Here is a 113,357-nt window from a genome sequence, read left to right on the forward strand (position 1 = left end):
TTCAGCAGGTCGATGCCGAGCGCGTCGCCGGCGGCCTTGTAGTTGAAGTTCCAGGAGAGCTGGATGGGGCCCCGCCCGTAGTAGGCGGCCTGGCCCGCGGGGCAGCCGTACGGCTGGCTCCAGTCGCAGTAGTGCGGGTAGTTGGCCGTGTTCTGCTCCACCACATAGACCAGACCGCCGGTCTCGTGGCTGACGTTGGCCAGGAACGCCGCGGCTTCCCGCTTCTTCGTGGCGTCGTCGCCGGTGTTCGCGAAGCCGGGGTAGGCGCTCAGGGCCGCGGTGAGCCCGCTGTAGGTGTAGAAACCGTTCCGGTTCGGGAACATCTGGTTGAACTGCGCCTCGGAGACGACGAAACGCGCGTTGGGGGTGTCCGACCCGCTGTCGCAGGCGTACGGCTCCCAGTACCAGGTGCTGATGACCGGGTCGTAACCCGGGTTGGCGTGTTCGGCGATGTAGGCCTTGCCGTCGGTGTAGCGGACGATGTCACCGGCGTTGTAGGACCTGCCGGCCACCCAGTCGGGATAGCTGGAACACGTCGCGGCAGCGGCGTTCGTCGCCGGGAGCAGCACCGGGGCGGCGGCGGCGAGGGCGAGGACGGCCAGAGCGGCGGAGACGGGGCGTCTCGACACGAAATCAACTCCTTTGCGGATCACGGCCGCTCTGCGGAGCAGGACACAGTGGGGCCCCGCTCCGTACGCATCGGTGGACCGGGCGCGAGGGGGGGCGGCCGTGGTGGGGGGCTGTGGAGGCACACTCAACCGTATTGGTCTGTACCAGTCAAGTGTCCGGCCATTCAGGCACAGACCGGTTGCGGAAGCGCATGTCCCGTGAAAAGAGGGCGAGTTGACGATGCGGCAGCGGCCGGGCATCGCGCCGATTCCGCGGGCTTCCGGGCCGACGCGACCGCCGCCCGCGAGTCCGCAGGCCATCACGAGACCGCGCGCGCCCTGCCGACCTGGCACGGCTGCCGGCGGCCGGCGCCACACCCCGGCACACCCCCGAGGGGGCTGGGAAACCGGGCGCAACGAGCTCCCCTGTCATGTCATGATCCTGACGGTGCGCCGGAGCTGCCGGCGCGTCAGTGCGTTCCCACACCCTGGGGGTAGCCATGTCACTGTTCTCCGCCGGACGCCTGGTACGTCTCAGATCCGGCGCCGCCGTCTCGGTGGCGGCCGGTCTGCTGACCGCCGGCCTCGCCGCGCCGGCGTTCGCCGACGACGATCCGCCGCAGACCGACCAGTTATGGATCAACGGGCCGTACAAGCAGTCGCTGCCGCTCGCCACCGGCGGCGGCCGGCCGCAGTCCCGCACCCTCGGCCTCGGCCTCTACCACGACAACCGGAACTTCACGGTGACCGACGGCAGACTCGCCGTCGACGTCTCCGGCCTCGCAGGGGTCGCCGAGGTGACCTGGCCGGACAACTGCACTCCGAGCGGCACGCACGCGGTCTGCGACATCCCCGTGGTGCCCGCGATCGGAAGCGACTACGCGGACCAGGTGTTCCTGACGGTGCGCGCGGCCGACGGCGCCCGCGCCGGCGCGCAGGGCAGGATCACCTACGAGGCGACGGCCACCGGCGGCCCCGACGGCACGCTCACCGCGCCGCACGAGAGTTTCGACACCACGCTCACCGTCGGCGCCGGGCCCGACCTCGTCATCGCCCCCATCGCCGACTTCGAGGACGGCCAGCCCGGCGACCAGCGGACGATCCCGTTCAAGGTCACCAACGAGGGCAACCAGAGCGCGAACGGGTTCACCGTCAAGCTGTACGCCTCGTACGGCCTGACGGATCTGACCCGGTACGACGCCTGCACCTACACCACGACGAACGGCGGCGACGACGCACCGTCGAACAAGGCGGTCTGCACCTTCGACCAGGTCCTGGCGCCGGGCGACTCCTTCGAGCTGCCCGAGCCGCTGACGGTGCGACTCGCCCCGCACGCGCTGAAGGAGCGGCTCGACATCGACGTCGAGCCGGGCGGCGGCGCCCAGGACCTCGACTCCGAGAACGACTACGCGGCCGTCCAGATCGGCGCGGACAACACAGCGGACTTCTCCGTGACCGGTGACGCGATCTCCGGCGCGGCCGGCGAGACGGCCACGGCCGAGCTCACGTTCGAGAACAACGGCCCGGGCTGGACCGGCAACCTCGGCTCCGGCGACCCGGTCGCCGAGGTCCGGCTGATCGTGCCCCGGGGCACCACCGTCACCGGAGTGCCGTCCGGCTGCTACCCGCGCACCCTCGACGGCGGCTACTACCCGAGGCAGAAGGGCGCCCCGCGCTACGACTGCGACATGCCGTACTGGGTCCTGGAGAACACCCGGCGCACCTTCGCCTTCTCCGTGCGCGTCGACACCGTCGTCGCCGGCGCGACCGGCGCCGTGAGCATCCACCCCCCGTACGGCGAGTTCGGCCAGTACCCCTTCGGCTTCGACCCCGACCTCACGAACAACACGGCGGTCCTGACCGTCAACTGACCCGCCTCCGGTGCGGAGCAGCCGTTCCAGCGGCTGCTCCGCACCGCGTGTCACAGGGCGAACGCCGCCGACCCGGCTCAGCCGGCCCGGACGGGGTGGGTCCGTAGGCGAGGCGCCGGGTCATGAGGCTGATGGCAGCCACATAGCCATCCCCCCAACTATGGTGCTCCACCACATGTGCCGCTGACCTGCACTCTTCCTACCGTGTGCCGACACGTACCCGTCCCCACCGCACACGAGGAAGTGGCGCACATGGCCTCCGGAACCACCGCTCCCCCACCCCCCGCCAGCCTCCCCAGAATCGTCGCCGCCAGCCTCATCGGCACCACCGTCGAGTGGTACGACTTCTTCCTCTACGGCTCCGCGGCCGCGCTGGTGTTCAACAAGCTGTTCTTCCCGGACTCGGATCCGCTCGTCGGGACGCTGCTGTCGTTCCTGACCTACGCCGTGGGGTTCGCGGCCCGCCCCCTGGGGGCGCTCGTGTTCGGGCACTACGGTGACCGGCTGGGGCGGAAGAGACTGCTGGTGCTGAGTCTCGTGCTGATGGGCGGGGCGACGTTCGCCATCGGGCTGCTGCCCACCCACGCGACCATCGGGTCCGCCGCGCCCGTGCTGCTCACCGCGCTGCGGCTGGTGCAGGGCTTCGCGCTCGGCGGTGAGTGGGGCGGTGCCGTGCTGCTGGTGTCGGAGCACGGTGACGCCGGCCGGCGCGGCTTCTGGGCGTCGTGGCCGCAGACCGGTGCGCCGGCCGGGCAGTTGCTGGCGACCGGTGTGCTGTCGCTGCTGACCGCCGTTCTGTCCGACGACGCCTTCGGCAGCTGGGGCTGGCGGATCCCGTTCCTGCTCTCCGGTCTGCTGGTGCTCGTCGGTCTGTGGATCCGGCTGTCCGTCGACGAGTCGCCCGTCTTCCAGGACGCGCTGCGGCGGGCCGAGGCCCGGCGGGAGGCCGGGAGGGAAGCCGGGAGGGAAGCCGGGAGGGAGAAGCTGCCGCTCGTCTCCGTGCTGCGGCACCACTGGCGGGACGTGCTCGTGGCGATGGGCGCCCGCATGGCGGAGAACATCAGCTACTACGTCATCACCGCGTTCATCCTCGTGTACGCCACCACCTCGGCCGGTGTCTCCCGGCAGAGCGCGCTCAACGCCGTGCTCATCGGCTCCGCCGTGCACTTCGCGGTCATCCCGGCCTGGGGCGCGCTGTCGGACCGGGTCGGACGCCGGCCCGTCTACCTGTTCGGCGCGGCCGGTGCGGGGCTGTGGATGTTCCCGTTCTTCACGCTCGTGGACACGGGGTCGTTCGGCTCCCTGGTCCTGGCCGTGACCGTGGGACTCGTGCTGCACGGCGCCATGTACGCGCCCCAGGCCGCGTTCTTCGCCGAGATGTTCGCCACCCGGATGCGGTACTCCGGCGCTTCCATCGGCGCCCAGTTCGCTTCGGTCGCGGCCGGTGCGCCCGCCCCGCTCATCGCCACGGCGCTGCTCTCGGACTACGGCAGCTCCACCCCGATCGCCCTGTACGTGATCGCCGCCGCCGTGCTCACCCTGGTCGCGGTGGGCCTCGCGCGGGAGACACGGCACCGGGATCTCGCCCGCGTCGAGGACGGCAACGGAGACGGGGGGCCGAGCGGGACGGCTGCGGCCGCGAAGGCGCGGACCGTCTGACCGGCGCCCAGCGCGCCGTCTGCGCCGACCGGTCCCTGTGGGGGGGGCCGGTCAGTGCCGTCCGGGCGCGGCCAGGCAGCGCAGCCGCAGCGCCAGTTGTATCTCCAGGGCGCGGGCGGGGGTCTGCCAGTCCGCGCCGAGCAGGCGGCCCACGCGCTCCAGGCGCTGCGCGACCGTGTTCACGTGGACGTGGAGCGCCTCCTTGGTGCGGGCCGGGCTCATCCCGCCGGCGAAGTACGCGTCCAGGGTCCGCAGCAGTTCCGTGCCGCGCCGCTCGTCGTAGGCCACGACCGGTCCGATGGTGCGCTCGACGAACCCGGTGATGTCCCGTTCTCCCGCGAGGAGCAGGCCGAGGAAGCCGAAGTCCTCGGCCGCCGCGCCGTCCCCGGCCCGGCCCAGCAGGTGCAGCGCGTCCAGGCAGCGGCGGCCCTCGGCGTAGGCGGCGGCCACGGTCTCGGGGCGCGCGGCGATGCCGGCGACGGGCGGGGAGGCGCCGACGGTGACGGGCTGGTGGACGGCGGTGCCCAGGTGACGGGCGGTGCGGCGGGCCAGGTCCGTGGCGGTGTCGCCGGCGTCGAGCGGCAGCAGCAGGACGGTGCCGCCGTCCCGGGCGGCGGCCAGGCCGTGCCGGGTGGCGGCGAGGTGGGACGCGGCGGACCTCAGCCGGCGGCGGGCCGCGGCCTCCTCGTCGGCGTCCGCGGCCGGGCCGCCGAGGCGGGCGGCGAGGACGACGTGGGTGGCGTCCAGGTCCGCGTCGAGGCGTCCGGCGCGCTCGCGCAGCAGACGCGGATCCCGGTCGCGCGCGTCGAGCAGGTCGTCCAGCAGTTCGCCGCGCACGCGTCGTTCGGCCTCGGCGGCGGAGCGGCGGGCCAGCAGGAGCAGGGAGGTGACCATGGCCGCGCGCTCCAGGGTGCGCTGGTCGACGGGGTCGAGGCGGGGGTGGCCGCGCAGGACCAGCGCGCCGAGGAGTTCGCCGCCCGTGGTCACGGCGGCGATCCAGTCGCCGTCGTGCCGCACGGCGTGGCCCGCCGCGCGTGACGCCTCCAGTGCCCCGGCCGGTGCCGCGGCGGCGTCGGTGAACCGGACATCGCCTTCGAGGACCTCGGAGACGGCCGCGGCCACGTCGTGGACCCCGCCGCCGCGCAGGACGAGTTCGGCGAGCCGGTCGTGCACGTCGGAGGCGCGCTCGATGACGGCGCTGCGGTCCCGGATGATCTCGTTGGCGCGCTCCAGCCCGGCCAGCGCCGAGCGGGTCTCGGTGAGCAGGTTGGCGGTGTCGATGGCGGCGGCCGCGAGCGCGGCGAAGGAGCCGAGCAGGGCGATCTGCGCCCGTTCGAAGACCCTCGCGCGCCGGTCCGCCGCGAAGAGGACGCCGATGACGTGCGGGCCGTGCATCAGGGGGACGCCGAGGATGGCGACCAGGCCCTCGTCGCGGACGGCGGCGTCGATGGAGAGGGTGTGCCGGAACCGGTCGTCCCGGAAGTAGTCGTCGGTGACGTAGGGCCGGGCGGTCTGGGCGACGAGTCCGCCGAGCCCCTCTCCCATGCCGAGCCGCAGCTGCTGGAAACGGGCGGAGACGGAGCCCTCCGTGACCCGCATGTAGGTGTCGCCGCGTGCCGGGTCGTTGAGGCTGAGGTAGGCGGCGTCCGTGCCGAGCAGGGAGCGGGCGCGCTGCACGATCGCCCTCAGGACGGCGTCCAGGTCGCGCAGTCCGGCGAGGTCGTGGGCGGTCTCGAAGAGCGCGGACAGCTCCGCCTCGCGCCGCCGGCGTCCCTCCAGTTCCGCCCGCACGCGCAGGGCGAGCAGCCTCGCCTCCTCCAGCGCGGCGATCCGCTCGGCCGGCCGGCCCTCGGCCCGGGCCAGCAGCACGGGCCGCTCGTAGGCCTCCGCGGAGGCGTCGCGGGCGAGCAGTTCGAGGTACGGGGCCTCGGCGCTGCCGAGGGGTGCCGGCTGCAGGTGATCACGGGACATGGTCACAGGGTGCCGTATCGGACGCCCGGCCCGGCAGCCCTGTGGACAACCGCCCGGGCCGGGGCCGCCGGACCGTTCAGTGGGCCGTCCATCCGCCGTCCAGGACGAGCGAGGCGCCGGTGACGAAGGATGCCTGCGGACTGCACAGATAGGCCACGGCCTCGGCGACCTCCTCCGGTTCGATGAGCCGCCGCAGGGCGCTGTCCTTGAGCAGGACCTCGGCCAGCACCCGCTCCTCGGGGATGCCGTGCGCCTGCGCCTGGTCGGCGATCTGCTTCTCGACCAGTGGCGTGCGCACATAGGCGGGGTTCACACAGTTGGAGGTCACGCCGTGGGCGGCGCCTTCCAGCGCGGCCGTCTTGGACAGCCCTTCGAGTCCGTGTTTGGCGGCCACATAGGCGGACTTGAAGGCCGAGGCGCGCAGGCCGTGGACGGAGGACACATTGACGATCCGGCCCCAGCCCTGCGCGTACATGTGCGGCAGGGCGCCCCGGATGAGGCGGAACGGCGCCTCCAGCATCACGGTCAGCACCGTGTGGAACACCTCGGGCGGGAACTCCTCGATGGGGCGCACGAGTTGCAGTCCGGCGTTGTTGACCAGCACATCGGTGCCCGCGGCGGCGCGTTCGGCGGCGTCCAGGTCGGTGAGGTCCACGACCCGCGGTACGACCGCTCCCGCGAGGCCGTCGGTGCGCTCCGCCTGCCGGACCAGCTCGGCCAGGCCGGCCGCGTCCCGGTCGACGGCGCGCACCTCGGCCCCGGCGGCGGCGAGCCGCAGGGCGCAGGCGCGGCCGATGCCGCCGGCGGCGCCGGTGACGAGGGCGGTGCGGCCGGCGAGGTCGAGGGTGGGGGGCTGGGACCGGGGGGCCGGTCCGGGCAGGGGGGTGGGCGAGGTCATACGCCGACCCTAGGCGGGACCCTACGGTCACCACATATGGCGACCGCCCATACTTCAGCCGACAGTCGTAGGCTCAAACCATGTGGGTGCCTCCGACATGGCCTGTTTGATGCGGAAGGTGGCGAACTCGTGCAGGTCGGGCAGCGCGTCCAGCGCGAACCAGCCGACCTCGAGCGACTCGTCGTCGTTGACCCGGGCCTCGCCGCCGACCGCCCGGCAGCGGAAGGTGATGTCCATGTACTGGCAGACGTCGCCGTTGTCGTAGGTGACCGGCTCCAGGGCCTGGACCAGGACGATCCGCTCGGCGACGCAGTGCACCGCCGTCTCCTCGAAGACCTCGCGCACGGCGCAGGCCGCGGGCTGCTCACCCGGATCGGGGATGCCGCCGATCACCGCCCATGTGCCCGTGTCGGACCGCCGGCCGAGCAGCACACGGCCCTCGTCGTCGAACACGATGGCGGTGACTCCGGGGAGCCAGAGCAGTTGCCGGCCGGCGGTGGCCCGGAGCGTGCGGATGAAGTCGGGAGTAGCCATGATCCGACCCTAGCGGGGCCGCTCCCTGGTCACCGGCCGCCGCAGGGGGCGTACGGCGGTTGCACGGCTACGCGTCACCGGCGCGCCGGGCGCGCAGCCCCGTCCCGGCCGCCCAGCCGATCCCGCCCGCGGCGACCAGCACCAGGGCGATCTCGGGGAGGACGCCCAGCTCGGTGGCGGGGGTGGTGGAGGTGCGCAGCGGCACCTTCTGGACGAGGTGGGCGGGGACGAACATGCCCGTCCTCCGGGTGATCCTCCCGTCCGGCATGATGATCGCGCTGACGCCGCTGGTCACCGGAACGGCCACGGTGCGGCTGTGCTCCACGGCGCGGATGCGGGACATGGCGAGCTGCTGGTAGGTCATCTCGCTGCGGTCGAAGGTGGCGTTGTTGCTGGGCACGGAGATCATCTCCGCGCCGTGCGTCACCGTGTCCCGCACGGCCCAGTCGAAGGCGGCCTCGTAACAGGTGGCGAGGCCCACCTTGGCGCCGTGGATGTCGAACACGCCCGGCTTGCCGCCGCGGCTGAAGTCCTGGCGGACCATGCTGGTCCAGTTCTCGTTGATCGCGCCGATCAGGGAGCGCAGCGGGAGGTACTCGCCGAAGGGCTGCACCTGCCGCTTGTCGTAGGTCTGCGTCGGCCCCTCGACCGGGTCCCAGAGGATCTGCTCGTTGAGCAGCCTGCCGTCCTTCTCGACCACCCCGCCGACGGAGACGGGCACGCCGACGGCCCGGGCCGCCTCCTCGATGACGGCGGCGGCGTCGGGGTACTCGAAGGGGTCGATGTCGGACGAGTTCTCCGGCCACAGGACGTAGTCGGGCCGGGGGACCCTGCCCGCCTCGACGTCGGCGGCGAGCTTGCGGGTCTCCCGCGCGTGGTAGTCGAGCACGGCCCGCCGCTGGGCGTTGAACTCAAGCCCGGACCGCGGCACGTTGCCCTGGACGACCGCCACGGTCGCGGTGCCGTCCTCGGCCGCGTCGCTCACCAGCGCGCGGGCGGCGAGCGCGCCGGCCACCGGGACGGCGACGCTCAGCAGCGCGGCGGTCGCGGCGGCGCGCCGCACGGACCGGGTCCGGCGCCGCTCGGCGATCAGCCGGCCCGCCTCGCACAGGCCGAATCCGCACAGGACGACCGCGAAGCCGAGCACCGGGGTGCCGCCCACCGCGGCGAGCGGCAGGAAGACGCCGTCCGCCTGGCCGAACGCGATCTTGCCCCAGGGGAAGCCCCGGAAAGGCACGCGCGCGCGTACCGCCTCTCCCGCGATCCAGACCGCGGCGGCCCACACCGGCCAGGCCGGCAGCCGGGAGACGGCGGCGACACCCGCGCCCACCAGGGCGATGAACACCGCCTCGATGACCACCAGGGCCAGCCAGGGCCCCGGACCGACCTCCACACCGGTCCACACCAGCAACGGGAGCAGGAAGCCCAGGCCGAAGAGGTAACCGAGGCCGAGGGCCGCCTTCGCGCTCCGGCCGCGCAGCACCCAGCCGAAGCCGGCGAACGCGGGCAGGGCCAGCCACCACAGCGTGCGCGGCGGGAAGCTGACGTAGAGCAGCAGTCCGCAGAACGCGGAGGCGGCGGCCGGGGCCAGGCGCAGCAGCCGTCCGGCGCGCCCGCCCGGGGCGGGATGCGGCTCGGCCCGGTCCGGCTGGCCCACGGAAGTTGCGGTGACGGTCACCCGGGTGAGTGTACGGCGGCCGGCGCGGCCGCCGACAGCGCGGCCCGGCGGCGGTGCGGGCGGTCGCCGCTGGTGGGCGCGGTCCTCGCGCGCCGACCGCGGTCACCGGCGGGCCCTCGGGATCCGTCAGCGGTCCTGCCCCGGTGTGCTCGTCCGGAGGCGGGCCCTGATGACCCGTACGGCCGACTCCGCGTTGTCCACGGTGATCGTGAAGGTGTGGCCGTCCCACAGGCGCAGCACGATGCCCTCGCCGCGGCGTACGACGACCGCGGTGCCCTTCTCGGGGCGCCAGCGGTACCCCCAGCCGCCCCAGTGCCGGGGGGTGACGTGGGCGGTGAAGTCGGCGTCGGCCACGTGGGAGAGGGGGATGCGGCGGCGGGGCAGGCCGATGTGGCCGCAGCGCACTTCGAGGGACTCCTTGTCGAGCGTGAGGTCGACGTGCACGAAGGCGAGCGTGCCGAAGAGGACCAGCAGGCCGGCCGCGATGCAGCCCACGACGGACATCACCAGCGGGGCGGTGCCGGAGGTCCAGGCGGCGGAGTCGACGGCCAGCTCGACGCCGAGGGCCGTGCAGGCGGCGCCGGCCAGCGCCGGCAGCCACTGCAGCCGGTTGGTGGCGCGTCCCGTCCAGACGTCGGGGTGCGGGCCGTCGCCGGCACGGGGGTCGGCGTGGGGGTGCTCCCTCATGTCTATGAGGTTACCCAGGTTTCGGTGCGCCGGTAGGGCGTAGCACAGGGTGACCGGCCCGGCCCGCTGCGGGCCGGGCGGGCCGGGCGCCGGTCAGCGCACGGGGCTGACGGCCCGCAGGAAGCGGCCTTCCGCGTAGGACAGCGCGGTGTCCGGGAGCGTCGACTCGCGGCCGCTCAGCAGCACCGTGAGGGTGGTGTCGGCGACCGCGTCGGGAGCCGGTTCGGCGCCGATCCGGCGCAGGGCCTGGGCGGCCACCGCGCCGGCGGAGCCGTGCAGCTCCAGGGGCGGGCGGCCGGGCTGCTGGACGGCCGCCCGGATGCGCTCGGCGACCAGCTCGTAGTTGGTGCAGCCCAGGACGAGCGTCGTCACGTCGTCCGGGGTGCGGGCGGCGGCGGAGGCGATCGCGGCGTCGACCGCCGCCTCGTCGGCGTGGTGCACCGCGTCCGCCAGGCCGGGGCAGGCCACCTCGGTGACGGTCGCTTTCGCCGCGAACCGCTCGATCAGCCCGCGCTGGTAGGCGCTTCCCGTGGTGGCCGGGGTCGCCCAGATCGCGACGTGCCCGCCGCCGGCGGCGGCCGGCTTGATCGCCGGGACGGTGCCGATGACCGGGATGCCGGGCTCGAGGCGGGCCCGCAGCGCCGGCAGGGAGTGCACCGACGCCGTGTTGCACGCGACGATCAGGACGTCGGGCCGGTGCGCGGCGGCGGCCTCGGCGACGTCGAGCGCCCGCTGCGTGATGTCCTCCGGGGTGCGCGGTCCCCACGGCATTCCGTCCGGGTCCCACGACAGCACGAGATCCGCGTCGGGCCGCAGTCGACGTACCGCGGCGGCGGCGGGGAGCAGGCCGATTCCGGAGTCCATGAGCGCGATCTTCACCCGGTCACGATAGACGATGGGCCTTCGGCAGCCGGTCCGGTGGGGCAGACTGCGGCCGTGAGCGCCTTCCTGTGGATCACCGTCGTCTCCCTGGCCGCGTGGTGCTGGCTGCTGCTGGGGCAGGGCTTCTTCTGGCGCACGGACGTCCGGCTGCCGCGGCGCCGGGAACCGGAGGTGTGGCCGTCGGTCTGTGTGGTCGTGCCCGCCCGGGACGAGGCCGCGGTGCTGCCCGACAGTCTGCCGTCGCTGCTGGCGCAGGAGTATCCGGGGCGGGCCGAGGTCTTCCTGGTGGACGACGGGAGCACGGACGGCACCGCGCGGACCGCCCGCGAGCTGTCCCAGCGGCACGGCGGGCTGCCGCTCACCGTGGGGTCGCCGGGCGAGCCGCCGGCGGGCTGGACGGGCAAGCTGTGGGCGGTGCGGTACGGCATCGGGCTGGCACGCGCGCGGGAACCGGAGTTCCTGCTGCTGACGGACGCGGACATCGCGCACGCGCCCGACAGTCTGCGCGAGCTGGTCGCGGCGGCCCTGAGCGGCGGGTTCGACGTGGTGTCGCAGATGGCGCGGCTGCGGGTGGAGAGCGTGTGGGAGCGGCTCGTGGTCCCGGCGTTCGTCTACTTCTTCGCGCAGCTGTACCCGTTCCGGTGGATCGGCCGGCGGGGCGGGCGCACGGCCGCGGCGGCGGGCGGCTGCGTGCTGCTGCGGGCCGACACGGCGGCCGAGGCGGGCATCCCGGACGCGATCCGGCACGCGGTCATCGACGACGTGGCGCTGGCGCGGGCCGTGAAGCGCGCCGGTGGCCGGGTGTGGCTGGGGCTGGCCGACCGGGTGGACAGCGTGCGCCCCTATCCGCGGCTGCCCGACCTGTGGCGGATGGTCTCGCGCAGCGCCTACGCCCAGCTGCGGCACAGCCCGCTGCTCCTGCTCGGTACGGTCGCCGGGCTCGTCCTGGTGTATCTGGTGCCGCCGGTCGCGGTGGCCGCGGGCGTGGTGGCCGGCGGTGCGGCGACGGCGGCGGCCGGTGCGCTCGCGTGGGCGGTGATGGCGGGGACGTACGTGCCGATGCTGCGGTACTACCGGCAGCCGCTGTGGCTGGCTCCGCTGCTGCCGTTCACCGCCCTCCTCTATCTGCTGATGACGGTCGACTCCGCCGTGCGGCACCACCGCGGGCGCGGGGCCGCCTGGAAGGGCCGTACCTACGCCCGCCCGGACGCCGTGCCCGACGAGGGCTGAGCCCGCTCACTTGCGGCCGGGGGTCCAGTCCATGCCCCAGCCGTAGGCGCGGTCCAGGGTCCGCTGCGGGCTGACGCCGCGGTCGGGGACCAGGTACCGCGCCTCACGCTGGACGAGGAGGTCCCCGCCGGTGCGGGTGATCAGCGCGAGCGCGCACACCGGGGACGGGACCGTGCACTCGTCCAGGAGGAACTCGACGGGTGCGCCGTGCTGCGGGTGGAGGGTGACGGTGGCGTTCAGGCCGGCGAAGGAACGGGCGCCTTCGTAGACGGTGACGAAGACGAGGATGCGCCGGAAGTCCTGCCGGTGGTCGAGGTTGACGGTGAGGTTCTCGCCGCTCGCCGTGGCTCCGGTGCGGTCGTCGCCGTCGAGGTGGATGTACGGCGGCCGGTGGAGCGAGCCGAAGGCGTTGCCGAGGGCCTGTACGACTCCCTTGCGGCCGTCGGTGAGTTCGTACAGGGCGCCGAGGTCGAGGTCGACGTTTGCGCCGCCGCCCCACCGGCGGCGGCCGGGGGACTGTCCGCGCATCTGCCAGTCGAGGTGCACGCGCAGCGCTCCGGACGTGCCGCCCTGCTTGGCCAGCGAGACGGAAGGGGCCGCCTTCGTGAGGGTGACCTTGGACAGGCGGACCGGCTGGGCGGCCGGTGCGGGAGGGGCCGCGGGCGGCGGCGCGGCCGCGGGTGCGGGGGCGGTCACGGGGGGCGCCGGCGCGGCCGGCGGGGTCGTCGCCGCGGGGGGTGCGGCGTGCTGCGGTTCGTCCACGGTGATGCCGAAGTCCGTCGCCAGGCCGTGGAGTCCGCTGCTGTAGCCCTGTCCGACGGCCCGGAACCGCCAGCCGCCCGCACGGCGGTAGAGCTCGCCGAGCACGAAGGCGGTCTCGACGGTGGCGCCGGGGCTGTCGAAGCGGGCCACCACCTGCCCGGAGGCGGCGTCGGTGACCTCGATGCAGAGGCCGGGGACCTGTCCGAACGCGCCTCCGTCGGCGGAGGCGGCGAGCACGATCCGCTCGACGGCGCCCTCGACGCGCGCGAGATCGACGCAAAGGGTGTCGGTGACGTGTCCGCCGGAGGTCCGCTTGCCCTCGTGGCGGACCGCGCCCGAGGGGTGGGCGGGCTGGTTGTAGAAGACGAAGTCCCCGTCGGACCGGACCTTTCCGGCGGCGAGCAGCAGCGCGGAGGCGTCGGCGTCCGGCACTCCGGGCGCGGTGCGCCAGCCCAGTGCGACGCGCAGGGCCGTGGTGGGCACCGGTGCGTTGGCGCCCTTCGGCATCGACATGTCCGCCCCCTCGTAGGTCGGCTTGCGGTGTCACCCGGCGGTCCCGGCCTTCCCTGCCCGCACCACCCCGTCACGGGCGGGACGAGTACCCATGAACGGCGCAGAAGGTCGCCGGCCGGCGGCCGGTAACCCAGGCGTATCTCCCGCCGTTACACGATTCAAACGTGGATTGGCGTCCCTTTTTGCCAAGTTCGCTCGTATTGGGGATCCCTGACCGCTGCCGACACGGAAAACAACCGTCTTATCGGTCTCCCCAACCAGCACATCGTGGGCTTAACTTATGTGCCATGACCTCCCCCCGCTCCACCTATGGCGGCGGCTACTACTCCGCCTCCTTCCCGGACACCCCGATCTACGACTCGCTCGTGGCCGAGCGGGGCACCCCGCAGATCGCCCCGATCCGGGTCCCCGCCGCCTACGACGCGGGCAGCAGCCTGCCCGCCCTGCCGTCGGCACTGCCCGCCCTCCCGGCGGCCCCGTCCCCCCAACAGCCGCCCGCCTACGGCTACCCGCAGGCGCAGCAGCCCGCACCGCTGCAGCAGACGCCCACGGCGTACATCCCGCAGCAGGCGAGCGCCCCGCGCGGCTACCCCGGCCCGCAGGCCCCGCAGGCCCCGCAGGCTCCGCAGCAGCAGCGGCCGACGGCGCCGGGCACCGGCTACGAGGCCATGCGCCCCGCCGCGTCGCGTCCCCAGCCGGCTCCCTACCAGGACCCGTACAACCAGCAGTACCGCGGCTACTGACCGGCGCGTCCCCGTTGTCGGTGTCACCTGGCACGATGGCGGCATGGGGAACGCCGAAGTGCAGTCGGTCCACGTCCATCCGGTCAAGGCGCTCCGGGGCGTGTCGCCCCGGGAAGCCGTCGTGGAGCCCTGGGGCCTGGCCGGAGACCGACGCTGGACGCTGATCGACCACGGGGGAAAGGTCGTCACACAGCGGGAGCAGCCGCGTCTCGCACTGGCCGCCGCCGAGCCTCTGGCCGGCGGCGGCGTCCGTCTGTCCGCTCCCGGCCGGTCGCCGCTGGCCGTCGAGGTGCCGCCGCCCGGCGCGACCGTGCCGGTGGACATCTTCGGCACGAAGGTCGAGGCGGTCCCGGCCGCACCGGCGGCCCACGCCTGGTGCAGCGCCTATCTGCGGGCGGAGGTGCGCCTGGTCCACCTCGACGATCCGGCCCGCCGGCGCCCCGTCGAGTCGGAGCACGGCCTGCCCGGTGAGACGGTGAGCTTCGCCGACGGCTACCCGCTGCTTGCCGCCACGGCGGCCTCGCTGGACGCGCTGAACTCCTGGATCGCGCAGGGCGCGTACGCCGGACAGGGCCCGCTCCCCATGAACCGGTTCCGGCCCAACGTCGTCGTCGCCGGCACCGAGCCCTGGGCCGAGGACCACTGGGCGCGGATCTCCCTGGGCGAGGTGGTGTTCCGGGTCGCCAAGGCGTGCGAGCGGTGCGTGGTGACCACCACCGACCAGGACACCGCCGTACGCGGCCGGGAGCCGCTGCACACCCTGGCACGCCACCGCAGGATCGGCGGGGGCCTGTTGTTCGGGGTGAACCTGGTGCCCGTCTCGACCGGCACGATCCGGGTCGGCGATCCGGTGCGGGTGCTGGAGCGGCGGCCAGGCCGCGCCGGCTGAGGGCCGGGCGTCCCGGGAACCCGCAGACGGGCCCCGGCCGTTGAGGGGATGTGAGAGATTCGTGAGAGGCCGTCGGGGCGGCCTGTCGCGGCCGGCGTGACGTCGTCTCCCCCACGGCCCGGACCGGGGATGGGGGCCGACGGCGGGCGCCGTGGCGGACCGGAAGGGGTGGGCGGCATGCGGGCGCTGAGCGGCCTGTGGCGCTGGCGGCGCAATCCGCTGCGCCGGACGACCGATCTGGCCGAGGCGTGGGTGGCCCTCGCGGCACTGCTGCTGATCGCCGTGGCCGCGCCCGTGACCGGCTGCCTGGTCGGCGTCCGCGCCCACGACTCGCTGCTGAGGTCCGTACGGCAGCAGCAGCACGCGCGCCACCTCGTCACCGCCACCGTGGTGCGGGAGCTGGGCGGGGCCCTGCCGGAGATTGATCCCGACTCCGCGACCGGGCGCGAGGCCCGCAGCCGCGTCCTCGCGCACTGGACCTCACCGGACGGGACCCGGCGGCGCGGCCCGGTCCTGTCGGACCTGAAGTCCCCGCGCGCCGGGGACCGTTTCCGGCTCTGGACCGACCCGCACGGCCGCATGACCACCCGGCCGCTGGACGCGGCCACGGCGACGGCGCACTCCGTCCTCGCCGGGATCGGCGCGGCCCTGCTGACCGCGGCCCTGGTGGAGGCCGGCCGGCGGCTGGCCGTCTGGCGCCTGGTCCGGCGGCGGTACGCGCGCTGGGAACAGGCGTGGGACCGGGCGGGCCCGGACTGGGGCAGGGCCGGCACCGGCAGTTGACGGCCTTGCGACTCCGGTCAACCCGGTCGGCACGCACACGCTACGGTGGACCGGCCGAAGCGTCTTCGGCGACAACCCGCGGGTGCGTGAACCCACGGGGCGCGCGGGTCTCCCGGGTGCGCGGACACGCTCACGCCCTCGGGCCGGGCACGGCCGCGGTCCCGGCGGCGGCCGCCCCGGCGGGCGGCGGGCCATCAGTACGACGAGGTGGGGGCACAGCAACGCCATGGCACAGGGCACGGTCCAGGTGACGCACACCGGTACGTCGCGGTGGCGGCGCCGCACGGGCGAGTACGCTTCGCTCGCCGCCGCCCTGGAGGCCGCCGCCGACGGCGACGTCCTCACCATCGCCCCCGGCACGTACCGGGAGAACCTCGTCGTGCAGCGCGCGGTGACGCTCCGCGGCCCCGAGGGCTCCCCCGGCTCGGTGCGGATCGCGCCGGCGGACGGGGTGCCGCTCACCGTGCGGGCCTCGGCGGTGGTGCAGGACCTGCACGTGGAGGGCCAGGACGCGGCGGCGCCCGCGCTGCTCGTCGAGGAGGGCACGCCCGAGCTGAAGGACGTGCGGATCGTCACCCGGTCCGCCACCGGCATCGAGGTGCGCGGCGGCGCCCGCCCGACCGTGCGCCGCTGCACCGTCGACAACCCGGCCGGCATCGGCATCGCCGTGCTCGACGGCGGCGGCGGGGTGTTCGAGGAGTGCGAGGTCGTCGCGGCCGGGCAGGCGGGCGTGGCGGTCCGCGGGGGCGCCCGTCCGCGCCTGGAGCGCTGCCGGGTGCACCACGCCTCCGGGACCGGGCTGACCGCGACCGGCGAGAACACCTCGCTGGAGGCGGTGGGTTGCGAGGTCTACGAGGTGCGCGGCTCCGGGGTGCAGGTCACCGAGCGGGCCACCGCGCACCTGACCGACTGCGAGGTGCACCGCACCACCGCCGACGGCATCACCCTCGACACGGACGCGGTGCTCACGCTCGGCGACTGCCACCTCCACGACATCCCGGAGAACGCGGTCGACCTGCGGTCCCGCTCGGTGCTCACGCTGACCCGGACGACGGTCCGCCGGTTCGGGCGCAACGGCCTGTCGGTGTGGGACCCGGGAACCCGGGTGGACGCCAACCAGTGCGAGATCTTCGACAGCACCGGCGACTATCCGGCGGTGTGGGTGAGCGACGGCGCCACCGCGGTCCTCGACTCCTGCCGGGTGCACGACGTGCCGGACGCGCTGTTCGTGCTGGACCGCGGTTCACGCGCGGACGTCGTGGACAGCGATCTGTCCCAGGTGCGCAACACGGCCGTCTCGGTGAGCGACGGGGCGACCGCGCAGCTGGACGACTGCCGGATCCGGGAGGCGGCCACCGGCGCCTGGTTCCGCGACCACGGCAGCGGCGGCACGCTCAGCAACTGCGCGCTGGACGGCACCCAGACCGGTGTGATCGTCACCAAGGGCGCCGACCCGACCATCGAGCGCTGCACGGTGGAGTCCCCCGCGGAGGCCGGGTTCTACGTCTCCGCGGGCGGCCGGGGCAGTTTCCTGAACTGCCGGGTCAGCGGCAGCGGCGGCTACGGCTTCCATGTGATCGACGGCTGCCGTACGACGCTGCGCAGGTGCCGCACGGAGCGGTGCGCGCGCGGCGGGTACGAGTTCGCGGACGGCGGTCCGGACGCGGGGTCCGGGGCGGGACCCGTCGTGGAGGACTGCACCAGTGACGAGAGCGGCGGCCTGCGGGCGCAGGCGGCCTCCGGGGCCGCGGTGCAGACGGTGACGCAGTCCGGCGGTCTGCTGGGCGCGATCCCCGGGCAGCAGGTGACGGAGCGCGAGCCGCTGGTCGTCCCGCCGGAGCCGGAGCCGCCGCAGCGCACGCCGAAGGACGTGCTCGGGGAGCTCGACGCGCTGGTGGGTCTGGAGAGCGTCAAGCGCGAGGTGCGGGCGCTGACCGACATGATCGAGGTGGGCCGGCGCCGGCAGCGGGCGGGGCTGAAGGCGGCCTCCGTCAAGCGGCATCTCGTGTTCACCGGCTCCCCCGGCACCGGCAAGACGACGGTCGCCCGGCTCTACGGCGAGATCCTCGCCGCGCTGGGCGTGCTGGAGAAGGGCCACCTGGTCGAGGTGTCCCGGGTGGACCTGGTCGGCGAGCACATCGGTTCCACGGCGATCCGCACCCAGGAGGCGTTCGAGCGGGCCCGCGGCGGTGTGCTGTTCATCGACGAGGCGTACGCGCTGTCGCCGGAGGACGCCGGGCGGGACTTCGGCAAGGAGGCCATCGACACCCTGGTGAAGCTGATGGAGGACCACCGGGACGCGGTGGTGGTGATCGTCGCCGGGTACACGGCGGAGATGGAGCGCTTCCTCTCCGTCAACCCGGGCGTGGCCTCCCGCTTCTCCCGCACCATCACCTTCGGCGACTACGGCCCCGAGGAACTGCTGCGGATCGTGGAGCAGCAGGCCGACGAGCACGAGTACCGGCTGGCGCCCGGTGCGCCGGAGGCGCTGCTGAAGTACTTCACGGCGCTCCCGAAGGGCCCGGCGTTCGGCAACGGCAGGACTGCCCGGCAGACGTTCGAGGCGATGGTGGAGCGGCACGCGAGCCGGGTCGCCCAGGTCGCCGACCCCACCACCGACGACCTGACCCTGCTGTACGCGGAGGACCTGCCGGACCTGCCCTGAGCAGTCCTCACCCCGCGGCGTCCGGATCGGGGCGCTGCCCGGGCAGGCCGGGGCACAGGCGGCTCAGCAGCAGGGCCCGTTCGCGGGTGAAGACGGGGTCCGCCTGGTAGTCGGAGTGGCCGAGGATCGGGGCCGGGAGCGGGTGCTCGGGGGTGCGGCCGTAGACGAGGGGGTCCCGCAGGGGCGGGTGGTCGACCTCCGGGCCGGTGTCGCCGCGGACCCGGACGGGGCCGCCGATGGGGTCGGTGGGGCGGTGGAGGTTGCGCCAGCAGGCGATGTCGTGGTGCAGGGCGGCGAGCGCCGGCGGACCGAAGTGGGCCGGGAACCAGCGGCCGTACAGGCGTTCCAGCGGGGAGCCGTAGGTGAGCAGGGCGACCCGCCCGCGCACGGACGGCGGCAGCTGCCAGGCCGCCGCGGCGGCGAGGACACTGCCCTGGGAGTGGCCGGAGAGGACCAGCCGGCCCTCGGTGCGCCGGGTCCAGGTGGCCATGCGCCAGGTGAGGTCCGGCACCGCGCGCTCGGCGTAGCAGGGCGGGGCGAAGGGGTGCGCCGCGCGCGGCCAGAACGTGCCGACGTCCCAGAGGATGCCGATGGTGCGGCGGGCCGACGCGTCCCGGTAGGCGCGTCTGCCCCAGGTCACGAACAGCAGGAAGCCCAGCCCCACCAGCCAGGAGCCCAGTGCCTGCGAGGTCCCGGCGACCGCCTGGACGAGGTGGTGGGTGTGGCCGGCCGCTCCGCCGGGCGTCGTCCTCGTGGCCAGCGCTCCGCTCAGTGCGCCGGCGCCCAGGAGCAGGGTGGTGGCGGTGAGGACGGCCAGGACGAGGGGCGCCCGGTCGGTGAGGGTCGCCACGGCCCGGGCGTGGGCGATGGCGCGGGTGCGGGACGGGTCCTCGGGTTCGCCGGGGTGCTCGCGGCGGACGCGGACGCGTTCGGCACGGGCCAGCCGGGCGGTGCTCAGGGCCAGCCGGGCGGCCAGCAGCACAAGGACGAGGAGGAGCGGGGGTATCGCGGACGCCTGCCAGGTGAGCAGGACGGGCGGCCCGGGCAGCAGGGCGCGGGTGCCGTCCAGCCAGTCGGCGACGCGCTGGGCCAGCCCGGCGGAGATCACTCCGCCCAGCGCGCAGGCGAGCAGGGCGACGGCGGGCCCGCCGAGCCCCCGCATACCGGCGCGCGGGTCGGGGCAGCGGCGGTGGAGGGCGCCGGCCACGGCGGCGAGGGCGATCACGAGCAGTCCCTGGGCGAGCATCAGCGCGCCGAAGGCCGGGTCGCCGGGCAGCCGGCCGGCGGACCGCCAGCCGGGGCGGGACCAGCCGGCGTACAGGAGGGCGAGCAGCAGCAGGGCGAGCGCGCCGAGGGGCAGGCGGCGGACGACGTGGCGGTCGATCCGCTGGTCGAGGCGGTTCTCGCTGCGGCCCCGGCGGCACACCACGGCCACCGCCGCCACCGCTGAGGCGAGCAGCGCCGCGGTCAGCAGCCGGCCCAGGGCGTCCAGCAGCGCGGGGCCGCCGGGCCGCAGGTCGAAGCGGACCGCCGGGGCGGCGACGGCGGCGGCCACCGTCAGCAGGCCCGCCGCGGTGTGGGCGCCGCGCAGCCGGGCCACCAGGCGGCGCCCGTACCAGAAGCCCGGCCGGGCCAGCGCGCTGGCGTCGGGGTCGGGCTCGCTGTCGGGGGACAGCGGCCGGTGGGACTCGTACGCGCTCCAGGTGCGGTGCGAGAGGTACCAGAGCAGGCCGGTCAGCGCGGTCGGCAGGGCCGCGGCGAGGGCGAGCCGGCGGCCGGGCTCGCTCCACCAGCCGCCGGATCCGGCCGGGCCGCCGGGGGCAGCGGGCGCCAGGAAGCGCAGCCAGGAGTGGCGGCGTACGCAGGCGGGTGCGCCGGCGCACTGCCAGGCGGCCAGGTCCAGGGCCACCTCGCAGGCGGCGGCCACCAGCAGCACGGTCAGGGTGAGGGCGGTCAGGCGCACCAGGAGGCCGTAGAAGCGCACGGTGCGCCGTCGGCCCGCGGCCGCGGGGCGCATCCAGTGCGCCAGGTTGACGATCATGAACGGGAGCAGCAGCAGCCACAGGGCGCGGCTGCCGTCGCCGGAGGTGAGGTTGCACCAGACGTACGCCTCCTGGACCGGCCCGCCCGGGGGCTCCCGCCCGGCCCCGGCGGTTGCGGTGTCCTCGGCGCGCCGGAAGACGGCGGCCGTGTCGTCGCCGGTGATCCGCACCGTGCGCGGGTCGCCCAGCATCTTCTCGGGCGTGGTGCCGCCGACCCCGTGCACCAGCAGTTCCAGGTCGGTCTCCGGCTCGGCGGGCCGGTCCGCGTGCCGCCCCGCGGGGCGTTCGTGCGCACGTTCCACTGTCCTGACCCTTCCCCCGTGACGGCCTGACGTCTGTGTCGCGCGGGCTTCAGGATCCCCGGTCCGGCCGCCGCGTACACCCTGTGTCACGGAATCTCCCCGATACGTGTCGGGGCGGGCGGCGCGGCGCGCGGCCCGGGAGGCCGGGGGCCGGCCGGGCAGGCAGTGGCGCGACCGGTGCCGACCCGTGAAAAGATGGGACGCCCGCGCACCGCCGGACGGACGGAAACAACCTGGTCGGAGCCGGTGCGCTGGGCGTTTCGGACGGTTGGGCGGCGAAAGGACCGGAGCGTACGTGAGCGAGAATCAGAACCTCCTCGCGGAGCAGCGCCGTGCCCTGATCGTGGACGAGGTCCGGCGCCGGGGTGGTGTGCGGGTCAACGAACTGACCCGCAAGCTCGGCGTGTCGGACATGACCGTGCGCCGGGACCTGGACGCGCTCGCCCGCCAGGGCGTCCTGGAGAAAGTCCACGGCGGTGCGGTGCCGGTGGTGGAGGCGAGCACCCATGAACCCGGCTTCGAGGCGAAGTCGGGGCTGGAGCTGACCGCCAAGGAGGACATCGCGCGCGCCGCGGCCCGGCTGGTCGGCCCGGGTGCGGCGGTCGCGCTGTCCGGCGGTACGACGACGTACGCGCTCGCCCAGCACCTGCTGGAGGTGCCCGACCTGACCGTGGTGACGAACTCGGTGCGCGTCGCGGACGTCTTCCACGCGGCGCAGCGCACCTCGGGGCAGCGGCAGGGGGCGGCCACGGTCGTGCTGACCGGCGGGGTGCGCACGCCGTCGGACTCGCTGGTGGGACCGGTGGCGGACCAGGCGATCGCCACGCTCCACTTCGATCTGCTCTTCCTCGGCGTGCACGGCATATCCGTGGAGGCCGGACTGTCCACGCCGAACCTCGCGGAGGCCGAGACCAACCGGCGGCTGGTGCACTCCGCGCGCCGGGTCGTGGTGGTCGCCGACCACACCAAGTGGGGCACGGTGGGCCTGAGTTCCTTCGCCACGCTGGAGCAGGTGGACACGTGGGTGACCGATGCGGGGCTGCCGCAGGAGGCACGCGCGGAGATCTCGGAGCACCTGCGTGTGGTGGTGGCGGGCGAGCCCGGGGATGACGACGGGTCCGACGCCTGAGGACCGCCCCCGGCCGCCTCCTCGGCGCCCCCGCCGGGTTCCGGCCTCCCGGGGTGCCGACGCACACGGCGCCGTGCCCGTTCGCCCTCCGGCCGGTCCGGCCGGGCGGGGGCCCGCCTCCCGCACCGCGATGCCCCCCGCTCGGCGTCCGGCGAGACGGAGACCCGCCACCCGACCAGGCTGCTCCCGGGACACGGCGCACCGACGCAGGTTTCGCCGGACCCCGCCGCACCCGCCGCCGCATACTCGGGACTGCCAGGACCGCCAGGAGCCGCACCCACGCGCCGACGCCGACCGCGCCCGCCCCGCCGCACCTGCCGCCGCCAAGCCGCATGTCCGGCCGCGCCACACCTGCCGCGGGCTCCGCCACCACACCCGCAGCACGACGGCGCCCCCTGCCGCCCGCACGCGCCGCGCCCCCCGCAGGCTGCTCCCGCGCGCCGTCGCACCGAGCTGCCACGCCGCACGACGACCGCGGCACACCCGCCGCGCAGCGCCCCGGCCAGGCCACGCCGCGATCGCCGCACGCCCCGCCGCGTCCCGCCTACCGCACGCCGGTCGCGGCACACCCGCCGCACAAGGCCCCCAGCCAGGCCACGCCGAGTCTGCCGCACTCGCCACCGCACCCGCCCGCACGACCACGCCACCCCGTCCGCACGCCGCACCCGGCCATGCCGCGTCCGACGCGGAACGTCCCCCTCCGTGTCCGGCGTGCGCCGGGCTGCCGCGTCGTCGGGGGCGGGACGGGCGCGGTGGTCAGCCGGTGGCGCGGGCGTGGTGCAGTTCGGCGACGACCGCGGCCATCAGCTCCGCGTCCAGCGCGGAGGCGTCGGCCAGGCGGGCGGACGCGGACAGCGCGTTGAGCAGGGTCTTGGTGACGCGCAGGGCCGCCTGCGGACGGCGGACGACGGGTCTGGCCCAGGCGGCGACGGCCGCGTCGAGCTCCTGGGCGGGGACGACCTTCTGCAGGATGGACAGGGACTGCGCCTCCGCCGCCGTGAAGGAGCGGCCGGTGAGGACGAGTTCACGGACGCGGGCGGCGCCGACCTCGCTGATGAGCCGGGGCAGCAGGCCGCCCCACGCGGTGGGCAGCCCGAGGGCGAGTTCGGGCAGCCGGAAGGTCGCGTCCTCGGATCCGACCCGCAGGTCGCAGGCGAGGGCCAGGGCGAGGCCCGCGCCGATGGCTTTGCCGTGGACGCGGGCGATGGTGACGGCCGGGTTCGCGGTCAGGGCGTCGCAGACGCGCCGTGCCTTGGTTCCCGACACGCGGATGCCGGCGCCCGTGGGGTCGTGGGCGAGGTGCCGGGCGAACTCGGTGCGGTCCCCGCCGAGGCAGAAGTCGTCACCGGCGCCGGTGAGCACGAGCACCCGGACCGCCGGATCCTGGTCCCCGAGGACCGTCAGGAGGTCGTCCAGCACGGCGTCGGTGACGGTGTTGCCCTGCTCGGGGGTGTTCAGTTCGACGGTGAGGACGGGGCCTTCCCGGTGGGTCCGAAGGGTCCGCAGTGCGGGGGCGGCGGGGAGCGTCGTCGGGGCTGGGGCGGTCATGTCGTCACTTTCAGCGAGGTGATGCGCCGGAAGACCATCCGGCCGGCGTAGGTCGGTGCTGCGGTCGGCCGCAGAGTGGGGAATCGTTCCAGCAGCTCGGTGAGCAGGAGGCGCGCCTCCATCCGGGCCAGGGCCGCGCCCAGGCAGTAGTGGGCGCCGCCGCCGAAGGTGAGGTGGCTGCCCTTGCGGCGGATGTCGAAGACGTGCGGGTTCTCGTTGCGGCGCGGGTCGTGGTTGGCGGCGCCGTACAGCACGTGGACGATGGCGTCCTTGGCGACGGGGACGCCGGCGAGGACGGTGTCGTCCGCGGCGTAGCGGGAGTTGAGGTGGATGGGCGGGTCGTAGCGCAGCACCTCCTCGATCGCGTCGTCGACGTGTTCGGGATGCCGGCGCAGCCAGTCCGCCCGGGCCGGGTCCTGGGTCAGCAGCCACACGGCGTTGGTCAGCAGGGTCGCCGTCGTCTCCAGGGAGGCGATGGTGATGAACATCGTCAGGTCGTACAGCATCTGGTCGGCCGCCGCGCGGTCGTGCGGGAACTGGGCGTCCCAGTGGCGGATCCAGCCGGTGAGGACGTCGTCGCCGGGGTGGGCGCGCCGGTGGGCGATCAGTCCGGTGAAGAAGGTCCGCATCTCGAGGGTGGCCCGGGCGGAGACGGCCAGTTCGCTCTTGGTGGGGAGCAGTTCCTGGGCGTGCACCTGGCGGTGGGTGAAGTCCAGGATGTGCGGGTAGTGCTCGGCCGGGATGGCGAGCCACCGGCCGACGGTGTGGATCGGCAGCCGGTCTCCGACGGTGCCGACGAAGTCGGCCTCGCCGTGGGTGCGCAGCTGGACGTCGAGGCGGTCCAGGAGGCGGGTGACGTGGCCGGCGATCTGCGGCCGCATGACCTCGAGGGTGCGGCGGTCGAAGAGGTTGCCCAGGGCGCGCCGCTGGACCGTGTGCTCGGGCGCGTTGAGACGGGAGAGCGTCCGTGTCATCTCCTGCGTGGCCGGCTCCCGCCAGCGCGCGGTGTCGGACTGGCGTGCCTGCCAGGCGAAGTCGGGCGCGAGCCAGTTCCTGCCGCGCAGAACCTGGCTGCACGCCTCGTATCCGGTCACGAAGTACCCGCCCCAGGGGGCGGGCACCACATCACCCAGTGCCCGTAGTTCCTCCCAGATCGGGAGCGGGTCCGCCTGGCCCTCGCCGGAACGCAGACGGCGCAGGAGGGGGACGACGGCTCGGCGGTCGGTGGTGGTACCACGTATGACGCCAACGGCGGTCACGCGAAGCTCCTTTGGTGGCTGGGCGCTACCGTTACCGCCAAGACCTACCCTTCGCCTCTCCTCCCTCATGCGCCTGAGAGTGTTGCTCCTGTCACATGCTGCACATCAGACCCGGAAGACATCCAGGAAGCTGCTCCAGAAGCCCTTCCTCCTGGCCGGTTCCTGGCGGGTCGCGGTGACCGGCGCCGTGGGCAGCGGCTGCTCCGCCGCGGGCGGGGCGGTCCGGTGCTGCCGGGCGGAGACCATGCGGGTCGCCGGTGTCGGGCTGAAGGCCACGGGCAGCGCGGCCAGTGCCCGGTGGAACGGCCCCGGCCGCCATTGCAGGTCCTTCTCCGGGACGGCCAGCGTCAGGTCGGGCAGGGCGTTGAGGATCTTCTCGATCGCCGTGACGGCGATGACCTGCGCCGGGTCCTTGGCCGGGCACGCGTGCGGACCGGCTCCCCAGGCCAGGTGCGCGCCCTTGCTGTGCGTCCGGCGGGCCTCGGCCAGCGCGGGGTCGCTGTTGGCCGCGGCGAAGCTGATCACGACCGGGGTGTCGGCCTCGGCCACCACGCCGCCGAGGTCCACGTCCTGGACGGGGTAGTGGGTGGCGTAGTTGGCGATCGGCGTCTGGTTCCACAGGACGTGGTCGATCGCCTCCTCGATCAGCATGCCGGAGTCGCGTCCGCTCGTGTCGGGCGACAGCAGCAGGAGCAGGGCGTTGCCGATCAGGTTGCGCTCGGGTTCCACACCGGCGCCCATGAGCATGACGAGCTGGTCCTTGAGTTCCTCGTCGGTCAGCCCGGCGGGGTGCTGGACCAGCCAGGAGGTGACGTCGTCGCCGGCCCGGCGGCGCTTGAGGGCGACCAGCTCCATGAGGCAGGCGTTGAGCTCCTCGTTGGCACGGCGGGCGTCGTTGCCGTCGAAGATCGCCGACATGGAGCTGGTGAGGGTGTCCCCGATGTCCGCCGGGCAGCCGAACAGCTTGTTGAACAGCAGCAGCGGCAGCAGCTTGGCGTAGTCGTTGAGGAGGTCGGCGCGGCCCCGCTCGCTGAACTGGTCGATGAGGTAGTCGGCGAGGGGTTCGACGTCGCGGCGGATGCGGGTCATGTTGAGCCGGGCCAGGCTGTCGGTGACGGCCTTGCGCAGCCTCAGGTGCACGGCACCGTCGGTGAACAGGCAGTTGGGCCGGTAGGCCATCATCGGCAGCGCCGGATGGTCCAGCGGGATGCGGCCTTCGCCCAGCGCCTTCCAGCGGCGGGCGTCACGGGCGAAGAGCGTGGAGTTCTGCAGCACGCGCAGGGCCATCTCGTGCCCGACGACCAGGGTGGCGTCGATGCCGGGCGCCAGTTCGACGGGTCCGGCCGGACCTCGGGCGCGCAAGCGGTCGTAGACGTGGTGGGGGTCGGCGGCGAACGCGGCGTCGTGCATGGGGCATCTGGCGCCTGCCGGGGCGGGGACTGACTGACGGTCCATGGAGTTCCTTTGCTGGCCCCTGGCCGGGGGGTCGGGGCGGTCGGGCGTGTCAGGCGGCTCGGGTGAGCAGGTGACGCACGAGCGCGATCAGCGCGCGGGCGGAGGACTGCCGGTCACGGGCGTCGCAGTAGACGACGGGGGTGTCCGGGAGCAGGTCGAGGGCTTCGCGCACCTCCGCCTCCTCGTACGCCGCACCCGGCTCGAAGCTGTTGACGGCGATGGCGTATTCGAGTCCGTACCTCTCGACGAGGTCGATGACCGGGAAGGTCTCCTCCAGCCGGGCCGGGTCGACCAGGAGCAGCGCCCCCAGCGCGCCACGGGCCATGTCCTCCCACAGCTGCATGAAACGCTGCTGTCCGGGGGTGCCGAACAGGTACAGCACGAGGTCGTCGCTGAGCGTCAGCCGCCCGAAGTCCAGGGCCACGGTGGTGGTGGTCTTGCCGGCCACGCCCCTGAGGTCGTCCACGTGGAGCGACGCCTGCGTCATCTTCTCCTCGGTGCGCAGCGGGGTGATCTCCGACAGCGAGCCGATGAAGGTCGTCTTGCCCACGGCGAAATGCCCGACGATCAGGATTTTGGCGGCGTTGGTCACCGCGCTGGAGACGTAGATGGATCCAGGGGCCGTCTCAGCCGATGAGGGATTGGAGTCCATTCAGAACCTTCTCGAGGGTCGCTCTGTCAACGTTCTGCGCCCGGGGCGGCTCGGCGCGGCGCAGGAGGTGTCCCTGCTCGAATAAGTCGGTCAGCAGCAGCCGGGCCACCCCCACCGGCAGGCCCAGGTGGCCGGCCACCTCCGCGACCGACAGATAGCCGCCCGCGCACAGGTTCCAGATCGCCATCACCTCGGGGCCGGCTCCCAGCGGAGGCGTGCGCTCGGGAGCCAGCGTGACGAGGGTGTGCAGCGACAGGTCGTCCGAGGCCGGCAGGGTCCGGCCGCCGGTGATGACGTAGGAGCGGACGAAGTCGCTGGTGACGGAGGCTTCCTCACCGGGGGTCGTCATGCGCCGACACCGTTGTCCGAGCGCGGCGCCACGCTCATCGCCTTGCTCAGGGCGGCCACGGTCTTCTGCATGCGGAAGGACATGGCCTCCATGTCCACGTCCGGCGCGGCCGAGACGGCGAGGTACGCCCCCTGGCCCGCGGCGATCAGGAAGATCCAGCCGCCGTCGTACTCGAGCAGCGTCTGCTTCCAGATCCCGTGTCCTGCTCCCACGAAGCCCGCGACGGCGCGGCTCAGCGACTGCATCGAGCTCATCGCGGCGGCGTTGGTCTCCGCGTCGTCCCGCCCGATGTCGTCGGAGCGCTGCAGCAGCAGGCCGTCGCCCGAGACGAGGACGGCGTGGCGGGCTCCGCGGACCTCGAGCACGTCGTTCAGCACCCAGGACAGGTCGGTCTTCACTGGTTGTCAGGTCCTTCCGTGGTGTTCGTGGTGCGTCCGAGGTGCGTCCCGCGCGCGAACGCCCCGAGACGCGACGCCGTCACCTCGCTGACCGCTTCGGCCGTCTCCTCCCGGTCGTCGCTGTCGAGGGCCGGGACCACCGTGACGGGTCCGGAGCGCCGACGGCGTTTGGGCAGACCGCCGGAGGTCTTCCCCACCACGTGCGAGGGGCCCACGACCGGGACCGGGGCCAGCCGCTGGGGCGCCTCTCCCGTGCCCGCGGTGTCATGGGCGTCGGCCGCCGGGGCGGGGGCGTCGGCCGCCAGGAGACTTTCGGGCACTCGAATCACTGCACGCACTCCGCCGTAGGGGGACACGGAGCCGACGGAGACGGCGAAGCCGTAGCGGGCGGCGAGCATGCCGCACACGGCGAAGCCGAACCGCGGCGGATCGCCGAGACCGGTGATGTCGACAGGACCGTCGACGGACAGCAGAGCCGCCGCCCGGTCCTTGGTCTCCTGGTCCATGCCGAGGCCGGCGTCGTCGACGATGAAGCACACACCGGTGGGCACGGCCTGGATGTTGACCTCGACCGGTGTTCCGGGAGCGCTGTACTTCGTCGCGTTGTCCAGCAGTTCGGCCAGGACGACGGCCACCGGTTCGACCGCCTTGCCGACGAGGGAGACGTTCACCTGCGAGTGGACGCTGACCCGGTCGAAGTCCTTGATCCGGCCCTGGGCGCTGCGGGCCACGTCGTAGACGGTGGCGGCGCCCTCACGACGGCCCAGCCATCCGCCGCACAGCACCGAGATGCCCTTGGCGCGGCGGCCGAACTGGCTTCCGGTGTGGTCGACCGTCATCAGGTCGGCCAGGACGTCGGTGGTGTCGCCGTACTTCTTGAGCAGGTTGTCCAGCAGGACCTGCTGCTCCTCGGCGAGCGACTGCAGCGTTCCCATCGCGGACTTCAGCACCGCCTTGGTCGACGCCTCGGCGTCGGCCCGTACGTCCGCGAGGTCGCGCTGGTGCTGGGCGGTCAGCGCGGCGATGTTCGCGTGGAGCTGGCCGAGGTCGGCACGGGCCTGGCCCAGTCCTGTCTCCAGGTCCTTCTTCGTTCTTCGGAGAGCCATGTTGGTTCTCCGGGCCCGCATCACCGCGCCGACCGCAGCGACGAGCACCACTAGCAAGACCCACAGCAGTGGATCTCGGGTCAATGACGTCATGAGACTCTCTTCAAGTCGCATCGCGCCGGGGCGTGAGCAGCGCGATGGTGCCTCTGAGACTGTCCCCCCGGACGCGTTCATGACACGCCGTCAGCCCATCGAAAAGTGGGATGATCTTATCAGTCCTGGACGCCCAACCCGCTTGTGCGGGGCCCCAATTGAGACGACACCGAATCCACACCGGACCGCCACCGGCCGGGCACCCGCCGCCCGGCCGGGGGCCGCCGCCCGCCCCCGGGACCCGGCTCAGTCCGGCCACACGCCCGTCGCCAGGAACGAGTCGATCGCCGCCGTGTACGGGGCGATGTCGAGACCCTGTTCCGCCAGCCAGCCGTCCGAGTAGTACTTGTCGAGATAGCGGTCCCCCGGATCGCACAGCAGCGTGACCACACTGCCCCGGCGGCCCTCCGCGACCATCTCGGCGACGATCTTCAGGGCGCTCCACAGCCCGGTGCCGGTCGAGCCCCCCGCCTTGCGGCCGATGACCCGCTCCAGGGCCCTGACGGCGGCGACGCTGGCCGCGTCCGGGACCTTCATCATCCGGTCGATGGCGCCGGGCACGAAGCTCGGCTCCATCCGCGGCCGGCCGATGCCCTCGATCCTGGAGCCGCAGTCGCAGGTGACCTCCGGGTCGCCGCTGGTCCAGCCCTCGAAGAAGCAGGAGTTGTCCGGGTCGGCGACGCAGATACGGGTGTCGTACTGCATGTAGTGGACGTAGCGCGCGAGCGTCGCGGAGGTGCCGCCGGTGCCCGCCGTGGCCACGATCCAGGCCGGCTCCGGGAACCGCTCCAGCCGCAGCTGACGGAAGATGGACTCGGCGATGTTGTTGTTCCCGCGCCAGTCCGTGGCCCGCTCGGCGTAGGTGAACTGGTCCATGTAGTGGCCGCCGGTCTCCACCGCCAGGCGGGCGGACTCCTCGTACATCCGGCGGGAGTCGTCGACGAAGTGGCACCGTCCGCCGTGGAACTCGATGAGGCGGATCTTCTCGGCGCTCGTCGTGCGCGGCATGACCGCGATGAAGGGCACCCCGATGAGTTTCGCGAAGTAGGCCTCGGAGACGGCCGTGGAGCCGCTGGACGCCTCGATCACCGGGCGGTCCGGACGGATCCAGCCATTGCAGAGGCCGTACAGGAACAGCGAGCGGGCGAGCCGGTGCTTCAGGCTGCCGGTCGGATGGGTCGACTCGTCCTTCAGGTAGAGGTCGATGCCCCACCGCTCGGGCAGCGGGAAGCGCAGCAGGTGCGTGTCCGCCGAACGGTTGGCGTCGGCCTGCACCTTGCGGACGGCTTCTTTCAGCCAGCCGCGGTAGGCGGCGTCACTGCGGTCGACGTCCAGGGTGGCGCCGGTCCTGGTCTGGGGGGTGGTGCTCACGGCGGGGCTCCTTACGCTGGTCGCCGGCGGCGTCCCGCGCGGCCTGCATGTCGAGCATAGGCACCTTTCACACCGCTTCCCACCTGCATAAACGCACCTTTGAGCCACCCAAAGGCCCCCTGGGGCCCGCACCCGCGGGGCAGGTGGGGGCGCACGGGCGGGCGTGCTCCGGGCGCCTGTCGCACACGCCCCGTGCGTACTGGTGCTCCACGCCGCGTCGGGGCAGACTGCACGCGACGGGACGACCGTCCCGAACGGGGGCGTGCACGGATTCGACGGGAACACCGCAAGGGGGCGGCGAGGAATGGCGGAGCCGGAGTTCACGGCCACGGGCGTGCGGATCGGCAAACGACTGCGTTCGCTCACCCGGGCCGGGCAGGTCCGGATCAGCGACGGCCGGCTGGAGTTGCTCACCAGCTACGGCAGCGAGATCGACAGCGCGCCGGTGCAGGCGGTGCGCGCGTCCAAACCGTGGTTCGTGCCGGACGACCGCGCGCTGGCCGACGTCAACGGCACGCGGTATCTGCTGACGCTGGGCGCGCACGACCCCGCGCCGGGCCGGCCGGGGCCGCCCGCGGCACGGCGGTTCGTCGAGGCGGTTCGCCGGGCGGCGGGGCGCGGCGGCTGAGCGGCGCACCGTCGCGGCGAGTTGCGGCGGCGCATCCGCTGCGTCACGCTGTTGACACGTCACTCTGGGTTTACCGGCGATAACGCTGCGAACCAGCCGCCGGCCAGGACAGCAGGCGGACGTTTGGACGCAAGCACCCTGCTGGATCCGTTGTTCTCCGTGTTCCTCCGGTTCCTCCGGACCTCACATCGGGGAGTCGCAGCCGTGATCAGTCATCCAAGCAGGCACTGCACGGTGGAGCTCCAAGCCCTGCCGTCGCGGATCGGCCAGGTCCGCAGAATCGTATCTGCGCAATTGCGCTACTGGCACATGGACCCCTTGATAGACCGGGCCGCGCTCGGTGTGACCGAGCTGCTGAGCAACGTCCACCGGCACGCCAGGCCCGACAAGTCGTGCACCGTCGAACTGGAGCTGCTCCCGGACCGGCTCACGGTCTCGGTCCGCGACCGCGACCCGCGTCTGCCGGTACCGGCCGACGCCACGGACGCGGCGGAGGCCACCGGGCTGGCCACCTGCGGGCGGGGCCTGGCGATGGTGGCCGCCGTGAGCGAGAGCTGGGGCGCGCGACCGGACGGCGAGAACGGCAAGGTCGTGTGGTTCACCCTGCGCGCCCCGGCGACGGCCCGCAGCCGTCCGGCGCGGCCGCCGCGAGCGACGGCGCGGCCGGCACCGGCTCCGGCACCGGCGGCCGTTCCGGCGGGCGGCGGGGCGCCGGTCCCGGCCGGTGCGGGGGCGCCGGTCACGGCGGGGGTGGCCGCCCCCGCGAGGACTCCGGTTCCGGCGGGGACCGGATCGCCGGTTCCGACCGGCGTTCAGCCCACTGCCCCCGCGGGGAGTCCCGTTCCGGTGGGAGCCGGGGCCCCGGTTCCGGACGGTGCCGGGACCCCGGTTCCGGCAGGCGCTTCGGCCGGAACCGCGACCCCCGGCGCCGCATCGGCCCCCGCCAGGGAAACGGCCCCCGCCGCGAGTCCGGCGCCTGCCGTCGGTACGGCTCCTGCGGCCGCCGCGCCCGCCGCGGGGCCCTCGACCCCGCCGCGCGGTACACCGGCTCCCGCCCGGACCGTCGTTCCCGGCTGACGGCCGGGCGGCGGGCCCCGCAGCAGACGGCCTGCGCCGGCCGCACGCCCGGCCACCGCCGGCACCGCCCGGCCGTCACCGGCACCGCAGACGGTCGCTCACCGAGCCCCGGCCGGGCACGCGGGGTGCCGGGTGCCGTTCGGTGAGGCGGCCGACCGGCGGCGCGCGGCCCTCCCACGACGGCCGCGACAGCCCGTGGCCGGCAGCAGCGCAACCGCCACCCGTCGCCGCCGCACGGCTATCAGCGCGTTCCCCGCGCGGGCTGCCGCCCGCACGGGACCCGGTCATGCCGCACCGTTCCCGCCGGTGCGGCCGACGCGCCCGGTCGTCGCTTCGCTCGAGCCGGAGGGGCGAAGGGACGTGGAGGCGCCGTCCGGGCCCGCACACCCGCCCGGCCGCCAAAAGTTGCGTGGTGCGAATATTTACGCGCCACGCACTTATTGCTACCGTGCAGGGCATGAGCGGTCTTCGGGAACGGAAGAAGGAAGCCACGCGCGCCGCGCTGAGCTGGGCCGCGGTCCGGCTCACCGTCGAGCGCGGCTGGAGTGCGGTCAGGGTCGAGGACATCGCCGCGGCGGCCGGCGTGTCTCCGCGCACCTACAACAACTACTTCTCCAGCAAGGCGGAAGCGATCGCGTTCCGCTACCTCGAGCGTTCCTTGCGGCTCGCGGCCGAGCTGCGCCAGGGACCGTCCGGCGAGCCCTTGTGGGAGGCGATCACCCGTGCGGCGCTCCGGCAGCTGGAGCCCGGTCCCGAGGTGGAGCACATGCCGCCGCGGTCCGATGAGTGGGCGGCCGGTGTGCGGGTGATGTTGGCCGAACCCGCGCTGCAGGCCGAGATGCTGCGGGCGAGCAGGATCGCGGAGAAGGAGCTTGCCGCAGCGATCGCCGACCGCACGGGCACGGATCCCGAGTCCGATCTCTACCCTCGCCTGGTGGCCGCGAGCGTGATGGCCGCCAACAACGTCGCCCTGGAACTGTTCGTGCAAGGCGGCACGGGCGAGCCGATGGAGGTTCTGCTGCCCCGGGCTCTGCGGATGGTGGCCACCGGACTTCCCACTCCGTAGGCCCCTCCTTTCCACCGTGGACAGGGGCTGCTGCTTGCGGCCGCTGCGCCTTCATGCCCTGAGAAGGGGAATCGTCATGCTTGAGGTAGTGATCGTCGGCGGCGGCCCGAACGGGTTGATGCTCGCCTGCGAGCTGGCACTGGCTGGGGTGCGTCCGGTCGTGCTGGAGCGTCTGACCGGCCCGAAGACCGAGCCCCGGGCGAACGGTCTGGTCGGTCAGGTGGTCCACATGCTCGACCGGCGCGGTCTTTACGCACGCATCAGCGGGTCCGGCGAACCGCCCCGCCCCGCGCCCCGCTACATGTTCGGCGCGTTCCCGCTGGACCTCACCGGTCTCGACGACAACCCCGTGAGCCTGCTCCCGGCGCCGCAGGAGCGGATCGAGAGGGTCCTCGCCGAACGCGCCGTGGAACTCGGCGCCGACCTCCGCAGGGGGCGGGAGGCGGTCGATCTGCACCAGGACGACGACTTCGTCCGGATCACCCTCGCCGACGGTGAGACTCTCAGCGCCCGTTACCTCGTAGGGGCCGACGGGGGTCACAGCATGGTGCGACGCCTGTCCGGCATCGGCTTCCCCGGCGTGACCACCGACGACTTCGTCACCCGCTCCGCGCACGTGTCCGTGGCGCCCGAACACCTGGGCCCGGACGGCAGCCTGCGCGTTCCCGGCTACGGGAGCCTGCCGCCCCTGCTGTACGTGCGCACGGAACGCGGCACGATCGCGTGGGGCCTGCTGCCCGGCCGCGTGCCTGTCCTCAACACCACCGAAACCGGCAGGCCCGACGAGCACACCACCCCGATGACCTTCGAAGAGATGATGGCGAGCGCCGGACGCGTGCTGGGCGTGCCCGTCCCCCTGGGCCCGCCGCAGGGCGAGGGACCGCATCTGCTCCGACGACTGGTCGGCGGGAACACCCGACTTGCGGAGCGCTACCGGAAGGGACGGGTACTGCTGCTGGGAGACGCGGCCCACGTGCACTCGGCCATCGGCGGCCCGGGGCTCAACCTCGGCCTGCAGGACGCGGTCGACCTCGGGTGGAAGCTGGCCGCCACGGTGCGGGGGTGGGCCCCCGCGGGTCTGCTCGACACCTACGACGAGGAACGCCGGCCTGTCGCGGAACGCGTCATGGCCTCGACCCTGTCCCAGTCGGCGCTGATGCGCCCCGGACCGGAGGTCAGCGCCCTGCGGACCGTCTTCGGCGAGCTGCTCGCCTCACCCGGCGGCACAGAACGGATCGCCCACCTGCTGGCCGGAACCACCGACGGCTTCGCGCCCGACCTCGTGGTCCACACCGGGGCGGGCACCCGCCGGCTGGCCGACCTGACGACGACCGCCCGGCCCCTGCTGCTGGACCTGTGCGGCGACTTCGCCGAGGCCGCGAAGCCCTGGCGCGACCGGGTAGATGTCATGAGCGGCACGGCTCAGGGCACGAGCGCGACCGGCCTGCTGCTGCGCCCCGACTGCCACCTGGCGTGGACGGGGTACGAGCCGGGTGACGTCAGCGGTCTGCGGGCTGCGCTGCACCAGTGGTTCGGCGCTCCGCTGGGCGACGCCCGTGAACCGGAGCAGGCGACCTGCCGTCCGAGGGCGGTCCTCCCCTGAGGAGTGTCGATGCCGGCGGGGGCCCCGGGGTGAGGTCGGCAAGGCCGGCCGAGCGACCGGGGCCCGCTCCGAGGGCCGGCGGGACCCGCCCGCCGGCTTGCGCGGCACGGGCCGGTACGGCGGCCAGATCCGCGCGGCACCGTGGTGGCCCCCGGCGGAGCTCTTCGCGGCCCGCCGGGATCAGGCGGCCAGGCCGGTCGCCACCGGAACGGGCAGGCGTGCCTGGCCGAGAGGCGCCTGCCGCAAGAACTGGGCAACACGAGCGACCGCACTGGCGGACTGTAACTACTAGTATGTACACTGCCCGCATGAGCACCTCCGAACGGCTGATCGAGTCCACCCGTGAGCTGCTGTGGGAGCGCGGGTACGTGGGCACCAGCCCCAAGGCGATCCTGGAGCGCGCGGGAGCCGGCCAGGGCAGCATGTACCACCACTTCAAGGGCAAGCCGGACCTCGCCCTGGCGGCGATCCGGCGCACCGCCGAGGAGATGCGGGCCACCGCCGAGGCCGTCCTCGGCGGGCCGGGCACCCCCTACGAGCGCATCGAGGCGTATCTGCTGCGCGAGCGTGACGTGCTGCGGGGCTGCCCGGTCGGCCGGCTGACCATGGACCCGGACGTGATCGCGAGCGAGGAGCTGCGCGCGCCGGTCGACGAGACCATCGCCGCCGTGCGCGAACGGATCGCGGAGATCGTCGAAGAGGGCAAGCGGCAGGGGCAGTTCGCGCCCGGGCTGGACGGGGCGGAGATCGGCGCGGCCGTCGTGGCGACCGTGCAGGGCGGCTACGTCCTGGCCCGCGCGTCCGGCTCCCCCGCCGCCTTCGACGCGGGCGTCCGCGGTCTGCTCTCCCTGCTGGCGCCCCGGACCCCCGGACAGGACGACTGAATTCTCGTGCACATCACCGGACGGCGTCCCGGCACCGGTCCTGCAGGGCGACAGGCGGGTACAGCGCAGGGTCGGCGAGGCCGGGGAGATCCGCACGACCACGCCGTGGGGCCCCCGTGTGCCCGCCGCCGAACGCCCCAGCCGATCACAGCCCCTCACATCAGAAGGACCGTCATATGCACCCCTTGCAATACGAGTTGACCCTGCCCGCCGACTACGACATGGGCGTGGTCCGCGCCCGGGTCGCCCGCGTCGCCCCCTTGCTGGAGGACTGGGACGGCCTCGGCCTGAAGGCGTACCTGATACGCGAACGCGGCGTGCACGGCTCGCCGGTGAACCAGTACGCGCCGTTCTACCTGTGGAACACGGTCGAGGGCATGAACCGTTTCCTGTGGGGCGGCCCCTTCCAGGGGCTCGTCGACGACTTCGGGCGGCCCGCGGTGCGGCAGTGGACCGGCCTCGCCCACGCCGAGGGCACCGGCGTGCGCGCCGCGTTCGCCGTACGCCGCAGCCGGCCGGTCCCCGAGGGCGTCGCGTTGACCGCCGTGATGGAGGAGGCGGTGGCCGAGACGGAGCGCCTGGCCGCCGAGGACGGCGCCGTGCTCGCCGCCGCGGCCGTCGACCCGCACCGCTGGGAGCTGGTGCACTTCTCCCTCTGGGAGCACCTGCGGGAGCACGAGGCGCCGAAGGCCGACGGCGACGTCTTCCAGGTGCTGCACCTGTCCGCGCCCGGCCGGGGCCGTCTCCCGCGCGGCCGCCAGTGGTGAGCCACGTCCGTACGGTGCTCGGCGACATCCGGCCCGAGGAGCTGGGCGCGTGCGACGCGCACGACCATCTCTTCCTGCGCAGCCCGCGGTTGCCGGGGCAGGAGCTGGACGACGTCCCCGCCGCGCGGGCCGAACTGGAGGCGTTCCGCGCGGCGGGCGGAGCGGCCGTCGTGCAGTGGACGCCGTACGGCATGGGACGGCGGGCCGCGGACCTGGCGCAGCTGTCCCGGGGGACCGGCATCCGCATCGTGTGCGCGACCGGGCTGCACCAGGCGGTGCACTACGAGCCGGAGCTGCTCGCCCGCCTGCGCGGCGGGAGCCTGGCCGAGCTGTTCGTCTCCGAACTCACCGAGGGCATCGGCGCCAGCGGGGTACGCGCCGGTCTGATCAAGGTGGCGGGTGGTTTCCACGCGCTCGACGCGCATGCCCGCTGGACGATGACGGCGGCCGCCGAGGCGCACCACGCCACCGGTGCGCCCATCGCGGTGCACCTGGAGATGGGCACCGGCGCGCTCGACGTGCTCGATCTGCTCTGCGGCGAGCTGGGCGTCCCCGGGGAGCGGGTGATCCTGGGCCACCTGAACCGCTTCCCCGACCCGGCGGTGCACCGGGCGGCGGCCGGCTCGGGCTGCTGGCTCGCCTTCGACGGGCCGTCCCGCGCCCACCACGCCACCGACTGGCGGATGCCGGAGGCGGTGGGGGCGCTGGCCGAGGCGGGGTTCGGGGACCGGGTGCTGCTCGGCGGGGACACGGTGACCGCCGGGGCGCGCTCGGTGGACGGCGGCCCCGGAATGCCCTATCTGCTGCGCCGGGTACGGCGGCTGCTGGCGGAGACGGTGGGCGCCGAGCTGGCGACCCGCATCCTCGTGGAGCACCCGGGACGGGCGTTCGCGGCCGACTGGCCGAGGGTGGCGGCGAGGAGGACCTGACGGGCGCGATCGACCCGCTGGTGCGCTGACGGACCGGCCGCCGCCGCTTCGGACACGCCGCCGGCGCGCCTCAGGCCAGGGCGGCCAGCGGGTCGTCCAGCACCGGCTGCCAGGCCAGTTCGGCGGCGCCCACCAGGCTGTTGTGGTCCAGGGTGCACGGCAGGATGGGGACGCCGCCGCTTCGGCCCCACAGGCTCCGGTCGGCGACGACCGCGCGGAGCCGGTCGGGGTCGGCCTCCAGGAGGGTGCGGTGGAGGCCGCCGAGGATGATGCGGTCGGGGTTGAGGATGTTGACCAGGCCGGCGAGGCCGAGGCCGAGGCGGTCGACAAGGGTCTCGGCGGCGGTGCGGACGGCAGGGTCGGCGTACTGGGTGCGCAGCAGTTCGTTGGCCTGCTGCAGCAGTGACATCTCGGGGCCGGGCTCCCGGCCCGCCTCCACGAGCAGCGCCAGCGGGTCGGCCTCGACGTCCAGGCAGCCGCGGCTGCCGCAGTGGCAGGGGCGGCCCTCCGGGTTGACCGTGAGGTGGCCGACCTCCAGGGCGAGGCCCGCACTGCCGGTGTGCAGGCGGCCGTCGAGGACGAGCGCGCCGCCGACGCCCCGGTGACCGGTGGCCACGCACAGCAGGTCCCGCGCCCCCCGTCCGGCGCCGTGCCGGTGTTCCGCGAGCGCGGCGAGGTTGACGTCGTTGGCCGCGAACGCGGGCCCGGTGATGCCGGCGTCGCGCACGCACTCGGCGAAGATCCGGGTGACGGGGGCGCCGGCGGGCCAGGCCACGTGCAGGGGGTTGAGGGCCAGGCCGTCGGGTTCGGCGACGGCGGACGGCACGGCGAGTCCGGCGCCGATGCAGCGGCGGCCGGTCGTGCGCAGCAGCTCCGCGCCCGCCTCGACGACCGAGCCGAGCACCTTGGCCGGGTCGGCGTCGACGGTCTCGCAGCCGGGTGCGGTCGCCACGATCCGCCCGCCGAGGCCGACCAGCGCGGCCCGGAAGCCGTCGGCGTGGATCTGCGCGGCGAGGGCGACGGGCCCGTCCTCGGCGACCTGCAGCCGGTGCGAGGGACGCCCCTGGGAGCCGGCCGCGGAGCCGGGCCGGGCGTCCACCCGGATCAGGCCCAGCGCCTCCAGCTCGGCAGCCACCGCGCCGGCCGTCGCCCGGGTGACGCCGAGTTCGGCGGTGAGCACGGACCGGGTCGGCGCCCGCCCGGTGTGCACCAGCCCCAGCGCGGGTCCGAGCGCGCCGCGCCCCCGGTCCAGCCGCGCTCTGGAGGTGGTCCTCTCCCCCGGGGTCCGGGGATCCGCCTTGCCGCTCATGAGGGTGAGTCTCCCATGATCCGCGCCGGGGGTGGCCGGCTCGCGGGCTACAGGCCGCTCACCCGCAAGGTGATGTTCAGCCGGCCGGTGAGGCCCAGCCAGGCGGGCGCCGTGCCCGGGTGGACGCGGGGCACGCCGTGATGGGCGAGCCGGGAGGGGCCGCCGAAGACGAACAGGTCGCCGCTGCGCAGCTCGACGTCGGTGTACGGTTTCGCGCGCGTCTCGGTGTTGCCGAAGCGGAAGACGCAGCTGTCGCCGAGGCTCAGCGAGACCACCGGCGCGTCCGCCTTCTCGTCGCTGTCCCGGTGCATGCCCATGCGGGCGTCGCCGTCGTAGAAGTTCACCAGCGCGATGTCGTACGGGTCGTCGGGGACGGCGTCCGGGCCGAGGGCGTCGGCCACCGCACGGCGGCCGAGCGCGCCGAGCCAGTCCGGGAACGGTTTCACGGGTGCGCCGTCCCCGTCGACGGCCGTGCTCGCGTAGGCGTACGGGTACCAGTGCCGGCCCAGGCACACCTGGCGCGCGCTCATCGTGCCGCCGCCCGGGGTGCGGACCGTGCGCAGCCCGGCGGGGGGCCTCGCCCACTCGCGGCAGGCGGAGAGCAGGGCGCGCTGCCGCGCCTCGTCCAGCCAGTCCGGGACGTGCACGGCGCCCGCCGCGACCTGCGCGCGGTGTCGGGGGAACAGCTCCGCGTCCATGCGTCCATGGTGCCGCAGACCCGCCCCACCATCCCTGAGCTGCGGCTCCGCTAGCCTGGACGCACGATGAGCGACCGTATGACGACACCGTGGGGCGAGGTCGAGCTGACCCGCTTCCCCGAGGATCCGCGCGACCGGCTGCGTGCCTGGGACGCCGCCGACGCGTACCTGCTGCGCCGGCTGGCGGAGGAGGAGGTGCCGCTGCAGGGCTCGGTCGTGGTGGTCGGGGACCGCTGGGGGGCGCTGGCCACGGCGCTGGCCGCGCACCGGCCGACGCAGATCACCGACTCCTGGCTGACCCAGGAGGCCACCCGGGCGAACCTGGCGCGGGCCGGTGTCGAGCCGGGCGCCGTCCGGCTGCTCACCACCCAGGACCCGCCGCCGGAGCGGGTGGACGTGCTGCTGGTGCGGGTGCCGAAGAGCCTGGCGCTGCTGGAGGACCAGTTGCTGCGGCTCGCGCCGGCCGTGCACGCGGGCACGGTCGTCGTCGGCGCCGGGATGGTGAAGGAGATCCACACCTCCACCCTGCGGCTGTTCGAGCGGATCCTCGGCCCGACCCGGACGTCGCTGGCGCAGCAGAAGGCCCGGCTCATCTTCTGCACCCCGGACCCCGCGCTGGAGCGGCCCGCCAACCCGTGGCCGTACAGCTACGTCCTCCCGGACGGCGTCGGCGCGGTGTCGGGGCGCACGGTCGTCAACCACGCGGGGGTCTTCTGCGCCGACCGGCTGGACATCGGCACCCGCTTCTTCCTGCAGCACCTGCCGGGCCCGGGTGCGGGACGCGTGGTGGACCTCGGCTGCGGCAACGGCGTCATCGGCACGGCGGTGGCGCTGGCCGATCCGTCGGCCGAGGTGCTGTTCGTGGACGAGTCGTTCCAGGCGGTGGCCTCGGCGGAGGCGACGTACAAGGCGAACGGGGTGCCGGGGCACGCCGAGTTCCGGGTCGGCGACGGGCTGGCCGGGGTGGCGCCCGGCAGTGTGGACCTGGTCCTGAACAACCCGCCGTTCCACTCCCACCAGGCGACGTCGGACGCGACGGCCCGGCGGATGTTCACCGGGGCGAGGCGCGCGCTGCGGCCGGGCGGCGAACTGTGGGTGATCGGCAACCGCCACCTGGGCTATCACGTGAAGCTGAAGCGGCTGTTCGGGAACTGCGAACTGGTCGCCAGCGATCCGAAGTTCGTGGTGCTGAAGGCCGTCAGGAAGCGCTGAACGCGCGGGGTCAGACGGGCGTGCGGGAGAGGACGCCGATGATGCGGGCGACCTCGCGGGTCATCGCCTCCCGGCCGGCGCGGAGGTAGGTGCGGGAGTCGACGGCGTCCGGGTGGGCGGTGAGGAACGCGCGGATCGCTCCGGTCATGGCGAGGTTGAGCGCGGTGCCGATGTTGATCTTCGCGATGCCGCCGCCGACCGCGGCGACCAGTCCGTCGTCCGGCACACCGGAGGAGCCGTGCAGGACGAGCGGCACGGTCAGTGCGGCCGAGAGCCGTTCGAGCAGGTCCTGGTCGAGGACCGCGGTGCGGGTGGTCATGGCGTGCGCGCTGCCGATGGCGACGGCCAGGGCGTCGATGCCGGTGCGGGCGACGAAGTCCCGGGCCCGGTCGGGGTCGGTGCGGGCGCCGGGCGCGTGGGCGTCCAGCGGCGGCCGGCCGTCCTTGCCGCCGATCTGCCCCAGTTCGCCCTCGATCCACAGTCCTCGGGAATGCGCCCAGTCGGCTGCCGCCCGGGTCGCGGCGAGGTTCTCGGCGTACGGCAGTCGGGCCGCGTCGTACATCACCGAGCTGAAACCGGCGCCGGCCGCCTGACGCAGCAGGTCGTCGCTCTGCACATGGTCCAGGTGCAACGCCACCGGGACCGCGGCGCGTTCGGCGGCGGCGACGGCGGCGCGGGCCAGTGGCAGCAGCCGGTTGTGGCGGAACCTGACGGCGTTCTCGCTGACCTGGAGGACGACCGGGGCGCCGGCCGTCTCCGCGCCGGCGACGACGGCCTCGACGTGTTCCAGGGTGATGATGTTGAACGCGGTGACGGCGGAGCGGGCCGCGGCGGCGCGGGTGACCAGCTCGCCCGTGGGTGCCAGGGGCACGTGAGGCGTCCTTCCGGGACAGGCGGGGGCAGGACCGGCGGGGGCGGGGCCGGCGGGGGCGGGGCCGGCGGGGACCCGCGCGGCGGGATTCAGGGGGCGAGGATCACCGAGCGGGTGAGGTGGCGCGGCCGGTCGGGGTCGAGGCCCCGGGCGGCGGCGACGGCGACGGCGAGCCGCTGCACGCGGACGAGTTCGGCGAGGGGGTCGAGCCGGCCCTCGATCCACCGGGCGCCGGTGCCGCGTACCTGTTCGGCGAGCCCGTCGGGCGCCGTGCCGAGCATCCAGGCGGCGGTGCCGGCGGTGCTGACGCTGATGGGGCCGTGCCGGTACTCCATGGCCGGGTAGGACTCCGCCCAGGCGAGGGACGCCTCACGCATCTTCAGCCCGGCCTCGTGGGCGAGTCCGACGGTCCAGCCGCGTCCGAGGAAGGTGAACTGCGCGCACTCCACGAGTCCTTCGGGCAGCGGAGCGGCGAGGGCGGTGCGCGCGTCGGCGACGACGGCGTCGGTGTGCAGGCCGAGACGGGCGCGCAGGAGGGTGAGCGCGGTGGTCGCGAACCGGGTCTGCACGACCGAGCGTTCGTCGGCGAAGTCCAGCACGATGAGGTCGTCGGCGGCCGACCCGACGGGGGCGTCCGGGTCGGCGGTGACGGCGGTGGTGCGGATGCGCCCCCTCACCTTCTCCAACAGATCCAGCACCTCGGTGGTGGTGCCGGAGCGGGTGAGGGCGACGACCCGGTCGTACGGCCGTCCGTGCGGGAACTCGGAGGCGGGGAACGCGTCGGTCTCCCCCTGACCGGCGCCCTCCCGCAGCGCGGCCACGGCCTGGGCCATGTGGTACGAGGTCCCGCAGCCGACGACGGCGGCCCGCTCCCCCGTCCCGGGCAGCGCCTCCCGGTGCTGCCCCGCCTGCTCGGCCGCCCGGGCCCAGCACTCCGGCTGGCTTCTCAGCTCGTTCTCGACATGGGTCACGCCCACACTCCCTCGCTGATCGTTTCTGCACGGTACAGCGGGCTTTCGAGCGCAATCAAGCATGCAGGCGTGGTGCGTTAGGGTCGCCGGGATGCCGGAGGGGGGCCGCGGAGCGGATCGCGGCCGGGAAGCGACCGGCGGGGTGAGCCGGGAACGGCCGCGGAGGAACGGAGGCTGCGGATGTCCCGCGACGCGCGCTGGAAGACACTGCTGGAACTGCTCGTCGAGCGCGGCCGGCTGGAGGTCGGGGAGGCGGCGGCCGAACTGGCGGTGTCGGCGGCCACGATCCGCCGGGACTTCGACCGGCTCGCCGAACAGCAGATGCTGGTGCGCACCCGGGGCGGAGCGGTGGTGCACGGGGTGTCGTACGAGCTGCCGCTGCGCTACAAGACGGCCCGCCGCGCGCCCGAGAAGCAGCGCATCGCCGAGGCGGTGGCCCGGCTCGTCGCACCGGGCGAGGCGGTGGGCCTGACCGGCGGCACGACCACCACGGAGGTGGCCCGCGCGCTGGCGGTGCGCGCCGACCTGGCGACCGGCTCCCCCGCGCTGACCGTCGTCACCAACGCCCTCAACATCGCCAACGAACTCGCCGTGCGGCCGCAGTTCAAGATCGTGGTGACGGGCGGGGTGGCGCGGGCGCAGTCGTACGAGCTGGTGGGTCCGCTGGCCGACGGGGTGCTGGGGCAGATCACCCTGGACGTGGCCGTGCTCGGTGTCGTCGGCTTCGACGTCGCGCACGGCACCGCGGCGCACGACGAGGCGGAGGCCGCGGTCGACCGGCTGCTGTGCGAGCGCGCCGAGCGGGTGGTGGTCGCCGCCGACTCCAGCAAACTGGGCCGCCGGGCCTTCGCCCGGATCTGCGGCACGGAGCTCGTGGACACGCTGGTGACGGACGCGGCGGCCGACCGGGAGACGGTACGGCGCTTCGAGGAGGCGGGCGTCCGGGTGCTGACGGTCTGACACCCGGCGGACTCCGGCCGCGCCTGAACCGATCGGCCTGCCGCCCGCCCGCGTCGCCCGTCACGCCCGTCACGCCCATCACGCCGAGCGGACGGCGGAACCGCTCCGACCCGCGCCCCGGCGTCTCAGATGCCGCCGAGGTCGGCCTTCACGAAGCCCGCGCCGCGTTGGTCGTTGCAGCCGGCCACCGTCCGGCCGACCGCGTCGGGGCATGCCTGCTGCGCCTGGAGGGCCGCGCTGACCAGCGTCAGCAGCAGGTCGACGTCGCTCGCGGCGTCGAGCCGCAGGGTCAGCCACTGGGACCCGGGCACGATCCTGATCGCACCCGAGCCCCTGAGGTCCTTGGCGAACCGCCGGATGGCCCGGTCGGTGAGCCGCAGGTCCACATCGCGCTCGGAGTGGAAGTGGGCGATCTCGCCCTGCGCCGAGCTCACGGCGCGTCCCAGGCCGCAGCTCGGCACGGCGTGTCTGAGGTCCGGCCAGGTCGCCAGTTGCGCGAACGCGCGGGAGGCCAACGTCATGGGCCCATCATGGCGCGCTCACCCCTCCGCAACCAGGGCGTGAGCACGCATTCACCGACCTGTACGCGCCACGCGTTCCCCTCCCGCACGGACCTCCGGATCACTCAACGGCCCTTCTCCCGGCCCCGATTGCTCGGGCGGGCGGAGGAGAAGCGCAGTTCAGGACGGGCCCCGGCGCCCCTCGCCCCGCCCCGCGCCCCCACCGCACCGCCCCGCGCCCCCGCCGCACCGCCCCGCGCCCCTGCCGCACCGCAGCGCCCCGACTCGCGCGACGACGCGCGCCACCGCTCACCCCGGGCCACGCCCGACGGAGCCCGCACCGGTCCGCGTCCCCTTGCCCGCCTCCCCGCCCGCCCCTACGCTCAATTTGTGCCGCTAATAAACAAAGCCCGTTCGCACAGCGTCGTGCCGGGCCCGGACCTCACCGCGCTGCGTGTGGCGATCACCACGTTCTTCGCGCTGGACGGCTTCCTCTTCGCGGGGTGGGTCGTCCGCATCCCCGACATCAAGCACCAGACGCACGCCTCCGCCGGCGCCCTCGGGCTCGCGCTGCTCGGGGTCTCGGCGGGGGCCGTGCTCACCATGACGCTGACCGGCCGGCTCTGCCGCCGCTACGGCAGCCATCCGGTGACCGTCGTCTGCATGGTGGTGCTCGCACTCAGCGTCGCGCTGCCCCCGCTCACCCGCTCGGCACCGGTGCTGGGCGCCGTGCTGCTGCTGTTCGGCGCGGCATACGGCGGCGTCAACGTGGCCTTCAACAGCGCCGCCGTCGACCTGGTCGCCGCCCTGCGCAGGCCCGTCATGCCCAGTTTCCACGCCGCCTTCAGCCTGGGCGGGATGGTCGGCGCGGGCCTCGGCGGGCTGGCCGCGGGCGTCCTCACGCCCACCCGCCACATGCTCGGTCTCACCGTGATCGGGCTGCTGGTCACGGCCGTCGCCGGACGCTCCCTGCTGCGGCACGAGCCGCCGGCGCCGCCCGAGCGGACGACGCCGTCCCCGGCGGAGACCGGCGGCGGTGCCGCGCGCGGGCCGGCCCGGCGCGGGCTGGTCGTCGTCTTCGGGCTGGTCGCGCTGTGCACGGCCTACGGCGAGGGAGCCATGGCCGACTGGGGCGCCCTCCACCTCCAGCAGGACCTCGCGGCCTCCGCCGGCACGGCGGCGGCCGGGTACGCGTGCTTCGCGCTCGCCATGACCGTCGGGCGGCTGACGGGGACGGCGTTGCTGGCCCGCCTCGGCCGGGCCCGTACCGTGATCGCCGGCGGCAGCGTCGCCGCGGCCGGCATGCTGCTCGGCGCGCTCGCGCCCTCCGTGTGGGCGGTGCTGGCCGGCTTCGCCGTCACCGGGCTGGGACTGGCGAACCTCTTCCCCGTCGCCGTCGAGCGGGCGGGCGCGCTGGCCGGCCCCTCCGGCGTCGCCGTCGCCTCCACCCTGGGCTACGGCGGCATGCTGCTCGGTCCCCCCGCGATCGGTTTCATGGCCGACTGGTTCTCCCTGCCCACCGCGCTCACCAGCGTCGCCGTACTGGCCGGCGTCGCCGCCGTCATCGGGGTGGCGACCCGGGACGTGCTGGGACGCTGAGCGGGTGCCGGTGGCTGGGCCGCACGGTGGCAGCCCGATCGCGCGCTGACGCCACGTCAGCCCCACGGCCGCCGCGTATCGCCTGACCGCGATCCGGCGCTGGGATCGGCCCGCGCCGCCGGGCGTCCGGGTCAGTCGGTCCCGGTCAGCATCCGGACCAGCACCGCGCGCTGCACCGGCCGCACCTCGCCGTGCAGCGCGCGCCCCTTCGCCGTGAGCGACACGCGCACCCCGCGCCGGTCGTCGAGGCACATGGCGCGCTCGACGAGTCCGTCCTTCTCCAGCCGGCCGATGAGCCGGGACAGGGCGCTCTGGCTGAGATGGACCCGGTCGGAGATCTCCTGTACGCGGTAGGCGCAGCCGCCGTCGGCCGCGGCGCCCTCGGCCAGCAGGTCGAGCACCTCGAAGTCACTGGCGCACAGGCCGTGCGCGTGCAGCGCCCGGTCCAGTTCGCACTGGGTGCGGGCGTGCAGGGACAGGATGTCGCGCCACTGCTCCACGAGCTCCTGTTCAGGCTTCTTCGCCGCCATGAGCGCACCGTAGCAGAGAACGCCGTTCATTGCACCGGCATTAAATGAGCTTGCATCTCATGCACATGCATGTACTCTCCTCGGCATGACTTCTCCGCTCACCGTCTCCGCCGCCCCGCCCGCGGCGGTCCGCTGGACCCCCCGCCTGTGGGGCACCCTGCTGGTGCTGTGCGCCGCGATGTTCCTCGACGCCCTGGACGTCTCGATGGTCGGCGTCGCCCTGCCGTCCATCGCCTCCGACCTGCATCTGTCGACGTCGACGCTGCAATGGGTGGTCAGCGGCTACATCCTCGGCTACGGCGGCCTGCTCCTCCTGGGCGGCCGGGCCGCCGACCTGCTCGGCCGGCGCCAGGTGTTCCTCGTGGCCCTCGGCGTCTTCGCGTTCGCCTCGCTGCTCGGCGGGATCGTGGACTCGGGCCCGCTGCTGATCGCCAGCCGCTTCGTCAAGGGCCTCAGCGCGGCCTTCACCGCACCGGCGGGCCTGTCGATCATCACCACGACGTTCCCCGAGGGCCCGCTGCGCAACCGGGCCCTGTCGATCTACACCACCTGCGGCGCCACCGGTTACTCCATGGGCCTCGTCTTCTCCGGCCTGCTCACCGAGGCCAGCTGGCGGTTCACCATGCTGCTGCCCGCGCCCGTCGCGCTGCTGGCCCTGCTCGTCGGCATGCGTCTGCTGCCCCGCACCGAGCGCGAGCGCGGCCGGGGCGGCTACGACGTGCCGGGCGCCGTCCTCGGCACCGCGTCGATGCTGCTGCTGGTCTTCACCGTCGTGCAGGCCCCCGAGGCGGGCTGGGCCTCGGCCCGCACGGTCCTCTCCTTCCTCGGCGCCGCCGCCCTGCTGGCGGTCTTCGTCGCCGTCGAGCGGCGCAGCGCCAGTCCGCTGGTCCGGCTCGGCGTACTGCGCTCCGGACCGCAGGTGCGGGCCCAGCTGGGGGCGTTGACGTTCATCGGCAGCTACATGGGCTTCCAGTTCCTGGTCACGCTGTACATGCAGCAGGTCCTGGGCTGGTCGGCGCTGCACACCGCGCTGGCGTTCCTGCCGGCCGGTGCGCTGGTGGCGCTGTCCGCGACCAAGGTCGGCGCCGTCATCGACCGGTTCGGCACGGCGCGCCTGATCGTGCTGGGCTTCGTCATGCTGGCCGCCGGCTACGTGCTGTTCCTGCGCATCGACCTCCACCCGGTCTACGCCGCCGTGATCCTGCCGACCATGCTGCTGGTCGGCGCCGGCTTCGCCCTGACCTTCCCGTCCCTCAACGTCCAGGCCACCAACGGCGTGGACGAGCACGAGCAGGGCATGGTCTCCGGACTGCTGAACACTTCGGTGCAGGTGGGCGGTGCCGTCTTCCTGGCGGTCGTGACGGCCGTCATCACCGCGCACGCTCCCGAGAAGGCCACCCCGCAGGCCGTTCTCGACAGCTACCGTCCCGGCCTGGTCGTGGTCGCCGTCATCGCCGTGGCCGGCCTGCTGCTGTCGCTGCCCGGACTGCGCCGGTCCCGCCCGGCACGGTCCGTGGTGGTCGCCCGGTCCGCCGTGAAGGAGGCGGCCGAGCCCGTGGCGCTCCGCGACTGACCGGGGGGACGCCTCCGCGGTGCGCCCGGCGCGAGTCGATTGCTCCGCCGGGCGCACGTCTGTGAGACTGGCGGGATGTACGCACACGGGGGGCGCCGTACCCAGGCGGAACGGGACGCGGCGACGGTGGAGATCGGATACGCGCTGGCCAGCGCCGCCTTCGCGGCGGCAGTGCTGTTCGGGGCCCTGGCCGGGCCCGCCCTGCTCTTCGACCTGCCGCGCCTGCCGGCCGCGGCGCTGCTGCGCCTGGGCCAGATCGCCGCCCCGGCGGTCTTCCTCGCCCGGGTGGTGACGGTGCTGACCCGCTTCCGCTCCCGGCCCGGCCGCCCGGGCCCGTACGAAGGGGCCTGACAGGGGCCCGGTCGGCGGACCGGGAGACCAGCGTCCTGAACCCCGGCCCCGCCCGGCAGGGGCGGGCGGCGCGGGACGCGCAGGCGTGCCGGCCGGGACCGCCTACGGCGTGATGCGGGCGCGGTGGGGAACGGGAGCGGGTGGCAGCGCCCTCCCTTGCCTGCCCCCCACCCCGGGCGTCACCGTCCACGACGTCACCCGGCAGGGCTGCGGTCCGGCGCCGAGCAGCCCCTACCGCTGCTTCGGCGGCCTCCATGAGGTGTCCCGGCGGTGCGAGCGGTGGCCGAGCGACCTGCGGCAGGCGGTCGACCGCGACGACCCGGACGTGGTGGTGCTCCTCTTCGGGCGCTGGGAGACCATGGACCGCTCGCACGGCGGGCGCTGGACGCACATCGGGGACAAGACGTTCGACGCGTACCTGCGGGCGCAGCTCGACCGGGCGATCGACACCGCGGCGGCCCGCGGTGCTCGCGTGCTGCTGGCCACGGTGCCCTACAACCGTCGAGGAGAACGGCCGGACGGCGGTGTATGGCCCGAAGACCGGCCCGAGCGCGTCGACCTCTGGAACCGGATGCTCCGTCAGGCCGCCGCGCACAAGGGCCGCAGCGCCGGGATCCTTGAGCTGGGCCGCCGCCTGTGCCCGGACGGTGCCTTCACGTGGGAGGTCGACGGTGTTCGCGTGCGCAGCGACGGGGTCCACCTCACGCCGGAGGGAGCGCGCTGGCTGCAGCCGTGGCTGACCTCGCAGGTGCGGAGCGCAGCCGGCCGGCGGCCGCGCTAGGCATCTCCGCCGGATCGCGTCGTCGCCGGATCCGTCGCCGGGGCGGGGCGGGGCGGCGGTCGCGAATCGCCGGGAAGCGACCGGAGCCGTGGCGTTCACCGGATCGCGCACCACGCCCTCGCTCAGCCCGGCCGTACCGGGCCGGACGCCGCAGCCCCTCGGGCGCTCACCGCAGGCCCACGCCGTGAGCCAGTCGCGTCACCGCGTGCCGGAAGAAGGCGTCCCGGTCCTCGACCACCTCTTTGAACTGGCCGAACAGCTCGAAGCTCACCAGGCCGAACAGCTGGGCCCAGGCCGCGACCAACGCCGCGGCGGTCTCGGGCGGCAGTTCGGGCGCGAGATCGGCGGCCATGCGCCGGGCCTCGGGGCGCAGTTCGGCGGGGAGGGGCGGGGCGGTGAGGCCGGGTCCCTGGTGCGCCTCCCGGAGGATGCCGATGAGGACGAAGCCCACGCGGCCCGCGGCCCGCACGGTGGTCGGGGGAGCGGCGTACCCGGGCACGGGCGAGCCGTAGATCAGCGCGTACTCGTGCGGGTGGGCGAGCGCCCAGGCGCGCACGGCCTCGCACACGGCCGTCCAGCGGGCGGGGTGCGGGGCGCCGGCCGCGGCGTCAGCGGCCTGTTCCGCCGCCGCGCCCAGGGAGTCGTAGGCGTCGATGATCAGGGCGGTCAGCAGGTCGTCCCGGCTGGGGAAATAGCGGTACAGCGCCGACGAGACCATGCCCAGCTCGCGGGCGACGGCGCGCAGCGAGAGCTTGGCGGCGCCCTCCGCCGCGAGCTGCCGGCGCGCCGCCTCCTTGATGGCGCCTGCGACTTCCTGCCTGGCCCGGGCGCGGGCGCCCTGTGCGGTGCTCATACCGGAAGTGTGCCACGGCGGAGAGCGGTGCACACAAAAGAGAGCAGTGCTCTTGCCCTGACGGTCGGCGCGCCCCACACTGGAGTCCGGCGAGAGCACCGCTCTCCGAAACCGTGAGGGGTCACTGTGTCGACATACGTCAAGAAGCCCGGCTGGTTCACCGTCAACGTGTTCAACCGGGCCGTCGCCTGGCTGACCCGGCACGGCATCAGCGTCCGGGGCTCGCGCGTCCTCGCGGTGCGCGGGCGCACCAGCGGACAGTGGCGCACCACCCCGGTGAACCCGCTGACGGTGGACGGGCAGCAGTACCTGGTCGCCCCGCGCGGGCACGTCCAGTGGACCCGGAACATGCGCGCGGCCGGCGGCGGCGAACTGCGGCTCGGCAAGAACGCCGACGCGTTCACCGCCACCGAGGTCGCCGACGACGACAAGGTGCCGCTGCTGCGGGCGTACCTCGAGCGCTGGAAGCTGGAGGCCGGGGCGTTCTTCGACGGAGTCGGCCCCGACTCCCCCGACGCGGACCTGCGCCGGATCGCCCCCGATCACCCGGTCTTCCGGATCACCGTCACGAACTGACGGAATCCTCCGCCGGTGCGGCCGCCCCCCGGTCCAGCGCGGTCAGGGCGCGCTGGGCGAGCGGATGGGAGCGGATGAGCTCGCCCAGCGAGGTGGAGCCCTGCGTGATGTCCTTGAACGCCCGCCAGGCCGGACGGAAGCCGGTGAGAGCCGCGTGGAAGAAGCCGGGGCGCTTCTCGAAGAGGGCCAGCATCCGCTTGCCCACGCTCATCTCGACGCCGAGCCCCGCCTTGACGGCGAACGCGTAGTTGAGGGCCTGGCGCCGGGTGTCGACGGCGTCGTGGGCCTCGGCGATCCGGACCGCCCACTCCCCCGCCAGCCGCCCCGAGCGCAGCGCGAACGAGATGCCCTCGCGGGTCCACGGCTCCAGCAGGCCCGCCGCGTCCCCGCAGACCAGGACCCGCCCGCGGGAGAGCGGCGAGTCCTCGGCGCGGCAGCGGGTCAGGTGCCCCGAGGAGAGGGCCGGCTCGAAGCCGGCCAGGCCGAGCCGGCCGATGAAGTCCTCCAGGTACCGCTTGGTGGCGGCGCCTTCGCCGCGCGCGGAGATGACACCGACCGTCAGCGTGTCGCCCTTGGGGAACACCCAGCCGTAACTGCCCGGCAGCGGGCCCCAGTCGATGAGGACCCGTCCCTTCCAGTCCTCGGCGACCGTCTCCGGCACCGGGATCTCCGCCTCCAGCCCGAGGTCCACCTGGTCCAGCTTCACACCGACATGGGCTCCTATCCGGCTGGCGCTGCCGTCGGCTCCGACGACCGCGCGGGCCAGCACCGTCTCGCCGCCCTGCAGGACGACGGCGACCGTGCGCCGGTCCGGCACCGCCGAGCCGTGCTGCTCCACCCGCTGGACCGTGACGCCCGTGCGCAGCTCGGCGCCCGCCTTCTGGGCGTGTTCGACGAGTTGCCGGTCGAACTCGGACCGGTCGACCAGGCCGAACAGCATCTGCCTGGAGCGGCGGGTGCGGGTGAAGCGGCCGTTGTTCGAGAAGGTCACCGCGTGCACCCGGTCCTTGAACGGCAGTTCGAAGCCGGGCGGCAGCGCGTCGCGCGACGGGCCGATGATGCCGCCGCCACAGGTCTTGTAGCGCGGCAGCTCGGCCTTCTCCAGCAGCAGCACGCGCCGTCCCGCGACCGCCGCCGCGTAGGCGGCCGAAGCCCCCGCGGGTCCTGCGCCCACCACGACGACGTCCCACACCCGCTGCACGTCGTCCGCCGAAGAGTTGTCGCCGCTCACGATGGTCTACCGCTCCGCTCAAGCCGCTGCCGAAGTGTCCCCCGCATCCTACGGCGGACGTCCGCGCGGACCGCTGTGGGAGGATCGCTGTACTCACCCCGTATCAACGTCGCACCCACGAGGAGCGTGCCCATGTCGTCGAATCCGGTCGCCGAGACCGTGGCCTCGCTGATGCCCCGGGCGAAGACGGAGCTCACCGAGCTGGTCGCCTTCCGGTCGGTGGCGGACTTCACGCAGTTCCCGAAGAGCGAGAGCGAGGCCGCCGCGCGCTGGATCGCCGACGCGCTGGAGGCCGAGGGCTTCGTCGACGTGGCCGTGCTGGACACCCCGGACGGCACGCAGTCGGTGTACGGCCGGCTCCCCGGCCCGGAGGGGGCGAAAACGGTTCTCCTGTACGCGCACTACGACGTCCAGCCGCCGCTGGACGAGGCCGGCTGGACCACCCCGCCGTTCGAGCTGACCGAGCGCGACGGCCGCTGGTACGGCCGCGGGACCGCCGACTGCAAGGGCGGCTTCCTCATGCACCTGCTCGCACTGCGCGCCCTGAAGGCGAACGGCGGCGTCCCCGTGAACGTCAAGGTGATCGTGGAAGGCTCGGAGGAGCAGGGCACCGGCGGTCTGGAGCGGTACGCCGAGGAGCACCCCGGACTGCTGGAGGCGGACGCGATCGTCATCGGTGACGCGGGCAACTTCCGCGTGGGCCTGCCGACGGTCACCACCACCCTGCGGGGCATGACCCTGCTCCGGGTGCAGATCGACACCCTGGCCGGCAACCTGCACTCGGGCCAGTTCGGCGGCGCCGCCCCGGACGCGCTCGCCGCGCTGATCCGCGTCCTGGACTCGCTGCGCGGCGAGGACGGCTCGACCACGGTCGACGGACTGGACGCCACGGCCGAGTGGGACGGCCTGCAGTACTCCGAGGAGCAGTTCCGCGCGGACGCCAAGGTGCTGGACGGCGTCCGGCTCATCGGCGACGGCTCCGTCGCCGACCGCATCTGGGCCCGTCCGGCCGTCACCGTCCTCGGCATCGACTGCCCGCCGGTCGTCGGCGCCACCCCCTCCGTGCAGTCCAGCGCCCGGGCCCTGATCAGCCTGCGGGTGCCGCCGGGCGTGGACGCGGCGGAGGCCACCAAGCTGCTCCAGGCGCACATCGAGGCGCACACCCCGTGGGGCGCCCGGGTCACCACCGAGCAGATCGGCCAGGGGCAGGCGTTCCGCGCCGACACCACCAGCCCTGCCTACCAGGCGATGGCCGACGCGATGGCGGTGGCCTATCCCGGTCAGACCATGAGCTACGCCGGACAGGGCGGCTCCATACCGCTGTGCAACACCCTCGCCGGCCTGTACCCGCAGGCGGAGATCCTGCTCATCGGGCTGAGCGAGCCCGAGGCGCAGATCCACGCGGTCGACGAGAGCGTGTCGCCCGAGGAGCTGGAGCGGCTGTCGGTCGCCGAGGCGCTGTTCCTGCGCAACTACGCGGCGGGCTGAGCCATTGCGCCGACGGCACAGGGCCCTCGCCGGCGGGCGGGGGCCCTCCCTACGGTCGGCGCACGGACGTCGCCGAACGGTTCCCCCGCCTCCACATCCTGCGCTTTCCGGTCGGCCGGGCCTGTCTCCGGCGCGAGGGCGAGGAGTTGACGCCGGTCGACGCGGGCACGCTCGGCTCCGGCCGGGCGATCGCCGACGCGGTCGCGGCGACGGGGAGCACACCGCGGGACGTACGGCGGACGGTCCTGAGCCACTGCCACGCGGATCACGCGGGCGGCGCGGCCGAGGCGGGCCGCGCCGGACGGTGCCGAGTCGCCGGCCATCACCTGACGCCCCTTCGTACGGGCGAACGGCCCGGCCCGCCGCCGCGGTCACCGGTGTGCCGGACGGCGAGGTGCTGGACTTCGGCGGCGGCGCCCGGGTGCTCCACGTGCCGGGCACACGGACGGCAGCATCGCTGGTCTTGCCCGGCGAGGGCGTGCTGATCCCGGGGGACACGGCGGCGGCGTCCCCCGGTGGACGGGTCGGTGACACCGGGGGTGTTCGACCTCGACCGGACCCGGCTCCCGGCATCCCTGCGGCGGCCGGCCGGGCCGGAGGCGGAGGCGGCCTGCTTCGGGCGCGGCGACCCGGTGGTGAAAGGCGCCGCCGCCGCACTGCGCGGGGCCGCGGCCGCGACCAGACCGGCACCCCGGCACCGGCACCGGCACCGGCACCGGCACCGGCACCGGCTCAGCCGACCGGCACCCCGGCCTCCAGATAGAGCGCGGTGCCCCGCTCGCGCGCTCGCAGCGCCCAGCGCAGGCGCTCGTAGCGGACCGGCGGCAGCATCGCGGCGGCCTCCTGCTCGGTGACGAAGCGCCAGGCGCGCAGTTCCGGGCCCGGCAGCAGGACGCCTTCCGCCTCCGCGGACTCGAGCCGGCCCCCGTCGAACAGCAGCCGCAGTCCCCCGAACCCGGGCGGTGCGGGCCGCTCCCAGTCCACGACGAGCAGCCGCGGCACCTCCCGCAGCCGTATCCCGGTCTCCTCGGCGACCTCGCGCATCCCGGCACGGGCCGGGGCCTCGCCCCGTTCCACCACGCCGCCGGGGAACTCCCAGCCGGGCTTGTAGGTGGGATCGACGAGCAGCACCCGGTCCTGCTCGTCGAAGAGGAGCACCCCCGCGGCGAGCGTCTCGGCGGTCGGCTCGGGGGTCTGCACTATGTCGCAGGCGGGCACGGCGCCGCTGCCGACGGCCTCGGCGATGCGCACGGCCGTCTCGTACGGGGTGAGGGAGCTGGTGTCCACGAGGTGGGCGTCGGCGGTGAGCCAGGAGGCGAGGGCGGCGCGGTAGGGCTCGATGCGGTCGTGGGACCACCGGCGCATCCGGATGTCGCCGTCGGGCGGGTCCGGAGCCTCCCGCCCGGCTGCCCGCTCGCGCAGTATCGTTTCGGCCGGGGCGAGGAGCAGATGGTGCACGGGGATCCTGCGGGCGGCGAGGCCGCCGAAGATCTCGTCCCGGTGCTCCTGGCGCAGCAGGGTCATGGGCACCACCAGGGTGCCGCCCAGCTCGGCGAGCATCGCGGCGGCGGTGTCGACCACCAGCCGGCGCCAGATCGGCAGGTCCTGGAAGTCGCCGGCCTCGGCGAGACACTTGGGCGGCAGCAGGTGCGTGAGCGCCCCGCCGATGACCTCGGGGTCGAAGAGCGTGCTGTTCGGGATCAGTTCGATCAGTTCCCGTGCGGTCGTGGTCTTCCCCGCACCGAACGCGCCGTTGATCCAGACGACGGTCACGGACTCCCCCTCTTCTGTTGGCCCCCTGAGGCTTGCCCGCTCCACCCTGCCACGGAAACCCCGTCACCGTGAGGGCGCCGCCCTCGCGCACACGGCGGTGCCGGCGCCCCCGCGGCGGGGACGCCGGCACGCACGCGGCACGCCGCCGGGCCTACTCCCGGCCGGGGGCGTCGTCGGCGGCGGGGATCTCCGGGCCGACGAGGTGGCCCGCCGTGTCGAGGGCACCGGAGACCGTCGGGTCGCCGGGGCGGGTCTCGTCGGCCGGGTGGGAGGGAGTGACGGCCGCCACGACGAATCCGGTGGCGAGGGTGGCGAGGGCGAGCATGCTGCGCTTCTTCATGCGCTGATCAACTGCGGCACGGCGTCCGGGGTCACGCGCAGCCCGCCGCGCGAACCCCCGGACGCCGTGCCGCCCTCTTCCAGCCGAACTGGAGCGAACAGAACCGAACGCCGGACGCTCCTCTTCCAACATACTCCGACACGCAGTAGCGTGAACGCGCACCGATGACGCGCACATGTCCCTCGGAGCGCACTCCGCGCCGACCGCCGTCCGGGACCCTGGCACGCCGTCATCCCGCCTTTCGCGAGTCGGAGGAACGTCGACGATGCGTCACCCTCACACCCGCACCACCCGCCGAAGAGTGGCCACAGCACTCGCCGCAGGGCTGCTGTGCGCCACCGGCCTCGCCGCGCCCGCCCTCGCGGCGCCCGCCGCACCCGCCGCGCCCACCGCCCCCACCGCGCCGCACAGCCCCGCCCCGGCCCCGTCCGACGACCTCGCGCCGACCCCGCCCATGGGCTTCAACAACTGGAACTCCACCCACTGCCGCCCCGAGTTCGACGCGGCCATGGTCGAAGGCATCGCGGACCTCTTCGTGGCGAAGGGCCTGAAGGACGCGGGCTACCGGTACGTCAACCTGGACGACTGCTGGGCCCTGCCGGACCGCGACGCGAACGGCAGGCTGGTGCCCGACCCCGCGCGCTTCCCTGACGGGATCAAGGCGGTCGCGGACTACGTCCACGCCAAGGGGCTCAAACTCGGCATCTACACCAGCGCCGGCACCAAGACCTGTGACAGCGCCGGCTTCCCGGGCGCGCTGGGGCACGAGTACAGCGACGCCCGGCAGTTCGCCGACTGGGGCGTGGACTACCTGAAGTACGACAACTGCAACAACCAGGGCGTGGACGCCCGGCAGCGCTACCGGACCATGCGCGACGCCCTCGACGCGACGGGCCGCCCCATCGTCTACAGCATCTGCGAATGGGGCGAGAACAAGCCCTGGGAGTGGGCCTCGGGCGTGGGCCACCTGTGGCGGACCACCGGGGACATCAGCGACAGCTGGAGTTCGATGCTGTCGATCGTGAAGCAGAACCTGCCCCTCGCCCCCTACGCCGGGCCCGGCCACTGGAACGACCCCGACATGCTGGAGGTCGGCAACGGCGGCATGACCGACACCGAGTACCGCTCGCACTTCTCGCTCTGGTCGGTCATGGCCGCACCCCTGCTCATCGGCACCGACCTGCGCAAGGCCTCCCCGGCGACCTACGAGGTCCTGGGCAACACGGAGGTCATCGCCGTCGACCAGGACCCGCTCGGCAGACAGGGCACGGTGGTCTCCTCCGCGGGCGGGCGCTGGGTCGTCGCCAAGGAGATGCAGGACGGCAGCCGCGCCGTGGCCCTCTTCAACGAGTCCGGCGCCGCCCAGCGGATCGCCACCGACGCGCGTGCCGTCGGCCTGCCCGGCGCCGGCGCCTACACCCTGCGCGACCTGTGGCGGCACCGCACCTACAACACCGCCGGCACCATCGCCGCCACCGTCCCCGCCCACGGCACGGTCCTGCTGCGCGTCGCCGCCGACCCGCGGTGGGCCGCGCACCCGCCCGCCGTCGAACTCGGCCTGGACGGAACCCCGCTGATCGAGGCGGGCGCCCCGGTCACACTGACCGGCACCGTCACCGACCTCGGCCGCACCCCCGCGCGCCGCGTGTCCGTGTCCCTGACCGGCCCCGGCGGGTGGACCGTACGACCCGCCTCGGCGACCTCGGCCGCCGTCCTCACCACGGGCGCGTCCCTGCGCACCGGCTGGCGCGTCACCGCCCCGGCGGGGACGCCGCCCGGCTCCTACGACCTCACGCTGCGGGCCGGTTACCGCTCGCCCGCGGGGCAGCGCGTCACCGGGACGCTCGCGCTGACCGCGTCCGTCGTGGTGCGGCCGCCCGCCGGGACGTCCTACCCCGGTGACCTGCCGTGGCTGTCGGCGGTCAACGGCTGGGGGCCGGTGGAACGCGACACCAGCAACGGGGAGAGCGCCGCGGGCGACGGGCGTCCGCTCACCGTCGGCGGGACGGTGTACGCCAGGGGACTCGGCGTGCACGCCTTCAGCGACGTCTCCTTCTACACCGGCGGGGCCTGCGAGAAGGTCACCGCGGACGTGGGCGTGGACGACGAGAAGGACACCCGGGGCACCGTCGCCTTCGAGATCTGGGCGGACGGCGCCAAGGCCGCCGCCACCGGCGTCCTCACCAACGCCATGCCCGCCCGGCGGATCACCGCCGACGTCACCGGCGCGCGGGTGGTCCGGCTCGTCGTCACCGACGGCGGGGACGGCATCGACTCCGACCACGCGGACTGGGCGGACGCGCGGCTGACCTGCTGACGGCTACAGGCTCGCCGCGGCGGCGTCCGGCCTGCGGGCCAGCGCGGCCGCGGCGGCGCCGACCAGCCCCGCGTCCGTGCCCGTCTGCGCGGGCACGACGGTGAGCCGCCGCACGAAGGACAGGGCCGCGTAGTCCGCGAGGGCCTGGCGCAGGGGCGCGAAGAGGACGTCGCCCGCCTTGGCGACGCCGCCGCCGATCACGGCGACGTCGATCTCGACCAGGGTCGCGGTGGCCGCGATGCCGGCGGCCAGCGCCTGCGCGGCCCGCTGGAAGGAGGCCGCGGCCACCGGGTCGCCCGCACGGGCGGCGGCGGCCACCGCGGCGGCCGAGGCGTCCCCGTCCGGGCCGGGCCGCCACCCCTGCTCCAGCGCGCGCCGGGCGATGTTGGGGCCGCTGGCGATGCGCTCCACGCAGCCGCGCGAGCCGCACGGGCAGGGGTCGCCGTCGAGGTCGACGCTGATGTGGCCGATGTGCCCGGCGTTGCCGGTCGGGCCGGGGTGCAGTCGGCCGCCCAGCACCAGACCACCGCCGACCCCGGTGGAGACCACCATGCACAGCGCGTTGTCATGGCCGCGGGCGGCGCCCTGCCAGTGCTCGGCCGCGGTGATCGCGACACCGTCGCCGATCAGCTCGACCGGCAGACCCCCGGTGGCCGCGCGCACCCGCTCGACCAGCGGGAAGCAGCGCCAGCCCGGCACGTTCACCGGGCTGACGGTGCCGGCCGAGGCGTCCACCGGACCGGCGCTGCCGATGCCGACCGAGCCGGCGCGTCCCCACAGCGGCGAGGCGGCGAGGTCGCCGAGGACCTCCGCCACCGCCCCCATGACCGTTTCGCCGTCCTGCTGGGCGGGCGTCGCCCGCTGTGCCCGGGCCAGGATCCGTCCGCCGTCGTCGACCAGCGCGCCGGCGATCTTGGTGCCGCCGATGTCCAGGGCCGCCACGAGATCGGTGTGCATCGAAGTGAGATCTCCCCGTAGAAGCTCGAAAAGCTGAAAAGGCAGGCCGGTCAAGCGGTGGGGGCGCAGGCCGGAGAGCGGTGGACAGTCTCTCGCGCAGCTGACAACGTTGTCCAGGCTCTATGCTCGACGCCACATCCTCATACAAGCCCACGGATCGCGCACCACCGCGGGGCAGAGGCGGAAGAGACGGACGAGAGACAGGACAGACGCACCGTGCCCGAGACCACCCGCCGCGCAGACCGCCTCTCCGGCACGCGGTACGGCAACCGCCCCACGATGAAGGACGTGGCGGCCCGCGCCGGCGTCGGCCTCAAGACGGTCTCCCGGGTGGTCAACGGCGAGCCCGGGGTCACCCCCGACACCGAACGCCGGGTCCAGGAGGCCATCGAGGCGCTGGGCTTCCGCCGCAACGACAGCGCACGGGTGCTCCGCAAGGGCCGCACGTCGAGCATCGGCCTGGTCCTGGAGGACCTGGCCGACCCGTTCTACGGCCCCCTCAGCCGCGCCGTCGAGGAGGTGGCCCGCGCGCACGGAGCCCTGCTGATCAACGGCTCGAGCGCCGAGGACCCCGAACGCGAGCAGGAACTGGCGCTGGCCCTGTGCGCGCGCCGGGTGGACGGGCTCGTGGTGATCCCGGCCGGGGACGACCACCGCTACCTGGAGCCGGAGATCAGGGCGGGGGTGGCGACCGTGTTCGTGGACCGCCCGGCCGGCCGGATCGACGCCGACGTGGTCCTGTCCGACAACTACGGCGGCGCCCGCGACGGCGTCGCCCACCTGATCGCGCACGGCCACCGCCGGATCGGCTTCATCGGCGACATGCCCCGCATCCACACCGCGGCCGAGCGGCTGCGCGGCTACCGGTCGGCCATGGCGGACGCGGGGATACCCGTCGACCGGCGCTGGATGTCCCTGGGGGCGACGAAACCCGAGCGGGTGCGCCGGGCGGCGGAGGAGATGCTGTCCGGGCCCGAGCCCGTCACCGCCGTCTTCACCGGCAACAACCGGGTCACGGTCACCGTCGTGCGGGTCCTCGCCGCGCACGCGCGACGCGTGTCCCTGGTCGGCTTCGACGACTTCGAGCTGGCCGACCTGCTCCAGCCGGGCGTCACGGTCGTCGCCCAGGACCCGGCGGCCCTGGGCCGCACCGCCGCGGAGCGCCTCTTCCGCCAGCTCGACGGCACGCTCCTCGCCCCGGAGCGGATCGAACTGCCCACCCGCCTGGTCACCCGCGGCTCGGGCGAGCTGCCCCCGGCGGACTGACCCGGCGCGGACCGCGCGGCCGGTCGCCGCCTTCTCCCGCCGGCCCGTCCCGCACCCCGCGGCGCGGCGCTGTCCGGCTCCGGCCGACACCGTGTCCGGCATGCACCGTGTCCGGCATGCACCGTGTCCGGCATGCACCGTGTCCGGCATGCACCGAGGCCCCCGTCACGCGCAGGCGGCGGGGGCCTCGTAGGGCGGAGGCGGACCTCAGCCCTTGCGGGCCTTGATCTCCTCGGTCAGCTGCGGGACGACGTCGAAGAGGTCGCCGACCACGCCGAAGTCGACCAGCTCGAAGATCGGGGCCTCGGGGTCCTTGTTGACGGCCACGATCGTCTTGGAGGTCTGCATGCCGGCGCGGTGCTGGATGGCGCCCGAGATGCCGTTGGCGATGTACAGCTGGGGCGAGACCGACTTGCCGGTCTGGCCGACCTGGTTGGTGTGCGGGTACCAGCCGGCGTCGACGGCGGCGCGCGAGGCGCCGACGGCCGCGCCGAGCTGGTCGGCGAGCGCCTCGATGATCGAGAAGTTCTCGGCGCCGTTGACGCCGCGGCCGCCGGAGACCACGATCGCGGCCTCGGTCAGCTCCGGGCGGCCCGTCGACTCACGCGGCGTACGGCCGGTGATCTTCGTGCCGGTGGCCTTGTCGGAGAAGGTCACGGACAGGGCCTCGACCGCGCCGGCGGCCGGGGCGGCCTCGACGGCGGCCGAGTTCGGCTTGACCGTGATGACCGGGGTGCCCTTGACGACGCGGGACTTGGTGGTGAAGGACGCGGCGAACACCGACTGGGTGGCCACCGGGCCCTCGTCGCCGGCCTCCAGGTCGACGGCGTCGGTGATGATGCCGGAGCCGATGCGCAGCGCCAGACGGGCGGCGATCTCCTTGCCGTCGGCGGAGGACGGGACCAGCACGGCGGCCGGGGAGACGGCCTCGCAGGCGGCCTGGAGGGCGTCCACCTTCGGCACGACCAGGTACTCGGCGTACTCCGGCGCGTCGTGGGTGAGGACCTTCACCGCGCCGTGCTCGGCGAGCGTGGCGGCGGTGTCGGCGGCGCCGTTGCCGAGGGCGACGGCGACGGGCTCGCCGATGCGGCGGGCGAGGGTCAGCAGCTCCAGGGTGGGCTTGCGGACGGCGCCGTCCACGTGGTCGACGTAGACGAGGACTTCAGCCATGGGATTGCTCTCCTGCGTAACGGGTTGAGGGGCGGTCAGCGGGGGACGGGCCTCAGATGAACTTCTGGCCCGCGAGGAACTCAGCGAGCTGCTTGCCGCCCTCGCCCTCGTCCTTGACGATGGTGCCGGCCGTGCGGGCCGGACGCTCGGTCACGGCCTCGACCTTGGTGCAGGCGCCGTCGAGACCGACCTCTTCGGCGTCGATGTCCAGGTCGGACAGGTCCCAGGACTCGACCGGCTTCTTCTTGGCCGCCATGATGCCCTTGAACGACGGGTAGCGGGCCTCGCCCGACTGGTCGGTCACGGAGACGACCGCCGGGAGCTGCGCCTCGAGCTGCTCGGAGGCGGCGTCGCCGTCGCGGCGGCCCCTGACCGTGCCGTCCTCGACGGAGACCTCGGAGAGCAGGGTGACCTGAGGGACGCCCAGGCGCTCGGCGACCAGTGCGGGCAGGACGCCCATGGTGCCGTCGGTGGAGGCCATGCCGGAGACGACCAGGTCGAAGCCGGCCTTCTCGATGGCCTTGGCCAGGACCAGGGAGGTGCCGATGGCGTCGGTGCCGTGCAGGTCGTCGTCCTCGACGTGGATGGCCTTGTCGGCGCCCATGGAGAGGGCCTTGCGGAGCGCGTCCTTGGCGTCCTCGGGGCCGACCGTCAGGACGGTGACCTCGGCGTCGTCCGCGTTCTCGGCGATCTGCAGCGCCTGCTCGACGGCGTACTCGTCCAGTTCGGAGAGCAGACCGTCCACGTCGTCGCGGTCGACGGTCAGGTCATCGGCGAAGTGCCGGTCGCCAGTGGCGTCGGGCACGTACTTCACAGTGACAACGATCCTCAAGCTCACGCCGGCTCTCCTACTGCATCGTCATTTCCGGGCTGCCTCTTGCAGGCAGCATAGGCGCCTGAAGCGGCCGATCCCGAGCGGGGCGTCCGCGCGCTCCGACCGAGATATTACTCGCCAGTACATCCAGTTCATGCTCGCTGAGCAAGCGCTTTGAACTGTGACCTTCGCAACGCAGCGTAACCGGAACTCGACGGCTCCGCAGGAGGCGGCGGCGTGATCAATCCCGCAGGCCGCCGAAGCGGCCCTGGTGGTAGAGGAGCGGGCGCCCGGGGCCCGAGGAGTCGCCGAGGACGGCCTCGGCGACCACGATGCGGTGATCGCCGGCCGGGACCCGTGCGACGATCCGGCACACCAGCCAGGCGAGCACGCCGTCCAGCACCGGCACCCCTTCCGGGCCCTCCCGCCACACCGTGGGCGCGCCGAAGCGGTCGGCGCCGCTGCGCGCGAAGGTGGCGGCCAGCTCGCTCTGGTGCTCGCCGAGTATGTGCACGCCGACGTGGCCGGCCTCGGCCACCGCCGGCCAGCTGGAGGCGCCCGTGCCGATGCCGAAGGAGACCAGCGGCGGCTCGGCGGAGACGGAGGTGAGGGAGGTGGCGGTGAAACCGGCGGGGCCGGCGGACCCGCGCGCGGTGATCACGGCGACGCCGGCGGCATGCCGGCGGAAGGTGGAGCGCAACAGGTCGGGGGAGGCGAGCCGGGCGGTGCCGAGGTCATGGGCGGCCGTCATGAGCTGTCCTTCTGCGAGGGGGCGTGGGCGTCCCCCGCCCGGGCGCACACGGGAGGGGGGTGTTGCGCGGCTGCTCAGCAGCCCGGACAGCGCGCGCTCGCGGTGCGGACGAGGTCGACGTGGACCCGGCCGTGGAGAAGGAGTTCCGCCGGCCTGCGGGCGGGCCGGCGACAGCGGGTGCGCGGGGCCGAGCGGGGCGCGGGACCCGCAGGGCCCGGCGCCGCGCACCGAAGGCTCCTCACACCGCCTCCCCGAGCGCCGCGATGACGTCGGCCTTGCGGGGCTGCCCGGCGGCGCGCCGCACCACCCGGCCGCCGGCGTCCAGGACCAGGACGGTGGGCGTCTTCAGGACGTCCAGTGCGCGGACGAGGTCCAGGCGGGCCTCGGCGTCGATCTCGACGTGGGTCACCCCCGGCACCATCGCCGCGACCTCGCCGAGGATGCGGCGCGTGGCCCGGCAGGGCGCACAGAAGGCGCTGGAGAACTGCACGAGTGTGGCCCGCTCCCCCAGTGCGCCGCCGAGGTCGGCCGCGTCCAGCCGCTCGCCGTCGTCGCCCCCGCGCACGTGTGCCCTCCTGTTCCGCCGCCCGTGCGGCGCTTTGCTGTCACCCGCCGCGGCGAGCACCGCCCGGCACCCCGCCGGCCGGGCCGCACGCCGCCGGTCCGGTCCTCCACGCCTACAGCGTCCACGGGACCGCGGCAATTCCCGGCTCCCGGCAGGTCTCCGCCGCGCTCCGCCCAGGGGTGGTGCTCCTGCTTCCCGAGGGGCTCCACGGTACGCCCGGAGTAAAGGTGACTTAAGCCTTTGAGGTGGGATGTAGGCCGACGTGACGAGGATCTCGCCGCCGCGAGGCACCAGGACTGGCTACCCGTCCGTTCTTGGGGCACGATCTGCGAGACGCCGTAAACCTACGGACACGTAACTTTCCCGCCGGGATCCCCTTTCCCGAGCAGAGCAGAAAGGGCCCACCCCGCTTATGGCCGAGCTGGTCTACCGTCCCGTCATCGGATTCGCCAAGACGCTGTTCAAGGTCTGGGACCTGAAGATCGACTGTCAGGGCTCGGAGAACATCCCGCGCACCGGCGGTGCCGTGCTGGTGAGCAATCACATCAGCTACCTCGACTTCGTCTTCAACGGCCTGGCCGCCCTTCCGCAGAAGCGCCTGGTGCGCTTCATGGCGAAGGAGTCCGTCTTCCGGCACAGGATCTCCGGCCCGCTGATGCGCGGCATGAAGCACATCCCGGTGGACCGCAAGCAGGGTGAGGCCGCGTTCGCGCACGCGCTGGACTCGCTGCGCTCCGGGGAGGTCGTCGGGGTGTTCCCGGAGGCCACCATCTCGCCGTCCTTCACGCTGAAGAGCTTCAAGTCCGGTGCGGCCCGCCTGGCGCAGGAGGCGGGCGTCCCGCTGGTCCCGATGGCGGTGTGGGGCACCCAGCGCCTGTGGACGAAGGGCCGGCCCCGCAACTTCGGCCGCAGCCACCTGCCCGTCACCGTCCGCGTCGGCGAGCCGGTGGAGGCACCCCGCGACCAGTACGCGGGCGCCATCACCCGCCGGCTGCGCGAACGCGTCCAGGAGCTGCTGGACGCCGCCCAGCGCGCCTATCCCGGCCGCCCCAAGGACTCCCAGGACTCCTGGTGGCTCCCGGCCCACCTCGGCGGCACGGCCCCGACGGCGGAGGAACTGCGCGCCGCAGAGGCCCACTGACGCCTCGCGGCGTCCGGCGGCGCGCCCACTCCTGCCGCCGGTCACCGCCCTGGATCCGCGCGCAGCGGCGCCGCCGGGACCGATGCCCCGCGCCGCGCTCCCCGGTCGGCCGCCGGCGTGCCGGGCGACGGCCTGGTCACGGAGGTTCCGCAGGCGCGGGACGCCGGCCCCGGCGCCGGAGGGCACGGGAGTGCGCTCACCGCCGGCCGCCGGCTTCGCGGGTGACCGCATCCCCTGCGGGGCTCGCGTGAAGGGGGCGGCTAGCGCGCCATCTCCTCCTTCAGCGCCGCCACGAACGTGTCGACGTCCTCCTCCGTCGTGTCGAAGGAGCACATCCAGCGCACGACCCCGGCCGCCTCGTCCCAGAAGTAGAAGCGGAACCGCTTCTGCAGCCGCTCGCTCACGTCGTGCGGGAGCCTGGCGAAGACACCGTTGGCCTGCACCGGGTAGAGGATCTCCACGCCGTGCACCGCGCGCACGCCCTCGGCGAGCCGCTGGGCCATCTCGTTGGCGTGCCGGGCGTTGCGCAGCCACAGGTCCTTGGCGAGCAGCGCCTCCAGCTGCACCGAGACGAAGCGCATCTTGGAGGCCAGCTGCATCGACATCTTCCGCAGGTGCTTCATGCTCCGCACCGCGTCCTGGTTGAGGACGACGACCGCCTCGCCGAACAGGGCGCCGTTCTTCGTCCCGCCCAGCGAGAGGATGTCCACGCCGACCGCGTTGGTGAAGGTCCGCATCGGCACGTCCAGGGAGGCGGCCGCGTTGGCTATCCGGGAGCCGTCCAGGTGCACCTTCATGCCGTGCGCGTGGGCGTGCTCGCAGATCGCGCGGATCTCCTCGGGCGTGTAGAGGGTGCCCAGCTCCGTGCTCTGGGTGATCGACACCACCTGCGGCATCGCACGGTGCTCGTCCTCCCAGCCCCAGGCCTGCCGGTCGATCAGCTCGGGCGTGAGCTTGCCGTCGGGGGTGGGCACGGTGAGCAGTTTCAGACCGCCCATGCGCTCGGGGGCGCCGCCCTCGTCGACGTTGATGTGCGCGCTCTCGGCGCAGATCACCGCGCCCCAGCGGTCGGTGACCGCCTGGAGCGCGACGACGTTCGCCCCGGTGCCGTTGAAGACCGGGAAGGCCTCCGCGGTGGCCCCGAAGTGGCTGCGGATGATCCGCTGGAGGTGCTCGGTGTAGTCGTCCTCGCCGTACGCCACCTGGTGGCCGCCGTTCGCCAGGGCGATGGCGGCCAGGATCTCCGGGTGGGCTCCGGCGTAGTTGTCACTGGCGAAACCGCGGACCTGCGGGTCGTGGTGGCGACGCGCGTCGGTCCTGGGAGGGTTCACGGCTTCTCGGTCAGCCACAGACGGTTTCCGTTCACTTCGGCGGCGGGCTTGGTCCAGACGCCCTCGATGGCCTCGGCCAGGTCCTTGACGTCCGTGAAGCCCGCGAACTTCGCGTTGGGGCGTTCGGCGCGCATCGCGTCGTGCACCAGCGCCTTCACCACCAGGATCGTAGCCGCGGACGTCGGCCCCTCGGCGCCCCCCGCCTTGCGGAAGAAGTCCGCCATGGCCAGCGTCCACGCCTCGGCGGCGGCCTTGGCCGCGGAGTAGGCGGCGTTGCCCGCGGTCGGCTTCGAGGCGCCGGCCGCGCTGATCAGGACGTACCGGCCGCGCTCGCTGCGCTGCAGCGCCTCGTGGAAGGCGAGGGAGGTGTGCTGCACGGTGCGGATCAGCAGCATCTCCAGGAAGTCCCAGTCGTCGAGGCTGGTCTTCGTGAAGGTCTCGCTGCCGCGCCAGCCGCCGACCAGGTGGACGAGCCCGTCGACCCGGCCGAAGTCCTTCTCGATGTGGGCGGCCCAGTCGCGGGTGGACTGCAGGTCGAGCAGGTCGACCGTGTCGCCGGTGACGGTGGCGCCACCGGAGGCGTAGCGGGCCGCGTCCACGGCCTCCGACAGCCGCTGCGGGTCGTTGTCCGCCCCTACGACGGTCGCCCCGGCCTCTGCCAGCCGCAGCAGCGCCGCCCGGCCGGCGGGTCCGCCCGCGCCGGCCACGGCGATCACCGCACCGCTGAGAGCCCCGTTGCCCATGGTGTTCCCCTTCGAAGCAGCTGTGTTCCGGACGCGGTCGCTCACGCGGCGACCCGCTCGGCGGTGTCCGCGGTGATGCCCTTCGTGGAGGCGATCACGTTCTTCAGCTTCTTGGACAGCGCCTCGAAGAACATGCTGAGCGGAAACTCGTCCGGAAGCACGTCGTCCACGAGCTTGCGCGGCGGCTGGGTCAGGTCCAGGGCGTCCGGGCCCTTGGCCCACTTGGAACCGGGGTGCGGGGCGAGGTAGGCGGAGACCAGCTCGTAGCCGGCGAACCAGTGCACGAGCTTAGGGCGGTCGATGCCGTCCCGGTACAGCTTCTCGATCTCGGCGCACAGCTGGTTGGTCACCTGCGGGGCGCGCTCCCAGTCGATGGTGAGCTTGTTGTCGGTCCAGCGGACCACGTCGTGCTGGTGCAGGTAGGCGAAGAGCAGCTGCCCGCCGAGGCCGTCGTAGTTGCGGTTGCGGTCGCCGGTGACCGGGAAGCGGAACATGCGGTCGAAGAGCACCGCGTACTGCACGTCACGGGCCTGGGGGACGCCGTCCGCCTGCAGCTTCACGGCCTCCTTGAAGGCGGTGAGGTCGCAGCGCAGCTCCTCCAGGCCGTACATCCAGAACGGCTGGCGCTGCTTGATCATGAACGGGTCGAACGGCAGGTCGCCGTGGCTGTGGGTGCGGTCGTGGATCATGTCCCACAGCACGAAGGCCTCTTCGCAGCGCTTCTGGTCGTGGACCATCGCGGCGACGTCCTCGGGCAGGTCGAGGCCGAGGATGTCGACGGCGGCCTCGGTGACCCGGCGGAAGCGGGCGGCCTCGCGGTCGCAGAAGATGCCGCCCCAGGAGAATCGTTCCGGCGCCTCACGGACGGCGATGGTCTCCGGGAAGAGCACGGCGGAGTTGGTGTCGTACCCCGAGGTGAAGTCCTCGAAGGTGATGCCGCAGAACAGCGGGTTGTCGTAGCGGGTGCGCTCCAGCTCGGCCAGCCAGTCCGGCCACACCATGCGCAGCACGACCGCCTCCAGATTGCGGTCCGGGTTGCCGTTCTGCGTGTACATCGGGAAGACGACCAGGTGCTGCAGGCCGTCCTCGCGGCGGGCGGCCGGGTTGAAGGCCAGCAGCGAGTCCAGGAAGTCGGGCACCTGGAAGCCGCCCTCGGCCCAGCGGCGCAGGTCCTCGACCAGCGCGCGGTGGTAGGCGGCGTCGTGCGGGAGGAGCGGGGAGAGCTGCTCGACCGCGTCGACGACACGCTCGACGGCCGCGGCCGCGTCGGCCCGCCGCGGGGCCCCCTCGGCGTCGAAGTCGATCGATCCGTCCTTCGACTGCCATGGCCGGATCTGCTCCACGGCATCCTTGAGCACGGGCCAGGCCGGGTGGTCGATCACCCTGGTCAGCGAAGAAGTCTGCTCCTCCGCAGCGGCCTGCACAAGAATTTCCGTCATATCCCATCCTCCACGGGAGAACCTCGCGTAGAGACACCGTAGACACACGCGGTTTCTCTCAGCAAGAGCCAACTCGGGAAATCGTTCTGCCTGACCCCATGGTCACCGCTGTTTTTCCTGTCGTAAACCGTGACGGCGCTCACTTCCGCCGTGAGGCGGCAGGAGCCGCCGAGGGGCGGTATCCGGTCGGCCTGCGATGCGGGGGCCGGCCCCGCGCCGGGTGACGGTGCGGGTGGAGACCGGGCCGTCCGGCGCCGGACGCCGTCCCCCGGCCGCCGCGCATCCGCGGGTCCATCGCGCCGGCCGGCCGTTAGGCTGCGAACATGCCGTGTGGACGACGACGTCCGGAACAGGGGGCGTCGGTCCGCGCGTCCCCGAGCCGCCGTCGACGGAAGCGAGTTGAACCTTGAACTTCCTAACCATCGGTCACCGCGGGGTCATGGGCGTGGAGCCCGAGAACACCCTCCGTTCCTTCGTCGCCGCGCAGCAGGCCGGCCTCGACCTGATCGAACTCGATCTGCATCTCAGCAAGGACGGCGCCCTCGTCGTCATGCACGACGCGAAGGTGGACCGTACGACCGACGGCTCCGGGCCGATCGCCGAGAAGACCCTCGCGGAGCTGCGCGCCCTGGACGCGGGCCGCGGGGAGCGGGTACCGGTGTTCGAGGAGGTCCTGGAGGCCGTGCAGACTCCGCTGCAGGCCGAGATCAAGGACGTGGCGGCGGCACGGACGCTGGCCGAGGTGATGCACGCCAGGGATCTGACCCGGCGGGTGGAGGTGTCCTCGTTCCACGACGAGGCGATCGCCGAGATCAGGCGTCTGGTGCCGGGCGTGCGCACGGCGCTGGTAGCGAGCCGCTACGGCACCGATGTGGTGGACCGCGCCGTCGCCGTGGGCGCCGGGTCCGTCTGCCTCGACATCCGCCGGCTCACCCTGGAGGTCGTCGAGCACGCGCGCGCCTCCGGGCTGCGGATCATCGGCTGGGTCGTCAACACCCAGGAGCATCTGCGGCTGGTGCGCGCGCTGGAGCTGGACGGCGCGACGACCGACTACCCGGACATCAAGCGCACCGGCCGCTTCACGGCCTGACCCGGCGCCCCGGGCGGAGAGGTCACGCCAGCGGCTTGGCCAGCACCTCGAACTCCAGGTCGTCGCGGCGCGGGACGCCGAAGCGCTCGTCGCCGTACGGGAACGGCTCCGTCCGCCCCGTACGGCGGTAGCCGCGGCGCTCGTACCACGCGATCAGGTCGTGCCGTACGGAGATCACCGTCATCCGCATCTCGCCGACGCCCCAGGTCGCGCGGGCCAGGCGCTCCGCCTCCGACAGCACCGTGCCGCCGAGGCCCGCGCCCTGCAGCGCGGGAGTGACCGCGAACATGCCGAAGTAGGCGTGGTCACCGCGGTGTTCGAGCTGGCAGCAGGCGACGACGCGGCCGTCCCGCTCGACAGTCAGCAGCCGGCTCGCCGGCGCCTTGATCACCTGCAGCACGGCCTCGTGGTCGGTCCGCCGCCCGTCCAGGATGTCCGCCTCGGTGGTCCATCCGGCCCGGCTGTCGTCCCCCCGGTACGCCGACTGGACCAGTGCGACCAGGGCGTCGACGTCGGCGTCGGTGGCGTCGCGGAAGGTGATCGAGGTGGCTTGCGCGTCCATGGCGGCGGTCTCCGATTCTCGGGCGTGGCTGAGCCGGGGACGAGGGTAACCCTGCGGAGTAGCCTCCGGCGCATGGTGCATGTACTCAGCAGCCGCACCCTTCTGCGGCCCACCGACCCCGAGCGCTCCCGCGTCTTCTACGGCGAGCAGCTCGGCCTGTCCGTCCACCGCGAGTTCGGCACCGGGCCCGAGCGCGGGACCGTCTACTTCCTCGGCGGCGGCTTCCTGGAGCTCTCCGGCCGGTCCGACACCCCGCCGTCGCCCGCGGTGCAGCTCTGGCTCCAGGTCGGGGACGTGAGCGCGGCGTGCGGGGAGCTGCGGGCACGGGGCGTGGAGATCGTACGGCCGCCGGTGCGGGAGCCGTGGGGCCTGATCGAGATGTGGATCACCGATCCGGACGGCACCCGCATCGTCCTGGTGGAGATCCCGGCGGACCATCCGCTGCGGTACCGGCCGGGCATCTGAGGGACGGGCCCCGCCGGGGGTTCCGCCCGCGTCCGCACACCGGGCTCCGGGGGCGTCACGAGGCGCCCGGGGGCGCTGTGCCCGGCGGTGAGGCCAGCCCTCCGGGCGGCTCACGCGCCGTGCGGGGCGGGCCCGACCCGGCCCGGTGTCCGGCTCGGCGCGGACGGGCTGCCGCCGGCGGAGCACGGCGCTACCGTGCCGTTCCGCGCGGGCCGGCACCGCCGGCGGGCCGGGCGCCGGTCACCCGGCCTACGGGCCCTGGGCGGGCGGCTACGCAGGCGGCGACGGACGGCCCGCGGCCGGCGGTCTACGGGGCGAGCGGCGCCGCGCGAGCCCGGCCGGCGGGCGGGCGGCGTCGCGGACGGTTTCGCCGCCCACGGCGGTGGTCACCGTGCGCGCTCCCCCGCATGCTCCCCGTGTACCTCCTTGCGCTCGCGTGCGCTCCGTCCGTCGTGGGCATCGCATCCCTCGACCGACCGTCGAGGGGAGGTGCGCCGTGCACGGACCGGTGTCGGCAGCCTGGCTGCTGGTCGCGCTCTGCGCGGGGACGGGGGCCTACTGCCTGCTGCGGATGCGCAGCGGTGCCGAGGAGCAGCGCAGCGAGGCGGGCGGTGAGGCGCTGATGGGTTTCGGCATGGCCGTGATGGCCGTCCCGGCGGCGGTGTTCACGCCGCCGTGGTGGGCGTGGCCGGTGTACGCGGCGGTGTTCGGCGCGGCGGCGCTGCGCGCGCTGTGGGCGGTGCGCGGCGGCCCGCGCCATCTGCACCACCTCGTGGGCAGCACGGCGATGGTGTACATGGCGGTGGTGACGGCCGCGTCGCCGCCCGCCGCCGCCCACCACGGGCACGGCGGCGGGATGCCGCCGCTGACCGCCGCGCTGCTGCTGTACTTCGCGGGCTATGTGCTGCTGGCCGGCGCCCGGCTGGTGCCCGCGCCCGGCACGCCGGCCCGGACGGACCCGGTCCACTGGGGCGACCGCCCGGAGCTGGCGCGGGCGTGCCGGCTGTCGATGGGGATCGGCATGGTGGCGATGCTGCTGACGATGTGAGCGCCGGACGCCGGCACGCACGTCGACTGCGTCACTTCGCCGGGGCGGACCGTACCGCCGGACGGCCCCGCGCTCGTAGGGTGTCGACCATGATGGTCCCCGTGGCCCTGCTGCTGCTCGGCGCCCTGACCGCCGTCTCCGCCCCGCGGCTGCTCGCCCGGGCAGACTGGCCGGACCGCGAGCCGGTCGTCGCCCTCTGGGTGTGGCAGTGCGTCGTGGCGGCCGTCCTGCTGTGCTGCGCCCTGTCGATGACGCTCAGCGCGGCGGCGGCCTGGCAGGCGGTCCGCGGGCACGTGTTCGCCACGGCGCCGCCCGCGGTCGCGGACGCCTACGCCCTGGGCGCGGCCGGCCCCTGGGCGGCGCCCACCGCCGTGCTTCTCGCCTGCGGTGGACTGTGGAGCCTGGCGATGCTGGTGCGCGAGGTCGTGCGGGCCCGGGTGCGGCGGCGGGCGCGGCGGGCCGAACTTCGGTTGCGGGCCCCGCTGCTGCCGGGCGAGGAGCCGTCGGGCGGCCGGCTGGTGGTGCTGGAGGGCGAGCGTCCCGACGCATGGTGGCTGCCCGGCCCGGCGCCCCGGCTGGTCATCACCACGGCCGCGCTGCGCCGCCTGAAGGGGCGTCAGCTCGATGCGCTCCTCGCCCATGAGCAGGGGCACGCGCAGGCCCGGCACGACTGGCTGCTGCACTGCTCGGCCGCGCTGGCGGGCGGGTTCCCGCAGGTCCCGGTGTTCGCCGCGTTCCGCGACGAGATGCACCGGCTGGTCGAACTGGCCGCCGACGACATGGCCTCCCGGCGCTTCGGCCGGCTGACGACGGCGCTCGCCCTGGTCGGACTCAACGAGGAACGGGGCGTGTTCGGTCCCTGCCCGACCGCGCAGGCGGACGTGCCGCGGCGCGTGCACCGCCTGCTGACCGCCCCCGACCGGCTCCCGGCGCTGCGCCGGCTGCGCCTGACCGCGGCCGCGGCGCTCGTCCCGGCGGTCCCGGTGCTGCTGGCGCTGGTGCCCGGGCTGCGCGCGCTGGGCTGACGCCGTACTCCCTGGGCGGGTGACTTGGCCGCAGCCGCCCCATGAACAAAGATCACCGCATGTACCGTCGTCCCACCCCGGTCCCGCCCGACCTCCGCCCCGCCGTCCTGGTGGCCGCCGCCCTCGGTGCGTGCTCCGTGCTTCTGCTGGTCCTCGTCGCGGCACGCTGGCATCCGCTGCTCACCCTGGACGGCGGCATCTCCCGGACGACCCACCGCTGGGCGGTTCACGAGCGCGAGGTCACGCGGGTCTTCCGGGTGCTGACGGACTGGGTGTGGGATCCGCTGACCATGCGTCTGCTGTGCGCCGCGGTGGCGGTGTGGCTGGTGTGGCGGCGCTCGGCCTGGCGGACGGCGCTGTGGCTCGCGGTGACCTGCGCGGTGGCCACGCTCGTGCAGCAGTCGGTCAAGGCGCTCGTCGGCCGGGCCCGCCCGGTCTGGCCGGATCCCGTCGACTCCGCCCACTACGCCGCCTTCCCGTCCGGCCACGCCCTGACCGCCACCGTCGTGTGCGGGCTGCTGCTGTGGCTGCTGCACCGCCGCGGCGCGGGCCGCGCCCTGTGGCGTGCGGCCGTGGCGGCGGCGCTGGTCTCGGTGGTGGGCGTGGGCGTGACCCGGGTCTGGCTGGGTGTCCACTGGCCCACGGACGTGCTGGGCGGCTGGCTGTTCGGGGCGTTGCTGGTGGCCGTCGCGGTCGTGGTGCGCGAGTGGCCGCGGGACGGCCGGGCGCAGGTGCCGGTGGACCGGCGCGGGTAGAGTCCGGGCATGACGGCTGTGCTGTTCGACTTCTCCGGGACGCTGTTCCGCGTCGAGTCCGCCGAGTCCTGGCTGCGGGCGGTGCTCGAGCAGACCGGCCACTGCCTGCCGGAGCGCGAACTGCGGGCGACGGCAGAGGCGTTGGAGGCGGCCGGTGCGCTGCCGGGGGGCGCGGCGCCGCTCGAACTGCCGGCGCGCCTCGCGGACCTCTGGGCGGTGCGGGACGAGAGCGCGGAGCTGCACCGGGCGACCTACACGGGCCTGTCCCGGCAGGTGCGGCTGCCCGCCCCGGAATTGCACGACGCCCTGTACGAGCGGCACATGACCCCTGGCGCCTGGTCGCCGTACCCCGACGCGGCCGAGGTGCTGCGCACCTTGCGCGAGCGCGGGATCGGGGTGGGCGTGGTCAGCAACATCGGCTGGGACCTGCGCCCGGTGTTCCGCGAGCACGGGCTGGACGCGTACGTGGACACCTACGTCCTGTCCTGTGAACACGGCGTGCAGAAGCCGGACGCGCGGCTGTTCGCGGTCGCCTGCGAGGCGCTGGGCGCCGATCCGCGGGAGGTGCTGATGGTCGGCGACAGCAGGCCGGCGGACGGCGGCGCCGCGGCTCTCGGCTGCCGGGTGCACTTCGTGGACCACCTGCCGGCGGCCGAGCGCCCCGACGCGCTGCTGCCCGTGCTGGACCTGGTGAACCCGGGCGCCGCACCCGGAAGTCGGACGCCGTCCGTCTGAGACGATCCCCCGCGTCGCCCCAGACGGACGGCTCCGGGCGGCCCGAGACGCAGGCGTGCCCGATGCGTTGAGTATAGTTGGCTGGCAGCCAGTCAACGCAGGAGTTCCAGGATGTCCCCGCGAAGCGCCTCGGTCAATGAAGAATTGCGGCGGCGTTCCCGGGAACGGCTGTTGCAGGCCGCCGTCGAACTCGTCGGCGAGCGTGGGTTCGAGGCCACGACGCTGGGCGACATCGCGGACCGGGCCGGCTCGGCGCGCGGACTGGTGTCGTACTACTTCCCCGGCAAGCGGCAGTTGGTGCAGTCCGCCGTGCACCGGCTGATGCACCGCACGCTGGAGGAGGCGCTGGAGCGTGAGCCGCGCACCGAGGACGGCCGGGAGCGGCTGGCCCGGGCCATCGACGCGATCCTGGGCCTGGCCCGGGACCGGCCCGTGCTGATGCGCCAGCACATGGCGGGCCTGCTCCAGGCCGAGGGCTTCGTCCAGTGCCCGGAGCAGCGCCGGCTGTCGGAGCTGCTCAGCGACACGGTCGCCCGGTGCGGCGCTCAGGACGTCTCGGCCGACTATCCGATGCTGCGGGCCCTGCTGATGGGGGCGGTGTACGCCGCGCTGGTGCCGGGCGTGCCGATGCCCGTGCCGGTGCTGCGGGCCGAGCTGTTCCGGCGGTACGGCCTCGACTGGGAGCTCGGACGGCCCCCGGAGAGCGATCCGGGCGCGGGGGCCGGCCAGCAGGACCTGTCCCGTTTCTTCGCCACGGGGGAGGAAGACCCCGCCGGTCCCTGACGGGCCTGCTCGCCCCCCGGTGCCGCGGCACCGGCGCGCGAGCACGCTCCGCACCGGCGGACGCCCCTCGGTCACCCCACCGGCCCCTGCCGCCGGTGCCCGGGCGGTGCCATGCTGGAAGCGTCCGCACGCCCTCCTCAGGGCAAGGAGTAACCGCTGTGCTGCGTGTCGCCGTCGTCGGTTCCGGGCCGAGCGGGTGCTACACCGCCCAGGGCCTGGTCCAGCGCGATCCCGAGGTCCGTGTGGACGTCCTGGACCGGCTGCCGTGCCCCTACGGCCTGGTCCGTTACGGCGTCGCACCCGACCACGAGAAGATCAAGTCCTTGCAGGTCGGCCTGCGGACGGTACTGGAGCACGAGCGGGTGCGGTTCCTCGGCGGGGTGCGCGTGGGCGGCCCCGGCGGTCTGCCCGTGGACCGGCTGAGGGCGCTCTACCACGCGGTCGTGTACTGCGTGGGCGCCGCCGCCGACCGCCGGCTCGGCATCCCCGGCGAGGAGCTGCCGGGCAGCTGGTCGGCGACCGAGTTCGTCTCCTGGTACAGCGCGCACCCGGACGCGGCCGACGCGGGCTTCCTGCGCGGGGTGCGCTCGGCGGTGGTCATCGGGGTCGGCAACGTCGCGGTGGACGTCACCCGGATGCTGGTCAGGGGAGCCGCGGAGCTGCGGCCGACGGACATTCCGCAGGCCGCGCTGGACACGCTCACGGCCAGCGGGATCACCGAGGTGCACATGGTGGGCCGGCGCGGCCCGGCGCAGGCGCGTTTCACCACCAAGGAGCTGCGCGAGCTGGGCGGGCTTCCCGGCACGGACGTCACCGTGGACGCGGCCGAGCTGGCGCTCGACCCGGTGGATCCCGCCGCGCTGCCGGCCGTGCAGCGGCGCAATGTGGAGGTGCTGCGCGACTGGGCGGCGCGGCCCGCGTCGGGCGCCGCCCGGCGGATCCGGCTGCGGTTCTTCCTCCGGCCGGTGGAACTCCTCGCGGAGGGCGGCGGGGTGGGCGCCGTGCGTTTCGAGCGGACGGCGCCCGACGGCCGCGGCCAGGTGACGGGCACCGGCCGGTACGAGGACGTGCCCGCGCAGTTGGTGCTGCGCTCGGTGGGCTACCGCGGAGTGCCGCTGGAAGGGCTGCCGTTCGACCCGGTGAGCGGCACGGTCCCGAACCGGGAGGGCCGCGTCGTCCGGGACGGGGCGCCCTGCCCCGGCGAGTACGTCGCCGGGTGGATCAAGCGGGGCCCGACCGGTGTCATCGGCACCAACCGGCCCTGCGCCAAGGAGACCGTGACCTCCCTGCTCGCGGACGCCGCCGCGCTCGGCCGCCGGGACGTGCCGGCGGATCCGCTGGCGGCGCTCCGGGCGGCCGGCATCGACCCCGTGCCCTGGTGCGGGTGGCTGGCGATCGAACGGGCCGAGGCGGAACTGGGCGCGCGGCTGGGCCGCAGCGTGGTCAAGCTGGCCGACTGGGAAGCGCTGCTGGAAGCGGCACGGACGTCGTAGCGGATCCGGACCGCCGCACCGGCTGCGGCTCCGGTGAGCGGCCCGGGGGCACGGCGACCGGCCGCCGGCCGGCGAGCCGCACCCCGGACACGCCGCCCCCCGGCGGGCGAACGGGTCCCGGCCCGGACGACCGTGTCGGTCGCCCGGCCGCTTCCGTTCGCGGCGGAGACCTGCCGGCCGCACCCCCGCCCGGGCCGGACTGCTGCCGGGCGGACTTCGGCGGTCGTAGGCGGTCGGTGCGGACGCGGCCGGCCGGCCGCGCTTGCGGCCGGCCCCGCTCATCAGGCCCCCTTGGCCCCGGTCCTCCGCAGACCGAGAGGCGCTCCGCTCCACCTGCGGACCGCCGGAATCAGCGCGCCAGGCCGCTCCTCCCGTCGAGGCGGGGTGCTGACGGGGCGGCCGCAGGCGGCAGCGCGCTCGCGCAGGGTGCGACCGCCGGCCTCCCCAGCCGTGCCCGGCCGGCCGGCCGGGTCGTGCGGGCATCACGGTGGTGGGGCGGGAGGGGGTGGTCACGTCGTCGGCAGGAGCCGGGAGACGGTCCGCTCCAGGCGGGGCAGGCTCCGCTGGCCCGCCAGCGCCAGCGCGATCGCGGCCACGACGCCCGCCCAGGCGACCGGGCCGAGCGGGGTGCAGCCGACGAGGCGGCTGATGCCCGGGGTCTGGACCACAGCGATCAGGGCCACGGCGGAGCCCAGGCAGGTGACCTGCACCAGGCGGCTGTCGCGCCGGTCGAGCAGGGTCTGCACGAGCTGGGTGCCGACCACCCCGCACAGCGCCATGGTGCCGGAGCGCCGCGCGGTGCCCGGCGTGAAGCGGCCGATCAGCCAGGCCGTGACCGCGCCGAGGCAGGTGGTGAGGGCCCGGTGGCGGATCTGCCGCAGCAGCGGCTCGCCCAGCACACCCGCGGCCTCCTCCACGTGGGCCAGGTCCGCCTCGCCCTCCTTCTCGGTCACCGCCACCGCCATCGACGGGAACAGGTCGGTGAACAGGTTCACCATGAGCATCTGCCGGGTGGACAGCGGCGCCCGCCCGGACAGCAGCGTGCCGAGGATGCCGAACCCGACCTCGCCCGCGTTGCCGCCGATCAGGATGGCGATGGCGTCGGCCACGCTGTGCCACAGGGCGCGGCCCTCGCCGACCGCGTCGATCAGGACGGTGAGGTCGTCGTCGGTCAGCACGATGTCCGCGGCGTTGCGCGCCGCGGCCGAGCCCCGCGCGTTGATGCCGACGCCGATGTCGGCGGCGCGGATGGCCGCGGCGTCGTTGGCGCCGTCGCCGACCATGCCGACCACCCGGCCGGCGTCCCGCAGCGCCTCGACGACCTGGAGTTTCTGCTCGGGCGCCACCCGCGCCACCACGCCCGCGTCACGCAGCATCCGGGCCCGGGCCGCGCGGTCGGCGGCGGCGAGTTCGTCGCCGGTGACCACCACGGTGTCCGCGGGCCAGCCCAGGTCGGTGGCGATGGCCCGCGCGGTCTGCGGATGGTCGCCGGTGAGCATGACCGGCCGTACGCCGGCCCCGTCGAGCCCGTGCACCAGCGCCGGCGAGGTGTCGCGCGCCACGTCCGACAGGGCCAGCAGACCCGTGAACCGCAGTTCTCCCAGCGGCCGTTCCAGGGCGTCGGACTCCTGCTCGCCCTCCCCGAGCCGCCGTTCGGCCACCGCCAGGACCCGCAGGCCGTCCGCGGCCAGCGCGTGCGCGGACCGCGAGGCGTGCTCCGGCAGGCCGGGGCAGGCGGGCAGCACCGTCTCCGGGGCACCCTTGACGACGAGCACGGGCGGGCCGTCCCCGCTGCGGCCGACGGCGGCGGCGTACCCGCGCGCGGCCTCGAACGGCAGGTCGGCGAGCTGCGTCCAGTCCGGGTCGGGGCGCGCCGCGGCCAGCACCGCCTCGTCGGTGGCGTGCACGGGCCGGTCGGAGCCGCCGTTCAGCCGCGGGCAGGCCCGCGCGGCGGCCCGTACGGTCGCCTCCGAGCCGGCGTCGTCCACCGCGCGGACCGTGCCCCCGGCGTCGCAGGTGCGCACCAGACGCAGCCGGTTCTCGGTGAGCGTGCCGGTCTTGTCGAAGCAGACGGTGTCCATGCGGCCCAGCGCCTCCAGCGTGCGCGGGGTGCGGACCAGGACACCGCCCCGGCTCAGCCGCCGTGCCGCCGCGAGCTGCGCGACGGTCGCCACCAGCGGCAGTCCCTCCGGCACGGCCGCCACGGCCACGGCCACACCGCCGCTGACCGCATCGTGGATCGGGGTGCCGCGCAGCAGTGCCAGGCCCGTCACCGCGGCGCCGCCGGCCAGTGTCAACGGCAGGGCCTTGCGGGTGAGTTCCTGCAGCCGGGCCTGTACGCCGCCGGCCGGGGGCGTGCGGGCGGCGAGGTGGACGGCGCGGGCCGCCTCGGTGCGGTCGCCGGTGTCGACCACCACGGCCCGGGCCTGCCCGGCGACCACGGTCGTCCCCTCGAACACCATGCAGCGCCGGTCGGCGACGGCCGCGTGCGGGGTGGGGGCGGTCTGCTTCTCCACCGGGAGCGACTCGCCGGTCAGGGCGGACTCGTCGACCTCCAGCCCGTCCTGCCACAGCAGCCGGGCGTCGGCGGGCACCACGTCGTCCGCCTGGAGCTGGATCACGTCGCCCGGCCGGAGCCCGCCCGCCTCCACCGTGCGGGCGCCGTCGGCCGGGGTCCCGGTGCCCGGGGGCACCACGCGCGCCTTCCGCTGCTGCTCCGCGACCAGTCCGGACAGCGCCTGCTCGGCCCGCAGCCGCTGGATGCCGCCGACCAGGGCGTTGAGGTCGAGGGCGCCGACGACGAGCAGCGCGTCCACGACCGAGCCGAGGATCGCGGAGGCCGCCGAACCGACGGCGAGCACCGGGGTGAGCGGGTCGTGCAGTTCGTCCCGGACGGCCCGGCCGAGCCGGTAGGACCAGCGGGCGGGGGCGGCGGCCGGGTGCCGGGCGACGCCCTGGGCCGCCGTGCGCATCCGGGTGGTCACCCCCTCGAACCGGCCGGTCGCGTCGGCCGGCTCGTGTTCCAGCCGCTCGCGGGTCTGGTCGGGGTCCAGTTCGTGCCAGTGCACGCGGGGGCGCGGGTGCGGGGCGCGGGCCGCCGCCACGCCGAGTGCGGCGCGCGCCCCGGACAGCAGGGCCGCGGCGGCGCAGGCGTCGACGGGCGCGTGCCGCAGTCCCGGTACGAGGGAGTGGCGTCCGCGTGCGCCGCCGGACTCGCCGACGGCCACGAGCAGCCCGGACAGGGCGGCGCCGGAACGGGCGAGGGTCTGGGACCGGCGGCCGACCGCGCGGGCGGCCGGGACGGCGGTCAGCACCCGCCACACGTCCGGCAGGCCGTGCAGGGCCAGGACGTCCGCGCCCCACATGACCGCGCCGTCCCGGTCGGTGAGGGCGATCGCGATGTCGGCGGCGCGCAGCGCGGCCGGCACGTCGGGGCGGCCGGCCGCCCCGACCCGGGCGACCACCAGCACGGCGCGCTCCTCGGCGCGCGCCTCGTGCACGACGTCGTCCAGCGGCCGGCGGGCGTCCACGACCTGGTCCGCGAGCCCGGTGAAGTCCTCCAGGGCCGGATCGTCCACGAGCACCACCCGCAGCCCGGCCCGGCGTGCCGCGTCCAGCACCGGTTCGGCCCATGCGTCGGCCTCGCCGTCGTCGGTGCGCAAGGCGCCGGGATGCAGCACGACGGTGCCGGCCATCTCCAGCTGGCGGAGCCGCTCCGGGTCGCGGACCAGTACGCCGGAGCGGGCGAGCGCGGCGCTGAGCACGGCGTGGAAGGCGGCGGGACCGTAGCGGGCTGCCTTCGGGGAGCCGGCGAGCACCGCCTCCGCGGCCTCGGCGGCGTCGTGCTTGACCAGCAGGGTGGCCGCGGCCCCGAGGAGGCTGCCGGTGGCGGCGTGGGCGGCGTACTCCTGGGCCGGGGAGACGTGCAGCGGCGGCCGCGGCGGGCCCTGCGCGCCGACGCTGACCCGGTCGGGTGCGCACAGCTGGTCGTGCAGCGCGTCGAAAGCGGCCGACCGGACCACCGTCTCGGCCACCTGGCAGGCGCGCAGCACGCCGTCGAGCACCAGGGAGGTGGGCGACTGGCCGGCCCCGTGGACGACGGCGTTCGCGCAGGCCAGCGCGAAGTCCATGCGGGAGCCGCCGAGCCGGTCGCGGAGCCGGTCGCGGAAGCGCGGGTTCTCCCGCAGCAGCGTCACCAGAGCGGTGACCATCCGGGGCGAGGGCGGCAGCCGCAGCGCGTTCGCGGCGAGGGCGACGCCGACGCCGAGGCCGTCGGCCGCGAGCGTGGCCGCCGCGGCGCGCACGCCGGCCGGGTCGGCCGGATGCGTGGTCTCCTCCAGGTCCGCCGCGGCCAGCGCCAGGCCGTGCCGCTCGGCCAGGCCGGCCGCGTGGTCCATGACACGGTCGGCGGCCCGCTCCTCGGTGGCGGTCACCACCAGGCGGGCCAGCCCCTCGTCCCAGTAGGCGAACAGCACGTCGGGGTGGTCCGCGAGCGCCTCGGCCAGCCGGCGCGCGAGCTGCGCGGTGCCGCCCGCTCGCCGGGCCGGCTCCGCCTCCACGGGCCGCACCGCGAGGTGCGCGCGGGCGCCGGACCGCCAGTGGTCACCGGCGCCGGGCAGCGCGTGGCGGGCCACCCGAGCGACCCGTGCGGCGGCGTCGGCGCCGCGCACGCTCGCGCGCGCCGTTCCGGCGGCGGCGCCGGCGGCGACGCCGACCGCCGGGGCCGCCGCCCGCGCGAGCAGGCGCGGCGCCGCGGGCAGCAGGCGCGCGGCGGCCGCGGGCGCCGTCAGCAGACCGAGAGCCATGACCCTCCTCAGAGTGTGGTGCGGTCGGGGCGCGCGGCCGGTCCGAGGGGACCGGAGGACGTCTTGGCCGCGGACGCCCGGCCGCCGTGGGCTGCTCCGGGCGGACCGGCGGTCCGGCCGCGACCGGATCCCGCCCCGCCCGCCGGGGCCTCGCGGCCCGCACCGCCGGACCTGAGCGCCGCGGTGCCGAGGTCGTGCGCGGGTTCGGGTCGTCCGGGGTCGGCTTCGTCCCCGGGTGACCCGCCGCCGTCCGTCTGCGGGGCGGGCCGGGGCTGGGTGAGCCAGGCCACCGCCGCGCCGGTGAGGGCCACGGGCCACTCCACCACGCCGGCGGCGCCGAGCAGCCCGGCCCCGGCGTACACCGCCATGCGCCGTCCGCGGGGCGATACGGCGCCCACCTTGTCCAGGGTTTCCTCCGCGGCCCTGCCCACCGTCGTGGCGCCGGGCACCCTGCGCAGTACCGAGGCCGCGCCGCGCAGGGGCGCCGTGAGGGCCGAGGACGACTTCTGCTCAGCCATGATTCTCCTCGGGTGAGATCGCTTCCCGTGCCCGCCGAGTGCCCTTGACCGCCCTGGTCATCCCATATCGACCCAGATAACGCCTTTTGTTCTCAGGGAACGCCACGGACCGCGTCCGCGCCACCCGCCCCGGACGGGATCATCGCCCCACCTCGCCTCCGGCCGGGACGGACGTCCCGCCCCGCCGCCGCGCCGCCGTCGGCCCGCCCCGTGGGCGCGCGTCTCCGCGCGCGGGGCGGACCCCCGCCTGGACGCGAGGCGTCACGCGTGACGAGGCGTGGGGGGCAGCGGGTCCGTGGCCGGTGACCGCCGACGGATCGCACACAGTCGCGGGCGTCCCCGGACCGGCGTCGGTGCGTGGTGCACACTCCCGCTCGGGTGGCACTCGTCCGGGGAGGACAACGTGATCACGGGGATCGACGAGGTCGACTGGGCGTCGCTGCGGCACGCGCACGGCAGCGCGGAGGACGTGCCCGGCCGGTTGCGGGCGCTGGCGTCCGCCGACACCGCCGAGCGGGCGACCGCGCTCGACGGGCTGTACACCGCGGTGCACCACGAGGGGAGGGTGTACGACGCGACGCTCGCCTGCATCCCCTTCCTGTTCGCCCTCGCCGCCCGCGCGGAGGTCCCGGACCGGGGCTGCCTGGTGGAACTCCTGGTCAGCATCGGCGAGGGCAGCGGGGAGAGCGCGGACCGGGGCCGGCGGGCGCGGGAGGCGGTGCGCGCGGGCGCCGCGTCCTTCGCCTTCCTCGCCGCGGACCCCGACCCGGCGGTGCGCCGGGCCGCGGCCGGGGCCGTGGCGCGCTTTCCGGACACGCCGGACCGTGCCCTGGAGCTGCTGCGGCGACGGCTGCGGGAGGAGCGGGACGACCGCGTCGTGCCGGCCCTGGCCGAGGCTCTCGGCCTGTTCGCCGACCGGCACCCCGCGCACGCCGGCGCCGCGCTGGACTGCCTGGCGGAGCTGAGCGCGCCGCCGTACCCGCCGGGGCCGCGGCTCGCGGCGCTCGGACAGCTCGCGCTCCGCGCACCCGGCCGGCTGCCCGCCGACCTCGTCCCCACCGCGGTCCGGCTGCTGCGGGAGCGGTCCGCGCACCGCGACCGCGCGCGGGAGCGGGACGGCACGGGCACCCTGGTGGACCGGATACGGCGGCTGCGGCCCTCGGACGAGGAGGGCGCCGCGCTGCTGCGCACCCTGCACAGCGCGCTCGGCGACCGGGTGGACGCGCGGATCGCCCTGCTCACCGGGCAGTTGGCCGGTCCCGACCCGGCGGACCGGTGCAACGCCGTGTGGCTGTCCGCGGCCCTGTTCCGCGGCTGGCGCGGCGACTACGGCGAACCGGTCCGGCTGCTCGGCGCCCAGCTGAGCGACGAGCACGACCGGTTGCGGGAGGCGGCGGTCGCGGTCCTGGCGGAACTGTTCGCCCTGGCCGCGCCCGCCGCGGACGACCTGCACGCCCTGGTGGCCGCCCGGCCGGACCTGTGGACGCACCGCTGGGAGCGCGGCAGGCCGGCGCTGGGCGGCCCGCTCAAGGCGCTGGCCCGGAGCGGCGACCCCCGCGCGGTCCCGGCGCTGGCCCAGCTGCTGGCCGGTCCGGCGGCGCCCGACGGCCTGGGCTGGGACGCCGCGCACCTCGGCCGGGCCGCGGCGCCCCTGGTTCCGGCGCTGCGGCACCGGCTCGGCCGCATCCCGCTCGCCTCCCCCGCCGCGGCCCGGTCGGCCGCGCCGCTGCTGGCGGCGCTCAGGGCCGCCCGGGACGCCGCCGCCGTGCCGGAGGTGCTGCGGCTGCTGTCGGGCGCCCCCGACGGGCTGGGGGCACGGGACGCGCTCGTCGGCCAGGCCGTCGGGACGCTGGAGGAACTGGGCGCCGCGGCGCAGGCGTCGCCACGGCTCCGCGCGCTGCTGCACACCCGGCACGCGGCGGTCGCGGCGGGCGCGCTGTGGTCGGCGGACGGGGACGCCGCCGCGGTGCTCCCCGTCCTGCTCCGCGAGGTGACGCAGGCCGGCCCGGAGGGCCGGCGTGCCGCGGCCCGCGGTCTGGGCAGGCTGGGCCCGGCCGCCCGCAGCGCCGTGCCCGCGCTGCGCCTGATCGCCCGGTCGGGCCCGGTGCGGGAGCGGATACCGGCCGTGTGCGCGCTGTGGCGGATCGACCCGGACCCGGACCCGGTGCTGCCGGTGCTGCGGGCCGCCTGGGCGCAGCCCCGGGCCCGCCTGCCGGTCGCCCGGTGCCTCGTCGCCCTGGGCACGGCGGCCGCACCGCTGCGCGCCCTGACGGAGGCGGAACTGGCCTCGCCCCGCCGGCACACGGCACGCGAGGGCGGGCACGGCGGTACGCCCGGCATCCCCGGGGACGAGGCGCTGCTGCGAGCGTGCCGGGAGGTGCTGGCGGCGACGTGAGGCCCCGGCCCGGGCCCGGCGGGTGCGCGCCGGGCACTCGCCCGGGGCGATGGACGCGGGGATCCGGCCGTCGGCGGCCCGGACGATGCCGGTATTCCAGGTGGGGGCCGTATGCGGCGCCCGTTCGCCCGCCGAGGTCGTGGCGGGCGGACGGGGCAGGCCGGGGCGGGGCCGGCCCGTCGCCAAGCTCTGCCGCTGTGGCCGTCGGACGCGTCGCGCGGCGCAGCGGGCGTGCCGGGTGAGTGCGTCGCCCGCCGCGTCCGCGTGGGGCAGCAGCCGGTCCCGCCGGAGCGGCGGCCACCGTGCCCGGGGAGCGTCAGGTGCCGCCGGCCGGGTTCTCGGTGTGCCGGGGCAGCAGGATGCGGAAGGTGGCGCCCTGGCCGGGTGCGGTGCGGACCTCCACGCGGCCGTGGTGCGCGCTCACGAGGGAGTCGACGATGGACAGGCCGAGGCCGGCGCCGCCGGTCCGGGTGCGGCCACGGGCGGTGTCGGCACGGTAGAAGCGGTCGAAGACGCGGTCGGCCTGCGCAGCGCTCATGCCGGGGCCCTCGTCGCTCAGTTCGAGGACGGCCCGGCCCTCCAGTGTGCCGACGCCGATGCGTACCGGTGTGCCGGGCGGGGTGTGGGCGATGGCGTTGCCGACGAGGTTGGAGGTCACCTGACGCAGCCGTGCCTCGTCGCCGAGCACCGGGGCGCCGCCGGGCGGGCCGCCGCCCGGGCCGGTCAGGGTGACGGGCCGTTCGGGCGCCAGCGCCCTCAGGTCGTGCAGGGCGTCGACGGCCAGGGAGCGCAGGTCCATCGGTGTGAGCCGCAGCGGCAAGCCCGCCTCCGCGGCGCTCTCCTCGTCGAGGCGTGCGAGGAGCAGCAGGTCCTCCACGAGGCGCACCAGGCGGGCGGCCTCTCCTTCGATGCGGTGCATGGCGGCGTCGACGTCGGCGCGCCGGGGCATGCCGCCCATCCGGTACAGCTCGCTGAAGCCCTTGATCCCGAACAGCGGGGTGCGCAGCTCATGGCTGGCGTCCGCGATGAAGGAGCGCATCCGCGCATGCGTGGCCGCGCGGGCGGCGTCACCGGCTTCGATGCGCTCCAGCATCCCGTTGAGCGCGGCGGACAGGCGGCCCAGTTCCGTGCGGGTCGTGGCCGGCTGCGGGATGCGGCTGGAGAGATCTCCCCCGGCGATGGCCGCCGCGGTGGTCTCGATGCGCCGCAGCGGCCGCAGACCGGCCCCGAGGGCGAACCAGGCGACGACGCCCAGCAGGGTGAGGACCAGGGAGTCGATCCCCAGCATCCACAGTCCCAGGTGCCGGATCGTCGCGCTGATCGGGGCCAGCGAACCGGCGACCACCACGCTGCCGCGTGTCCCGCCGCCCCCGGCCGCCGGTCCGGGCGGCAGGGGAGCGGCGATCACACGCCAGTCCGCGCCGCCGGTCCGGGACGGGGCCTGGAAGGAGCGGCCGTCACGGGCTGCGACCGCGGCGGCGTCGAGGCCGGTGAGCCGTGGGGCGCTGTCCGTGGCCGAGCGCAGCGTGCGCCGGAGCTCTCCCCCGCTGCCGAGGAGGGCGACGTAGACGTCTCCGGTCAGCTCGCGCTCCACCGTGTCGCGCACCTGTGGGGATCCGTCCGGCCCGTCCGCCCGCTGCGGTAGCCGCGCTGCCGCTGTGGCGGCGGTGCGGAGCCGGTCATCGAGTTGCCGGACCTGTTGCCGCTGGAGCAGCGTGACGAGGAGGGCGTTGCTGGCCAGCAGCGCGGCGATCACCAGCAGCAGGGCGATGGCCACGGTCCGCCCGCGCAGAGACAGACGGCTGACCGCGCCGCGCCATGCCGAGGTGTTCACGGGCGGGGCCTGCGCAGGACGTAGCCGGTGCCGCGCACCGTGTGGATGAGCTTCGGTTCACGGGTGTCGATCTTCCGGCGCAGGTAGCTGATGTAGGAGGCGACGATGGAGTCGTCTCCGTCGAAGTCGTAGTGCCAGACCTGGTCCAGGAGCTGATCGCGGGACAGGACCTGCCCGGCGTTGTCCATCAGCACCCGCAGCAGGCTGAACTCCGTCGGGGACAGCTGCACCACCTGCCCGCCCCGGGTCACCTCACGGCCTTCGGGATCCAGTTCGAGGTCGCCCACGACCAGCAGCTCGTCGGGGCGGCGGCCGCTGGTGCGGCGCAGCACGGCCTGGATGCGCAGGACGAGCTCCTCCAGGTTGAAGGGCTTGGTGACATAGTCGTCCCCGCCGGCCCGGAGCCCGTTGATGCGGTCCTCGGCCGCATCCCGCGCCGTCAGGAACAGGATGGGCGGGTTTCCGGTTCCCGCGCTGCCGGGCTTCTCCCGCAGGCGGCGCGCGACCTCGAAACCGTCGAAGTCGGGCAGCATCACGTCCAGGACGATCAGGTCCGGGCGCTTGTCGGCGACCGCTTCCAGCGCCTGCGCGCCCGTCTCGGCCACGATCACCCCGAACCCGGCCAGCCGCAGACTGGCGGACAGCAGCTCACGCAGTGTGGGCTCGTCCTCCACCAGCAGCAGTCGCTGTGTCCCGTTCACGGCACCCGTCCCCGGCCTGTGTTCCCTCGCCTGCACTGTCCCTCACCCGCTACGCGTCGCGCTTGTGGAAGACGACGAACGCCACCGCCATCAGTGCGGCCACGCACCCGGCCATCACGCCCAGCCCGGCCCAGGGGCTCAGCAGGGCCGGGTCCCGATAGCCGGTGACGATCTGTCCGCCGGCGATCGGCGGCCAGTACTTCGACACCCAGTCGCCGGCCCCGCCCGGAAGTGCCGGAGCGAACGCCTGCACGATGAGCATCACGCCGAACAGCGTGGTCACGGTTGCCGTCGTGGAGCGGATCACCGCACCCAGGAAGAGGCCGAACAGCCCCGCCAGCGTCAGATACAGGCCACCGCCGACGATGCCGCGCAGCGCCACCCCGTCGGAGAGCGCCAGGTGCGGGGCGCCCGCACCGGACAGCGTCCCCTGCCCGACCAGGAACCCGGCCAGCGACACGACGATCCCGACCGGCAGGGCCACGCCCACGAGCACCGCCGCCTTGGACGCCAGCACCCGGGCCCGGTGCGGCACGGCCGTGAGCGTCGGCACGATGGTGCGCGCCCCGTACTCCGACGTGATGACCAGGCCGCCCAGCAGTCCGAGAGCGATCTGCGCGAGCAGGTAGCCGCGCAGGCTGGTGGCCAGCGGGTCGAACGCCGCCCGGTCGGCGGGGCTCAGTCCGGCGAACTCGCTGCCGGCGGACGAGCCGTTCAGCGCGGCGAGCCCGACGCTGGACGCCAGGGTGCCCAGGATCACGGACAGCGTGGACCTCATGGTACGGATCTTGATCCACTCGGCGTGCAGGCAGTGCCGGAACGTCGCCTCCCCACCGCGCCCGTTCTTCCGCCCCGGCAGGGCGCGCGCGATGAGGGAGCGCCGGCGGATCCGCTCGGCGGGGCGGCGCTCCTCGGTGGCGTGGCTCATCGTCCGGTCTCCTTCTCCGCCTGGTACTCCACCGCATCGCGGGTCAGATCCATGAATGCCTTCTCCAGCGACGCCCGGCGCGGAGCGAGCTCATGCAGCTCCACCCCGCCGGCCGACGCCAGAGCCCCGATCTCGGCGGCCTCCATGCCGGTCACGATCAGCGTGTCGCCGCTCTCGGCGCGCACCTGCGCGGCCGCGGCGAGCATGCCGCGCAGCGTCCCGGTCTGCGGGCTGCGGACCAGGACCTCACGCTCGGAGTGCGCTTCGATGAAATCTTTCATCGTCGTGTCGGCGATCAGTCTTCCGCGGCCGATGACGATGAGATGGTCGGCGGTCAGCTCCATCTCGCTCATCAGGTGGCTGGACATCAGCACCGCGCGGCCCTCGGCGGCCATCCTCCGCATCAGCGTGCGGATCCACACGATGCCCTCCGGGTCCAGCCCATTGAGCGGCTCGTCGAAGACCAGCACCGGAGGATCACCCAGCAGCGCCGCGGCGATGCCCAGGCGCTGGCGCATCCCCAGCGAGAACGTCCCCGCACGGCGCCGGGCGGCCTTCTCCAGGCCCACCTCCGCGAGGACGTCGTCCACCCGGCCGCGCGGGATCCCGTTGCCGGCCGCGAGCGCCAGAAGATGGTGGAAGGCGGTGCGGCCGGGCAGCACCGCACCGGGGTCCAGCAACGTCCCGACCGCCTTCAACGGCGCGGGCAGCGCCGCGTACGGCTGTCCGTCCACCGTCGCCGTGCCGGAACTGGCAGCGTCCAGGCCCAGGAGCATGCGCAGTGTCGTCGACTTGCCGGCGCCGTTGGGCCCCAGGAAGCCGGTCACCTCACCGGGCCGGACGGTGAAGGTCAGGTCGTCCACGGCAAGAACATCGCCGTAGCGTTTCGTCAGCCCACGCACCTCGATCACTCGCGACTCCAAGCCGGTAGAAGTGCACGCGGCCCTCGCGTGCACTGCTCCACTGTCGGCCTGCGACATGAGCCGGACCTGGGCGAGCATGAGCGTTTCATGGGAACGGCGGGCCGCTGACGTGCGCAGACGCCGAAGCGCCTGTCTCGGGGGCGGTGATTTCCATGGAACTCACATGAACGGGCGGCCGCTGCCGCGCGGACCGGCGGCCGGACGGCCGGCGCCTCGCAGCAGGGGCCGTCCGACCGGGTGCGCTCACACCGGCCGGCCGGGATCGGCTCCCCGACCCGGTGCGCGCACTGCGGTCACCCGGCCGGCGAGGGCGCACCGCGCGCCGGGCGGGGCCGCTCGGCGCGGCGGGGCCTGCCCGGCCCGCCGCCTCCGCCGGACCGGCACGACGGCGGTCAGACCATCCGGCCCCACTGCGGTCCCAGCCGGGCCCACTCCGTGTCCCAGGCGTCCGTGCGGCGGCGGACGATGCGGCCGCGCAGGGCCAGGCCGCCCGCCACGGGGACGGCGGCGGCGCTCGCGCCGACCAGGACGCCGGTCAGGGCCGCCCGGAGCGCGGACTCCGAGGCGGTCGTGGGGCGGTCGACCTGACGCCCTCGCGGATCGGTCCAGACGGTGACCGGGGTGCCGGCCTCGCTGCCGGGCGCCACCCGGACGCGGGCGGTGCGGGCGGAGCCGTCGGCCGCCGTCCAGCGGACCTCGGCCCACACCCGTTCGCCTGCGGGGGCGTGACGGCCGCCGCGGGACGGCCCGGGGACCCGGGTGACGACCCGGGCCACGGCGGGCCGCGCCGTGGCCCGCTCACGGGCGAGGCCGTGCTCCACCGACCGGGCCGCGGCCCACCCGGCCGGCACTCCGGTCAGGACGGTCAGCACCACGGCGCCGAGCACCACCCACGCCTCCAGCACGTCGGCCCGGCGTCTGAGCGGATTGCGCCGCCAGCGCCACAGCCACACCTTCGGACCACGGAACACCTTCACAGGCATCCTCCTCACGAGCGCACCGACCGGCCGGACCGCCCTCCCGTACGGGAGAGACCGTCGCGGTGCTCACGGCGGGCCGCCCCCGACGGCCGCGCGGGACGCCCCCAGCGCGCGGACGCGCCCCGCGACGGGAACCGGGCGGTCCTGGCCACGGTCCGACGACACGGCTGTGAGCTGCGGGGACCCCCCCCTCGGGGGGAGAGTGTCAGTGGTCGGGTGCAGACTGGCCGGTATCCGACGAACACGCGGACGAAGGCGTCCCGGAGGTGATCGGCATGACCGAGGTACTGCTGGCGGTGGGCACCCGCAAAGGCCTGTTCATCGGGCGGAGGCGGGGCGGCGGACCCTGGGAGTTCGACGACCGTCCGTACTTCAACGCGCAGGCGGTCTACTCGGTCGCGATCGACACCCGGGGGCCCCGGCCCCGGCTGCTCGCGGGCGGCGACAGCGCGCACTGGGGCCCGTCGGTGTTCCACTCCGACGACCTGGGCCGCACCTGGACCGAACCGGCGCAGCCCGCCGTCAGGTTCCCCCAGGACACCGGCGCCTCCCTGGAGCGCGTCTGGCAGCTGCACCCGGCCGCCGCCGAGCCCGACGTGGTCTACGCGGGCACCGAACCGGCGGCGCTGTACCGCTCGGCGGACCGCGGCGAGAGCTTCGAGCTGGTCCGGCCGCTGTGGGAGCACCCGACCCGCTCGCGGTGGGTGCCGGGCGGGGGCGGCGAGGGCCTGCACACGGTGCTCACCGACGCGCGCGACGCGCGGGCGGTGACCGTGGCGGTGTCGACGGCGGGGGTGTTCCGCACGACCGACGGCGGTGCGAGCTGGGCGCCGTCCAACTCCGGGGTGTCCGCGGTGTTCCTGCCGGATCCGGACCCGGAGTTCGGACAGTGCGTGCACAAGATCGCCAGGGACGGGGTCGATCCGGACCGGCTGTACCTGCAGAACCACTGGGGCGTGTACCGCAGCGACGACGCGGGCGGGCACTGGACCGACATCGGGGAGGGCCTGCCGTCCACGTTCGGCTTCGCCGTGGCCGCGCACCCGAGCCGGGGCGGCACGGCGTACGTCTTCCCGATCAACGCCGACGCCGACCGGGTGCCGGCCGGCCACCGCTGCCGCGTCTTCCGCACCGCCGACGCGGGCCGGACCTGGGAGCCGCTGTCCGAGGGGCTGCCGGAGGAGGCCCACTACGGCACGGTGCTGCGGGACGCCCTGTGCACGGACGACGCCGACCCGGCGGGGGTGTACTTCGGCAACCGCAACGGCGAGGTGTTCGCCTCCGCCGACGACGGCGACAGCTGGCGGCTGCTGGCCGCGCACCTGCCGGACGTGCTCTGCGTGCGGGCGGCGGTGGTCGGCTGACCGGACCGGCGGCCCGGGTCTCCCCGGGGCGGTGCCGCGGCCATCGGTTGATCGCGGGCGGGCGCGCGGCAGTAGGGTGACGCCCGTGGCACCACGACCCTTGCATGAGATCGTCGAACCGGGCTGGGCGAAGGCCCTGGAACCCGTCGCCGGACGGATCGCCGAGATGGGCGACTTCCTGCGCGCGGAGATCGCCGCGGGACGCACCTACCTTCCGGCCGGACCGCATGTGCTGCGCGCCTTCCAGCAGCCCTTCGACGAGGTACGGGTCCTGATCGTCGGTCAGGACCCCTATCCGACACCGGGACACGCGGTGGGCCTGTCCTTCTCGGTGGCGCCCGACGTGCGCCCGCTGCCGCCGAGCCTGATCAACATCTTCCGCGAGCTGACCAGCGACCTGGGGCTGCCCCAGCCGTCCACCGGCGACCTCACACCGTGGACGCAGCAGGGGGTGCTGCTGCTCAACAGGGCGCTGACCACCGCGCCGCGCAGCCCCGGGGCGCACCGCGGCAAGGGCTGGGAGGAGGTCACCGAGCAGGCGATCCGGGCGTTGGCGGCGCGCGGCAAGCCGCTGGTGTCCATCCTGTGGGGCCGTGACGCCCGCAACCTGCGTCCGCTGCTGGGCCGTCTGCCGGCGGTGGAGTCCGCGCACCCCTCCCCGATGTCGGCCGACCGCGGTTTCTTCGGCTCGCGTCCGTTCAGCCGGGCCAACGACCTGCTGATCCAGCAGGGCGGGCAGCCCGTGGACTGGCGTCTGCCGTGACCGGACCGGGGTATCTCGCCGTGGACCTGGGCGGTTCCGGACTCCGGGTCGCCGTCGGAGTCCCGGGGCGGGGACCCTCGGCCCGGCGGGAGACCCGGGAACCGGTCCGCACGGGCACGCGGGGCGTCGATCCCGCGCACCTGATCGCGCAACTCCTCCCGCTGGCCCGGGCGCTGACCGCCGAGGCGGGGGTGGACGGGCTGGGCACCGCCGTCGTCGGCGCCGCCGGGTTCGCCGCCCTGGGCGACGCCCTGCGCGCCGAGCTCCCGGGCGCCCTCGCCGGGGAGCTCGGCGTGCGGAGCGTGGCGCTCGCCGCCGACGCCGTCACCGCGTACGTCGGGGCCCTCGGCGCGCGTCCGGGCGTGGTGCTGGCCGCGGGCACGGGATTCGTCGCGGTCGGCACGGACCTGCGGGGCTGGCGGCGGGCGGACGGCTGGGGGCACCTGCTGGGCGACTGCGGCAGCGGCGCGTGGATCGGCCGGGCGGGGCTGGAGGCGGCGCTGCGCGCCCACGACGGGCGGGACGGCGGCTCCGCCCCGCTGCTGGAGTGCGCCGAGGAGCAGTTCGGCCCGGTGCGCGGCCTGCCCGGCCTGCTCTATCCGCGCACCGACCGGCCCGCCGTGCTGGCCTCCTTCGCGCCCCGGGTGGCCGCGTGCGCCGGGCACGACCCGGTCGCCGCGGGCATCCTGCGCGCGGCGGCCCGGCACATGGCCGAGTCCGCGGCCGCCGTGTGCCCGGCCGCCGGCGAACCCGAGGTGGCGTGCACCGGCGGGCTGTTCGCGATGGGCGATCCGCTCCTCGTGCCGCTCCGCGAGGAGTTGACCCGCCGGCTGCCGCACGCCCGGCGGGTGCCGGCCGAGGGGGACCCGCTGCACGGCGCGGTACGGATCGCGACCGATCTGGCGGCCGGCCGCCTCGCCCTCCCCCGTGATCCCGCCCTGCTGTGCGTGGTCCGCGATCCGGGCTGAACGACGGCTCCCACCTGCGGGTGTGACGCAGTGACCGGTCCGCGCGCCCGGCAGATGCACACACCACGCGTCCGCGGTGCGCAACTCATCAGACAAAACCGGACGGATACCGCTCACCTGCACCCTCCCCGAACGGAGGAACCCAGGAAGCCAGTAACATGCGGCGCCATGAGCTCCCCCACTGGACCCGCGTCCGGCCTGCCCGTACGAATGCCGCGACCCCGCCAGCCCGGACGGCACCGCCGCCCGGAGCCGCTGGTGGCTCCCGAGGGCGCGCCCGCGCTCGTCCTCGCGGTGCCCGGGACGCCCAGCGCCGCCACGCGCGGCCTCGCCGAGGAGGTCGTGAGCATCGCCCGCTCCGAGCTGCCCGGCCTGGACGCGCGGATCGGGTACCTGGACGGGGACGACACCGAGTTCCCCGCGCTCAGCTCCGTGCTGGCGCGCGCCGCCGAGGAGCGCACCGCCCGCTACGAGCAGGCCGTCGCCGCCGGGGTCGAGGGCGTCAAGGAGCCCGACGGCCCGGTCGCCGTCGTCGTCCCGCTGCTGGCCGGTCCGGACAGCTCCCTGCTGCGTCAGATCCGTCAGGCCGTGATGGACAGCCGGGTCGCCGCCGACCTGACCGACGTCCTCGGTCCGCACCCGCTGCTCGCCGAGGCGCTGCACGTGCGGCTGTCCGAGGCCGGCCTGGCCCGCGCCGACCGCGCGCGCCTGTTCACCGTGGCCACCGCCGCGGACGGCATCATCCTGGCGTCCGTGGGCGGCGAGGAGGCCGTCCAGGCGGCCGGGATCACCGGCATGCTGCTCGCCGCGCGCCTGGCCGTGCCGGTGATGGCCGCGGCGCTGGACCAGGAGGGCTCCATCGCCTCCGTCGCCGAGCAGCTGCGGTCCTCCGGCTCGCAGCAGCTGGCGCTGGCGCCGTACCTGATCGGCCCGGAGATCGACGCGGCGCTGCCGGCCGCGGCGGCGGAGGAGGCGGGCTGCTCCACGTCGGAGCCGCTCGGCGCCTACCCGGCGATCGGCAAGCTCGCGCTCGCCAGGTACACGACGGCGCTGGGCATCGCCCCGCAGCAGCCGCAGAACGCCCCGGCCCGCTGACCCGGCCCGGCACGGCGTCCGCATCGGCTCCGGTCACGGCGTCCGCACGGCACGGTGTCCGCACGGCACCGGTCACGGCGTCCGCACCGCGCCGGCACCCGCACGACACAGGGCCCGCTCCCGCAGCGGGCCCTTCGCCGTCCGCGGAGCCGGCCGGCGCTCGACGCCGTCCCTGAGCCGGTGGGTGAGCCGGTGGGCTCCACGCCTCCGCGCCCCCCCGGATCGGCCGTTCCGGCATCCGGCGGGCTCGCCCCACCGCCTCGCCTGCCCTTCGGTGTTCCCCCGGCCGGCGCGCGCAGCGCAGTCGCGGGACCCCGTCGGGCGCCGCCCGCCGCGTCCCCGCACCCGGCGGGACCGGTCCAAGACGACCCACGCGACCCGGCCGGATCGGCCGGACAGGACGCACGAGACCCGGGCGGATCAGCGGAAGACGACGCAGGAGGCGGCGGTGACCCGCACCGAGCCGTCGTAGCGGGGCACGCCGGTCGCCTCGTCCACGGCGAACCAGGTCACGTCGCCGGAGCGCTCGTTGGCCGCGTACAGGAAACCCTCGTGCAGGGCCAGCGCGCGGGGCCAGTGCCCGCCGCAGGGCACCGTGGCGACGAGCCGGAGCCCGTCCGCCCCGACGGCGAGCACGGACAGGACGTCCTCGCCGCGGGTGGCGGTCCACACGAAGCGGCCGTCGGGCGAGACGACGACGCCCGAGGGGTAGGCGTCGCCGGCGGGGGCGCCCGGCAGCACGGGAACCTCGGTCAGCGGCTTCAGGGAGCCGTTCCCCGCGTCCCAGCGGCACACCGTCACGGTGGGGGTCAGCTCGTTGACGACGTAGGCGTGCGCGCCGTCGGGATGGAAGGCCAGGTGGCGCGGCCCGGAGCCGGGTCGCAGGGCGATCTCCCGGTGCACGGCGGGGGTTCCGTCCACGAGGGTGCACACCCGCACCGAGTCGGTCCCGAGATCGACGCTGACCGCCCACCGGCCGCTCGGGTCGGAGAGCACCTGGTGGGCGTGCGGGCCGCGCTGGCGCCGGTCGTGCGGCCCGGAGCCGGTGTGCTGCAGCCGGCCGGAAGGTGCGGCGCCGAGGGTGCCGTCCGGACGCAGGGGTACCGCGGTGACGCTGCCGCAGCCGTAGTTGGCGGTCAGCACGTGCCCGGCGTACAGCCCGAGGTGGGTGGGGCCGCTGCCGCCCACCCGCACGGGGGCGCCGGTGAGTTCCGGCCGGTCGCCGGTGACGCGGTAGGCGGCGACGGCCCCCTCGGCGGTCTCGCTGACCGCGTAGAGCGTGCGGCCGTCCGACGAGAGCGCCAGGCAGGAGAGGTCGGGCACGTCCCGCACGGCGGACAGCACCGTGAGGGCTCCGCTTCCCGGGGCGACCTCCGCGGTCACCAGTCCGGGACCGCCGGCCGCCGTGAACGAGCCGATGTACGCCCGGCGTCCGCCCGCCCTGCCGTGCTGTGCCACCGCTGTCCCCTCTCGGTCGAGCCGGCCGGACCGGCCGAGCCGGTCCGGCACCGACGGTAGCAGCCGACCGCAGCCGGTCTAGACCAGCAGCGTTGAGCGGGGTGCGGGTCTTCGCGGAGCCGTCGAGGCCCCCGGGCCCGGCCGCTCAGGCGCCGGCCACCCCGGAGCCGCTTGGGGCCCGCAGCGGTTCCGCGAGCTCGGCGAGGGCACGCTCAAGGCCGTGCAGGTGGGCCAGCGCCGGCTCGGCGGGCGCCTCCTCGGGGCGGTGCGGCGGCTCGCCGCGGCCCGCGGTCAGGGCCTCGACGGCCGCCTCCACACGCCAGCAGGCTGCGGCGAGCCGGGCGTCGTGCGAGGCCTCGGGGTCCGCTGCCACCGTGACCAGGCCGCGGACCTCGCGGGCGCAGTCGTCGAGCAGGGTGAGGACCCGGCGGGCGCGCGCCTTGCGGGCCGGCATCGGGTTCAGCGGATGCACCAGCGGCGCCACCGAGAGCCGGACCCGGCCGAGCAGCTGCTCCAGCTCGGCCACGCGCGGCGCGGGGTCCGCCGTGGCGGAGCCGGCGAGGCGGGCCGCGGCCTCGGCGGTGCAGGCGTGGACGCAGCGCAGTGCCCGCTGGATCCAGGCGTCGGTAATGGCGTGCGTGGTGACCGGCAGCACGAACAGGACGGCGAGCGCGGCGCCGAGCGCGCCGACGCCGGTCTCGGCGAGGCGCAGGGCGAGGAGCTCCGGGCTGAGGACGCCGAGCAGGCCGTAGAGGAGTTCGGCGAGCAGGGTCACCCAGAGCATCATCCAGGTGTAGGAGACGGCGGCCGTGTAGAAGATGCCGAAGACGCACACCGCGACCAGGGCGGCCGTCGGGACGGGCGCACCGTGGACGGGCACGGCGGTGAGGAGGCCCAGACCGATGCCGATCACCGTGCCGAGGACGCGACGGAAGCCGCGCACCAATGTCTCCCCGCGCGAGGTGGTGTTGACGAAGATCCACCAGGTGGCGCCGACGGCCCAGTACCAGCGCTGTCCCGACACCAGCTGTCCCACGACGAGCGCGAACGCGGCGCCCGCGGTGGCCTGGACCGCCTGCCGTGTGGTCACCCGGGCCAGTCCCCTTCCGCCGGGCGGGGCGGGCACGGCCGCCGGGGGCAGCCGGCGCTCGTAGCACCACACGCCGAACCGCACCACTGCCGCGCTGAGCACGGACAGCAGGACGGCGGTGTACAGCTCGGGCAGCTGGGCGGGCGTGGCGCGCAGGAACTGGGCCACGAAGAACGTCATGAAGGCGAACACGCCGAGGCTGTGCCCGCGCGGACCCCAGCGGCGCGCGTACACCCCGGCGCCGACGACGGCCAGGAAGGTGAGGTCGCGGGCGACGGGGTGGTCGTGCAGCACGGCCGCGGCGGCGAGCACCGGCAGGCCCACGGCGGGCAGCAGGGCGGTGGTGACCGCCTGTCCGCGCACGGTCGGGTCGGTGACGGTGAACAGGGCGAGCAGCGCGGCGAGGCCGCCGGTGACCGCACCGGCGAGTGAGTGTCCGGCGAGTCCGCAGACCACGACCGCCAGTGCGATGCCGAGGACCGCCCGGGCGGCGAAGCGCAACCGCGCCCGGCCCGGGTCCGGAGCCACGAACATCCTCTTCAGCACGCTGCCCTCCCCTGGGTCACGGGATCACCACACAGAAAAGGCGCCGCGGGATCCGCAGCGCCATCGACAGGTACATGAGAGCATCACGGACGTCACTGGCTCAAGTCTGCCCCGCTTCGCTGTTCCATTGGCCCAGTGCGGGCTGCGGACGAGGGTCCGCCGGAATGCCAACGGACCAGGTGGGACCGCAGGCACGGTCCGCTGTGACCTGGGCCATTGGTACAGTCGTCCGTCATGGCCGTGGACGAACTCGACACCCGCATCCTGCGGCTGCTTCTGGAGCAGCCGCGCACCAGCGTGCGCGAGTACGCCCGCATCCTCGGCGTGGCCCGCGGCACGCTCCAGGCGCGCCTGGCCCGGATGGAGCGGGACGGAGTGATCACCGGCACGGGCCCCTCCCTCTCCCCCGCCGCCCTCGGGCATCCGGTCCTCGCGTTCGTGCACATCGAGGTCACCCAGGGCCACCTGGACGACGTCGGCGACGCGCTGGCCGCCGTACCGGAGATCGTGGAGGCGTTCTCGATCACCGGGGGCGGGGATCTGCTGGCCCGGGTGGTCGGCCGCGACAACGCCCATCTGGAGGACGTGATCCAGAAGCTGATCAGCCTCCCCGGCGTGGTACGCACCCGCACGGAGGTGGCGCTGCGCGAACGCGTGCCCTACCGGCTGCTGCCCCTGGTGGAGTCGGTCGGCCGCACGGGCGGCGCCTGACGCACGGCGTCCCACCGCTCCGGCCGCCGTCCCCGCCCGGCCCAACGGGAACACACTCCTGGACGGGGGAGGACGCATGCGGGCGCAGCCCCGCTCCGGGCAAGGAAAGCGCTGGTCGCACGCCCTGTTGCCGGCGGGTCGTGAGGGTGCCGTGCCGGGGCGGTCCCGCGGTGCTTCACCGTGCGCGGCGGGCCGCGGCTGCCTAGCGTGACCCCATGAGCACAGTTCAGGCCCGGACCGCCGCCCCCGACGACCGGCGGTGGAAGGCGCTCGGGGTCTGTCTCGCGGCGGGCTTCATCTCGCTCCTCGACACCTCGATCGTCAACGTGGCGCTGCCCTCGATGGAACACGGGCTGGGCGCGTCGGAGGCGACCCAGTCCTGGGTGGTCTCCGGGTACGCCCTGACCTTCGGGCTCGCTCTGGTCCCCGCCGGCCGGCTGGGCGACATGCGCGGCCGGCGCCAGGCGTTCCTGTTCGGGCTCGCCCTGTTCACCGTGGCCTCCGCGGCGTGCGGGCTCGCGCCCGGCGACTCCTGGCTGGTGGTGTTCCGGCTCCTCCAGGGCACGGCCGCGGGCCTGGTGGCCCCGCAGACCTCGGGACTCATCCAGCAGATGTTCCAGGGGGCCGAACGGGCCAAGGCCTTCGGCCTGCTCGGCAGCGTCATCGGGGTGTCGACGGCGATGGGTCCCCTGGCCGGCGGCCTGCTGATCGACGCCGTCGGCGTCGACGGCGGCTGGCGCTGGGTGTTCTTCGTCAATCTGCCGATCGGAGTCGCCGCGTTCGCGGCGGGGCTCCGGCTGCTGCCGCGCGTCCCGGCGGCGCCGGGGAAGCGCGAGGACGTCGACCTGGGCGGGGTGCTGCTCCTCGGCTCGGGCGTGCTCGCCCTCATGCTGCCCCTGGTGCAGGAGCAGCAGTGGCCCGGCCGGGAGAAGTGGGCGCTGATGCCGGTGGCCGCGGTGCTGCTGGGCGCGTTCTGGGCGTGGGAGAGGCGGCAGGGTCGGCTGGGGCGCGCTCCGCTGGTCGATCTGGCGCTGTTCTCGCTGCGCTCCTTCACGCTCGGCGCGTTGATCAGCCTGAGCTACTTCGCGGGCTTCACCACGGTCTTCTTCGTCCTGAGCCTGTATCTGCAGAACAGCGTGGGCTACAGCGCGCTCGCGGCAGGTCTCACCGTCCTGCCCTTCGCGGCGGCTTCGGCGGTCGGGGCCGCCGCCGGGGGCCGGCTGGTGGTGCGGTTCGGCCGCAAGCTGGTCGTCATCGGTCTGAGCGGGGTGGCGCTGGGGCTGCTCGGGGTGGTCGCGGCGGTGCAACTGGTGCCCGGGCGCGGTGTGGGCTGGGCGGCGGCGCTGCCGCTGCTCGTCGGGGGCATCGGGTCCGGCCTGACGGTCTCCCCGAACACCACCCTCACCCTCACCCGCGTCCCCGTGCACCTGGCGGGCGCGGCCGGCGGCGTGCTGCAGACGGGCCAGCGCGTCGGCTCGGCGGCCGGGATCGCCGTGGTGGGCGCGGTGTACTTCGCCCACCTCGCCAACCACGGCCGCAGCGCCACGGCACTGCAGCTCGGTCTGCTCACCGCCGTGGGCATCATCCTGATCGCGCTCGTCCTGGCGGTCGCCGACCTGCGCGAACGCCAGGTGCGTCCCGAACCGGAGAAGGCCGGGCAGACGCTCCGGCCGGGTTCGGGCGAGGGCGGTCCCGACAGGGTCCGCCCCGGCCGCTGACCGCCCTGCAGCGCTCTCCCGCCGCGCACGGACGCCCCTCTTCCCGGTGCCTGGCAGGACCGGCCGCGTCCGGGGCCCGGCAGCACCGGGCGGCCGCTCGGCCGGGGACCGCCGGCCGGCTTCCGTACGGGACCACCGGCCGACCGGTGGTCAGGAGCAGACGGGGGGGCGGTACCGGCAGCCCGCCGGGCGGGCGCCGGCGGGCCGGGCACGCGGTCTCCCCGGCCGGCCGCGGGCTCAGCAGCGCCGGCCGGCGGAGCAGCTCACGACCTGCGGCGCGGCTTGCCTCGTCCGGCCGGCTTGCCGCCGCCCGCGCCCGAGCGGCCGTGGGCGGCCCGGCCGGACGACCTGGCGCCCCCCGACTTCACGCCGCCCGACTTCGCGCCACCCGACTTCGCGCCGCCCGACTTCGCGCCCGCCGCCTTGCCGCCACCGGACCGGGCGCCCGCCGCCCTGGCCGAAGCCGGCTTCTTCTGCTGGTCCTTCGCCGGTGTACGGCCCCGCGTGCTGTTGACCGTGCGCCCGCGGACGATGCCGATGAAGTCCTCCACCAGGTCGGTCGTGGCCTCCTCCGGCCAGGACAGGGCGACGCTCGACCGGGGTGCGTCCACCACCGGGCGATAGGTGAGGTCCCGGCGGTGGTACAGACGGGCCAGGGACTGCGGGACGACCAGCAGGCCGACGTTCGCCGCCACCAGCTCGATCGCGTCCGGGGTCGTGGCGGGCCGCTCGAACGCCGGTTCGCCGGGCGGGGCGTCCCAGTCGAAGACGTCGTCGAGGGGGTGGAAGAGCACCTCGTCGGCGAGGTCGGCGAGGCTCACCTCGTCCACCGCCGTGATCAGGTGGTCCTTGGGGACGACGACCACCGTGGTCTCGGTGTACAGCGGGATCGCGCTGAAGTACGACCGGTCCACGGGCAGCCGGACGAGACCCGCGTCGGCCTCGCCCGCGCGCAGCACCCCGGGCGCTTCCGCGGCCGGGACCTGGACGAGGGTGAGCGGGACGCCGGGCAGACGCTCGTTCCAGGTCTTCACCCACTTGGCGGGCGTCACTCCGGGAACGTACGCGAGCCGGAACGACGGTGGTTCCTCCGAGCCTGTCACCAGGCCAGGTTACCGGCCGGCGGCGGCCCGCCCCCACCGCCCGCGGACGGCCCGCGCGCACCGGCCGTCCGCGGCCTCAGGTGGTCGGCCCTCCCCCGCACGGCCGATACCCTTGACGGCATGAAGTCGCAGCAGAGCACCCAGACGATGAAGCCCGCGACCGCGGCGAAGAAGCTGGGTGTGTACCTCCCCGCCACCCCCGCCTCGTTCCAGGAGGGCGAGGTGTCGCGCGCCGAGCTGAACGAGCTTCAGGCCGACCCGCCGGAGTGGCTGCGCGAGCTGCGGCGCAACGGCCCCCACCCGCGTCCGGTGGTCGCCGCCAAGCTGGGCGTGTCCATCGCCGGCCTCGCCCGCGGCGGGGTCACCGAGCCGCTGACCACCGAGCAGATCGAGGCGCTCAAGCAGGAGCAGCCCGACTGGCTGGTGAAGGAGCGCGCCACCCAGGCGGAGGTCCGCAAGGAGGCCGAGCGGATCAGGAAGCTGAAGAAGGAGAAGGAAAGCGGCGCAGAGCGCGGCTGAGCGGCCCCACGCGACGACGCCCTCCGGCTCGGCCGGAGGGCTTTGCCGACTGCGTCGCCCCCGCTCCCGGCGCGCGTTCATCGCCGGCGGGGAGCGCGGGGACGACACCGGACGGGCCGCCGTTCCCCCGTGCCGGCGGCCCGTCGGACGCCGCGCGTCCGGGCAGGCCGGTGTCGCCGGACCGAAGTCTGCACCGGCCGGACTGTGGCCCACGCCGGCGGGCTCGGTGGCTCGGCTGTGCGGCGGCGAGGCGGTGATCCGCAAGCTCGACGACTGGAACGAGAGCTCGGGCACGATCGGCACGGCGCCCGCTGCCGCCGCGGAGCTGTCCCGGCTCCGGGACGCCGACCTGGCCTGCTGCGCACGGGCCATCCCTACGCCCAGCCCTTCGCCCAGCACTACGCGTCCCGCGCCGACCGGACGCCGGTCACCGCGCAGCGGGCGCCTGGGCCGCACCTGGCCGGCCGGCCCGACGGCACGCCTGCTCGCCGCGGGCCCTGGGCGCCGACCATGTGCTGGGCGTACCGCTCCCCCGGAGAGCACGGCCCCGGTCACCGGGTGCCTCGTCCACCGCGCCGGCACGGACTTCACCGACGACCACCTGGTGGTGGCGGAACGTATCCAGCCGTTGCCGGCCGCCGTCGAGCGGCAGCGGCAGCTCCTGGAGGAGTGGCGGCGTGCGGCCGGTCCGGCCGCAGCGCCCGATGAGCGGGCGGCGGACAGTGCGCCGACCCCGCGGGAGACCGCCGTCCTGCTGCTGCTCACGGAGGCGCTCACCGCCGAGGCCGTCGGCCGCCGGCTCGGCAGATCGGTCCGCACCGTGCACCAGCACGTCGAGAACGTCCACCGCAAGCTGGGCACCCGTGACCGCGTCGGCACCGTGCTGCGGGCCCAGCGGCTCGGCCTGGTGCCGTCGCCCGCCCGGTCCGGTCCCGCCGGGACCGCCCGGGCCCGCACCTCGTGCTGCGCCGCCCGGCCTACGGCGCGCCCCCGGCTCAGCCGAGGAAGCTCAGCCGTACCCGGCGGTCGGGATTGTCCTTGTTGGTGTCCACCAGGCACACCGACTGCCAGGTGCCCAGCTCCAGCCGGCCGCCGATGACGGGAAGGGTGGCGTGGGGCGGGACGATGGCCGGCAGGACGTGGTCGCGGCCGTGGCCGGGGCTGCCGTGGCGGTGCTGCCAGCGGTCGTCGGCGGGAAGCAGGGTGTGCAGGGCCGCCAGGAGGTCGTCGTCGCTGCCGGCGCCCGTCTCGATGACCGCGATCCCGGCGGTGGCGTGGGGGACGAAGACGTTGAGCAGGCCGTCGCGGCCGGCCGCCACCTCCCGCAGGAATTCCTCGCAGTCGGCGGTGAGGTCGACGACGCGTTCGCGGGAACCGGTGGAGACGTTCAGCATGCGCGTGGTGAAGGCATCGGACATGCCCCCATCCTGACCCATACGCCGGTTTCCACACCCCGCGGCGCCTCGGCGGTCCGACCAGGGTGCCCGGACCCGCGGCGTCCGGTGGGCCCGGACGGATGCATCCGGGATCCCCGGACGAGTGACCGGGGCGGAAGGTCCGGGCGGTGAGACGCCGTTGACCGGGCGCCGGCCGCCTGGTTACGTTCGGCCCCATGCTGCGTTCGGCCCTGCTCACCACGCGCGGTCACATCGACCTGCTGCGGGTGGCCTCCGCCGCGTGTCGCCGCGGCCGCTGACTCCGTCGCCTTCTCGACTTCTCCCTTCCTCCTCTCCCTTCCTCCTCGCGGGCTCCGCCGCGCCTCCCGCACGCCATCGCCGATGCGACGGTGCGCGCCAGGTCGGCACCGGTGTGCCGAGATCTCCTCCTGCCCCGCGGCGTCCGCTCAGGGCGGCGGTGAGGCCCGGAGACCGTGATCCACTGCTTCGAAAGGCTCCCGCTGACATGGCGACCGACCCTCACCGGTCCGTGACCGGCCGCGCGGTGCACGTCGAGGGGCTGACCCGCTCCTTCGACGGCCGCGCCGTCATCGACGATCTCCGACTCGACATCGCCTGCGGCGAGTTCGTGGCCCTGATGGGCCGCAGCGGCAGCGGCAAGTCGACGCTGCTGCGCATCCTCGCGGGCCTCGACCGGGACGTCCACGGCACCGCGCTGGTCCCCCGCCGCCGGGCCGTCGGCTTCCGGGCGCCCCGGCTCGCGCCCTGGAAGAAGGTGTGGCGCAACGTCCTCACCGGCCTGCCGGGCCGGCCCGAACGCGCGCTCGCCGAGCGGGTGTTGCACGAGGTCGGTCTGGGCCATCGCGTCGACGCCTGGCCGAGCGCCCTGTCCGGCGGCGAGGCCCAGGGCGTGTCCCTCGCCCGCGCACTGCTGCGCGAGCCCGACCTGCTGCTGCTGGACGAGCCGTTCGGCGCGCTCGACGCCCTCACCCGGGCCACGGACCGGCGACCGGCCGGCGGGGACCTGTGGCGGCGCCGGGGCTGCGCGGTGCTGCTGGTGACCGCCGACGTGGAGACGGCGTTGCTGCTCGCCGACCGCGTGCTGGTGATGGACGGCGGCCGGATCGTCCACGAGCAGCCCGTGGCCCTCGGCCGGCCGCGCGACACCGCCGACCCCCGTTTCGCCGCACTCCGCTCCCGCCTGCGGGAACGGCTCGGCGCCGGCCCCGCCGCCGAAGCCGCCTGAAGGGCGCCGGTGCAACTGCGCAGAGCCGCCGTGCGCCGGTCCCGCCTCGGGGCGGGCGGGCTCCGTCGCCTCCCGACGAGCCCGCGTCCTGCCGCCGTCGACGCCGGGAAGATCCGGGGGCGGCTTCCTGTTGGGTAGGGCGTGAACGCAACACGCGAGGTCGAGGTCGTCGTCATCGGCGCCGGTCAGGCCGGTCTGGCCGGCGCCTACCACCTGCGGCGCGCCGGCTTCGCCCCCGGCCGTGACTTCGTGGTGCTGGACCACTCCCCCGGCCCGGGCGGAGCCTGGCAGTTCCGGTGGCCCTCGCTGACGTACGGCAAGGTGCACGGGATGCACGCGCTGCCCGGCATGGAGCTGAGGGACGCCGACCCGGCGCGGCCCTCGGCGGACGTCGTCCGGGAGTACTTCGACCGGTACGAGCGCGCCTTCGACCTGCGCGTACGGCGGCCCGTCGATGTGCGGGCCGTACGGGACGCGGCGGACGGGCGGCTGCTGGTGGAGACCTCGGACGGCACCTGGACGGCGCGCGCGCTGATCAACGCGACCGGCACCTGGGACCGCCCGTTCTGGCCCCGCTACCCGGGTCAGGAGACGTTCCGCGGGCGCCAGTTGCACACCGCGCAGTACGCGGGGCCCGAGGAGTTCGCCGGGCTGCGGGCGGTGGTGGTGGGCGGGGGCGCCTCGGGCACCCAGCACCTGCTGGAGCTCGCCCCGTACGCCGCCGCGACCACCTGGGTCACCCGGCGGCCGCCGGTCTTCCGCGAGGGGCCGTTCGACCAGGAGGCGGGCCGTGCGGCGGTCGCGCTGGTGGAGGATCGGGTACGGCGGGGGCTGCCGCCGCGCAGTGTGGTCTCGGTCACCGGGCTGCCCCTGAACGACGCCGTCCGGCAGGGTCTCGCCGACGGGATCCTGGACCGGCAGCCGATGTTCGACCGGATCACCCCGCACGGCGTCGAGTGGCGGGACGGCCGGCACGTGGCCGCGGACGTGATCCTGTGGGCGACCGGCTTCCGGGCAGCGCTCGACCATCTCGCTCCGCTGCGGCTGCGCGAACCGGGCGGCGGCATCCGGGTCGAGGGCACCCGCGCGGTCGCCGATCCGCGGATCCACCTGGTCGGCTACGGTCCGTCGGCCAGCACCGTCGGCGCCAACCGGGCCGGGCGCGCGGCCGTCCGGGACATCAGGCGGCTGCTGGCCGCGGAGCCGGTCGCCGCATGACGTGCCGTCGGCTCACCGGGCCGACGGGTGGGCCGGGGTCGGCGACTGCAGCGGGGTGCGGCTGGGCGGCAGCGGCGTCCCCGAGCGCCGGTGGAGGGCGTTGAACTCGGCCACGTTGCGCAGGTGCTCCGCGTAGTCGGCGGTGAAGCGGGTGTCCCCCGGTCCGACCGTCACGAAGTACAGCCAGTCGCCCGGCGTCGGGTGGTAGGCGGCGCGCAGCGCGTCCTCGCCGGGATTGCCGATCGGGGTCGGCGGCAGGCCCATGCGCCGGTAGGAGTTGTAGGGGCTCTCGATCCGGGTGTCGTCCTGGCTGGTGCGGACGGTGCTGCGGTTCAGCGCGTAGTTGATGGTGGCGTCCATCTGCAGCGGCATGCCGCGCTCCAGCCGGTTGAAGACGACCCGGGCGACCTTGCCCATGTCCGTCTTCGTCGCGGCCTCGGCCTGGACGATGCTGGCGATCGTGACCGCCTGGTAGACGTTCATGACCTCGCGCTGCGCCCCGGCCGCGACCGGCGCCCCGTCGAACCTCCTGTTCGCGGTGTCGACCATCGTCCGCAGCAGGGACTCGGGCGTCTCTCCTTTCCGGAGGGAATAGGTCGCCGGGTACAGATAGCCCTCGGGATTGCCCTGGGCTTCGCTCGGCAGTCTGAGCGCCGCCTTGCCGAGGGACTTGCGGGTGCTGCCCGGAGGCAGTTCCAGGGCCTTGTCGATGGCGTCGTAGACCTGGCTCGCGCGCCAGCCCTCCGGGATGACCAGCGTGGCGGCCTGGGCCTCCTGGTGGTCGGTCGCCAGCGTCAGCAGCGGCACCGCCACGGCGGTGGCGGCCACGACGGCGCCGGCCACGACGAGGAGGAGTCTGCCCCGGCGTGTCAGTCGGATCGTGTTCCGTGGCGGAGTGTTCGTCTGCATGCGGGCACGGTAATACGCATATCCTCACAAACCTGGCATATGTTCAGTTTGTCGGCTGCAGTTGCGCGTCCCGGCGCACAAGGGCCGCGTACCGGCCGTCCAGCGCCATCAGTTCCTCGTGCGTGCCGCGTTCGGCGACCCGTCCGGAGTCCAGGACCACGATCTGATCGGCGTTGCGGATCGTCGACAGGCGGTGGGCGATGGTGATGGTCGTCCGGTCGGCCGACAACGCGTCGACGGCCTCCTGGACCGCGGCCTCGGTGCGGTTGTCGAGTGCGCTGGTCGCCTCGTCGAGGATGAGGACCGGTGGATCGCGCAGGATGGTGCGGGCTATCGCCAGACGCTGCTTCTCGCCGCCCGAGAAGCGGTGGCCGCGTTCCCCGACGATCGTGTCGTAGCCGTCGGGGAGCGCGGCTATGTGGTCGTGGATCTGGGCCGCTCTGGCCGCCGCGTGCAGTTCCTCGTCGGTGGCGTCCGGCTTGGCGAAGCGCAGGTTGTCGGCGACGGAGGCGTGGAAGAGGTACGTCTCCTGCGAGACGACGCCGACCGCGCGGGCCAGGGTGTCGAAGTCGAGGTCGCGGACGTCGACGCCGTCCAGGGTGACGCGGCCGCCGGTGACGTCGTACAGGCGCGGCACCAGGTAGCCGAGCGTGGACTTGCCGGCGCCGGTCGGCCCGACCACGGCGAGACTGCCGCCGGCGGGCACGGTGACGTCGATGCCGTCGAGGACGGGGCGGGCCGCGTCGTCCTCGGCGTCGTACCGGAACGCGACGCCTTCGAAGCGGACTTCGCCCTTGACCCGGTCCAGGTGGACGGGCCGCTCGCGTTCGGTGATGTCCACGGGCAGGTCCAGGTACTCGAAGATGCGCTGGAAGAGCGCGAGCGAGGTCTGGATCTGGACGCCGGTCGCGAGCAGGCTCACGGCCGGGCGGAACAGGCCCTGCTGGAGCGAGACGAAGGCGACGATGGTGCCGAGGGAGACCTCGGGGCCGCCGAACCGCAGGGCGAGGCCCGCGGTCCAGTAGATGACGGCGGGCATCGCGGCCATCACGATGGTGATGACGGCCATGCGCCACCGCCCGGCCATGTTCGACCTCACCTCCAGGTCGACCAGCCGCTCGGACTCCTCGGCGAAGGACGCGGTCAGCGAGTCGGAGCGGCCCATGGTGCGGCCGAGCAGGATGCCGCTCACCGAGAGCGACTCGGTGACCGTGGCCGCCATCGCGGCCATCTGCTTCTGCCGTTGCGTGGTGATCTTCTTGCGTTCGTTGCCGACCCGGCGGCTGATCCACACGAACACCGGCAGCAGGAGCAGGGAGACGATCGTCAGCCGCCAGTCCAGCGCGAGCATCGCGACGACGGTGGCGACCACGCTGGTGGCGTTGGACACCAGGGAGGTGGCGGTGGACGTGACGGTGGCCTGCATGCCGCCGATGTCGTTGGCGATGCGGGACTGCACCTCGCCGGTGCGGGTGCGGGTGAAGAAGGCGAGCGACATGCGCTGCAGACGGCCGTAGACCGCGGTGCGCAGGTCGTGCATCACCCGCTGGCCGACGGTGGTCGAGATGAGGGTCTGCAGCACGCCGAAGACGCTGGACAGGACGGCGCTGAGGACCATGCCGAGCGCGAGGAGGCCGAGCAGGCCGGTGCGGCCCTCGGGGATCGCGACGTCGAGCGTCTCCCTCAGCAGGAACGGCGTGGCCACCGAGACCAGCGACGAGGCGCCGACGGCGAGCCCGACGACGGCGAGCCGCCCGCGGTAGGGCCGGAAGAGTCTGAGGATGCGCCGCACCTGCCGGGGCTGCTCCCGGGCGTCGGCGGGCGGGGTCCAGGGGGGTTCACGGTCGGGGTGCATGGGCTCCTGCGGGGGTGGACGGGTGCCGGTCCGGGATCGGCCGACGGCGACGGAACGGATCGTAGCTCATTGTTACCTATACTCACAATGAACTGCATCCTGATATTGTTCCCGCATGACCGCCCCCGATCCCGACGGCCTGCTCGCCGAGCAGTTGCTACGGCTCACCCGCCGGGTGCACCGCATCCAGAAACGCCACCTGGAGCAGCGCGACCTGGGTGTCACCCCGGCCCAGTCCCGGCTGCTGCGCACCCTCGCCCATTACGCCTCGCCGCCGCGCATGGCCGATCTCGCCGCGCGCCTGGAGGTGGTGCCGCGCGCGGTGACCACGCTGGTCGACGCTCTGGAGGCGGGCGGGAAGGTGCGGCGCGCGCCGGATCCGGCGAACCGGCGCGTGACCCGGATCGAGCTGACGGACGAGGGACGCGCGACCCTGCGCGAACTGCGCGCCGCGCGCCGCTCGGCCGCCGAGGAGATGCTGGCTCCGCTGACGGAGAAGGAGCGCCAGGTGCTGGGGGTCCTGCTGGACGCCCTCGTCGACCGGGACGCGGCCGGGGACTGCTGACGCCCCGCGGCCGTGCCGCCGCGCGCCGGGACCGGCCGACTCACGGCCGGCCGGGGGGATCTGCCCCGCCCCTGCAAGCGCGCCCGGCCGTGCGCGGCCTCGCCGCACCGCCGTCCGGCAGCGGTCGCGATCCCGGGTCAGCACCCCGTGCACCATCGTCGAGGACCGGTCGCCGAGGGCCGGCACGGCCACCGGACCGCTCCGATACCCCCCAGGGTGCAATATATGGGGATATCACCTCGTCCTCCTGTCATAGTGCGCTCATGGAGATCACGACCGCCGTCCCACCGGCGGGAAGCGCCCCCGCGGACCGGGCCCCCCGGTCCCGCGCCCCCCGCGGGTCCCTCCGGTGAGGGCGTGGCGCCCGCGCTCCACGCGCCCGGGGCCGGGGCATCGGCGTCGTGTCCGCCGCACATGCCGCGCGGCGCTCGCCCCGGCCCTGACCTGTGCGGTCGTCCTGACCGGAGCCGCCGCGCTCACGGGTGACGTCCACCGCGCGGAGGGAACCCCGCCCGCGGGCCGCGGCACACCCGCCGCCGGGGCCTCGGCCGGCCCGGTCCCCTCCCCCGGCGCGCCGGGCATCGGCGATCCGCTCATGCCGCTCGCCGGCAACGGCGGCTACACCGTCCGCCGCTACACCCTGGACTTCGACTGGCGGGCACCGCGGACGCCCTTCGCGGCCGGCGCCACCGTCGAGGCCACCGCCACGCAGGCCCTGTCCCGCTTCGACCTCGACTTCGCGGGCAACACGCTGCACCGCGTCACCGTCGACGGCGCACGGGCCGCCGCCGAGCGCGCCGGCGACGAACTCGTCATCACTCCCGCGCGGCCGATCCCCCGCGGCAGCGCCTTCACCGTCCGGGTCGACTACACCGCCGACCCGACGCTGAGGCGCCACCGCGACGACGCGATCCAGGACTACGGCTGGACGCCCACGCCCGACGGGACCGTCATCTGCGCGCAGCCCGACGGCGCCAGACTGGTCTTCCCGGCGAACGACCACCCGAGCCTGCGGGCGCCGGTCACCTTCCGGATCACCACCCCGGCGGGGCTCAGCGCGGTGGCCAACGGCCGGCTCGTCGGCACGCACCGGCGGCCCGACGGCCGGGTGCGGTGGACGTACGACTCCGAGGAGCCGATCGCGGCGCAGCTGGTGCAGATGGCGATCGGGAAGTTCACCTTCGTCGACAGCAGCGGGCCGCGGGGGCTGCCCGTGCGGGACGTGGTCCCGGACGGTCTGGTCAGCGACACGGAGGAGTATCGCTCTCTCACCCGCGAGCACCTGGCCTGGCTGGAGCGGCGGCTCGGCCCGTACCCGTTCCGCCGCTACGGCGTGCTGGTCGGGGACACCGACCAGCCGGTGGCGCTGGAGACGCAGTCGCTGTCCGTCGTGCCGAAGGACGATCTGCTGGGCGACCGGGTCGACGCCGAACGCAATCTCGTCCACGAGCTGACGCACCACTGGACGGGCGACAGCATCGCCCTCCGGCGCTGGTCCGACCTCTGGCTGAGCGAGGGCCACGCCCGTTTCTACGAACGCCTGTACTCCGAGGAGCACGGCGGCGTGAGCCTGGAGTCCGCGATGCGGGCGGCGTACGAGCAGCACGACCGGTGGCGGCACGACGACGGGGCGCCCGCCGAGCCCACCGAGGCGACGCTGTTCAGGGCGATGCGGTACGACGGCTCGGCGCTGGTGCTGTACGCGTTGCGGGAGCAGGTCGGCAGCCGGGCCTTCGACAGGATCGAGCGGGCCTGGGTCACCGCGTACCGGGGCCGTGCCGCCGGGACCGGGGACTTCGTCGCGCTCGCCTCCCGGATCGCGGGCGAGGACCTGCGTCCGTTCCTGACGCCGTGGCTGTACGGCTCGCGCACCCCGCCCATGCCGGGCCACCCCGACTGGCAGGTGGACCCGGTCGAGGACTGAGTCGGCGTCCGCCGGTTCGGAGCCCGGGCAGCACAGTCACTGCCGCCGACCGGGTGGCCTGACGGGGGCCGCTGGTCCACCCCGGTGACGCTCGCCACGACACGGCGCGCCGGGCACGGAAACGTACGAGGGGTGGCGTGACGGGCGACTCCTTTGTCCCGGTTGCGAACCAGCGTGGTTGGGAGAGCCTCTGCTATGAGAAGAACTGTCGCTGCTCGTGTCCCCGGCGCCGTCCGGAGGTGCCGCCGCACCGCCTGTGTGATCGCGGGGGCGGCTCTGCTGCCGCCCTTGCTGATCCTTCCGACGTCCGGCGCCGACGAGCCGCGGGACCGGCGTCTTCAGGACGCCTTCGCGCAGGCCGCGCGCGAGTTCCACGTGCCGCGCAGTGTGCTCATGGGCGTGTCCTACATGCAGTCGCGCTGGGACTCCCACCCGGGGGCGCCCAGCGTCGCGGGCGGCTTCGGGCCGATGCACCTGGTGGACACCGACCGTCCGCCCGCGTCGAAGGCCGACCCGCAGCTCCCGGGCGGCGGCCGCACCGGGCCGCGCACGGGGGAGGCGGGGCCGCCCGGCGCCCGCCCCCCGGACCCCTCGGACGGCCACGCCGTGCAGCCCGCGGACCTGCGCCACGCGGCACGGCTCATCCGCGCCCCGGCCGGACGCCTGCGGACGGATGCCGCCGCGAACGTGCGCGGCGGCGCGGCGCTCCTCGCGGACACGCAGCGCCAGCTCGGCAAGCCGCTCAGCGCCGACCCGGCCGACTGGTGGGAGGCGGTGGCGCACTTCCCCGGCACACGTGACATCACCTCGGCCGTGACCTACGCCGACGACGTCTTCGCCCTGATCCGCCGGGGAGCGCACCGCACCACCGCCGAAGGGCAGGAGGTCACCCTCCCCGCCACCCCCGGCCTGCAGCCGCACCACCGCACCGCCCGCCCGCAGGGCCCACCGCGGCCGGGAAACGTCGAATGCCCCGCCGACCTGTCCTGCGACTGGCTCGGCGCGCCGTACGAGGAGATCGACGACAGCGCGTACGGCAACCACGACCTGGCCGACCGGCCGAGAGACCAGGCGATCGAGTACATCGTCATCCACGACACCGAGGCAGAACTGCCGAGCATGTTCCAGACGGTGCAGGACCCGACCGAGTCGTCCTGGCACTACTCGATCCGCTCCCGCGACGGCCACGTCACCCAGCACGTCAGGACCAAGGACGAGGCCTGGCACTCCGGCAGCAAGTTCGTCAACGCCCGTTCGATCGGCATCGAGCACGAGGGGTTCCTCACCCGGCCCGGAACCTGGTACACGGAGCGGATGTACCGGGCCTCCGCCCGCCTGGTGCGCTACCTGGCGCGGAAGTACGGCATCCCCGTCGACCGGCAGCACATCTTCGGCCACGACAACGTGCCGCCCCCGACCGCCGACACCATCCCCGACATGCACGACGACCCCGGCCCGTTCTGGGACTGGCGGCACTACTTCGACCTCCTCGGCGCGCCGCTGCGGGCCACGGCGGGACCGGACAGCGACATGGTGACGATCCTGCCGGACTTCGCCGCCAACAAGCCGGTGTTCACCGGGTGCGGCGAGAGCGGGACGCCCTGTCCCCCGCACGGCTCCAGCGCCGTCCGGCTGTACACCGAACCGGACGAGGACGCCCCGCTGATCCAGGACCCGGGCCGGAAACCGGACGGCGAGGACTCCACGGTGGACGTCAACGACCTGGGGTCGCGCGTGTCCACCGGCCAGACGTTCGCCGTCGCGGAGCGCCGCGGCGACTGGACGGCGATCTGGTACCTGGGCCGCAAGGCATGGTTCAAGAACCCGCAGAAACACCCGACGGCCGTCGGCGCGAAGGGGCGTATGGTCACGCCGAAGCCGGGCCTGGACGAGATCCCGGTGTACGGGCGCGCCCTCCCCGAGGCGGAGGCCTACCCGGAGGGAGTGCCGGAACAGCCCGAATCACCGCTCCCCTACAGCTTCCCGGCGGGCCAGCGGTACGTGACCCAGTCCGGCGTCGGCAGTTCCTACACCGCCCGATCGTCCATCACCGACGCGCCCGACCCGGTGGTGTGGGGCCGCGAGAGGTACTACGAGATCCAGTTCGGCCACCGGCTCGCGTACGTCCGGGCGAGCGACGTGGACGTGGTGGGCTCGACCGGCGCGGCGGGACCGCCGGGGGACAAGGAACACCGCCCGGCGACGCGGTGAGGCGCGAAGCCGGGGCCGTGGTGAGGCCCCGCCCGGCCGGCCGGACCGGCACGGCCGGGGGCGGGGGCACGATGCCGCCGCCTAGCGCAGCAGGTGCGCCCGGTCCCCCATCACCACGACGGGGTGGCGGGCGGGGTCGAGTGTGCGCAGCAGGGTCTTCATGGCCGACCGGGAGACGCTGACGCAGGCCGAGGTGCCGCTGCCGTGGTCCATGTGCAGCCAGATGCCGCCGCCCTTCTCCTGGCCCAGGGGGCGTGTGGCGTCGCGCGGCGGGGTGCCCCTGCGGCGGTTGTAGTCGATGGCGATGACGTAGTCGAAGTCGTGCTGGTACGCCTTCGGCCACGCGGCGGGCGCCGCGTACGCGACCGTGTCCCGGTCGTAGGAGAGCCGGGTGGCCGGGTCGGCCAGCACACCGCCCGCGTCGGTGAGGGTGAACACGCCGACCGGGCTGCGCTTGTCGCCCTCATGGTGGTGCTCGGTCCAGCCTCTGCGCCCGTTGTGGGCCGGCCAGCTGTCCACCTGACGCCACGTGGCTCCCCGGCGGGTGTACAGCACGACCTCGGCGTCGGCCGAGTCCTCGCCCTTGCCGTACACGGCCACGATCTGGCGGGAGTCGGCGGGTATCCGCCGGTACAGGCGGTCGCCGACGCCCGGGATGCGGGTGAAACGCGCCGTGGGGACGGACGACGGGGCGTGCGTCCGCCCCGGCTCGCCGTGAGCGCCCTGGTGTTCTCGCGTACGGGCGGGGCCGGCGCCTCCGCAGGCGGACAGCGTCCCCAGGAGGGTTCCGAACGCCACCACCGCGACCGCCGCGCGCCGCATCCTGTCGATCTGCACCCGACCATGGTCGCAGATCGGCGGTGCCGGCGGCCGACCCCCTGAACGGCTTCATTCCGCAGGGCTGTTCGCCGGCCGGCCGGAAACGCTGCGGTCGCCGGGGTCGCCGGGAAAACCGTTTGAAATCCACCACCGCGCGACGCGACCCTTTCACGGCTTGTCACCGCTCCTCCGCTCCTCCCCTGACTCGAGCCACTGGGACGTCATGCAGATCACAGACCTTCCGTACGCCGATCCGGGCGTCCCCGACGCGCGTTCGGGTCCTCGCTTCCTCTGGTGGCTGTGGCGCAACCAGCTGGACGGACAGCTGAAGTCCCTCGCCTGGGGCCTGCTGCACTTCGTCGCCGTGTCCGCCCTGCCCTTCTGCGTCGGGGGCGCCGTGCAGGCGATCAGCGACCGCTCCGGCGCCAGACTCGCCCTGACGGGAGGTCTGTTGCTGCTGTGCGGCACGGGCATCGCCGTCGGCGACACCTTCCTGCACCGGGCCGCCGTCACCAACTGGATCACTGCCGCCGCCCGCGTCCAGCAGTTGCTTGCGCGCAAGGCGGCCCGGCTGGGTTCCGCCCTGACCCGGCGGGTCGCGGCCGGCGAGGTCGTGGCCGTCTCCACCGGAGACGTGGAGAAGATCGGCTGGTTCGTCGAGGCCGTCTCCCGGTTCACCGCCGCGGCCCTCACCGTCCTGGTGGTCTGCATCGGCCTGCTCGTCTACCAGCCCGCGCTCGGCGTCGTGGTCGCCGTCGGTCTGCCCGTGGTGGCGCTCGCGGTGCTGCCGCTGCTGCCCCGGGCCACCCGCCGCGCCGATGCGCAGCGGGAGAAGGCCGGCCGGGCCACCGAACTCGCCTCGGACACCGTGGCCGGACTGCGCGTACTGCGGGGCATCGGCGGCGAGGAACTGTTCCTGGACCGCTACCGCCGGGCCTCGCAGGAGTTGCGGCACGCCGCCGTGCGCAGTGCCCGGATGTGGTCGCTGATCGCCGCCGTGCAGGTGCTGCTGCCGGGACTGCTGCTGATCGCCGTCGTCTGGTACGGCGTCCGCCTGGCCCGCGAGGGCCGGATCACGGTGGGCGAGCTCGTCACCGTCTACAGCGCGGTCATGGTCCTGTCCTATCCGCTGCGGCACTTCGAGGAGATCGCCATGGCCTATTCGTTCTCCCGTCCCTCGGCCAGGCGGGCCGCCCGGGTCCTGTCGCTGGAGCGGTCCGCCACCGACGCCGTCTTCCACGCGGCCGACGTACCGGGCGGCGATCTGTACGACCCGGTGACGTGTCTGCTCGCTCCCGCCGGCCGGTTCACCGGCGTGGTGTGCGGTGACCCCGACGCGGCGGGCAGACTCGCCGAGCGGCTGGGCGGCCATCCCGCGGAACCCGGCCGGTCGGTGCTGCTCGGCGGGGTGCCCCTGGACGAACTGCCCCTCGACACCGCCCGGACCGCCGTCCTCGTCCAGGACAAGGACCCGGTGCTGCTGTCCGGCACGCTGGGCGAACTGCTGGACGTGCCCGCCTCCGGCGCCGTGAGCGCCGCGGACGCGCTCGCGGCGGCGCAGTGCGACGACGTGCTGGACGCCCTCGCACAGGGCTCGCCGGACCTCGCCGATCCGCTGAACGCCCGCATCACCGAGCGTGGGCGTTCCCTGTCCGGCGGCCAGCGCCAGCGGCTCGCCCTCGCCCGGTCGCTGATCA

General features: G+C 74.7%; 100 protein-coding genes and 1 pseudogene (1 of these 101 running past the window's edge). 51 read left to right on the forward strand and 50 right to left on the reverse strand.

What is annotated here, in order from left to right; all coding sequences use genetic code 11:
- Positions 1 to 629: glycoside hydrolase family 19 protein (locus ABZ261_RS08565; protein ID WP_356856712.1), on the reverse strand; the 629-nt coding region annotated here is incomplete at its 3' end.
- 479 nt (positions 630 to 1,108) lie between these two features.
- Between ABZ261_RS08565 and ABZ261_RS08570 the strand changes: the two genes are divergently transcribed.
- Positions 1,109 to 2,479, forward strand: coding sequence for a CARDB domain-containing protein (locus ABZ261_RS08570; RefSeq protein ID WP_356856714.1), 1,371 nt, complete (start codon positions 1,109 to 1,111; stop codon positions 2,477 to 2,479).
- Between the two features lie 252 nt (positions 2,480 to 2,731).
- Positions 2,732 to 4,138 carry an MFS transporter gene (locus ABZ261_RS08575; RefSeq protein WP_356856716.1) on the forward strand — a complete coding sequence of 469 codons (1,407 nt, stop codon included), beginning with the start codon at positions 2,732 to 2,734 and terminating at the stop codon, positions 4,136 to 4,138.
- 51 nt (positions 4,139 to 4,189) lie between these two features.
- Here ABZ261_RS08575 and ABZ261_RS08580 read toward each other — a convergent pair whose 3' ends face one another.
- The 6 genes from ABZ261_RS08580 to ABZ261_RS08605 all read right to left on the reverse strand — a co-directional run bounded on the left by ABZ261_RS08580 (position 4,190) and on the right by ABZ261_RS08605 (position 10,785).
- Entirely contained in the window at positions 4,190 to 6,109 is a 1,920-nt protein-coding gene (locus ABZ261_RS08580) for a GAF domain-containing protein (protein WP_356856718.1), read from the reverse strand.
- Between the two features lie 76 nt (positions 6,110 to 6,185).
- Positions 6,186 to 7,007 (reverse strand): 3-hydroxybutyrate dehydrogenase, encoded by an 822-nt coding sequence (locus tag ABZ261_RS08585; RefSeq protein ID WP_356856720.1) that lies wholly within the window; start codon positions 7,005 to 7,007, stop codon positions 6,186 to 6,188.
- 54 nt (positions 7,008 to 7,061) lie between these two features.
- Positions 7,062 to 7,541, reverse strand: a complete 480-nt coding sequence (locus ABZ261_RS08590; protein WP_356856722.1) for an NUDIX domain-containing protein — start codon at positions 7,539 to 7,541, stop codon at positions 7,062 to 7,064.
- Between the two features lie 67 nt (positions 7,542 to 7,608).
- Entirely contained in the window at positions 7,609 to 9,219 is a 1,611-nt protein-coding gene (gene lnt, locus ABZ261_RS08595) for an apolipoprotein N-acyltransferase (protein ID WP_356856724.1), read from the reverse strand.
- 126 nt (positions 9,220 to 9,345) lie between these two features.
- Positions 9,346 to 9,906 (reverse strand): hypothetical protein, encoded by a 561-nt coding sequence (locus ABZ261_RS08600; RefSeq protein ID WP_356856726.1) that lies wholly within the window; start codon positions 9,904 to 9,906, stop codon positions 9,346 to 9,348.
- A 93-nt stretch (positions 9,907 to 9,999) separates the two neighbouring features.
- Complete coding sequence (locus ABZ261_RS08605) at positions 10,000 to 10,785, reverse strand: aspartate/glutamate racemase family protein (RefSeq protein WP_356856728.1); 786 nt, start codon at positions 10,783 to 10,785, stop codon at positions 10,000 to 10,002.
- A 39-nt stretch (positions 10,786 to 10,824) separates the two neighbouring features.
- Between ABZ261_RS08605 and ABZ261_RS08610 the strand changes: the two genes are divergently transcribed.
- A complete protein-coding gene (locus ABZ261_RS08610) occupies positions 10,825 to 12,018 on the forward strand; it encodes a glycosyltransferase (RefSeq protein WP_356856729.1) in 1,194 nt (397 codons plus the stop codon).
- A 6-nt stretch (positions 12,019 to 12,024) separates the two neighbouring features.
- On the opposite strand, the gene ABZ261_RS08615 is transcribed toward ABZ261_RS08610, so the two are convergent.
- Positions 12,025 to 13,287 (reverse strand): TerD family protein, encoded by a 1,263-nt coding sequence (locus ABZ261_RS08615; RefSeq protein WP_356857224.1) that lies wholly within the window; start codon positions 13,285 to 13,287, stop codon positions 12,025 to 12,027.
- A gap of 293 nt (positions 13,288 to 13,580) precedes the next feature.
- On the opposite strand from ABZ261_RS08615, the gene ABZ261_RS08620 reads away from it, so the two are divergent.
- From ABZ261_RS08620 to ABZ261_RS08635, 4 genes are all read left to right on the forward strand, one after another.
- Positions 13,581 to 14,036, forward strand: coding sequence for a DUF6643 family protein (locus tag ABZ261_RS08620; RefSeq protein WP_356856731.1), 456 nt, complete (start codon positions 13,581 to 13,583; stop codon positions 14,034 to 14,036).
- A gap of 43 nt (positions 14,037 to 14,079) precedes the next feature.
- Positions 14,080 to 14,925, forward strand: a complete 846-nt coding sequence (locus ABZ261_RS08625; RefSeq protein ID WP_356856733.1) for an MOSC N-terminal beta barrel domain-containing protein — start codon at positions 14,080 to 14,082, stop codon at positions 14,923 to 14,925.
- Between the two features lie 177 nt (positions 14,926 to 15,102).
- Positions 15,103 to 15,708 carry a hypothetical protein gene (locus ABZ261_RS08630; protein WP_356856735.1) on the forward strand — a complete coding sequence of 202 codons (606 nt, stop codon included), beginning with the start codon at positions 15,103 to 15,105 and terminating at the stop codon, positions 15,706 to 15,708.
- 226 nt (positions 15,709 to 15,934) lie between these two features.
- Positions 15,935 to 18,373, forward strand: a complete 2,439-nt coding sequence (locus ABZ261_RS08635) for a right-handed parallel beta-helix repeat-containing protein (RefSeq protein ID WP_356856737.1) — start codon at positions 15,935 to 15,937, stop codon at positions 18,371 to 18,373.
- A gap of 7 nt (positions 18,374 to 18,380) precedes the next feature.
- Here the strand turns inward: ABZ261_RS08635 and ABZ261_RS08640 are convergent, their stop codons facing one another.
- Positions 18,381 to 20,717, reverse strand: a complete 2,337-nt coding sequence (locus ABZ261_RS08640; protein WP_356856739.1) for a hypothetical protein — start codon at positions 20,715 to 20,717, stop codon at positions 18,381 to 18,383.
- A gap of 295 nt (positions 20,718 to 21,012) precedes the next feature.
- On the opposite strand from ABZ261_RS08640, the gene ABZ261_RS08645 reads away from it, so the two are divergent.
- A complete protein-coding gene (locus ABZ261_RS08645; RefSeq protein WP_356856741.1) occupies positions 21,013 to 21,846 on the forward strand; it encodes a DeoR/GlpR family DNA-binding transcription regulator in 834 nt (277 codons plus the stop codon).
- A gap of 756 nt (positions 21,847 to 22,602) precedes the next feature.
- On the opposite strand, the gene ABZ261_RS08650 is transcribed toward ABZ261_RS08645, so the two are convergent.
- The 8 genes from ABZ261_RS08650 to ABZ261_RS08685 form a co-directional block, all read right to left on the reverse strand.
- Positions 22,603 to 23,394: an enoyl-CoA hydratase/isomerase family protein gene (locus ABZ261_RS08650; protein ID WP_356856743.1), complete on the reverse strand. Its 792-nt coding sequence runs from the start codon at positions 23,392 to 23,394 to the stop codon at positions 22,603 to 22,605.
- On the reverse strand, positions 23,391 to 24,653 hold the full coding sequence (locus tag ABZ261_RS08655) for a cytochrome P450 (RefSeq protein WP_356856745.1): 1,263 nt from the start codon (positions 24,651 to 24,653) through the stop codon (positions 23,391 to 23,393). The genes ABZ261_RS08650 and ABZ261_RS08655 overlap by 4 nt, the downstream gene beginning before the upstream one ends.
- 105 nt (positions 24,654 to 24,758) lie before the next feature.
- Positions 24,759 to 26,063, reverse strand: a complete 1,305-nt coding sequence (locus tag ABZ261_RS08660) for a cytochrome P450 (RefSeq protein ID WP_356857226.1) — start codon at positions 26,061 to 26,063, stop codon at positions 24,759 to 24,761.
- A 94-nt stretch (positions 26,064 to 26,157) separates the two neighbouring features.
- The gene (locus ABZ261_RS08665) at positions 26,158 to 26,760 is read right to left on the reverse strand and encodes an ATP/GTP-binding protein (protein WP_356856747.1); all 603 of its coding nucleotides are present in this window, start codon (positions 26,758 to 26,760) and stop codon (positions 26,158 to 26,160) included.
- Positions 26,735 to 27,109, reverse strand: a complete 375-nt coding sequence (locus tag ABZ261_RS08670; RefSeq protein WP_356856749.1) for a DUF742 domain-containing protein — start codon at positions 27,107 to 27,109, stop codon at positions 26,735 to 26,737. The genes ABZ261_RS08665 and ABZ261_RS08670 overlap by 26 nt, the downstream gene beginning before the upstream one ends.
- Positions 27,106 to 27,507 carry a roadblock/LC7 domain-containing protein gene (locus ABZ261_RS08675; protein WP_356856751.1) on the reverse strand — a complete coding sequence of 134 codons (402 nt, stop codon included), beginning with the start codon at positions 27,505 to 27,507 and terminating at the stop codon, positions 27,106 to 27,108. The genes ABZ261_RS08670 and ABZ261_RS08675 overlap by 4 nt, the downstream gene beginning before the upstream one ends.
- Entirely contained in the window at positions 27,504 to 28,706 is a 1,203-nt protein-coding gene (locus ABZ261_RS08680) for an ATP-binding protein (protein ID WP_356856753.1), read from the reverse strand. The genes ABZ261_RS08675 and ABZ261_RS08680 overlap by 4 nt, the downstream gene beginning before the upstream one ends.
- A 246-nt stretch (positions 28,707 to 28,952) precedes the next feature.
- Positions 28,953 to 30,077 (reverse strand): PLP-dependent cysteine synthase family protein, encoded by a 1,125-nt coding sequence (locus tag ABZ261_RS08685; protein WP_356856755.1) that lies wholly within the window; start codon positions 30,075 to 30,077, stop codon positions 28,953 to 28,955.
- A gap of 304 nt (positions 30,078 to 30,381) precedes the next feature.
- On the opposite strand from ABZ261_RS08685, the gene ABZ261_RS08690 reads away from it, so the two are divergent.
- The 7 genes and pseudogenes from ABZ261_RS08690 to ABZ261_RS08720 all read left to right on the forward strand — a co-directional run bounded on the left by ABZ261_RS08690 (position 30,382) and on the right by ABZ261_RS08720 (position 37,031).
- The gene (locus tag ABZ261_RS08690; protein ID WP_356856757.1) at positions 30,382 to 30,705 is read left to right on the forward strand and encodes a hypothetical protein; all 324 of its coding nucleotides are present in this window, start codon (positions 30,382 to 30,384) and stop codon (positions 30,703 to 30,705) included.
- 204 nt (positions 30,706 to 30,909) lie between these two features.
- Positions 30,910 to 31,320 (forward strand): annotated as a pseudogene (locus tag ABZ261_RS08695) (ATP-binding protein); the annotation flags it as partial.
- A gap of 919 nt (positions 31,321 to 32,239) precedes the next feature.
- Entirely contained in the window at positions 32,240 to 32,848 is a 609-nt protein-coding gene (locus tag ABZ261_RS08700; protein ID WP_356856759.1) for a TetR family transcriptional regulator, read from the forward strand.
- 76 nt (positions 32,849 to 32,924) lie between these two features.
- Positions 32,925 to 34,451, forward strand: a complete 1,527-nt coding sequence (locus tag ABZ261_RS08705) for an FAD-dependent monooxygenase (RefSeq protein WP_356856761.1) — start codon at positions 32,925 to 32,927, stop codon at positions 34,449 to 34,451.
- Positions 34,452 to 34,744: 293 nt separating this feature from the next.
- Positions 34,745 to 35,335, forward strand: coding sequence for a TetR/AcrR family transcriptional regulator (locus ABZ261_RS08710; protein WP_356856763.1), 591 nt, complete (start codon positions 34,745 to 34,747; stop codon positions 35,333 to 35,335).
- 176 nt (positions 35,336 to 35,511) lie between these two features.
- Entirely contained in the window at positions 35,512 to 36,102 is a 591-nt protein-coding gene (locus ABZ261_RS08715) for a DUF4865 family protein (RefSeq protein ID WP_356856765.1), read from the forward strand.
- The gene (locus tag ABZ261_RS08720) at positions 36,099 to 37,031 is read left to right on the forward strand and encodes a phosphotriesterase (protein ID WP_356856767.1); all 933 of its coding nucleotides are present in this window, start codon (positions 36,099 to 36,101) and stop codon (positions 37,029 to 37,031) included. The genes ABZ261_RS08715 and ABZ261_RS08720 overlap by 4 nt, the downstream gene beginning before the upstream one ends.
- Positions 37,032 to 37,101: 70 nt before the next feature.
- On the opposite strand, the gene ABZ261_RS08725 is transcribed toward ABZ261_RS08720, so the two are convergent.
- Together ABZ261_RS08725 and ABZ261_RS08730 are read right to left on the reverse strand one after the other, a co-directional pair.
- Positions 37,102 to 38,340 (reverse strand): ROK family protein, encoded by a 1,239-nt coding sequence (locus tag ABZ261_RS08725; RefSeq protein WP_356856769.1) that lies wholly within the window; start codon positions 38,338 to 38,340, stop codon positions 37,102 to 37,104.
- A 47-nt stretch (positions 38,341 to 38,387) separates the two neighbouring features.
- Complete coding sequence (locus tag ABZ261_RS08730) at positions 38,388 to 39,038, reverse strand: alpha-ketoglutarate-dependent dioxygenase AlkB (RefSeq protein ID WP_356856771.1); 651 nt, start codon at positions 39,036 to 39,038, stop codon at positions 38,388 to 38,390.
- A gap of 78 nt (positions 39,039 to 39,116) precedes the next feature.
- Between ABZ261_RS08730 and ABZ261_RS08735 the strand changes: the two genes are divergently transcribed.
- Positions 39,117 to 40,250, forward strand: a complete 1,134-nt coding sequence (locus tag ABZ261_RS08735) for a methyltransferase (RefSeq protein WP_356856773.1) — start codon at positions 39,117 to 39,119, stop codon at positions 40,248 to 40,250.
- A gap of 10 nt (positions 40,251 to 40,260) precedes the next feature.
- Here the strand turns inward: ABZ261_RS08735 and ABZ261_RS08740 are convergent, their stop codons facing one another.
- Together ABZ261_RS08740 and ABZ261_RS08745 are read right to left on the reverse strand one after the other, a co-directional pair.
- The gene (locus ABZ261_RS08740) at positions 40,261 to 41,121 is read right to left on the reverse strand and encodes a ketose-bisphosphate aldolase (protein WP_356856775.1); all 861 of its coding nucleotides are present in this window, start codon (positions 41,119 to 41,121) and stop codon (positions 40,261 to 40,263) included.
- Positions 41,122 to 41,210: 89 nt separating this feature from the next.
- A complete protein-coding gene (locus ABZ261_RS08745) occupies positions 41,211 to 42,092 on the reverse strand; it encodes an SIS domain-containing protein (protein WP_356856777.1) in 882 nt (293 codons plus the stop codon).
- A 180-nt stretch (positions 42,093 to 42,272) separates the two neighbouring features.
- Here ABZ261_RS08745 and ABZ261_RS08750 point away from each other — a divergent pair, with 180 nt between their 5' ends.
- Positions 42,273 to 43,052 (forward strand): DeoR/GlpR family DNA-binding transcription regulator, encoded by a 780-nt coding sequence (locus ABZ261_RS08750; RefSeq protein WP_356856779.1) that lies wholly within the window; start codon positions 42,273 to 42,275, stop codon positions 43,050 to 43,052.
- 125 nt (positions 43,053 to 43,177) lie between these two features.
- Here the strand turns inward: ABZ261_RS08750 and ABZ261_RS08755 are convergent, their stop codons facing one another.
- On the reverse strand, positions 43,178 to 43,573 hold the full coding sequence (locus ABZ261_RS08755; RefSeq protein ID WP_356856781.1) for a luciferase family protein: 396 nt from the start codon (positions 43,571 to 43,573) through the stop codon (positions 43,178 to 43,180).
- A 405-nt stretch (positions 43,574 to 43,978) separates the two neighbouring features.
- Here ABZ261_RS08755 and ABZ261_RS08760 point away from each other — a divergent pair, with 405 nt between their 5' ends.
- Positions 43,979 to 45,151, forward strand: a complete 1,173-nt coding sequence (locus tag ABZ261_RS08760; protein WP_356857228.1) for an MFS transporter — start codon at positions 43,979 to 43,981, stop codon at positions 45,149 to 45,151.
- 131 nt (positions 45,152 to 45,282) lie between these two features.
- Here ABZ261_RS08760 and ABZ261_RS08765 read toward each other — a convergent pair whose 3' ends face one another.
- Positions 45,283 to 45,681, reverse strand: coding sequence for a MarR family transcriptional regulator (locus ABZ261_RS08765; protein ID WP_356856783.1), 399 nt, complete (start codon positions 45,679 to 45,681; stop codon positions 45,283 to 45,285).
- Between the two features lie 85 nt (positions 45,682 to 45,766).
- On the opposite strand from ABZ261_RS08765, the gene ABZ261_RS08770 reads away from it, so the two are divergent.
- From ABZ261_RS08770 to ABZ261_RS08780, 3 genes are all read left to right on the forward strand, one after another.
- Positions 45,767 to 47,254, forward strand: a complete 1,488-nt coding sequence (locus tag ABZ261_RS08770) for an MFS transporter (protein ID WP_356856785.1) — start codon at positions 45,767 to 45,769, stop codon at positions 47,252 to 47,254.
- Positions 47,255 to 47,329: 75 nt separating this feature from the next.
- Complete coding sequence (locus ABZ261_RS08775; protein ID WP_356856787.1) at positions 47,330 to 47,605, forward strand: DUF6332 family protein; 276 nt, start codon at positions 47,330 to 47,332, stop codon at positions 47,603 to 47,605.
- A gap of 85 nt (positions 47,606 to 47,690) precedes the next feature.
- Entirely contained in the window at positions 47,691 to 48,386 is a 696-nt protein-coding gene (locus ABZ261_RS08780) for an SGNH hydrolase domain-containing protein (RefSeq protein ID WP_356856789.1), read from the forward strand.
- Between the two features lie 166 nt (positions 48,387 to 48,552).
- On the opposite strand, the gene ABZ261_RS08785 is transcribed toward ABZ261_RS08780, so the two are convergent.
- Positions 48,553 to 49,239, reverse strand: a complete 687-nt coding sequence (locus ABZ261_RS08785; RefSeq protein ID WP_356856791.1) for a TetR/AcrR family transcriptional regulator — start codon at positions 49,237 to 49,239, stop codon at positions 48,553 to 48,555.
- Positions 49,240 to 49,365: 126 nt separating this feature from the next.
- On the opposite strand from ABZ261_RS08785, the gene ABZ261_RS08790 reads away from it, so the two are divergent.
- The gene (locus ABZ261_RS08790) at positions 49,366 to 49,815 is read left to right on the forward strand and encodes a nitroreductase family deazaflavin-dependent oxidoreductase (protein ID WP_356856793.1); all 450 of its coding nucleotides are present in this window, start codon (positions 49,366 to 49,368) and stop codon (positions 49,813 to 49,815) included.
- On the opposite strand, the gene ABZ261_RS08795 is transcribed toward ABZ261_RS08790, so the two are convergent.
- The gene (locus ABZ261_RS08795) at positions 49,805 to 51,046 is read right to left on the reverse strand and encodes a geranylgeranyl reductase family protein (RefSeq protein ID WP_356856795.1); all 1,242 of its coding nucleotides are present in this window, start codon (positions 51,044 to 51,046) and stop codon (positions 49,805 to 49,807) included. The two genes, ABZ261_RS08790 and ABZ261_RS08795, sit on opposite strands and share 11 nt — an antisense overlap.
- Positions 51,047 to 51,178: 132 nt before the next feature.
- Between ABZ261_RS08795 and ABZ261_RS08800 the strand changes: the two genes are divergently transcribed.
- Positions 51,179 to 52,534, forward strand: coding sequence for a dipeptidase (locus tag ABZ261_RS08800; RefSeq protein WP_356856797.1), 1,356 nt, complete (start codon positions 51,179 to 51,181; stop codon positions 52,532 to 52,534).
- Positions 52,535 to 52,680: 146 nt separating this feature from the next.
- A complete protein-coding gene (locus ABZ261_RS08805; protein WP_356856799.1) occupies positions 52,681 to 53,019 on the forward strand; it encodes an MBL fold metallo-hydrolase in 339 nt (112 codons plus the stop codon).
- Between the two features lie 247 nt (positions 53,020 to 53,266).
- On the opposite strand, the gene ABZ261_RS08810 is transcribed toward ABZ261_RS08805, so the two are convergent.
- Together ABZ261_RS08810 and ABZ261_RS08815 are read right to left on the reverse strand one after the other, a co-directional pair.
- Positions 53,267 to 54,307, reverse strand: coding sequence for an NUDIX domain-containing protein (locus ABZ261_RS08810; protein WP_356856801.1), 1,041 nt, complete (start codon positions 54,305 to 54,307; stop codon positions 53,267 to 53,269).
- Positions 54,308 to 54,458: 151 nt separating this feature from the next.
- Positions 54,459 to 54,647, reverse strand: a complete 189-nt coding sequence (locus tag ABZ261_RS08815; RefSeq protein WP_356856803.1) for a hypothetical protein — start codon at positions 54,645 to 54,647, stop codon at positions 54,459 to 54,461.
- A gap of 265 nt (positions 54,648 to 54,912) precedes the next feature.
- Between ABZ261_RS08815 and ABZ261_RS08820 the strand changes: the two genes are divergently transcribed.
- Positions 54,913 to 56,964 (forward strand): NPCBM/NEW2 domain-containing protein, encoded by a 2,052-nt coding sequence (locus ABZ261_RS08820; RefSeq protein WP_356856805.1) that lies wholly within the window; start codon positions 54,913 to 54,915, stop codon positions 56,962 to 56,964.
- A 3-nt stretch (positions 56,965 to 56,967) separates the two neighbouring features.
- Here ABZ261_RS08820 and ABZ261_RS08825 read toward each other — a convergent pair whose 3' ends face one another.
- Positions 56,968 to 57,921, reverse strand: coding sequence for an ROK family protein (locus ABZ261_RS08825; RefSeq protein WP_356856807.1), 954 nt, complete (start codon positions 57,919 to 57,921; stop codon positions 56,968 to 56,970).
- A 216-nt stretch (positions 57,922 to 58,137) separates the two neighbouring features.
- On the opposite strand from ABZ261_RS08825, the gene ABZ261_RS08830 reads away from it, so the two are divergent.
- Positions 58,138 to 59,187, forward strand: a complete 1,050-nt coding sequence (locus ABZ261_RS08830; protein ID WP_356856809.1) for a LacI family DNA-binding transcriptional regulator — start codon at positions 58,138 to 58,140, stop codon at positions 59,185 to 59,187.
- Positions 59,188 to 59,394: 207 nt separating this feature from the next.
- Here the strand turns inward: ABZ261_RS08830 and ABZ261_RS08835 are convergent, their stop codons facing one another.
- The 4 genes from ABZ261_RS08835 to ABZ261_RS08850 form a co-directional block, all read right to left on the reverse strand.
- Positions 59,395 to 60,357: an electron transfer flavoprotein subunit alpha/FixB family protein gene (locus tag ABZ261_RS08835; protein WP_356856811.1), complete on the reverse strand. Its 963-nt coding sequence runs from the start codon at positions 60,355 to 60,357 to the stop codon at positions 59,395 to 59,397.
- Positions 60,358 to 60,409: 52 nt separating this feature from the next.
- On the reverse strand, positions 60,410 to 61,195 hold the full coding sequence (locus tag ABZ261_RS08840) for an electron transfer flavoprotein subunit beta/FixA family protein (protein WP_356856813.1): 786 nt from the start codon (positions 61,193 to 61,195) through the stop codon (positions 60,410 to 60,412).
- A gap of 217 nt (positions 61,196 to 61,412) precedes the next feature.
- Complete coding sequence (locus ABZ261_RS08845) at positions 61,413 to 61,922, reverse strand: flavin reductase family protein (protein WP_356856815.1); 510 nt, start codon at positions 61,920 to 61,922, stop codon at positions 61,413 to 61,415.
- Positions 61,923 to 62,160: 238 nt separating this feature from the next.
- Positions 62,161 to 62,547: a thioredoxin family protein gene (locus tag ABZ261_RS08850; protein ID WP_356856817.1), complete on the reverse strand. Its 387-nt coding sequence runs from the start codon at positions 62,545 to 62,547 to the stop codon at positions 62,161 to 62,163.
- Between the two features lie 352 nt (positions 62,548 to 62,899).
- On the opposite strand from ABZ261_RS08850, the gene ABZ261_RS08855 reads away from it, so the two are divergent.
- Positions 62,900 to 63,628: a lysophospholipid acyltransferase family protein gene (locus ABZ261_RS08855; protein ID WP_356856819.1), complete on the forward strand. Its 729-nt coding sequence runs from the start codon at positions 62,900 to 62,902 to the stop codon at positions 63,626 to 63,628.
- 260 nt (positions 63,629 to 63,888) lie between these two features.
- On the opposite strand, the gene ABZ261_RS08860 is transcribed toward ABZ261_RS08855, so the two are convergent.
- From ABZ261_RS08860 to ABZ261_RS08870, 3 genes are read right to left on the reverse strand one after another with little or no spacing between them, the layout of a single operon-like run.
- A complete protein-coding gene (locus tag ABZ261_RS08860) occupies positions 63,889 to 64,959 on the reverse strand; it encodes a low specificity L-threonine aldolase (RefSeq protein ID WP_356856821.1) in 1,071 nt (356 codons plus the stop codon).
- A complete protein-coding gene (locus ABZ261_RS08865; RefSeq protein WP_356856823.1) occupies positions 64,956 to 65,702 on the reverse strand; it encodes an SDR family oxidoreductase in 747 nt (248 codons plus the stop codon). The genes ABZ261_RS08860 and ABZ261_RS08865 overlap by 4 nt, the downstream gene beginning before the upstream one ends.
- Before the next feature lie 41 nt (positions 65,703 to 65,743).
- Positions 65,744 to 67,141, reverse strand: a complete 1,398-nt coding sequence (locus ABZ261_RS08870) for a DUF6421 family protein (protein WP_356856825.1) — start codon at positions 67,139 to 67,141, stop codon at positions 65,744 to 65,746.
- A gap of 406 nt (positions 67,142 to 67,547) precedes the next feature.
- On the opposite strand from ABZ261_RS08870, the gene ABZ261_RS08875 reads away from it, so the two are divergent.
- The gene (locus ABZ261_RS08875) at positions 67,548 to 68,231 is read left to right on the forward strand and encodes a glycerophosphodiester phosphodiesterase family protein (RefSeq protein WP_356856827.1); all 684 of its coding nucleotides are present in this window, start codon (positions 67,548 to 67,550) and stop codon (positions 68,229 to 68,231) included.
- Between the two features lie 22 nt (positions 68,232 to 68,253).
- On the opposite strand, the gene ABZ261_RS08880 is transcribed toward ABZ261_RS08875, so the two are convergent.
- On the reverse strand, positions 68,254 to 68,793 hold the full coding sequence (locus ABZ261_RS08880; RefSeq protein ID WP_356856829.1) for a GNAT family N-acetyltransferase: 540 nt from the start codon (positions 68,791 to 68,793) through the stop codon (positions 68,254 to 68,256).
- Between the two features lie 72 nt (positions 68,794 to 68,865).
- Between ABZ261_RS08880 and ABZ261_RS08885 the strand changes: the two genes are divergently transcribed.
- The 7 genes from ABZ261_RS08885 to ABZ261_RS08915 all read left to right on the forward strand — a co-directional run bounded on the left by ABZ261_RS08885 (position 68,866) and on the right by ABZ261_RS08915 (position 75,097).
- Positions 68,866 to 69,258 (forward strand): VOC family protein, encoded by a 393-nt coding sequence (locus ABZ261_RS08885; protein ID WP_356856831.1) that lies wholly within the window; start codon positions 68,866 to 68,868, stop codon positions 69,256 to 69,258.
- Positions 69,259 to 69,754: 496 nt separating this feature from the next.
- Complete coding sequence (locus tag ABZ261_RS08890) at positions 69,755 to 70,306, forward strand: DUF5134 domain-containing protein (RefSeq protein ID WP_356856833.1); 552 nt, start codon at positions 69,755 to 69,757, stop codon at positions 70,304 to 70,306.
- Between the two features lie 89 nt (positions 70,307 to 70,395).
- On the forward strand, positions 70,396 to 71,331 hold the full coding sequence (locus ABZ261_RS08895; protein WP_356856835.1) for a M56 family metallopeptidase: 936 nt from the start codon (positions 70,396 to 70,398) through the stop codon (positions 71,329 to 71,331).
- Positions 71,332 to 71,390: 59 nt separating this feature from the next.
- Complete coding sequence (locus tag ABZ261_RS08900; protein ID WP_356856837.1) at positions 71,391 to 72,086, forward strand: phosphatase PAP2 family protein; 696 nt, start codon at positions 71,391 to 71,393, stop codon at positions 72,084 to 72,086.
- Positions 72,087 to 72,095: 9 nt separating this feature from the next.
- The gene (locus tag ABZ261_RS08905; protein WP_356856838.1) at positions 72,096 to 72,821 is read left to right on the forward strand and encodes an HAD-IA family hydrolase; all 726 of its coding nucleotides are present in this window, start codon (positions 72,096 to 72,098) and stop codon (positions 72,819 to 72,821) included.
- A 111-nt stretch (positions 72,822 to 72,932) separates the two neighbouring features.
- Positions 72,933 to 73,604: a helix-turn-helix domain-containing protein gene (locus ABZ261_RS08910; protein ID WP_356856839.1), complete on the forward strand. Its 672-nt coding sequence runs from the start codon at positions 72,933 to 72,935 to the stop codon at positions 73,602 to 73,604.
- A 158-nt stretch (positions 73,605 to 73,762) separates the two neighbouring features.
- Complete coding sequence (locus ABZ261_RS08915) at positions 73,763 to 75,097, forward strand: FAD-dependent oxidoreductase (protein ID WP_356856840.1); 1,335 nt, start codon at positions 73,763 to 73,765, stop codon at positions 75,095 to 75,097.
- Positions 75,098 to 75,606: 509 nt separating this feature from the next.
- On the opposite strand, the gene ABZ261_RS08920 is transcribed toward ABZ261_RS08915, so the two are convergent.
- Together ABZ261_RS08920 and ABZ261_RS08925 are read right to left on the reverse strand one after the other, a co-directional pair.
- Complete coding sequence (locus tag ABZ261_RS08920; protein ID WP_356856842.1) at positions 75,607 to 79,902, reverse strand: cation-translocating P-type ATPase; 4,296 nt, start codon at positions 79,900 to 79,902, stop codon at positions 75,607 to 75,609.
- 8 nt (positions 79,903 to 79,910) lie between these two features.
- The gene (locus tag ABZ261_RS08925) at positions 79,911 to 80,420 is read right to left on the reverse strand and encodes a hypothetical protein (protein ID WP_356856844.1); all 510 of its coding nucleotides are present in this window, start codon (positions 80,418 to 80,420) and stop codon (positions 79,911 to 79,913) included.
- A 403-nt stretch (positions 80,421 to 80,823) separates the two neighbouring features.
- Between ABZ261_RS08925 and ABZ261_RS08930 the strand changes: the two genes are divergently transcribed.
- Entirely contained in the window at positions 80,824 to 82,815 is a 1,992-nt protein-coding gene (locus ABZ261_RS08930; RefSeq protein ID WP_356856846.1) for a HEAT repeat domain-containing protein, read from the forward strand.
- 316 nt (positions 82,816 to 83,131) lie between these two features.
- Here the strand turns inward: ABZ261_RS08930 and ABZ261_RS08935 are convergent, their stop codons facing one another.
- From ABZ261_RS08935 to ABZ261_RS08955, 5 genes are all read right to left on the reverse strand, one after another.
- Positions 83,132 to 84,649, reverse strand: coding sequence for a HAMP domain-containing sensor histidine kinase (locus ABZ261_RS08935; protein ID WP_356856848.1), 1,518 nt, complete (start codon positions 84,647 to 84,649; stop codon positions 83,132 to 83,134).
- Positions 84,646 to 85,350 (reverse strand): response regulator transcription factor, encoded by a 705-nt coding sequence (locus ABZ261_RS08940; RefSeq protein ID WP_356856850.1) that lies wholly within the window; start codon positions 85,348 to 85,350, stop codon positions 84,646 to 84,648. Before ABZ261_RS08940 ends, ABZ261_RS08935 begins: the two co-directional genes overlap by 4 nt.
- 49 nt (positions 85,351 to 85,399) lie before the next feature.
- Positions 85,400 to 86,278, reverse strand: coding sequence for an ABC transporter permease (locus ABZ261_RS08945; protein ID WP_356856852.1), 879 nt, complete (start codon positions 86,276 to 86,278; stop codon positions 85,400 to 85,402).
- Complete coding sequence (locus tag ABZ261_RS08950; RefSeq protein ID WP_356857230.1) at positions 86,275 to 87,189, reverse strand: ATP-binding cassette domain-containing protein; 915 nt, start codon at positions 87,187 to 87,189, stop codon at positions 86,275 to 86,277. The genes ABZ261_RS08945 and ABZ261_RS08950 overlap by 4 nt, the downstream gene beginning before the upstream one ends.
- A 404-nt stretch (positions 87,190 to 87,593) precedes the next feature.
- Positions 87,594 to 88,184 carry a hypothetical protein gene (locus ABZ261_RS08955; protein WP_356856854.1) on the reverse strand — a complete coding sequence of 197 codons (591 nt, stop codon included), beginning with the start codon at positions 88,182 to 88,184 and terminating at the stop codon, positions 87,594 to 87,596.
- Positions 88,185 to 88,456: 272 nt separating this feature from the next.
- Here ABZ261_RS08955 and ABZ261_RS08960 point away from each other — a divergent pair, with 272 nt between their 5' ends.
- From ABZ261_RS08960 to ABZ261_RS08975, 4 genes are all read left to right on the forward strand, one after another.
- The gene (locus ABZ261_RS08960; RefSeq protein ID WP_356856856.1) at positions 88,457 to 89,545 is read left to right on the forward strand and encodes an exo-alpha-sialidase; all 1,089 of its coding nucleotides are present in this window, start codon (positions 88,457 to 88,459) and stop codon (positions 89,543 to 89,545) included.
- 85 nt (positions 89,546 to 89,630) lie between these two features.
- On the forward strand, positions 89,631 to 90,308 hold the full coding sequence (locus tag ABZ261_RS08965; protein ID WP_356856858.1) for a uracil-DNA glycosylase: 678 nt from the start codon (positions 89,631 to 89,633) through the stop codon (positions 90,306 to 90,308).
- Entirely contained in the window at positions 90,305 to 91,276 is a 972-nt protein-coding gene (locus tag ABZ261_RS08970; RefSeq protein WP_356856860.1) for a BadF/BadG/BcrA/BcrD ATPase family protein, read from the forward strand. Before ABZ261_RS08965 ends, ABZ261_RS08970 begins: the two co-directional genes overlap by 4 nt.
- A gap of 168 nt (positions 91,277 to 91,444) precedes the next feature.
- Complete coding sequence (locus tag ABZ261_RS08975; RefSeq protein ID WP_356856862.1) at positions 91,445 to 92,371, forward strand: hypothetical protein; 927 nt, start codon at positions 91,445 to 91,447, stop codon at positions 92,369 to 92,371.
- A 420-nt stretch (positions 92,372 to 92,791) separates the two neighbouring features.
- Here ABZ261_RS08975 and ABZ261_RS08980 read toward each other — a convergent pair whose 3' ends face one another.
- The gene (locus ABZ261_RS08980; RefSeq protein WP_356856864.1) at positions 92,792 to 93,829 is read right to left on the reverse strand and encodes a lactonase family protein; all 1,038 of its coding nucleotides are present in this window, start codon (positions 93,827 to 93,829) and stop codon (positions 92,792 to 92,794) included.
- A 145-nt stretch (positions 93,830 to 93,974) separates the two neighbouring features.
- On the reverse strand, positions 93,975 to 95,465 hold the full coding sequence (locus tag ABZ261_RS08985; RefSeq protein ID WP_356856866.1) for an FUSC family protein: 1,491 nt from the start codon (positions 95,463 to 95,465) through the stop codon (positions 93,975 to 93,977).
- A gap of 234 nt (positions 95,466 to 95,699) precedes the next feature.
- Here ABZ261_RS08985 and ABZ261_RS08990 point away from each other — a divergent pair, with 234 nt between their 5' ends.
- Together ABZ261_RS08990 and ABZ261_RS08995 are read left to right on the forward strand one after the other, a co-directional pair.
- A complete protein-coding gene (locus ABZ261_RS08990; protein ID WP_356856868.1) occupies positions 95,700 to 96,176 on the forward strand; it encodes an Lrp/AsnC family transcriptional regulator in 477 nt (158 codons plus the stop codon).
- A gap of 215 nt (positions 96,177 to 96,391) precedes the next feature.
- Positions 96,392 to 97,894 (forward strand): MFS transporter, encoded by a 1,503-nt coding sequence (locus tag ABZ261_RS08995; RefSeq protein ID WP_356856870.1) that lies wholly within the window; start codon positions 96,392 to 96,394, stop codon positions 97,892 to 97,894.
- A gap of 263 nt (positions 97,895 to 98,157) precedes the next feature.
- On the opposite strand, the gene ABZ261_RS09000 is transcribed toward ABZ261_RS08995, so the two are convergent.
- Entirely contained in the window at positions 98,158 to 98,997 is an 840-nt protein-coding gene (locus tag ABZ261_RS09000) for a LysR family substrate-binding domain-containing protein (protein ID WP_356856872.1), read from the reverse strand.
- Positions 98,998 to 99,117: 120 nt separating this feature from the next.
- Here ABZ261_RS09000 and ABZ261_RS09005 point away from each other — a divergent pair, with 120 nt between their 5' ends.
- Positions 99,118 to 99,516 (forward strand): DUF5997 family protein, encoded by a 399-nt coding sequence (locus ABZ261_RS09005; protein ID WP_356856874.1) that lies wholly within the window; start codon positions 99,118 to 99,120, stop codon positions 99,514 to 99,516.
- 607 nt (positions 99,517 to 100,123) lie between these two features.
- Entirely contained in the window at positions 100,124 to 100,615 is a 492-nt protein-coding gene (locus ABZ261_RS09010) for a LuxR C-terminal-related transcriptional regulator (RefSeq protein ID WP_356857232.1), read from the forward strand.
- Here the strand turns inward: ABZ261_RS09010 and ABZ261_RS09015 are convergent.
- Positions 100,512 to 100,934, reverse strand: coding sequence for a secondary thiamine-phosphate synthase enzyme YjbQ (locus tag ABZ261_RS09015; RefSeq protein ID WP_356856876.1), 423 nt, complete (start codon positions 100,932 to 100,934; stop codon positions 100,512 to 100,514). The two genes, ABZ261_RS09010 and ABZ261_RS09015, sit on opposite strands and share 104 nt — an antisense overlap.
- 194 nt (positions 100,935 to 101,128) lie before the next feature.
- Between ABZ261_RS09015 and ABZ261_RS09020 the strand changes: the two genes are divergently transcribed.
- The 3 genes from ABZ261_RS09020 (at position 101,129) to ABZ261_RS09030 (ending at position 103,377) form a co-directional block, all read left to right on the forward strand.
- Positions 101,129 to 101,212, forward strand: coding sequence for a putative leader peptide (locus ABZ261_RS09020; RefSeq protein ID WP_313884353.1), 84 nt, complete (start codon positions 101,129 to 101,131; stop codon positions 101,210 to 101,212).
- 206 nt (positions 101,213 to 101,418) lie between these two features.
- Positions 101,419 to 102,159 carry an ABC transporter ATP-binding protein gene (locus ABZ261_RS09025; protein ID WP_356856878.1) on the forward strand — a complete coding sequence of 247 codons (741 nt, stop codon included), beginning with the start codon at positions 101,419 to 101,421 and terminating at the stop codon, positions 102,157 to 102,159.
- Between the two features lie 141 nt (positions 102,160 to 102,300).
- On the forward strand, positions 102,301 to 103,377 hold the full coding sequence (locus tag ABZ261_RS09030) for an NAD(P)-binding domain-containing protein (protein ID WP_356856880.1): 1,077 nt from the start codon (positions 102,301 to 102,303) through the stop codon (positions 103,375 to 103,377).
- A gap of 12 nt (positions 103,378 to 103,389) precedes the next feature.
- Here ABZ261_RS09030 and mltG read toward each other — a convergent pair whose 3' ends face one another.
- Together mltG and ABZ261_RS09040 are read right to left on the reverse strand one after the other, a co-directional pair.
- The gene (gene mltG / locus ABZ261_RS09035; protein WP_356856882.1) at positions 103,390 to 104,286 is read right to left on the reverse strand and encodes an endolytic transglycosylase MltG; all 897 of its coding nucleotides are present in this window, start codon (positions 104,284 to 104,286) and stop codon (positions 103,390 to 103,392) included.
- A gap of 43 nt (positions 104,287 to 104,329) precedes the next feature.
- Positions 104,330 to 106,141: an ABC transporter ATP-binding protein gene (locus tag ABZ261_RS09040; RefSeq protein WP_356856884.1), complete on the reverse strand. Its 1,812-nt coding sequence runs from the start codon at positions 106,139 to 106,141 to the stop codon at positions 104,330 to 104,332.
- Between the two features lie 115 nt (positions 106,142 to 106,256).
- Between ABZ261_RS09040 and ABZ261_RS09045 the strand changes: the two genes are divergently transcribed.
- The 3 genes from ABZ261_RS09045 (at position 106,257) to ABZ261_RS09055 (ending at position 110,841) form a co-directional block, all read left to right on the forward strand.
- Positions 106,257 to 106,706, forward strand: coding sequence for a MarR family transcriptional regulator (locus tag ABZ261_RS09045; RefSeq protein ID WP_356856886.1), 450 nt, complete (start codon positions 106,257 to 106,259; stop codon positions 106,704 to 106,706).
- 595 nt (positions 106,707 to 107,301) lie between these two features.
- Complete coding sequence (locus ABZ261_RS09050) at positions 107,302 to 108,630, forward strand: M1 family metallopeptidase (RefSeq protein ID WP_356856888.1); 1,329 nt, start codon at positions 107,302 to 107,304, stop codon at positions 108,628 to 108,630.
- Between the two features lie 258 nt (positions 108,631 to 108,888).
- The gene (locus ABZ261_RS09055) at positions 108,889 to 110,841 is read left to right on the forward strand and encodes an N-acetylmuramoyl-L-alanine amidase (RefSeq protein WP_356857234.1); all 1,953 of its coding nucleotides are present in this window, start codon (positions 108,889 to 108,891) and stop codon (positions 110,839 to 110,841) included.
- Positions 110,842 to 110,922: 81 nt separating this feature from the next.
- Here ABZ261_RS09055 and ABZ261_RS09060 read toward each other — a convergent pair whose 3' ends face one another.
- A complete protein-coding gene (locus ABZ261_RS09060; protein ID WP_356857236.1) occupies positions 110,923 to 111,663 on the reverse strand; it encodes a L,D-transpeptidase family protein in 741 nt (246 codons plus the stop codon).
- A gap of 220 nt (positions 111,664 to 111,883) precedes the next feature.
- Between ABZ261_RS09060 and ABZ261_RS09065 the strand changes: the two genes are divergently transcribed.
- On the forward strand, positions 111,884 to 113,357 hold the 5' portion of the coding sequence (locus ABZ261_RS09065) for an ABC transporter ATP-binding protein (RefSeq protein ID WP_356856890.1). The gene runs 320 nt beyond the window's last position; the window shows 1,474 of its 1,794 coding nt (coding positions 1-1,474); its start codon is at positions 111,884 to 111,886; the stop codon falls past the right edge of the window.

Source organism: Streptomyces sp. NPDC006193 (assembly GCF_040613915.1).
GTDB lineage: Bacteria > Actinomycetota > Actinomycetes > Streptomycetales > Streptomycetaceae > Streptomyces.

Coding starts and splice junctions, on each gene's coding strand:
- ABZ261_RS08625 (WP_356856733.1), top strand. CDS start 14,080: ATGGGGAACGCCGAAGTGCAGTCGGTCCACGTCCATCCGGTCAAGGCG.
- ABZ261_RS08725 (WP_356856769.1), bottom strand. CDS start 38,340: ATGAGCGGCAAGGCGGATCCCCGGACCCCGGGGGAGAGGACCACCTCC.
- ABZ261_RS08585 (WP_356856720.1), bottom strand. CDS start 7,007: ATGACCTCGCCCACCCCCCTGCCCGGACCGGCCCCCCGGTCCCAGCCC.
- ABZ261_RS08865 (WP_356856823.1), bottom strand. CDS start 65,702: ATGGGCAACGGGGCTCTCAGCGGTGCGGTGATCGCCGTGGCCGGCGCG.
- ABZ261_RS08920 (WP_356856842.1), bottom strand. CDS start 79,902: ATGGCTCTCGGTCTGCTGACGGCGCCCGCGGCCGCCGCGCGCCTGCTG.
- mltG (WP_356856882.1), bottom strand. CDS start 104,286: ATGCAGACGAACACTCCGCCACGGAACACGATCCGACTGACACGCCGG.
- ABZ261_RS08660 (WP_356857226.1), bottom strand. CDS start 26,063: ATGCACGACGCCGCGTTCGCCGCCGACCCCCACCACGTCTACGACCGC.
- ABZ261_RS08670 (WP_356856749.1), bottom strand. CDS start 27,109: ATGACGACCCCCGGTGAGGAAGCCTCCGTCACCAGCGACTTCGTCCGC.
- ABZ261_RS08630 (WP_356856735.1), top strand. CDS start 15,103: ATGCGGGCGCTGAGCGGCCTGTGGCGCTGGCGGCGCAATCCGCTGCGC.
- ABZ261_RS08990 (WP_356856868.1), top strand. CDS start 95,700: ATGGCCGTGGACGAACTCGACACCCGCATCCTGCGGCTGCTTCTGGAG.
- ABZ261_RS08925 (WP_356856844.1), bottom strand. CDS start 80,420: ATGGCTGAGCAGAAGTCGTCCTCGGCCCTCACGGCGCCCCTGCGCGGC.
- ABZ261_RS09050 (WP_356856888.1), top strand. CDS start 107,302: ATGCCGCTCGCCGGCAACGGCGGCTACACCGTCCGCCGCTACACCCTG.
- ABZ261_RS08705 (WP_356856761.1), top strand. CDS start 32,925: ATGCTTGAGGTAGTGATCGTCGGCGGCGGCCCGAACGGGTTGATGCTC.
- ABZ261_RS08995 (WP_356856870.1), top strand. CDS start 96,392: ATGAGCACAGTTCAGGCCCGGACCGCCGCCCCCGACGACCGGCGGTGG.
- ABZ261_RS08800 (WP_356856797.1), top strand. CDS start 51,179: ATGTCGTCGAATCCGGTCGCCGAGACCGTGGCCTCGCTGATGCCCCGG.
- ABZ261_RS08615 (WP_356857224.1), bottom strand. CDS start 13,287: ATGCCGAAGGGCGCCAACGCACCGGTGCCCACCACGGCCCTGCGCGTC.
- ABZ261_RS08715 (WP_356856765.1), top strand. CDS start 35,512: ATGCACCCCTTGCAATACGAGTTGACCCTGCCCGCCGACTACGACATG.
- ABZ261_RS09040 (WP_356856884.1), bottom strand. CDS start 106,141: ATGCACCCCGACCGTGAACCCCCCTGGACCCCGCCCGCCGACGCCCGG.
- ABZ261_RS08825 (WP_356856807.1), bottom strand. CDS start 57,921: ATGCACACCGATCTCGTGGCGGCCCTGGACATCGGCGGCACCAAGATC.
- ABZ261_RS08900 (WP_356856837.1), top strand. CDS start 71,391: ATGTACCGTCGTCCCACCCCGGTCCCGCCCGACCTCCGCCCCGCCGTC.
- ABZ261_RS08730 (WP_356856771.1), bottom strand. CDS start 39,038: ATGGACGCGGAGCTGTTCCCCCGACACCGCGCGCAGGTCGCGGCGGGC.
- ABZ261_RS08620 (WP_356856731.1), top strand. CDS start 13,581: ATGACCTCCCCCCGCTCCACCTATGGCGGCGGCTACTACTCCGCCTCC.
- ABZ261_RS09060 (WP_356857236.1), bottom strand. CDS start 111,663: ATGCGGCGCGCGGCGGTCGCGGTGGTGGCGTTCGGAACCCTCCTGGGG.
- ABZ261_RS08755 (WP_356856781.1), bottom strand. CDS start 43,573: ATGACGTTGGCCTCCCGCGCGTTCGCGCAACTGGCGACCTGGCCGGAC.
- ABZ261_RS08880 (WP_356856829.1), bottom strand. CDS start 68,793: ATGGACGCGCAAGCCACCTCGATCACCTTCCGCGACGCCACCGACGCC.
- ABZ261_RS08700 (WP_356856759.1), top strand. CDS start 32,240: ATGAGCGGTCTTCGGGAACGGAAGAAGGAAGCCACGCGCGCCGCGCTG.
- ABZ261_RS08960 (WP_356856856.1), top strand. CDS start 88,457: ATGACCGAGGTACTGCTGGCGGTGGGCACCCGCAAAGGCCTGTTCATC.
- ABZ261_RS08975 (WP_356856862.1), top strand. CDS start 91,445: ATGAGCTCCCCCACTGGACCCGCGTCCGGCCTGCCCGTACGAATGCCG.
- ABZ261_RS08580 (WP_356856718.1), bottom strand. CDS start 6,109: ATGTCCCGTGATCACCTGCAGCCGGCACCCCTCGGCAGCGCCGAGGCC.
- ABZ261_RS08845 (WP_356856815.1), bottom strand. CDS start 61,922: ATGACGGCCGCCCATGACCTCGGCACCGCCCGGCTCGCCTCCCCCGAC.
- ABZ261_RS08885 (WP_356856831.1), top strand. CDS start 68,866: ATGGTGCATGTACTCAGCAGCCGCACCCTTCTGCGGCCCACCGACCCC.
- ABZ261_RS08775 (WP_356856787.1), top strand. CDS start 47,330: ATGTACGCACACGGGGGGCGCCGTACCCAGGCGGAACGGGACGCGGCG.
- ABZ261_RS08945 (WP_356856852.1), bottom strand. CDS start 86,278: ATGAGCCACGCCACCGAGGAGCGCCGCCCCGCCGAGCGGATCCGCCGG.
- ABZ261_RS09045 (WP_356856886.1), top strand. CDS start 106,257: ATGACCGCCCCCGATCCCGACGGCCTGCTCGCCGAGCAGTTGCTACGG.
- ABZ261_RS08770 (WP_356856785.1), top strand. CDS start 45,767: ATGACTTCTCCGCTCACCGTCTCCGCCGCCCCGCCCGCGGCGGTCCGC.
- ABZ261_RS08735 (WP_356856773.1), top strand. CDS start 39,117: ATGACGACACCGTGGGGCGAGGTCGAGCTGACCCGCTTCCCCGAGGAT.
- ABZ261_RS08570 (WP_356856714.1), top strand. CDS start 1,109: ATGTCACTGTTCTCCGCCGGACGCCTGGTACGTCTCAGATCCGGCGCC.
- ABZ261_RS08710 (WP_356856763.1), top strand. CDS start 34,745: ATGTACACTGCCCGCATGAGCACCTCCGAACGGCTGATCGAGTCCACC.
- ABZ261_RS08600 (WP_356856726.1), bottom strand. CDS start 9,906: ATGAGGGAGCACCCCCACGCCGACCCCCGTGCCGGCGACGGCCCGCAC.
- ABZ261_RS09005 (WP_356856874.1), top strand. CDS start 99,118: ATGAAGTCGCAGCAGAGCACCCAGACGATGAAGCCCGCGACCGCGGCG.
- ABZ261_RS08650 (WP_356856743.1), bottom strand. CDS start 23,394: ATGACCGCCCCAGCCCCGACGACGCTCCCCGCCGCCCCCGCACTGCGG.
- ABZ261_RS08855 (WP_356856819.1), top strand. CDS start 62,900: ATGGCCGAGCTGGTCTACCGTCCCGTCATCGGATTCGCCAAGACGCTG.
- ABZ261_RS08815 (WP_356856803.1), bottom strand. CDS start 54,647: ATGAAGAAGCGCAGCATGCTCGCCCTCGCCACCCTCGCCACCGGATTC.
- ABZ261_RS09020 (WP_313884353.1), top strand. CDS start 101,129: ATGCTGCGTTCGGCCCTGCTCACCACGCGCGGTCACATCGACCTGCTG.
- ABZ261_RS08910 (WP_356856839.1), top strand. CDS start 72,933: ATGTCCCCGCGAAGCGCCTCGGTCAATGAAGAATTGCGGCGGCGTTCC.
- ABZ261_RS08590 (WP_356856722.1), bottom strand. CDS start 7,541: ATGGCTACTCCCGACTTCATCCGCACGCTCCGGGCCACCGCCGGCCGG.
- ABZ261_RS08905 (WP_356856838.1), top strand. CDS start 72,096: ATGACGGCTGTGCTGTTCGACTTCTCCGGGACGCTGTTCCGCGTCGAG.
- ABZ261_RS08680 (WP_356856753.1), bottom strand. CDS start 28,706: ATGACGTCATTGACCCGAGATCCACTGCTGTGGGTCTTGCTAGTGGTG.
- ABZ261_RS08955 (WP_356856854.1), bottom strand. CDS start 88,184: ATGCCTGTGAAGGTGTTCCGTGGTCCGAAGGTGTGGCTGTGGCGCTGG.
- ABZ261_RS08895 (WP_356856835.1), top strand. CDS start 70,396: ATGATGGTCCCCGTGGCCCTGCTGCTGCTCGGCGCCCTGACCGCCGTC.
- ABZ261_RS08665 (WP_356856747.1), bottom strand. CDS start 26,760: ATGGACTCCAATCCCTCATCGGCTGAGACGGCCCCTGGATCCATCTAC.
- ABZ261_RS08785 (WP_356856791.1), bottom strand. CDS start 49,239: ATGAGCACCGCACAGGGCGCCCGCGCCCGGGCCAGGCAGGAAGTCGCA.
- ABZ261_RS08635 (WP_356856737.1), top strand. CDS start 15,935: ATGGCACAGGGCACGGTCCAGGTGACGCACACCGGTACGTCGCGGTGG.
- ABZ261_RS08870 (WP_356856825.1), bottom strand. CDS start 67,141: ATGACGGAAATTCTTGTGCAGGCCGCTGCGGAGGAGCAGACTTCTTCG.
- ABZ261_RS09025 (WP_356856878.1), top strand. CDS start 101,419: ATGGCGACCGACCCTCACCGGTCCGTGACCGGCCGCGCGGTGCACGTC.
- ABZ261_RS08820 (WP_356856805.1), top strand. CDS start 54,913: ATGCGTCACCCTCACACCCGCACCACCCGCCGAAGAGTGGCCACAGCA.
- ABZ261_RS08750 (WP_356856779.1), top strand. CDS start 42,273: ATGTCCCGCGACGCGCGCTGGAAGACACTGCTGGAACTGCTCGTCGAG.
- ABZ261_RS09015 (WP_356856876.1), bottom strand. CDS start 100,934: ATGTCCGATGCCTTCACCACGCGCATGCTGAACGTCTCCACCGGTTCC.
- ABZ261_RS08835 (WP_356856811.1), bottom strand. CDS start 60,357: ATGGCTGAAGTCCTCGTCTACGTCGACCACGTGGACGGCGCCGTCCGC.
- ABZ261_RS08690 (WP_356856757.1), top strand. CDS start 30,382: ATGGCGGAGCCGGAGTTCACGGCCACGGGCGTGCGGATCGGCAAACGA.
- ABZ261_RS08765 (WP_356856783.1), bottom strand. CDS start 45,681: ATGGCGGCGAAGAAGCCTGAACAGGAGCTCGTGGAGCAGTGGCGCGAC.
- ABZ261_RS08575 (WP_356856716.1), top strand. CDS start 2,732: ATGGCCTCCGGAACCACCGCTCCCCCACCCCCCGCCAGCCTCCCCAGA.